General features: G+C 68.2%; 89 protein-coding genes and 2 pseudogenes. 53 read left to right on the top strand and 38 right to left on the bottom strand.

Annotated features, from left to right (window positions below; genetic code table 11):
• Positions 1–223: 223 nt before the first annotated feature.
• Positions 224–760: a DNA-deoxyinosine glycosylase gene (locus A9973_RS12730; RefSeq protein ID WP_183014134.1), complete on the bottom strand. Its 537-nt coding sequence runs from the start codon at positions 758–760 to the stop codon at positions 224–226.
• 159 nt (positions 761–919) lie between these two features.
• Here A9973_RS12730 and A9973_RS12735 point away from each other — a divergent pair, with 159 nt between their 5' ends.
• From A9973_RS12735 to A9973_RS12760, 6 genes are all read left to right on the top strand, one after another.
• Positions 920–1,783, top strand: coding sequence for a pirin family protein (locus A9973_RS12735; RefSeq protein ID WP_183014135.1), 864 nt, complete (start codon positions 920–922; stop codon positions 1,781–1,783).
• Positions 1,784–1,967: 184 nt separating this feature from the next.
• Positions 1,968–2,996, top strand: coding sequence for an AraC family transcriptional regulator (locus tag A9973_RS12740; protein WP_183014136.1), 1,029 nt, complete (start codon positions 1,968–1,970; stop codon positions 2,994–2,996).
• 65 nt (positions 2,997–3,061) lie between these two features.
• Positions 3,062–3,601 carry a sigma-70 family RNA polymerase sigma factor gene (locus A9973_RS12745; RefSeq protein ID WP_183014137.1) on the top strand — a complete coding sequence of 180 codons (540 nt, stop codon included), beginning with the start codon at positions 3,062–3,064 and terminating at the stop codon, positions 3,599–3,601.
• The gene (locus tag A9973_RS12750; protein ID WP_183014138.1) at positions 3,598–4,575 is read left to right on the top strand and encodes a FecR domain-containing protein; all 978 of its coding nucleotides are present in this window, start codon (positions 3,598–3,600) and stop codon (positions 4,573–4,575) included. The genes A9973_RS12745 and A9973_RS12750 overlap by 4 nt, the downstream gene beginning before the upstream one ends.
• Positions 4,576–4,663: 88 nt before the next feature.
• Positions 4,664–7,027 (top strand): TonB-dependent siderophore receptor, encoded by a 2,364-nt coding sequence (locus A9973_RS12755; RefSeq protein ID WP_183014139.1) that lies wholly within the window; start codon positions 4,664–4,666, stop codon positions 7,025–7,027.
• Positions 7,024–7,905, top strand: coding sequence for an alpha/beta hydrolase-fold protein (locus A9973_RS12760; protein ID WP_183014140.1), 882 nt, complete (start codon positions 7,024–7,026; stop codon positions 7,903–7,905). Before A9973_RS12755 ends, A9973_RS12760 begins: the two co-directional genes overlap by 4 nt.
• Before the next feature lie 53 nt (positions 7,906–7,958).
• On the opposite strand, the gene A9973_RS12765 is transcribed toward A9973_RS12760, so the two are convergent.
• The 9 genes and pseudogenes from A9973_RS12765 to A9973_RS12800 all read right to left on the bottom strand — a co-directional run bounded on the left by A9973_RS12765 (position 7,959) and on the right by A9973_RS12800 (position 18,176).
• Positions 7,959–8,855 carry a transporter gene (locus A9973_RS12765; RefSeq protein WP_183014141.1) on the bottom strand — a complete coding sequence of 299 codons (897 nt, stop codon included), beginning with the start codon at positions 8,853–8,855 and terminating at the stop codon, positions 7,959–7,961.
• Positions 8,852–10,474 (bottom strand): NAD(P)/FAD-dependent oxidoreductase, encoded by a 1,623-nt coding sequence (locus A9973_RS12770; RefSeq protein WP_183014142.1) that lies wholly within the window; start codon positions 10,472–10,474, stop codon positions 8,852–8,854. Before A9973_RS12770 ends, A9973_RS12765 begins: the two co-directional genes overlap by 4 nt.
• A 25-nt stretch (positions 10,475–10,499) precedes the next feature.
• Positions 10,500–11,009 carry a flavin reductase family protein gene (locus A9973_RS12775; RefSeq protein WP_183014143.1) on the bottom strand — a complete coding sequence of 170 codons (510 nt, stop codon included), beginning with the start codon at positions 11,007–11,009 and terminating at the stop codon, positions 10,500–10,502.
• On the bottom strand, positions 11,006–12,247 hold the full coding sequence (locus A9973_RS12780) for a styrene monooxygenase/indole monooxygenase family protein (RefSeq protein WP_183014144.1): 1,242 nt from the start codon (positions 12,245–12,247) through the stop codon (positions 11,006–11,008). The genes A9973_RS12775 and A9973_RS12780 overlap by 4 nt, the downstream gene beginning before the upstream one ends.
• A 63-nt stretch (positions 12,248–12,310) precedes the next feature.
• Complete coding sequence (locus tag A9973_RS12785) at positions 12,311–13,099, bottom strand: SDR family oxidoreductase (protein WP_183014145.1); 789 nt, start codon at positions 13,097–13,099, stop codon at positions 12,311–12,313.
• Between the two features lie 274 nt (positions 13,100–13,373).
• Positions 13,374–14,003 (bottom strand): class I SAM-dependent methyltransferase, encoded by a 630-nt coding sequence (locus tag A9973_RS30965; protein ID WP_220805498.1) that lies wholly within the window; start codon positions 14,001–14,003, stop codon positions 13,374–13,376.
• A gap of 45 nt (positions 14,004–14,048) precedes the next feature.
• Positions 14,049–14,369: pseudogene (locus A9973_RS30970) on the bottom strand (DUF1016 N-terminal domain-containing protein); the annotation flags it as partial.
• A gap of 185 nt (positions 14,370–14,554) precedes the next feature.
• Positions 14,555–16,411: a phosphoenolpyruvate carboxykinase (GTP) gene (locus A9973_RS12795; protein WP_183014147.1), complete on the bottom strand. Its 1,857-nt coding sequence runs from the start codon at positions 16,409–16,411 to the stop codon at positions 14,555–14,557.
• A 142-nt stretch (positions 16,412–16,553) separates the two neighbouring features.
• Positions 16,554–18,176, bottom strand: a complete 1,623-nt coding sequence (locus A9973_RS12800; RefSeq protein ID WP_183014148.1) for an acyl-CoA synthetase — start codon at positions 18,174–18,176, stop codon at positions 16,554–16,556.
• Between the two features lie 101 nt (positions 18,177–18,277).
• Between A9973_RS12800 and A9973_RS12805 the strand changes: the two genes are divergently transcribed.
• A complete protein-coding gene (locus tag A9973_RS12805; protein ID WP_183014149.1) occupies positions 18,278–19,018 on the top strand; it encodes a TetR/AcrR family transcriptional regulator in 741 nt (246 codons plus the stop codon).
• On the opposite strand, the gene A9973_RS12810 is transcribed toward A9973_RS12805, so the two are convergent.
• Positions 18,967–19,893 (bottom strand): SDR family oxidoreductase, encoded by a 927-nt coding sequence (locus A9973_RS12810; protein ID WP_183014150.1) that lies wholly within the window; start codon positions 19,891–19,893, stop codon positions 18,967–18,969. The two genes, A9973_RS12805 and A9973_RS12810, sit on opposite strands and share 52 nt — an antisense overlap.
• A 137-nt stretch (positions 19,894–20,030) precedes the next feature.
• On the opposite strand from A9973_RS12810, the gene A9973_RS12815 reads away from it, so the two are divergent.
• The 4 genes from A9973_RS12815 (at position 20,031) to A9973_RS12830 (ending at position 23,643) form a co-directional block, all read left to right on the top strand.
• Positions 20,031–20,825, top strand: a complete 795-nt coding sequence (locus A9973_RS12815; RefSeq protein ID WP_183014151.1) for an enoyl-CoA hydratase/isomerase family protein — start codon at positions 20,031–20,033, stop codon at positions 20,823–20,825.
• Between the two features lie 103 nt (positions 20,826–20,928).
• Positions 20,929–22,248 carry a Zn-dependent hydrolase gene (locus tag A9973_RS12820; RefSeq protein ID WP_183014152.1) on the top strand — a complete coding sequence of 440 codons (1,320 nt, stop codon included), beginning with the start codon at positions 20,929–20,931 and terminating at the stop codon, positions 22,246–22,248.
• A 115-nt stretch (positions 22,249–22,363) separates the two neighbouring features.
• Positions 22,364–22,699: a co-chaperone YbbN gene (locus tag A9973_RS12825; protein ID WP_006226863.1), complete on the top strand. Its 336-nt coding sequence runs from the start codon at positions 22,364–22,366 to the stop codon at positions 22,697–22,699.
• A gap of 26 nt (positions 22,700–22,725) precedes the next feature.
• Positions 22,726–23,643 carry a DMT family transporter gene (locus A9973_RS12830; RefSeq protein ID WP_183014214.1) on the top strand — a complete coding sequence of 306 codons (918 nt, stop codon included), beginning with the start codon at positions 22,726–22,728 and terminating at the stop codon, positions 23,641–23,643.
• 37 nt (positions 23,644–23,680) lie between these two features.
• On the opposite strand, the gene A9973_RS12835 is transcribed toward A9973_RS12830, so the two are convergent.
• Positions 23,681–24,565, bottom strand: coding sequence for a DMT family transporter (locus tag A9973_RS12835; protein ID WP_183014153.1), 885 nt, complete (start codon positions 24,563–24,565; stop codon positions 23,681–23,683).
• A complete protein-coding gene (locus A9973_RS12840) occupies positions 24,556–25,284 on the bottom strand; it encodes a GNAT family N-acetyltransferase (RefSeq protein ID WP_183014154.1) in 729 nt (242 codons plus the stop codon). The genes A9973_RS12835 and A9973_RS12840 overlap by 10 nt, the downstream gene beginning before the upstream one ends.
• A gap of 135 nt (positions 25,285–25,419) precedes the next feature.
• On the opposite strand from A9973_RS12840, the gene A9973_RS12845 reads away from it, so the two are divergent.
• Positions 25,420–26,910, top strand: coding sequence for a PLP-dependent aminotransferase family protein (locus A9973_RS12845; RefSeq protein WP_183014155.1), 1,491 nt, complete (start codon positions 25,420–25,422; stop codon positions 26,908–26,910).
• A 50-nt stretch (positions 26,911–26,960) separates the two neighbouring features.
• Here A9973_RS12845 and A9973_RS12850 read toward each other — a convergent pair whose 3' ends face one another.
• Both A9973_RS12850 and A9973_RS12855 read right to left on the bottom strand, forming a co-directional pair.
• Complete coding sequence (locus tag A9973_RS12850; RefSeq protein WP_183014156.1) at positions 26,961–27,257, bottom strand: hypothetical protein; 297 nt, start codon at positions 27,255–27,257, stop codon at positions 26,961–26,963.
• A complete protein-coding gene (locus A9973_RS12855) occupies positions 27,257–27,889 on the bottom strand; it encodes a LysE family translocator (protein WP_183014157.1) in 633 nt (210 codons plus the stop codon). Before A9973_RS12855 ends, A9973_RS12850 begins: the two co-directional genes overlap by 1 nt.
• 259 nt (positions 27,890–28,148) lie before the next feature.
• On the opposite strand from A9973_RS12855, the gene A9973_RS12860 reads away from it, so the two are divergent.
• Positions 28,149–28,973, top strand: a complete 825-nt coding sequence (locus A9973_RS12860; protein ID WP_183014158.1) for a DUF72 domain-containing protein — start codon at positions 28,149–28,151, stop codon at positions 28,971–28,973.
• A 32-nt stretch (positions 28,974–29,005) separates the two neighbouring features.
• Here A9973_RS12860 and gorA read toward each other — a convergent pair whose 3' ends face one another.
• Entirely contained in the window at positions 29,006–30,364 is a 1,359-nt protein-coding gene (gene gorA, locus A9973_RS12865) for a glutathione-disulfide reductase (RefSeq protein ID WP_183014159.1), read from the bottom strand.
• Between the two features lie 163 nt (positions 30,365–30,527).
• Here gorA and A9973_RS12870 point away from each other — a divergent pair, with 163 nt between their 5' ends.
• Positions 30,528–31,151, top strand: a complete 624-nt coding sequence (locus A9973_RS12870; RefSeq protein ID WP_183014160.1) for a LysE family translocator — start codon at positions 30,528–30,530, stop codon at positions 31,149–31,151.
• Positions 31,152–31,172: 21 nt separating this feature from the next.
• Here A9973_RS12870 and aceE read toward each other — a convergent pair whose 3' ends face one another.
• The gene (gene aceE, locus A9973_RS12875) at positions 31,173–33,836 is read right to left on the bottom strand and encodes a pyruvate dehydrogenase (acetyl-transferring), homodimeric type (protein ID WP_183014161.1); all 2,664 of its coding nucleotides are present in this window, start codon (positions 33,834–33,836) and stop codon (positions 31,173–31,175) included.
• Positions 33,837–34,133: 297 nt separating this feature from the next.
• Positions 34,134–35,175: pseudogene (locus A9973_RS12880) on the bottom strand (cbb3-type cytochrome c oxidase subunit I); the annotation flags it as partial.
• 232 nt (positions 35,176–35,407) lie between these two features.
• Between A9973_RS12880 and A9973_RS12885 the strand changes: the two are divergent.
• Both A9973_RS12885 and A9973_RS12890 read left to right on the top strand, forming a co-directional pair.
• A complete protein-coding gene (locus A9973_RS12885; RefSeq protein ID WP_183014162.1) occupies positions 35,408–35,866 on the top strand; it encodes a MarR family winged helix-turn-helix transcriptional regulator in 459 nt (152 codons plus the stop codon).
• The gene (locus A9973_RS12890; protein ID WP_183014163.1) at positions 35,863–36,576 is read left to right on the top strand and encodes an aspartate/glutamate racemase family protein; all 714 of its coding nucleotides are present in this window, start codon (positions 35,863–35,865) and stop codon (positions 36,574–36,576) included. The genes A9973_RS12885 and A9973_RS12890 overlap by 4 nt, the downstream gene beginning before the upstream one ends.
• Here A9973_RS12890 and A9973_RS12895 read toward each other — a convergent pair.
• A complete protein-coding gene (locus A9973_RS12895; RefSeq protein ID WP_183014164.1) occupies positions 36,573–37,283 on the bottom strand; it encodes a Crp/Fnr family transcriptional regulator in 711 nt (236 codons plus the stop codon). The two genes, A9973_RS12890 and A9973_RS12895, sit on opposite strands and share 4 nt — an antisense overlap.
• Before the next feature lie 174 nt (positions 37,284–37,457).
• Here A9973_RS12895 and A9973_RS12900 point away from each other — a divergent pair, with 174 nt between their 5' ends.
• The 5 genes from A9973_RS12900 to A9973_RS12920 all read left to right on the top strand — a co-directional run bounded on the left by A9973_RS12900 (position 37,458) and on the right by A9973_RS12920 (position 43,730).
• Complete coding sequence (locus tag A9973_RS12900; RefSeq protein WP_183014215.1) at positions 37,458–39,146, top strand: acyl-CoA synthetase; 1,689 nt, start codon at positions 37,458–37,460, stop codon at positions 39,144–39,146.
• 42 nt (positions 39,147–39,188) lie between these two features.
• On the top strand, positions 39,189–40,958 hold the full coding sequence (locus tag A9973_RS12905) for an acyl-CoA dehydrogenase (protein WP_183014165.1): 1,770 nt from the start codon (positions 39,189–39,191) through the stop codon (positions 40,956–40,958).
• A 215-nt stretch (positions 40,959–41,173) separates the two neighbouring features.
• Positions 41,174–42,178, top strand: a complete 1,005-nt coding sequence (locus A9973_RS12910; protein ID WP_183014166.1) for an ABC transporter substrate-binding protein — start codon at positions 41,174–41,176, stop codon at positions 42,176–42,178.
• Complete coding sequence (locus A9973_RS12915) at positions 42,175–43,002, top strand: ABC transporter permease (protein WP_255469144.1); 828 nt, start codon at positions 42,175–42,177, stop codon at positions 43,000–43,002. Before A9973_RS12910 ends, A9973_RS12915 begins: the two co-directional genes overlap by 4 nt.
• Complete coding sequence (locus A9973_RS12920; RefSeq protein WP_183014167.1) at positions 42,990–43,730, top strand: ABC transporter ATP-binding protein; 741 nt, start codon at positions 42,990–42,992, stop codon at positions 43,728–43,730. The genes A9973_RS12915 and A9973_RS12920 overlap by 13 nt, the downstream gene beginning before the upstream one ends.
• Positions 43,731–43,761: 31 nt before the next feature.
• Here A9973_RS12920 and A9973_RS12925 read toward each other — a convergent pair whose 3' ends face one another.
• On the bottom strand, positions 43,762–44,988 hold the full coding sequence (locus A9973_RS12925) for an MFS transporter (RefSeq protein WP_183014168.1): 1,227 nt from the start codon (positions 44,986–44,988) through the stop codon (positions 43,762–43,764).
• Between the two features lie 115 nt (positions 44,989–45,103).
• On the opposite strand from A9973_RS12925, the gene A9973_RS12930 reads away from it, so the two are divergent.
• Positions 45,104–45,559 carry a helix-turn-helix domain-containing protein gene (locus A9973_RS12930; RefSeq protein ID WP_183014169.1) on the top strand — a complete coding sequence of 152 codons (456 nt, stop codon included), beginning with the start codon at positions 45,104–45,106 and terminating at the stop codon, positions 45,557–45,559.
• 29 nt (positions 45,560–45,588) lie between these two features.
• Here A9973_RS12930 and A9973_RS12935 read toward each other — a convergent pair whose 3' ends face one another.
• The 4 genes from A9973_RS12935 to A9973_RS12950 all read right to left on the bottom strand — a co-directional run bounded on the left by A9973_RS12935 (position 45,589) and on the right by A9973_RS12950 (position 49,140).
• Complete coding sequence (locus A9973_RS12935) at positions 45,589–46,560, bottom strand: pyridoxamine 5'-phosphate oxidase family protein (protein WP_183014170.1); 972 nt, start codon at positions 46,558–46,560, stop codon at positions 45,589–45,591.
• Positions 46,561–46,591: 31 nt separating this feature from the next.
• Positions 46,592–47,221 (bottom strand): glutathione S-transferase family protein, encoded by a 630-nt coding sequence (locus tag A9973_RS12940; protein ID WP_183014171.1) that lies wholly within the window; start codon positions 47,219–47,221, stop codon positions 46,592–46,594.
• A 109-nt stretch (positions 47,222–47,330) separates the two neighbouring features.
• Positions 47,331–48,236, bottom strand: a complete 906-nt coding sequence (locus A9973_RS12945) for a LysR family transcriptional regulator (RefSeq protein ID WP_183014172.1) — start codon at positions 48,234–48,236, stop codon at positions 47,331–47,333.
• Positions 48,220–49,140 (bottom strand): LysR substrate-binding domain-containing protein, encoded by a 921-nt coding sequence (locus A9973_RS12950; protein ID WP_183014173.1) that lies wholly within the window; start codon positions 49,138–49,140, stop codon positions 48,220–48,222. Before A9973_RS12950 ends, A9973_RS12945 begins: the two co-directional genes overlap by 17 nt.
• 110 nt (positions 49,141–49,250) lie before the next feature.
• On the opposite strand from A9973_RS12950, the gene A9973_RS12955 reads away from it, so the two are divergent.
• Positions 49,251–50,615: an MFS transporter gene (locus A9973_RS12955; RefSeq protein ID WP_183014174.1), complete on the top strand. Its 1,365-nt coding sequence runs from the start codon at positions 49,251–49,253 to the stop codon at positions 50,613–50,615.
• On the opposite strand, the gene A9973_RS12960 is transcribed toward A9973_RS12955, so the two are convergent.
• Positions 50,572–51,456, bottom strand: a complete 885-nt coding sequence (locus A9973_RS12960; protein WP_183014175.1) for a LysR substrate-binding domain-containing protein — start codon at positions 51,454–51,456, stop codon at positions 50,572–50,574. The genes A9973_RS12955 and A9973_RS12960 overlap by 44 nt on opposite strands.
• A 139-nt stretch (positions 51,457–51,595) precedes the next feature.
• On the opposite strand from A9973_RS12960, the gene A9973_RS12965 reads away from it, so the two are divergent.
• A complete protein-coding gene (locus A9973_RS12965; RefSeq protein ID WP_183014176.1) occupies positions 51,596–52,240 on the top strand; it encodes a flavodoxin family protein in 645 nt (214 codons plus the stop codon).
• On the opposite strand, the gene A9973_RS12970 is transcribed toward A9973_RS12965, so the two are convergent.
• The 7 genes from A9973_RS12970 to A9973_RS13000 form a co-directional block, all read right to left on the bottom strand.
• A complete protein-coding gene (locus A9973_RS12970; protein WP_183014177.1) occupies positions 52,210–53,016 on the bottom strand; it encodes an AraC family transcriptional regulator in 807 nt (268 codons plus the stop codon). The two genes, A9973_RS12965 and A9973_RS12970, sit on opposite strands and share 31 nt — an antisense overlap.
• A gap of 21 nt (positions 53,017–53,037) precedes the next feature.
• Positions 53,038–53,997, bottom strand: a complete 960-nt coding sequence (locus A9973_RS12975) for a proline dehydrogenase family protein (protein WP_183014178.1) — start codon at positions 53,995–53,997, stop codon at positions 53,038–53,040.
• Positions 53,998–54,070: 73 nt separating this feature from the next.
• A complete protein-coding gene (locus tag A9973_RS12980; protein WP_183014179.1) occupies positions 54,071–54,997 on the bottom strand; it encodes a DMT family transporter in 927 nt (308 codons plus the stop codon).
• Between the two features lie 185 nt (positions 54,998–55,182).
• A complete protein-coding gene (locus tag A9973_RS12985; protein ID WP_183014180.1) occupies positions 55,183–56,430 on the bottom strand; it encodes a D-amino acid dehydrogenase in 1,248 nt (415 codons plus the stop codon).
• A 150-nt stretch (positions 56,431–56,580) separates the two neighbouring features.
• Positions 56,581–57,018 (bottom strand): Rrf2 family transcriptional regulator, encoded by a 438-nt coding sequence (locus tag A9973_RS12990; protein ID WP_183014181.1) that lies wholly within the window; start codon positions 57,016–57,018, stop codon positions 56,581–56,583.
• Between the two features lie 57 nt (positions 57,019–57,075).
• A complete protein-coding gene (gene hmpA / locus A9973_RS12995; RefSeq protein ID WP_183014182.1) occupies positions 57,076–58,293 on the bottom strand; it encodes an NO-inducible flavohemoprotein in 1,218 nt (405 codons plus the stop codon).
• A 90-nt stretch (positions 58,294–58,383) separates the two neighbouring features.
• Positions 58,384–59,025, bottom strand: a complete 642-nt coding sequence (locus A9973_RS13000) for a 4'-phosphopantetheinyl transferase superfamily protein (RefSeq protein WP_220805496.1) — start codon at positions 59,023–59,025, stop codon at positions 58,384–58,386.
• Between the two features lie 134 nt (positions 59,026–59,159).
• Here A9973_RS13000 and A9973_RS13005 point away from each other — a divergent pair, with 134 nt between their 5' ends.
• Genes A9973_RS13005 through A9973_RS13095 form a run of 19 tightly spaced genes read left to right on the top strand, consistent with a single transcriptional unit; the run spans position 59,160 to position 74,999 of the window.
• A complete protein-coding gene (locus A9973_RS13005) occupies positions 59,160–59,888 on the top strand; it encodes a beta-ketoacyl synthase chain length factor (RefSeq protein ID WP_183014184.1) in 729 nt (242 codons plus the stop codon).
• The gene (locus A9973_RS13010; RefSeq protein ID WP_183014185.1) at positions 59,885–60,724 is read left to right on the top strand and encodes a 1-acyl-sn-glycerol-3-phosphate acyltransferase; all 840 of its coding nucleotides are present in this window, start codon (positions 59,885–59,887) and stop codon (positions 60,722–60,724) included. Before A9973_RS13005 ends, A9973_RS13010 begins: the two co-directional genes overlap by 4 nt.
• Before the next feature lie 5 nt (positions 60,725–60,729).
• A complete protein-coding gene (locus A9973_RS13015) occupies positions 60,730–60,990 on the top strand; it encodes a phosphopantetheine-binding protein (RefSeq protein WP_183014186.1) in 261 nt (86 codons plus the stop codon).
• 17 nt (positions 60,991–61,007) lie between these two features.
• The gene (locus A9973_RS13020; RefSeq protein ID WP_039883125.1) at positions 61,008–61,262 is read left to right on the top strand and encodes an acyl carrier protein; all 255 of its coding nucleotides are present in this window, start codon (positions 61,008–61,010) and stop codon (positions 61,260–61,262) included.
• A complete protein-coding gene (locus tag A9973_RS13025; RefSeq protein WP_183014187.1) occupies positions 61,259–61,807 on the top strand; it encodes a hypothetical protein in 549 nt (182 codons plus the stop codon). Before A9973_RS13020 ends, A9973_RS13025 begins: the two co-directional genes overlap by 4 nt.
• Positions 61,771–63,507 carry an AMP-binding protein gene (locus A9973_RS13030; protein ID WP_255469145.1) on the top strand — a complete coding sequence of 579 codons (1,737 nt, stop codon included), beginning with the start codon at positions 61,771–61,773 and terminating at the stop codon, positions 63,505–63,507. Before A9973_RS13025 ends, A9973_RS13030 begins: the two co-directional genes overlap by 37 nt.
• The gene (locus A9973_RS13035) at positions 63,494–64,246 is read left to right on the top strand and encodes a glycosyltransferase family 2 protein (protein ID WP_183014188.1); all 753 of its coding nucleotides are present in this window, start codon (positions 63,494–63,496) and stop codon (positions 64,244–64,246) included. The genes A9973_RS13030 and A9973_RS13035 overlap by 14 nt, the downstream gene beginning before the upstream one ends.
• Entirely contained in the window at positions 64,243–65,166 is a 924-nt protein-coding gene (locus A9973_RS13040) for a glycosyl transferase (RefSeq protein ID WP_370539486.1), read from the top strand. The genes A9973_RS13035 and A9973_RS13040 overlap by 4 nt, the downstream gene beginning before the upstream one ends.
• The gene (locus A9973_RS13045; RefSeq protein WP_183014190.1) at positions 65,159–65,602 is read left to right on the top strand and encodes a thioesterase family protein; all 444 of its coding nucleotides are present in this window, start codon (positions 65,159–65,161) and stop codon (positions 65,600–65,602) included. The genes A9973_RS13040 and A9973_RS13045 overlap by 8 nt, the downstream gene beginning before the upstream one ends.
• Complete coding sequence (locus tag A9973_RS13050) at positions 65,599–66,222, top strand: outer membrane lipoprotein carrier protein LolA (RefSeq protein WP_220805497.1); 624 nt, start codon at positions 65,599–65,601, stop codon at positions 66,220–66,222. Before A9973_RS13045 ends, A9973_RS13050 begins: the two co-directional genes overlap by 4 nt.
• Positions 66,206–68,533, top strand: coding sequence for a hypothetical protein (locus tag A9973_RS13055; protein ID WP_183014191.1), 2,328 nt, complete (start codon positions 66,206–66,208; stop codon positions 68,531–68,533). The genes A9973_RS13050 and A9973_RS13055 overlap by 17 nt, the downstream gene beginning before the upstream one ends.
• Positions 68,534–68,560: 27 nt before the next feature.
• Positions 68,561–69,823, top strand: a complete 1,263-nt coding sequence (locus tag A9973_RS13060) for an NAD(P)/FAD-dependent oxidoreductase (protein WP_255469146.1) — start codon at positions 68,561–68,563, stop codon at positions 69,821–69,823.
• An 8-nt stretch (positions 69,824–69,831) separates the two neighbouring features.
• Positions 69,832–70,386, top strand: a complete 555-nt coding sequence (locus A9973_RS13065) for a DUF3261 domain-containing protein (RefSeq protein WP_183014192.1) — start codon at positions 69,832–69,834, stop codon at positions 70,384–70,386.
• The gene (locus A9973_RS13070) at positions 70,383–71,582 is read left to right on the top strand and encodes a beta-ketoacyl-[acyl-carrier-protein] synthase family protein (protein ID WP_183014193.1); all 1,200 of its coding nucleotides are present in this window, start codon (positions 70,383–70,385) and stop codon (positions 71,580–71,582) included. The genes A9973_RS13065 and A9973_RS13070 overlap by 4 nt, the downstream gene beginning before the upstream one ends.
• Positions 71,579–72,040 carry a hotdog family protein gene (locus tag A9973_RS13075; RefSeq protein WP_183014194.1) on the top strand — a complete coding sequence of 154 codons (462 nt, stop codon included), beginning with the start codon at positions 71,579–71,581 and terminating at the stop codon, positions 72,038–72,040. The genes A9973_RS13070 and A9973_RS13075 overlap by 4 nt, the downstream gene beginning before the upstream one ends.
• Positions 72,037–72,768 carry a 3-oxoacyl-ACP reductase FabG gene (fabG, locus tag A9973_RS13080; protein ID WP_183014195.1) on the top strand — a complete coding sequence of 244 codons (732 nt, stop codon included), beginning with the start codon at positions 72,037–72,039 and terminating at the stop codon, positions 72,766–72,768. Before A9973_RS13075 ends, fabG begins: the two co-directional genes overlap by 4 nt.
• Positions 72,768–73,994: a beta-ketoacyl-ACP synthase gene (locus A9973_RS13085; RefSeq protein WP_183014196.1), complete on the top strand. Its 1,227-nt coding sequence runs from the start codon at positions 72,768–72,770 to the stop codon at positions 73,992–73,994. The genes fabG and A9973_RS13085 overlap by 1 nt, the downstream gene beginning before the upstream one ends.
• Positions 73,995–74,042: 48 nt before the next feature.
• Positions 74,043–74,483, top strand: a complete 441-nt coding sequence (locus A9973_RS13090) for an excinuclease (protein WP_183014197.1) — start codon at positions 74,043–74,045, stop codon at positions 74,481–74,483.
• 54 nt (positions 74,484–74,537) lie between these two features.
• Positions 74,538–74,999 carry a GatB/YqeY domain-containing protein gene (locus A9973_RS13095; RefSeq protein ID WP_006226902.1) on the top strand — a complete coding sequence of 154 codons (462 nt, stop codon included), beginning with the start codon at positions 74,538–74,540 and terminating at the stop codon, positions 74,997–74,999.
• Positions 75,000–75,008: 9 nt separating this feature from the next.
• On the opposite strand, the gene dinB is transcribed toward A9973_RS13095, so the two are convergent.
• A complete protein-coding gene (dinB, locus tag A9973_RS13100) occupies positions 75,009–76,091 on the bottom strand; it encodes a DNA polymerase IV (RefSeq protein ID WP_183014198.1) in 1,083 nt (360 codons plus the stop codon).
• A gap of 105 nt (positions 76,092–76,196) precedes the next feature.
• Between dinB and A9973_RS13105 the strand changes: the two genes are divergently transcribed.
• Complete coding sequence (locus A9973_RS13105) at positions 76,197–76,613, top strand: PaaI family thioesterase (RefSeq protein ID WP_183014199.1); 417 nt, start codon at positions 76,197–76,199, stop codon at positions 76,611–76,613.
• A gap of 24 nt (positions 76,614–76,637) precedes the next feature.
• On the opposite strand, the gene A9973_RS13110 is transcribed toward A9973_RS13105, so the two are convergent.
• Positions 76,638–77,093, bottom strand: coding sequence for a BPTD_2524 family lipoprotein (locus A9973_RS13110; protein ID WP_183014200.1), 456 nt, complete (start codon positions 77,091–77,093; stop codon positions 76,638–76,640).
• 220 nt (positions 77,094–77,313) lie between these two features.
• Between A9973_RS13110 and A9973_RS13115 the strand changes: the two genes are divergently transcribed.
• Complete coding sequence (locus A9973_RS13115) at positions 77,314–79,221, top strand: prolyl oligopeptidase family serine peptidase (protein WP_370539487.1); 1,908 nt, start codon at positions 77,314–77,316, stop codon at positions 79,219–79,221.
• Positions 79,222–79,298: 77 nt separating this feature from the next.
• Here A9973_RS13115 and A9973_RS13120 read toward each other — a convergent pair whose 3' ends face one another.
• Positions 79,299–80,525, bottom strand: a complete 1,227-nt coding sequence (locus A9973_RS13120) for a GGDEF domain-containing protein (protein ID WP_183014202.1) — start codon at positions 80,523–80,525, stop codon at positions 79,299–79,301.
• Between the two features lie 555 nt (positions 80,526–81,080).
• Between A9973_RS13120 and pgaA the strand changes: the two genes are divergently transcribed.
• Genes pgaA through pgaD form a run of 4 tightly spaced genes read left to right on the top strand, consistent with a single transcriptional unit; the run spans position 81,081 to position 87,388 of the window.
• A complete protein-coding gene (gene pgaA / locus A9973_RS13125) occupies positions 81,081–83,552 on the top strand; it encodes a poly-beta-1,6 N-acetyl-D-glucosamine export porin PgaA (protein WP_183014203.1) in 2,472 nt (823 codons plus the stop codon).
• Positions 83,553–83,574: 22 nt separating this feature from the next.
• The gene (pgaB, locus tag A9973_RS13130; protein ID WP_183014204.1) at positions 83,575–85,611 is read left to right on the top strand and encodes a poly-beta-1,6-N-acetyl-D-glucosamine N-deacetylase PgaB; all 2,037 of its coding nucleotides are present in this window, start codon (positions 83,575–83,577) and stop codon (positions 85,609–85,611) included.
• Positions 85,608–86,945, top strand: coding sequence for a poly-beta-1,6-N-acetyl-D-glucosamine synthase (gene pgaC / locus A9973_RS13135; RefSeq protein ID WP_183014205.1), 1,338 nt, complete (start codon positions 85,608–85,610; stop codon positions 86,943–86,945). The genes pgaB and pgaC overlap by 4 nt, the downstream gene beginning before the upstream one ends.
• On the top strand, positions 86,942–87,388 hold the full coding sequence (pgaD, locus tag A9973_RS13140; protein WP_183014206.1) for a poly-beta-1,6-N-acetyl-D-glucosamine biosynthesis protein PgaD: 447 nt from the start codon (positions 86,942–86,944) through the stop codon (positions 87,386–87,388). The genes pgaC and pgaD overlap by 4 nt, the downstream gene beginning before the upstream one ends.
• A gap of 13 nt (positions 87,389–87,401) precedes the next feature.
• Here the strand turns inward: pgaD and A9973_RS13145 are convergent, their stop codons facing one another.
• Positions 87,402–88,676 carry an MFS transporter gene (locus A9973_RS13145; RefSeq protein ID WP_183014207.1) on the bottom strand — a complete coding sequence of 425 codons (1,275 nt, stop codon included), beginning with the start codon at positions 88,674–88,676 and terminating at the stop codon, positions 87,402–87,404.
• A gap of 165 nt (positions 88,677–88,841) precedes the next feature.
• On the opposite strand from A9973_RS13145, the gene A9973_RS13150 reads away from it, so the two are divergent.
• Positions 88,842–89,660 (top strand): helix-turn-helix domain-containing protein, encoded by an 819-nt coding sequence (locus tag A9973_RS13150; RefSeq protein ID WP_183014208.1) that lies wholly within the window; start codon positions 88,842–88,844, stop codon positions 89,658–89,660.
• Positions 89,661–89,884: 224 nt separating this feature from the next.
• Positions 89,885–92,491, top strand: a complete 2,607-nt coding sequence (locus A9973_RS13155) for a penicillin-binding protein 1A (RefSeq protein ID WP_183014209.1) — start codon at positions 89,885–89,887, stop codon at positions 92,489–92,491.
• A 76-nt stretch (positions 92,492–92,567) separates the two neighbouring features.
• On the opposite strand, the gene A9973_RS13160 is transcribed toward A9973_RS13155, so the two are convergent.
• Positions 92,568–93,281, bottom strand: coding sequence for a metallophosphoesterase (locus A9973_RS13160; protein WP_183014210.1), 714 nt, complete (start codon positions 93,279–93,281; stop codon positions 92,568–92,570).
• Between the two features lie 245 nt (positions 93,282–93,526).
• Between A9973_RS13160 and A9973_RS13165 the strand changes: the two genes are divergently transcribed.
• The gene (locus A9973_RS13165) at positions 93,527–94,702 is read left to right on the top strand and encodes a PepSY domain-containing protein (RefSeq protein WP_183014211.1); all 1,176 of its coding nucleotides are present in this window, start codon (positions 93,527–93,529) and stop codon (positions 94,700–94,702) included.
• Entirely contained in the window at positions 94,699–94,896 is a 198-nt protein-coding gene (locus A9973_RS13170) for a hypothetical protein (protein ID WP_183014212.1), read from the top strand. Before A9973_RS13165 ends, A9973_RS13170 begins: the two co-directional genes overlap by 4 nt.
• Positions 94,897–94,962: 66 nt before the next feature.
• On the opposite strand, the gene A9973_RS13175 is transcribed toward A9973_RS13170, so the two are convergent.
• Positions 94,963–95,790: an aldo/keto reductase gene (locus A9973_RS13175; RefSeq protein WP_183014213.1), complete on the bottom strand. Its 828-nt coding sequence runs from the start codon at positions 95,788–95,790 to the stop codon at positions 94,963–94,965.
• Positions 95,791–96,040 lie beyond the last annotated feature (250 nt).

Below are 96,040 nucleotides of genomic sequence, written 5' to 3' on the forward strand. Positions count from 1 at the left end.
ATTCCGGGGTGGGGCTAACGGAGTTCTTTTGACGCCGGGCGCCCCGTGGGCGGGGGGTGGCTGCTGGAAGGGTTTGGCGCGCCCGCCCGCAAAGGCCGCCCTGCGCGGCCTTTTCGGGCATACGTGGTGGCTTGGCGTGGGGTTTTGTTGGCGCTTCGTTGCTGGCGCGTTGTTGTTAGCGCTGGTTGCGAGTTGCTGGTTGTGGTCGCGGTTGACTGGGGGCTTATGCGGTCAGCGCTATTTGCCAGGCGGCCAGTTTCTTCTCGAAGGACGCGGCGGCGTGGGCGGGGCTGGTGGACGGCAGATCGACGTATTCCAGGTTTGCCCGGGCTAGCCTGGGCAGTACGTGGCGGCGGTATAGCGTGGCGGCCTTGCCGCCGTTGAAGCAGATGCGGGTGATGGCCGGGTGGGTGGCCAGGAACGCGGCGAAGTCGTTGGGGACGAGCGTGTCATGGCGGATGTCGGCGTCCAGGCTGCCGGGGCGTTCACAGGCTTGCAGGACGTCCCATAGGGCGACGCCTGCGGTTTGCAAGGCGTGCAGGCGCTGCGGGTAGTCCAGGGCGGGATCGAAACCCAGGACGCGGGCCGCGATGGGCCAGAACGCGTTGCGGGGGTGGGCGTAGTAGCGGGCTTGCTTGAGCGAGGCCACGCCGGGCATGGAGCCCAGCACCAGCACCCTTGAGCCAGGGGTTGCGACGGGGGCAAAGCCCGTGACCCGATCGTTGCGCCCTTGCGGCGCGGCATCCACGCGTTGTTCCATCCGGGAAGGATACGTCAGGCGGCAGGGATGCCCCTTTCATCGTCCGATCCATGGAACAGTGCTTACCAATGGGGGGGACTACCGAAAGCAGCGTTCCGCCCTTATCTTTAACCCTATGACGAACGGCCCCGCAGGGGCCGCGCAATAGGAATAGACGCCATGAAGAAGATCCTCGGTTTGCATGCCGCTCCCCGCCCCCACTGGGTCGGCGACGGCTTCCCGGTGCGCTCGATGTTCTCTTACAACGACAAAGGCAAGAACGTCAGCCCGTTCCTGCTGCTGGATTACGCCGGCCCGGCCAAGTTCGAGCCGGCCGACCAGCCGCGCGGCGTGGGCCAGCACCCCCATCGCGGTTTTGAGACCGTGACCATCGTCTACAGCGGCGAAGTCGAGCACCGCGATTCCACCGGCAACGGTGGCGTCATCGGTCCCGGCGACGTGCAATGGATGACGGCGGGCTCCGGCATCCTGCATGAGGAATTCCATTCCCCCGCGTTCACCCGTTCGGGCGGCGAACTGGAAATGGTGCAGCTGTGGGTCAACCTGCCCGCCCGGGACAAGACCGCGCCGGCGGGTTACCAGGGCATCCTCAATGCGGACATCCCCGTGGTGGCGCTGCCGGACGGTGCCGGCTCGCTGCGGGTGATCGCGGGCAGCTTCGCGGGCCAGGCCGGTCCGGCACGCACCTTCACGCCTATGGACGTGTGGGATGTGCGCCTGAATGCGGGCAAGGCCGCGACCTTCCCCGTCGCCGCGGGCCGCAACAGCATGCTGGTGATGCTGCGCGGCACGGTGCTGGTCAACGGCGAATCCGTCGCCCGCGACGCGCATCTGGCGTTGTTCTCGCAGGACGGGGAAGACATCACGGTCGAAGCCAACAACGACGCCGTGTTCCTGATCCTGAGCGGCGAGCCGATCGATGAGCCGGTGGTGGGATACGGTCCGTTCGTGATGAACTCGCAAGCGGAAATCGTGGAAGCCATCCAGGACTTCAACGCCGGCCGCTACGGGAAGATGCACTGACGCCGGCTAAGCCGTACGCAAAAAACCGCAGCCCCGGCTGCGGTTTTTTGCATTCCGCGGATACGCAGTGCGGAAAACGGCCAACGCCCCCCGCTTCGGGACGGGTTTTCCACCAGTCCGCGGCGCACGGCGCAGCCTTACTATCGAAGCCGTCAAGGCCCCCACGCGGGAGGAACCCCCAGCCATGCTCAATCCGACGCTGTCCGCCACCCGCACGTCCTGGCCGCCTGCCGCGCCACGCATCGAGTCTGTCCTGGGGCAGCCCGCGCAGCAGTTGTTCGCGTCGGGCGATCTGGACGAAGCCCGCTCCATGGTCGGCCGCGTGATGCGGCCGCACCAACTCGGCGTGGTGGGCACGGCCCAGCGCCTTGACGCCCGCATGCATCACCAGGCGCTGGGCGAGGTCTCGCTGAACCGCCTGCGCTACGGCGCCCATGTCGAAATCCGTCCCGGCCCGCTGGAAGATTTCTTCCTGGTGCAGATGCCCTTGTCGGGATCGGCACGCATCAGCAGCGGCCCCCAGCAGGTGGACTCCACGCCGGATGTCGCATCAGTCGTCAGTCCCGACGACGACCTGGCCATGCGCTGGAGCGACGATAGCGACCAGTTCATGCTTCGCGTGGGCCGCTCGCTGCTGGAGCGCACGCTGGTGGGCCAATTGGGCGGCACGCTGGACCGGCCGCTGCGCTTCCAGCTGGGTTTCCGCTGGCGCGATTGCCCGGCGTGGCGCTGCTTGATGACTTATTTGCTGGACTGTTCGACGGAACACGCGGACCTGGCGACGCACAAGCTGATCGTGCACCAGATGGAGCAACTGGTCGCCGCCACCCTGCTGTCCACCCATCCGCACAACTACACCTGTGTGCCGCCCGGCCGCCGCGCCGCGGTGCTGCCGCGCCATGTGCGCAGCGTGCAGGACTATCTGCAAGCCCATGCGCACGAACCCGTCTGCGCCGAGCAACTGGCCCGCATTGCCGGCGTCAGCGTGCGCAGCCTGTATGCGGGGTTCAAGGAATTCCTGGACGTCAGCCCGATGCATTACCTGCGCGACCTGCGCATGGAGCGCGCCCGTGCCGAACTGCTGTCGGGAGAAAGCCACAATATCGCCAGCGTCGCGCTGCGCTGGGGCTTTGCGCACATGGGCCGCTTCAGCGCCGGATACAAGGCGCGCTATGGAGAAAGCCCGAGCCAGAGCCTGCGTCGTTGCGGGTGAAGTAACAATAATGAGAATTGATCTTGTTATAGTGGCGCCTGGTTTCCCGGATTGCTTGCGCCGCCATGTCACACCCCCACTCCGAAATCGAAGGCCTGTACCAGGCGCACCACGGCTGGCTGCGCGGCTGGCTGGCGCGGCGCCTCAATAACGCCTGCGATGCCGCCGATCTGGCGCAGGACGCCTTTGTGCGCCTGCTGGCCACGCCGCGCGGATTCGACTCGCCCCAAGGCGCCCGCGCCTATCTGCGCGCCATGGGCAACGGGCTGTGCATCGACCTGTGGCGGCGCCGCGAGGTCGAACGCGCCTGGCACGAGACGCTGCTGCACAGCGCGGCGGCGCCCTCGCCCGAACAGCAGGCCATCGTGGTCGAGACCCTGCTGGAAGTAGGCGCCTTGCTGCGGCGGCTGCCGCCCAAGGTGGCCGAGGCGTTCGTGCTGGCGCAAGTCGAAGGTCTGAAGTACCGCGAGATCGCTGAACGCCTGGCGGTGTCCGAGCGGATGATCAAGAAGTACCTGGCCCAGGCGCTGGTGCACTGCGTGTTGCTGGAAGCCGAGTTCGATGCGGCCATGCCGCGCTGGACGCCCATGCTGGAGCACGAATGAACGCCGTCGCGTGGCACCAGGCATTGCAGGAGGCCGCCGACTGGTACGTCTGCCTGCATGACGAGGACGTCTCGCCTCAGGACCGCCAAGCGTGGGACGGCTGGCTGCGCGGTCACGCGCTGCATCGCGCCGCCTGGGACCAGGTGACTGCGGCCGGACAGCGCTTTGCCGGCCTGCGCGGCCAGGACGCGCCGCAAGCCCTTGCCGCCGGCTTGCGTGCGGCGGCGGCGCCCGCGCCCGCACGGCGGCGCGCGCTGCGCACACTGGCCGGGCTGGCGGTGGCGGGCACATCGGGTTGGCTGGCCTGGCGCCACACCCCGCTGCGCGACCAGGTGCTGGCCTGGAACGCTGACTACCGCACGGGCGTCGGTGAAATACGGCATGTGCGGCTGGCCGACAGCAGCCAGCTATGGCTCGATACCGCCAGCGCGGCCGACTTCGCCATCGACGCCGCGCAACGCAGCCTGACGTTGCGGCAAGGCACCGTCGTCATTGAAACCGCGCCCGACAGCGAACGGCCATTCGTGGTCGGGACGCCCCAGGGCGCGATGCGGGCCCTGGGCACGCGCTTCCTGGTCCGGCGCGATTCGGCCGACCAGGTCCATCTGGCCGTCTTCGACGGCGCGGTGGAAATACGCCTGGCCGCCAATGGCGAACGCCTCGTGATCCCGCGCGGCCGCCAGGCGGACTTCCAACGCGACCGCATCGGCGCGCCATCCGCCGCCGACACCGCCCAGGCGACGTGGCAATCGGGAATGCTGACCGTCGACAACGTGCGCCTGGCGGATTTCCTTGCCCAGTTGTCGCGCTATCGCCGCGGCCATCTGGCCGCGCATCCCGATGTGGCGGACCTGCGCGTCATGGGCACCTTCCCGCTTCCCGACACAGACTCCGCCCTGGCGATGCTGGGCGACGCGCTGCCCGTCCGCGTGCAGCGCACGCTGCCGTGGTGGGTGACGGTCGAGCCGCGCTGAACGGCAGCCGGTTCCCTTTTTCGGTTCTCGTTCGATCTGTATGGGAAGGCGCCACGAAAGCGTGGCGCCAGGAACCTACGCCATCCCTATGCCGAACCCGCCATTTCGCCCTGCCCTGCTGTTGACCGCCCTGCTGGCCTGCGCTCCGCTCGCGCCCTTGCCCGCGCTGGCGCAGCCCGCCCCCAACACGCAAATGTTGGATTTCGCCATCGCCGCCGGCCCGCTCGGCCCGGCTATCAACCAGTTCGCCCGCCGCGCCGGCATTTTCCTGGGCGGCGCCGGCGCGTTGACCGAAGGCCGCCAGACGCCCGGCCTGAACGGCCGCTACACCGTCGAACAGGGCCTGGCCCAGCTGCTGTCGGGTGCTGGGCTGGAAGCGCGCGAAAGCGCGCCGGGCCACTACGTGCTGCGCCCGATCGCCGGCACCGCCACGCTGGAACCCGTGACCGTGACCGGCGCCCATGACGCCACGGGCGCTTTCGTGGCCGAAGAAAGCGTCAGCGCCACCAAGACCGACATCCCGCTGATGGAAACCCCGCGTTCGGTCAGCGTGGTGACCCGCGCGCAACTGGATGCCCGCGGCGTGGTGACCATGCCGGAAGCCGTGCGCTATTCGGCTGGCGTGGGCACCGGCAGCGCCGGCTTCGATCCGCGTTTCGACCAGATTTCGATCCGCGGCTTCCCGGTCAACACCAGCGGCGACTACCTGGGCGGCCTGCGCCAGACGCCCGGGTCCTACGCCTACTTCCGCACCGACCCCTACACGCTGGAGCGCGTCGACATCGTCAAGGGACCGATGTCGGTGCTGTACGGCCAGGGCACGCCCGGCGGCCTGGTCAACCGCGTGTCGAAGCGTCCGCTTGACGAACCCTTGCGTGAAATCATGGTGATGGGCGGGACCAAGGACCGCAAGCAGGTCGCGTTCGACATCGCCGACCAGTTCAACGACGCCGGCACGGCGCGCTTCCGGCTGACCGGCCTGACCCGGCGCGGCGAACACGACCGCATGATCGCCGACGACCGCGACGTGTTCGCGCCCGCGTTCGATTTCAAGCTTGGCGACAAGACCACGCTGACCGTGCTGGGCCAGTACATCCGCGACGAAACGGATGCCAACGTCGGCATGTATACGGACCCGGAGGGCAAGGTCACGCACATCCGCGTCAGCGACCCGCGTTACGACCACCAGCGCCAGACGCAGTACCAACTGGGCTACGAGCTGGCCTATCGGCACAACGACGCGCTGACGTTGCGCCAGCAGGTGCGGTACGGCCACATCGACCTGGACGCGCGCTATCTGTCGGGCGGCGCCCTGCAGCCGGGCACGCGCCTGCTGAACCGCAGCGCCTGGTCGGTCGAGAGCACGGTGCAGAACGTGCTGATCGACAACAACGCCCAGCTGCGCCTGGATACGGGCAACGTGAAGCACCAGCTGCTGGCGGGCTTCGACTACCAGCGGCTGAATTGGGACCAGGGCGTGGGCATGCTGGCCAACGGCTATCCGGCGCTGGACCTGGACAACCCGCAGTACGGCTATGTGCCCGGCCCGACGCCGCCCTACAACCTGGTGTCGGTCGACCAGCGCAACACGCAATACGGCTTCTACCTGTCGGATCAGGCCAGCATCGGCCAATGGCGCCTGAACCTGAGCGGCCGGTATGACATCGCGCAGCTGCATTCGCAAGACCGCCTGAACGGCGGCGACCCGACGCGCAAGAAAGACAACGCCTTCACCTGGCAGGCGGGCGCGCTCTATCTGACCGACAGCGGCCTGGCGCCCTACGTCAGCTATGTGACCTCGTTCGCGCCCAACACCAGCCTGGATGCCTCCGGAAAGCCACTGGACCCGACGCACGGCGCGCAGATTGAAGCCGGCGTGAAGTACCAGCCGCAAGGCAGCCGCAGCTATGTCACGCTGGCGGCTTATCAGATCAAGGAGAAAGACGCCGTGCGCGTCGTGCCGGCCACGCCTTATTCGGAATTGGCGGGCGCGATCCGTTCGCGCGGCGTCGAACTGGAAGCGGTGGCGGAACTGCGCACCGGCGTGCAACTGGTGGCCAACTACAGCTACAACCGCGGCAAGATCACCGGCAGCAACGATCCCGCCGAAGTCGGCAAGACGCCCAGCTACCAGCCGCGCCATACCGCCGCGCTGTGGCTGGACTATCGCCTGCCGCAAGGCCCGCTGGCCGGCGTCGGGCTGGGTGCGGGCGTGCGCTACGTGGGCAGCAGCTACGGCAACGTGCAGAACACCATGCACAACGATGCCGCCACGCTGTTCGACCTGGCCTTGAGCTACGAGCCGGGCGACCGCCATCCCTCGCTGAAGGGCTGGATGGCGATGCTGAGCATTCAAAACGTCGCCGACAAAGAGACCACCGTCTGCGACGGCGGCTACTGCTATCTGGGCGTCGGCCGGCAAGTCATGGGCAGCCTGAGGTACCGCTGGTGAGCGGCCTGACACGCCGCCGCTGGCTGACCGGCGCCGCCGCGCTGGCCGCCTGGCCGGCCCTTGCCGCGCGGGGGGCGTTTGCCGCCGCCCCCCGCGCCAGCCTGCCGGATACGCAGCAGTTCGACCTGGACGCACCGGGCGGCGCCTACCGCATCCAGGTGCTGGCGCCACGCCGCAAGCCCCGGCGCAGCGCGGGCCATCCGGTGCTGTACCTGCTGGACGGCAATGCGTTCTTCGGCGCCTATTACGATGCCGCGCGGCTGCAGGACGACTTGGCGGGCGACGCGATCGTGGTGGCGGTCGGCTATCCCAGCGACGGGCCGTTCGACTTCCTGCGCCGTTCGTACGACTTCTCGCCGCCCTTGCCGCCCGGCACTGTCCCGCCCGCCGGCCAGCCGCCGCTGGGCGGCGAACTGGCCCTGCACGCCTTCCTGGCCGATGTGCTGCTGCCGGACATCGCCGCGCGCTTCCCCGTCGATGCGCGCCGGCAGATCCTGCTGGGCCATTCGTTCGGCGGCATGTATGCGCTGGCCATGCTGTACGCCCGCCCGGCCGTGTTCGGGCAGATCGTGGCGATCAGCCCGTCCATCTGGTGGCAGGACCATTACCTGCTGCCGCGCGAGCGCGAGTTCGTGGCGCGCGCCCAGGCCGGCGAAATCGCGCTCAGCAACAAGCGCCTGCTGCTGATCGCGGGCGGCGCGGAAAGCCCGCAGACCGTCCAGGAAACGCGGTCGCTCGCGCAGCGCCTGGACACCGCATTGTCGGGCCGCGGCCTGGGCGTCGACTACGCGGAACTGCCCGACGAAACGCACATGTCCGTGCCGGTCGCCGCCGCGACGACCGTGTTGCGGCACGTGCTGAGCGCGCGCTGGTCGTAGGGCAGCCGCTGTTCCGGCGGGACCATGCTTGCGGACAAGGGTTTTGTCCTGCCTTAGAACGGAATCGCCAGTTTCACGTACAGCTGCGAGCCCTCGGGGCGGTTCTTCACCTTGAATTCCTGCTGCCACTTCGCGGTGAACAACCAGCCCTTGTCATTCAGGTAGCGCACCGACGGGCCGACGCCAAACGCGCGCGCCCGGCCGGCCGCGCTGTTCGGACCGCTGTCGTCCGTCACCTGCTGGAAGGCGTGGCCGCCCACCCCCAGCACCCATCCCTTGCCCACGCCCCAGCCCAACGCGTAGTCGGCGTGGATGGCCTGCCCGGAACGGGTGTCCGTGGCGGAGTTGCGGAAGTTGAAGTCGTACATCAACTTCAGGTCGGCGTTGAAGCCGTCGGGGCTGATCCGGCTGAGCGCGAACACGGGCTGGGCGGTCCAGTAGTTCTTGCCCAGGCTGGACGGGTCATTGCGGTCGTACTCCCCCGTAGGCGCATACATGTCCAGCCCGACCACGTAATGCAGCGCCGGCGACACGTGATAGCCCAGCGCCACGCCCAGCGTCATGTCGCCCAGCCCGGTGCTGCGGTAGCGTTCGCCGGCCGCCTTGAACGTGACGTCCAGCAGCGGCGCAATCGCGTGGAAAGCCAGTTGCCCGCCCATCACCTGCTGTTCGGTCACCCAGATCAGCCGCGGCGCCAGCACGTTGACATCCACCTTGAAGCCCGGCACCGGCACGCGCTCGCCGTCGTTGCCGCGCAGCGTGTCGTAGCGCGCCCCGCCGCCGTAGACCAGCATGTGCACGCCGGGCGGCGGCAGCGCGCCCGACATGAAGTTCTCCAAGCCGTCGGGATAGATGCCCAGCCCGCCGCCCTCGGTCGCGTGGGCCGCCGTGCCGGCCAGCGACAGTGCCACGGCACAGGCCAGCAGCCGGGGTTCAAGGTGTCTGCTCATGTTCCGCTCCTGCCCCTGCGGGGCGCCAGATGTTGCGCGACGAGATAGCCGGAGCCGCCGCCCAGGCCGGGGCCTGGATGGGTGGCGGCGCCGATATGGAAAAGGTTGGAGAGCGGCGTCCGGTGCCCGCGCGCGCCCTGGCTGCCCGCGAAGGGCCGCAGCCAAAAGAACTGGTCGGGCGAGCACACGCCCGAATAGGGATCGCCGCCGACCAGATTGCAGTTCAGGCCTTCAAGGTCCGCCGGCGAATAGCTGCGGCGGCCGACGATGCGCCGTGCCAGACCGGGCATGACCGGTTCCAGCCGCGCCTGCACGCGGTCGGCGACCGCCTCGCGCAAAACCGTGTTCCAGCGCCCGTCTTCGGGCGCCGCGATCTCGCCCAAGGCGTCGCCTTTGACGCGCACCGGCAATTCCTGCATCTGCACCCACAGGATCCAGCCGCCCGCCGGCGCACGGGTCGGGTCCACCGCCACGGGCTGGCCGATGGCCAGCGTGGGGCGCGCCGGCAACAGGCCGTTGTTCGCTTCCGTCACCGACGCGCATACCTGCTCCATGCTCTCGGTCAGGTGCACCAGCGGCACGTGCCGCAATTCGGGCGTCACCCAATCGGGCGGCGCATCCAGCGCGAAATGGATCTGCATGCCGCCGCGGCCGAAGCGATAGCCCTCGGCGCGCCGGCGCACGGGTTCGGGCGCGCCGGGCAGCAGTTGCCCGTACAACTGCCCTGGCGTCACGTTGCAGACCACCGCCTCGGCGGCCCGGTATTCGCGGCCGTCCGCCACCACGCCGGTCGCGCGGCGGCGGCGGCCATCGCCCCGGGTCAGGATCCGTTCGACCGCGGTGCCAGTCAGCAGACGGCCGCCGTTCCGTTCTATCACCGTCGCCAGCGCATCCACCACGCCGCTGCCCCCGCCCTTCACCACCGGCATGCCGCCGGCCACCACGGCCGCGAACGTCAGCTTGCCGATCAAGGCGGAACACGCGTCGTCGGGGCCCAGCCCCGTGTGCAGCACCCAGGGCGCGATCAAGGCGCGAGCGGTATCGGACCGCAATTCACGCTCTGCCCAGCGGCGGAACGGTTCCATCGAATCGGCGGCGAATGCCGCCAGTCCGTCCATGCCGCGCTTGCGCCATTCCTTGAACAACAGCTTGAGCATGCCCGTGCCGTACGGGTTCTGCCCCAACAGGCCAAACGTCAGCGCCGCGTCCTCGCCGAACAGCCGCTGCGCCATCGCGCCGAAGGCCGCGCCGTCCCCCGCCGCCCACGCGTCCAAGCGCCGCGCGCTGTCCGGGATATCCTGCTTCAACGCCAAGCCGGATCCGTCAGGCCGCACCAGCCCCGTCGTGTATTCCCCTTGCATGAATTCCAGCCCGGCTTCGGCCAGCGCGGGCTTCAGCGCCGCATAGGCCGGACTGCCCATGAACAACGGATACCAGCACGACAGCACGTCGTGGCGGTAGCCGGGGAACAGCTCTTCGGTGCGGATGCATCCGCCCAGGCGGTCGTTGCGCTCCAGCACCAGCACCGATTTGCCGCGCTGCGCCAACAGCGCGGCGCACACCAGCGAGTTCATTCCGCTGCCGACGATGACGACCTGCGCGTCTGACGCTGTGGCCATGAATCACTCCAATCGAGGAAGGCCGCTACGCGGCGGTCAGCGCGGTGAAGCGCCCGGCATGGAACACCAGCGGCGTCGCCGCCACACTGGCCACGCGCAGCACACGCCCGAACAGCAGCAGGTGGTCGCCGGCGGCGTTCTGCTGGTCGTTCGCGCACACCAGGGTGGCGACGGCCCCTGCGATGGCGGGCACGCCTTCCGGCACTTCATGCAGCGGCGTGCCATCGAACTTGTCGGCCACGGCCGAACTGGCGAAGCGCATCGCCAGCGCTTCCTGGCCGCAGGCCAGCACGCTGATGGTGAAGTGGCTGCAATCGCGGAACGTCGCCAGGTTGGGCGAATGGTTCACCAGGCTCCACAACACCAGCGGCGGGTCCAGCGACAGGGAGGCGAAGGAGTTGATGGTCAGGCCGACGTTGCGGCCGTCCGGGCAGCGCGTGGCCACGATGGCCACCCCCGTCGGATAGCTGCCCAGCACGCCGCGCAGGACCTTGGGATGCAGATCGGTGCTGCCCCAGTCCAGCGGCGCCGTCATGCCGCCGCCCGCGCCGCCTTGGAGGCGATGAACGCGTCGCACGCGACATCGTCGCGCCACCACGGGAAGAACGACGGCGGATGATTAAAGCCGTTGGCGATGGCGGCGGCCAGCGCGGGCGAATCCTCCGCGGCCTTCAAGAGCTTGAGCAGATGCGGCGCGGGCGGCATCAGCATCGAATTGGTCCATTCCACCACCGCGCCGCCGTAGTCCCAGAAACGCTCGAAGGTCCGCTGCATCCAGTCGGCCGTGAAGGCGGCGTCGCCATGCGCCAGGATCGCCTCCAGGTACACCGCGCAAGCCTTGGTCGCATTGTTGGAGCCCTGCCCGGTGATCGGGTCGTTGGTCACCACCGCATCGCCCAGGCCGAACACCCGCCGCCCGGACGGCAGCGTCATCACCGGCTTGCGCACCGTGGGCGCGAAACTGCCGGCCAGGATGCCGTTGGCGTCGGTCAGTTCCACGCCATGGCAGCGGTCGGCCTCCCAGGGCAGGTAGGTGCGCAGGATGTCCAGGCTCTGCGCCAGATGCGCCTGCGGCGACTTGATGTCGCGCCAGCAATCCATCGGCCCGCCGGGGATGCCCTCGAACACCATGATTTCGCACGGGCCGCCCGTCGTCAGGGCCGGGAACACGAAGTATTCGCCCACGCCGGGAATCAGGTTGAAGGCAACGCGCGAGTAGTCCGGCGCCGGACGCATGCCGGCAACGTAGGTCAGCGCCAGCGCGCGCTGCGGCCGGTCGAACTGCGACCGTTGCGCGTCGCGCTCGAATAGCTTGACGACATCGCCCTTGCCAGCGGCCAACAGCACCAGATCGTGTGACGCGGCCAGCAATTCAAGTTCGCCGACCCCGCCGTCCTGGATCAGCAGCCTGCCGCCGCGGGCCGCGAACAATTCCATCCACGCCGGCATCTTGATGCGCTGGTCCACCGCCTGCGCCGGCTTGTCCAGCGGCGCGACCCAGTCGATCAGCTTGTGCCCCGGATGCTCGGGATGCGGCACGGCCAGGCCGATGCCGTCGACGGTCGGACAGTCGGCTTCCCACTGGTTCAGGCCCAAGCCGCGTTCGATCTGCAATGACGCGTCGAACATGCATTGGCTGGACATCACTTTGCCGTTGCGGATGTTGTCCGGGTCGCGGTTGGTGACCACCGTGACCTCATATCCTTTGTCCAACAGGCCCAGGGCCAGGGGCAGTCCGGCCTGGCCGCCGCCCACGATCGCGATTCGACGCATCTCTCTTCTCCTTTCGTTTGCATGGCCCGCCGCCCTTGCCGCGGAGCCGTTCATGGCCTGGGCTTAGTCAGCCAGACGCGGAATCGCAGGCCGCGCCTGCTCCGGCCCCATGGCGGAATAGCCGCCATCCACCGCGTAGTCCGCGCCGGTGACGAAACTGGCATGGTCCGACAGCAGGAACGCGACCACCTCGGCCACTTCGGCCGGATCGCCCGCACGCCCCAGCAAGTGGTAGTCGGCGGCCACGCGGTCGGTCTTGGCGCGGTCGCCGTGCGTCAGTTCGTCCATTACGCGCGACCATGTCCAGCCCGGCGATACCGAATTGACGCGGATGCCGTCGGCGGCGTAGTCCATGGCCAGGCTGCGCGTCACCTGCAGCAGCGCCGCCTTGGAAACCGGATACAGCCACCGCCCGGTCTGCGCGACGCGCGACGAGATGCTGGTGAAATTGACGATGGCGCCGCCGCCGGCGGCAAGCAGATGGGGATGGACCGCGCGGGCCGCCATCACGGCGCTGACCACGTTGACGTCCAGCGCCTGCAACCAATCGGCGCGGCCGGAAGCGGCGCCGTCGTCAAGATAGGTGGCGGCCAGGTTGACCAGGTAGTCGATGCGGCCAAAGTGCGTCGCGGCCTCTGCCACGCCGCGCGCCAATCGCGCGTCGTCCGTGATGTCCACGTGCCAACAGCGCGCGACGGCCTTGTCCGCGCCGGCGACGCGTTCGCCATTGGCGGCGTCGATGTCGAACAGCGCCACGCGCACGCCTTTGTCGCGCAACGCTTGGACCACGCCCGCGCCGATCAACGTAGCGCCGCCGGTCACGATGGCCACCTTGTTTTCCAGACCCTTCATCGCATCACCTCCGCATTGCTGACTGAGTGAGGCGAATACTGACGCTGCGCGCCATGGCGGGCGTAGCCGGATCCGGCAGCCGCTATCCGCGGGCTGCGCTTATTCGGGGGAATTCATGTGCAAGCCGAACACGATGGCCGAAAATCGCGGCCGTTGTCCGTTTTCTGCTGAAGCGCCGCCGCCGACGGCGCGGCGTACTTGCGCGGCGGCGGGAGTTGCGGAGTGTGCACCGGCGGCGGCGCTGGTGCGGGTGCGGGTGCGGGTGCGGGCAGCGCTAGCCGGTCCGCCGCCAGACGCTGGCCAGCCAGGGCTGCTGGTCGCGGGGCAGTCCTTCCGGACGGTAATAGTGTTCCAGCTCTTCGAATCCGGCATCCGCCAACAGGGTGCGCCAGCCGTCCAGGTCGTGATAGACGCCATAGCGCCCACGGTTCCATCCTTCCTGATTGCCGCCCCGCGGGTTGGAACTGAACAGTACGCCGCCCGGCTTCAGCGCGGCGCGCAGCGCACGCAACACCTGGGGCAGTTCCTGACCGGGCACGTGGAACAGCACGGCATTGGCGAAGATGCCGTCAAAGCGTTCCGCGGGCAAAGCCAGTTTCAAGAAGTCCTGGTGCCAGACCTCGCAGCCGCTGGCCGCGCGCGCCATGTCGACAAAGCTGGCCGTTCCGTCCAGCCCCACCGGCCGATGGCCCAGCGCGACGAAAGTCTTCAAGTCGCGGCCGGGGCCGCATCCCAGGTCCAGGATGTCGTAGGGCGGCTTGCCCGGGATATGGCGCAGCAAGGCGGCGATGTTCTGGCTGACATCGTGGTCGCGCGTGCCGGCCTCGAACGATTCCGCGTTCTCTTCATAGTGCGCGAGCGTCAGCGCGCTGATCTTGGCAAGGTCTTCCGGGTCCAGTTTCATGAAGCCATTGTGCCTCGTTCGCCTGCCCCGCGCTGTTCGATCCGCAACCGCGCCCGCCAGGTCGCTTTCCTGCCAGATGTCGCGAAGGTCCAGGAAGTCCAGGACGTAGGGGTCGCGCATGACTAGAGCGGGCGACATCCGCTGGGCATCGCGCAGCGCGTCCAATTCCTGCTCGATCAACGTCTCCGGCTCACGGGACAATGCCGTGCGCTCGTACAACATCGAGCCGATCCGCTCGCGCAGGATTCGAACGCTCCAGCGATCAGTACAAGCCATCTGCGCGTAGAAGTCTCGCTGAAGGGGCTCTTTTAGCGGGATCAGAGCGATAAAGTGCGTCCAGCTCAATTGTCGTATCAGCGATACGACAGTCTTTCCCCGTGTTTAGCATCGGCGATTGCGCGGCTTCGCCAACAGACGTTTTCACTTTCGGTTTCGCCACAATGACTCCTCGGATACCGCGCTTTCCCACGAAGCGCCGGGTGGAAGCCATCATGAAATAGAAAAGCCCGCGCGCCTGTGCGGCGCGCGGGCTTTTCGGACGCAGTCGGCGGTCAGGCTGCCAGGCGGCTTTCGATCTTGGCCTTGGTGGCCGGCAGGTCTTCGGGCAGGCCCTGGGACAATTGGCCGAACAGCTCGTCGTGCAGCGCCAGTTCGTCGCGCCAGGCGGCCGCGTCGACCGACATGACCTGGTCGAACTTGTCCGGCGTGAACTCCAGGCCCGTCCAGTCGATGTCCTGATAGCTGGGCGAAATGCCGAACACCTGGTCGACACCCTTGGACTGGCCGTCGATACGGCCCAGCATCCAGCGCAGCACGCGCATGTTCTCGCCGAAACCGGGCCAGACGAACTTGCCGTCCGGGCCCTTGCGGAACCAGTTGACGCAGTAGATGCGCGGCAAGGTGGCGCCGGCGGCTTCCATCTGCTTGCCCAGCTTCAGCCAGTGGTTGAAGTAGTCGCTCATGTTGTAGCCGCAGAACGGCAGCATGGCGAAGGGGTCGCGGCGCACCACGCCCTGCTGCCCGACGGCGGCGGCGGTGGTTTCCGACCCCATGGTCGCGGCCATGTAGACGCCTTCGACCCAGTTGCGCGCCTCGGTCACCAGCGGCACCGTGGTGGAGCGGCGGCCGCCGAAGATGAAGGCGTCGATGACCACGCCTTCGGGGTTTTCCCATTCAGGGTCGATGGACGGGCATTGCGCGGCCGGCGCGGTGAAGCGCGCGTTCGGGTGCGCGGCCTTGCGGCCGGTTTCGCGCGCGAGGGCGGGCGTCCAATCCTGGCCCTGCCAGTCGATCAGGTGGGCGGGCGGCGTGTCGGTCATGCCTTCCCACCAGACGTCGCCGTCATCGGTCAGCGCCACGTTGGTGAAGATGACGTTGGCCTTCAGGGTGGCCATGGCGTTGAAGTTGGTCTGCTCGCTGGTGCCCGGGGCCACGCCGAAATAGCCGGCTTCCGGGTTGATGGCGTGCAGGCGGCCGTCGGCGCCCGGCTTGATCCAGGCGATGTCGTCGCCGATGGTGGTGACTTTCCAGCCGTCCATGCCTTGCGGCGGGATCAGCATCGCGAAGTTGGTCTTGCCGCAGGCGGACGGGAATGCGGCCGCCACGTGGTACTTGCGGCCCTTGGGCGACGTCACGCCCAGGATCAGCATGTGCTCGGCCAGCCAGCCCTGGTCGCGCCCCATGGTGGAGGCGATACGCAGCGCAAAGCACTTCTTGCCCAGCAGCGCGTTGCCGCCGTAGCCCGAGCCATAGCTCCAGATCTCGCGGCTTTTGGGGAAATGCACGATGTACTTGGTGGGGTTGCACGGCCAGGCCACGTCGGCTTCGCCGGCGGCCAGCGGCTTGCCCACGGAGTGCACGCAGGGCACGAAGTCGCCGTCGGTGCCCAGCACGTCGTAGACCTGCTTGCCCATGCGCGTCATGATGCGCATGTTCACGGCCACGTAGGGGCTGTCGGAGAGTTCAACGCCGATGTGGGCGATGTCCGAGCCCAGCGGGCCCATCGAGAACGGCACGACATACAGCGTGCGGCCGCGCATGGCGCCGTCGAACAGGCCATTGAGCGTGTCGCGCATCTGGGCCGGGTCGGCCCAGTTGTTGGTGGGGCCGGCATCTTCCGCCCGGTCCGAACAGATGAACGTGCGGTCTTCCACCCGCGCGACGTCGGACGGGTCCGAGCACGCCAGGAAGGAATTGGGCCGCTTGGCGGGGTTCAGCCTGCGCATCGTGCCGGACTCGACCATCTGTTCGCACAGGCGGTCATATTCTTCTTGCGAACCGTCGCACCACACGACGCGGTCCGGCTTGGCCAACGCGACGAAACTGGCTACCCAGTCGATCAGGCCGCGATGCTTGACGTAGGCCGGCACGTTCAACGCCGCAAGGCCCCCATCCAATGGCTTATTCATTGGGGCTATCTCCATACATAGACAAATGGTGATACGGCCCCAATTTCGCTGGGGCCGTATGTAATTTGCGCCATCATACTTGCAGCGCCGGGCAGCCCGTCAACCCATCCACATGGACGAGTTTGTCACGGGTTGAGACGGCTCAAACATAGCGGCCGTCGCGCAACTCCCTGCGGATGATCTTGCCCGTGGCGGTCGTCGGCAAACTGGTTACAAACCGGATCGCGCGCGGGTATTCGTGCGCGGCCAGCCGGGTGCGGACATGCGCCTGCAAAGCCTTGACCAGCGCGTCGTCGCCGTCGAAACCGTCGTTCAGCACCACATAGGCCATCACGATTTCCGTGCGCTGCTCGTCCGGCACGCCCACCACCGCCGCCATGCGCACAGCCGGGTGGCCGATCAGGCAGTCCTCGATGGGCGCCGGGCCGATGCGGTAGCCGGCGCTGGTGATGACGTCGTCGTTGCGGCCTACGAAGCGGATGAACCCTTGCGCGTCACGCATGCCCAGATCGCCGGTCAGCAGGTAGTCGCCCACGAATTTCTCGGCGGTCGCCTCGGGGTTGTTCCAGTAGCCCAGGAACATGACGGGGTCGGGCCGCAATACGCCGATGTTGCCCTCCTGTCCATCGGCCACTTCCACGCCCTGGTCATCCACAATAGCCACCCGGTGCCCGGGCGCCGCGCGGCCGATCGCGCCGATTTCCGGATCGAACAGCGACGAGCACGACGACACCAGCATGTTGCATTCGGTCTGCCCGTAGAACTCGTTGATGGTGACGCCCAGCACGCGGCGGCCCCAGTCGATCAGTTCGGCCCCCAGCGATTCGCCGCCGCTGGCCACCGAGCGCAGGGCCAGGGGACCCGCGGCGTCGGGGTACGCGGCGCCGCGCATCATCTTCAGCGCGGTGGGCGGCAGGAAGGTATGGGTCACGCCGTGGCGCGCCATCAATTCCAGGGCCGACGTGCCGTCGAACTTCTCGAACCGGCGCGCCAGTACCGGCACGCCGTGGTGCCATGACGGCAGCAGCACGTCCAGCAGGCCGCCGATCCAGGCCCAGTCGGCCGGCGTCCACATCAGTTTGGCGTTTTCGGGGAAGAACTCGTGCGACATCTCCACGCCGGGCAGGTGCCCCAGCAGGACCCGGTGCGCATGCAGCGCGCCCTTGGGTTTGCCCGTGGTGCCCGACGTGTAGATGATGACGGCCGGGTCGTCCGCCGCCGTCTGCACCGGAACGTAGTCGTCCGACTCGGCCGCCAGCGCCGGGTGGAACGGCACCGCGTCGCCCTCGCCTTCGCCGTCGATGCAATAGATGACCTTCAGGTCCGGCAGGCTTGCGCGGATTTCGCGCAGCTTGCGGCAGCCCTCGGCGTCGGTCACCAGCGCCGCCGCGCCGCTGTTGGCCAGCCGGTACTGGATGGCGTCCACGCCGAACAGCGTGAACAGCGGCACCGCCACCGCGCCCATCTTGTAGACGGCGATGTGCGTCACCGCGGTCTCGGGCGCCTGCGGCAGGTACACCGCCACGCGGTCGCCGCGCCGCACGCCGTTGCGCGCGAGGCTGTGCGCCAGCTGGTTGGACTGCGCCTTGATGTCGTCGAAGGTGTAGCGCGTCTGCGCGCCGTCGCTCTTTTCGTAGATCAGGGCCACGCGGCCGCTGCCGTCGGCCCATTTGTCGCAAGCGTCGACACCGATGTTGAACGCCGCCGGCACCTGCCATTGGAATTGGGACACAAGCTGCTTATAGGATTCGGCTCGGGACAGCATGGTTTAGTCTCTGATGTTGTTATGGATCATCCAGGGCTTGCTCAACTTGCCTGACCCTGGCTCAATAATAAGCCCCGCCTATCCGCCCTTTCGCCGCCCGCATGGAAAAAACCCCCGTCGTCCCGATCCGCCGCCCGCCGGCCAGCGCCAAGTCCGAACAGCGCATCCGCGACATCCTGCACATGGCCCGGCAGGTCTTCTCCGAAGCCGGCTTCCAGGCGGCCACGACGACCGAGATCGCCCAGCGCCTGGGCGTGTCCGAAGCCACGATCTTCACCTACTTCGGGGGCAAGCGAGAACTGTGCGTGCGGGTGATCAGCGATTGGTACGACGAGATCATCGGCAAGGTGGAAGACAGCCTGCCCCACGTGCAAGGCGCCCGCGCCCAGCTGCACTATCTGGTGCATACGCACCTGCGGCACCTGCTGGCCGAAGGGCCGGGGCTGTGCGCCTTCATCCTGTCCGAAGGCCGCGCCCGCAACGACGATTTCGGCGAGGTCTACGCCGGGCTGCAGCGCCGCTACACCGCGCCGCTGATGCGCATCCTGGCCCAGGGCCAGGCGGACGGCGACATCCGCCGGGACATGCCCTTGCGGCTGTTGCGTTCGTCGGTCTACGGCCCGATGGAGCACGTGTTGTGGGATGCCATCCTGCGCGGCGCGCGGGTGGACGTGGCGGCCACGGCCGACCAGCTGGTCGGCTTCCTGTGGCAAGCCCTGCAGCCGCCCCGCCAGGACGCGCTGGCGCTGGCCCGGTTCCGGGGGGAAGTGCGCGACGCCCTGCATCGCCTTCAGGCGTCCGAATCCGGGGCGTCCGAGAACAAGGACGGCGGCACGTACTGAGGAAAGCCGCTGTAGACGTCGCCGCGCTCGGCAGGCTGCAACGTCCACGAGTGGCGGGCGTTGGGTACGCCGCCATCCACGCGGATGACGCTGCCGTTGATGAAGGCGGCCGCGGGCGACAGCAGGAAAACGACCGCCGCCGCCAGTTCCGCCTCGGTGCCGAACCGCTGCAGCGGCACCTTGGTCTTCAGCTCGCGCAGCACGGCGCGGTACTGATCGTCGTAGCTGTCCATGCCGCTGGACGCGATCCAGCCCGGCGCCACCGCATTGACGCGCACGCCCGCGTGCGCCCATTCGCAGGCCGCGGTTTCGGTCAGGTTCCAGACGCCCGCGCGCGCCGCGCCCGAATGCCCCATGCCGGGCATGCCGCCCCAGATGTCGGCCAGCATATTGACGATGGCCCCGCCGTGCTGGCGCATGTGCTGCGTATAGACCTCGCGCGCCATCAGGAAGGTGCCGTGCAGGTTGTTCTGCACCACCGCGTTCCAGCCGTTGAAACTGATGCGATCCAGCGGCGCTGGAAACTGGCCGCCCGCGCAATTGAACAGGCCGTCGATGGCGCCGTGGCGGGCCAGCACGTCCGTGACCGCGGCGCGCACGCCCGCCTCGTCGCGGATATCGCAGGTATGCAGGCTGATGCGCCCGGCGGCCTCGGGATAGATGCGGGCGATCTCCTGGCCCGCCGCCTCCAGCTTGTCCAGCTTGCGGCCCACGAGCGCCAGGCCAGCGCCCAGCGCCGCCAGTTCATGCGCGGTGCAGCGCCCCAGGCCGCTGCCGCCGCCCGTCACCAGGATGGTCTTGCCGTCGTACAGCCCGGGCCGGAACACCGACGCGTAACGCTGATCGGCGGCGGCGCCGCCCGATTGTGGATTCATGTCTCGCTCCATTATTTTTTTGAGGATAACTCAATATTTATCCGGAATGAATCACGGATTACCAGAAATAGCCCTAGAATCATCGAAAGAAAAGCACCACACTTATTGAGCAAAATTCAATACATCAGGAGACCCGCATGACTTTGCACGCCCCGCTGGACGTCGCCCACGACGGCGCCATCGTCCGTCTGACGCTGAACCGTCCCGACATGCGCAACGCCTTCGACGAGACCCTGATCGCCGCGCTGACCCGCGCCGTCGCCGATGCCGCCCTAGACCCGCGCGTGCGCGTACTGCTGCTGACCGGCGCCGGCAAGGCGTTCTGCGCGGGCGGCGACCTGAACTGGATGCGCAAGATGGCCACCCACACCGACGCCGACAACCGCGCCGACGCCACCCGGCTGGCCCGCATGCTGCACACGATCTGGGCCTGCCCCAAACCCGTGGTGGCCTGCGTGAACGGCGACGCCTATGCCGGCGGCATGGGGCTGCTGTCGGCCTGCGACATCGCCATCGCCGCGGACGGCGCGCACTTCTGCCTGTCGGAAACCCGCTTGGGGCTGCTGCCGGCCACCATCAGCCCCTATGTGATCCGTGCCATGGGCGAGCGCGCCGCCAACCGCTATTTCCTGACCGCCGAACGCTTCGACGCAGCCACCGCGCTGCGCTTGGGATTGCTGCACGACGTGGTGCCGGCCGAGCGCCTGCATGACGAGGCTGACGCCATCTGCCACACGCTGTGCGCCAACGGCCCCGACGCCGTCCAGGCCAGCAAGCGGCTGGTGCGGGACTTCGCCGGCCAACCCATCGACGCCGCGCTGATCGCCGACACCGTCGAGCGCATCGCGGCCTGCCGCAGCACCAGCGAAGCCCGCGAAGGCGTGGCCGCCTTCCTGGAAAAGCGCGAGCCGTCGTGGCGGCAGGTTCCTTAAAGGCGCAGGCCACGGCCGCATGACGCTAGACGCCCCCTGAACGATGCGCCCAGGCGCCCGAGCCCGCCATGACATAATCCGTGGCGCATCTTCAGGAATCTTCATGCCGCACGCAACACCCCCCGCCTCGCCTTCCCATCCCTTGCCTCCCTTGCCCTTCCCTCCATTGAACGCCGAGCGCCTCTGGGCGCGCGTCGACGCGCTGTCGCGCTTCACGCTGCCCGACGTGCCCTGGACGCGCCGCGCCTTCTCGCCGCTGTTCGACGAGGCCCGCGCCTGGCTGCGCGGCGAGTTCGAAGCCGCCGGCCTGGCCACCCGCCTGGACGCCGGCGGCAACCTGATCGGCACCCGCGCCGGCCGCGACCCCGCCCGCAAGCCGATTGCCACCGGTTCGCATTGCGACACCGTCATGGCCGGCGGCCGCTTCGACGGCATCATCGGCGTCTTGGCCGGCATCGAAGTCGCGCACACGATGCAAGAGCACGGCATCGAATTGGCGCACCCGTTCGAAGTCATCGACTTCCTGTCCGAAGAGCCCAGCGACTACGGCATCTCGTGCGTGGGCAGCCGCGCGCTCTCTGGCCAGCTGACGGCCGACATGCTGGCCGCCCGCAACCCCGGCGGCGAGACGCTGGCCCAAGGCATCGCCCGCATCGGCGGCGACCCGGCGGCGCTGCACGCGCCGCTGCGCGGCCCGGACGGCACCGCCGCGTTCGTCGAACTGCATATCGAACAAGGCCCCGTGCTGGAAAGCCGCGGCCTGCCGATCGGCGTGGTCACCAACATCGTGGGCATCCGCCGCGTGCTGATCGTGGTGGAAGGCCAGCCCGACCACGCGGGCACCACGCCGATGGACATCCGCCGCGACGCGCTGGTGGGCGCCGCGCGCATCATCGACGCGGCCAGCCGCCAGGCCAGCGCCGCCAGCGGCAATCCGCATTACGTGGTGGCCACCGTGGGCCGGCTGGCCATGACGCCCAACGCCGCCAACGCCGTGCCCGGCCGGGTGGAACTGACGCTGGAAATGCGCAGCGACAGCAATGCCGTGCTGGACACGTTCCCGGAAACGCTGATGGCGGGCGTGGCCGAAGACCTGAAGGCGCTGCGCCTGACGGCGGGTTTCACGCCGCTCAGCCGCGCGCAGCCCACCGACTGTTCGCCGCTGGTGATGGACGCGGTCAAGGCTGCGGCCGACCAGTTGGGCTACGCCTCGATGCGCCTGCCCAGCGGCGCGGGCCACGACGCCGTGTACATGGCGCCCACCGGCCCCATCGGCATGATCTTCATCCCGTGCCTGAACGGGCGCAGCCACTGCCCGGAAGAATGGATCGAACCCGCGCAACTGCTGGACGGCACCCGGGTCCTGTACCAGTCGGTGCTGGAACTGGACCGGGTCTTGTGCAACGGGCTGCGCGGCGGCTAAGCCCGCACACCCATTCGGCGCCCGCGGGTATCCCCGGCCGGCGGGCGCGGCGCTGCCATAATGGACGCCTTGCGCCCGGTTCGTCTGGCGCCCACGACACGCTTCCCCGCCGCCCATGGAACAGATTGAACTCAATGACAGCACCGCCGACCGCTTCCTGCTGGATGCGCCCGGCCTGACGCTGCTGGTCTTCCACAGCCGCACTTGCGGCACCTGCCGCATTGCGCGCGAACAGTTGCCGGCGCTGGAATTGCCCGTCGAGCGCGTGTGCTGGGTGGACGCGGGCGACAACCGCGGCCTGGTCGAGCGCTACGAGGTCTTTCACCTGCCCGCCATGTTCGTCACGCGCGACGGCGCGTTCTTCGGCCCGGTGCAATCCACGCTGGCCGAATGGGACCTGCGCCAACAAATCGGCCTGGCGCTGGACAGCTACCCCGCCGAACTGCCGTGAGCGCGCCCGCCGCCAAGGCCCAGCGCATGCCGCTGGACGCGCTGGCGACCAGCGGCATGCTGGCCCTGTGCGTGTGCTGGGGCTTCCAGCAGATCGCCATCAAGCTGGTGGCCGGCGACATCGCGCCCATCATGCAGATCGGCCTGCGCTCGGCATTCGCCGCGCTGGTGCTGGCAGTGGTGGTGTGGCGGGCCGACGGCCTGCGCGCCTTCCGCGACGGCACCGCCCTGCCCGGCCTCGTCGTCGGCCTGCTGTTCGCCGGCGAATTCCTGTTCGTGGCGCAGGGCCTGCTCTACACGACGGCCTCGCACATGTCGGTGTTCCTGTACACCGCCCCCATCTTCGCCGCGCTGGGCCTGCACTGGCTGCTGCCCGAAGAGCGCATGCAGCCGCTGCAATGGCTGGGCGTCGCGATTGCGTTCGGCGGCATCGCGGTGGCGTTCCTGGGCAAGCCGGCGCACCCCGCGCAGGCCGGCGCCGCCAACATGCTGCTGGGCGACGCCATGGGCCTTGCGGCAGGCCTGCTCTGGGGCGCCACCACGGTCGCCATCCGCAAGACCTCGCTGTCCGAAGCCGCGCCCGCCAAGACGCTGTTCTATCAGATGGCCGTAGCGGCCGCCGGGCTGCTGGCCTATGCCGCCGCCACGGGCCAGGACGTCATCCGCCCCACGCAGGCGGCCGTCCTCAGCGTCGCGTTCCAATCGGTAGTGGTGGCACTGTCCAGTTACCTGGCCTGGTTCTGGCTGTTGCGCCGCTACCTGGCCTCGCGCCTGTCGATCCTGTCGTTCATGACGCCGCTGTTCGGGGTGAGCTTCGGCGTGCTGATCCTGAATGAACCGCTGGACCCCGCTTTCGCCATCGGCGCGGTGCTGGTGCTGGCCGGCATCACGCTGGTCAGCGGCGCGGAGATGATCCGGAACCTGCTGCGCAAACGGCGCGGCTGACGCGCAAACGGCAAAACGCGCGGCTCCCCGTATCCGGTCAGCCGCGCGCCTTGCCCAGGTTCAGCACGATCAGCGCCGCGCCCGCCAGCACGAAGGCGAATCCCCACCAGTCCGCCGCGCCGGGCCGGTCGCCCACCAGCGCCATCGCCCCCAGCACGCCGACGACCGGCACCATCAGGGTCGTCAGCGCCGCGACCGTGGCGCTGACCTTTTCGCTCAGCACGAACCACAGCCAATACGCCACCGCCGTGCCCAGGATGATGTGGAACGCCAGCGCGCCGGCCACCCGCGCATTCCAGCCCTGCGTGGGAAACGATTCGCCCGCGATCAGCATGCCCGTCAACGCGCACGCCGCGCCCACCACCAGTTGCCAGGCCGTCACCACGATCCGGTTGCCGGCCACGGGCCAGCGCTTCAGGTAGACCGTGCCGGCGGCCCAGCCGAAGGCCGCGATCAACGGAAAGGCCAGGCCCTTCGTCGCGGCGATGTCGTGGTCGGCGAAGACGGCGCGCAGCACCGGCCAGGCCAGGATGGACACGCCCAGCGCGCCCAGCGCCAGCGCCACCGCGCGGCGCCGGTCGGGGCGTTCGCCCAGCACGGCCCAGGCCAGCACCGCCGACATCATCGGCATCGTGAAGGTCAGTACGGCGGCGCGCGACGTGCTGGTGCTGAGCTGCGCCCACGCCACCGCCAGGTTGAACACCGCCACGGCCAGCAGGCCGCCCACGATGATGCCCGGCCACGACGCGCGCGGCGGCAACAGGTCCACCCGCTTGGCGCGCGCCAGCAGCAGCAACAGCAGCGCGCCGCTGCCCAGGCCGATGACCCGCAGCGTGAACGGCGGGAAGATCGACAGGATGATCTTCACCGCCGGCCAGTTCAGCCCCCAGAACAGCGCAAGCGCGACCGGAATCAGGCGCACGCGGCCTTTTCCCGGGCGATCAGCTCGGCCAGGCCTTTGCGCTGATTGCCCTCGGCGTCGAAGTTCGCCGGGTCCAGCCAGTGTTCGTAGGCGGCGCGCAGGGCCGGCCATTCGCCGTCGATGATCGAGAACCAGGCCGTGTCGCGGCTGCGGCCCTTGTAGAGGGTCGCCTGGCGGAAGACGCCCTCGTACTGGAATCCCAGCCGCGCGGCGGCCTGGCGCGACGGCGCGTTCAGGCTGTCGCACTTCCATTCATAGCGGCGGTAGCCCAGTTCGTCGAAGGCGCGGCGCATCAGCAGGAACTGCGCCTCGGTCGCGATGCGCGTGCGCTTGAGCTGGCGCGAGAACGACACGAAGCCCACTTCGATCACGCCGTTGGTCGGATCAATGCGCATCAGCGCCAACGTACCGATGGCGCGGCCCGTTTCCAGGTCGATGATGGCGTGGTGCAACGGGTCATTGCCTGCCTGCGCGGCCTGGGCGAACGCCCGATAGGCGGCCTCGTCGGCAAACGGGCCGACGCCCATGTACGTCCAGTCGCTATCGTCCGGCGCCTGGCTGAAGGCCTGGTACAGGTCCGCGGCGTGGCGCTCGGCGGACAGGGGTTCCAGCCGGCAGTAGCGGCCGATGGCGGGCGTCAGCGGCGGACGCGCGCGCGGGGCCCAGCCGGGAACGTCGGGGCCGATCGGTTGTTGGAAAGCGTTGACGCGGGGTTGCATGCGGCGGGGCCTCATCCTGGTTAGCGCGCGTCGCCGGGCAGTGGCGGACGCAACACGCATGACCTCACGATATCGGAATCGTGGCATCATAAAAAGCACCACGATCCTTGAATTTAATAGGGCCATGACCCGGCCATGAACCCCCATCCCTCTCTGGGCGATCCCGCGGACGCCGCCCTGCTGTCCAGCCCGCTGGTGCGCGGCCCCGGCGCGCTGCCCCGCCAGCGCCAGCTGATCCAGCGGCTGAAGCAGGCGATCCTGGCCGGCCAATTGCCCGCCGGCGGCAAACTGCCGTCCTCGCGCACGCTGTCCGAAGACCTGGACATCTCGCGCAACACGGTGCTGATCGCCTATGAACAGTTGACGGCCGAAGGCTACGTCATCGCCGACCGGCAAGGCACGCGCGTGGCCTCCCTGTCGGCGGCGGCCTGCAACGCGGCCAAGCAGGCCGCGCCGGCGCCGGCCGAATCCTCGTTCACCGCCAAGCGCTTGTCGCGCATCGTGTCCACGCGATACCTGCACGACGGCTCGCTGCCCATGACGCCGGGCACGCCGGCGCTGACGCAGTTCCCGGTGAGCGCCTGGCGCCGCGCGCAGGACCGCGCGCTGCAGGCGGCCCCGGCCACCACGCTGGGCTACGGCCATCCCGTGGGCGAACCCGCGCTGCGCGAAGCCATCGCCCAGTACCTGCGCGTATCGCGCGGCGTGCGCTGCGACGCCTCGCGCATCGTCATCACTGAAGGCGCGCAGGGCGCGCTGGCCCTGTGCGTGCAACTGCTGACCAACCCCGGCGACACCGCATGGCTGGAAGACCCCGGCTACCGCGGCGCCAAATCCGCCTTCCATGCGGGCGACCTGGACGTCGTGGCGATGCGCGTGGACGCCGACGGCATGGTCATCCCCGAAGACGCGTGGCGCGCGCGCCCGCCCCGGCTGATCCAGACCACGCCGTCGCATCAGTACCCGACGGGCGCCGTGCTGTCGGTGGCGCGCCGGCTGGATCTGCTGGAACGCGCGCGCCGCACGGGCGCCTGGATCATCGAAGATGATTACGACAGCGAATTCCGCCACCAGGGCGAGCCCATCGCGGCGATGCAAGGCCTGCTGCCCGACGCGCCCGTGCTGTACGTGGGCACCTTCAGCAAGACCATGTTCCCCGCCCTGCGCCTGGGCTTCCTGGTGCTGCCCGAAGCCATCGCGGCGCAAGCCATGCCGTCCGTCATCGAAATGCTGCGCGGCGGCCACCGGCTGGAACAACTGACCATGGCCGCGTTCATCGACAACGGCCAGTTCTCGCGCCACCTGGGCCGCATGCGGCGGCTGTACCGCGAACGCCAGGCGGCGCTGCGCGACGCGCTGGCCGCGCATCTGGAGATCGATCACGAGGTCCTGGGCGGCCATAGCGGCTTGCATTTGACCGTGCGGCTGCCCCCGGCCTTTCCCGATGTGGCGATCGTGGAGCAGGCGCGCAAGCTGGGGATGAATCCCGGGGCGCTATCGTCGTTCGCGATCACCCCCCGCGCCGAAGACAACGGGCTGGTGATCGGCTATGGCAACACCGGGGCCGAACGGTTCCCGGCGCTGATCGGCCGGCTACGGGATATCGCATTGAAGGCCAGGCGCTGACGGCCAGGCGTCAGGGCCTGTGCAAAAGCCTGTATCAGCGAGGACCGGCCCTAGTCGACCAGCCCGCCCAGCACCAGCACCGCCAGGACCAGCCAGAAGAGGAATCCCACGATGGCGCGGCGCAGCAAGGCCTTGACCGCCGCCCACAGGAACATCAGCCCCAGCACCAGCAGGACGAAGTTGAAGATCGACGGGCTCATGCCCATGGCGCCGGCCAGCCCGGAATAGAAGTCGCCCAAGGCGCCGCCCAGGCCGCCCAGCAACCACTTGATGCCGGAGACGATGCCGCGCAGCGCTTCGCCGAGCATGCCGCCCAGCGACGCGAAGAAGCCGTTGTCCTGTTCCATCAGCGGCGCGTGTCCATGATCATGCGCACGGCAAGGCCCGCCAGCACCGTGCCCATCAGCCAGCGCTGCACCACCATCCACAGGGGCCGGCCCGCCAGGAAGCCGGCGATCGAGCCCGCCATGATGGCGATGACGGCGTTGACCGACAGGCTGACCGCCACCTGCGTCATGCCCAGCGCCAGCGACTGCGTGAACACGCTGCCGCGGTCGGGCTGGATGAACTGCGGCAGCAATGACACGTACATGACCGCGATCTTGGGATTCAGCAGATTGGTCACCAGGCCCATCGTGAACAGCGTGCGCGGGCTGCTCTTGGGCAATTCGCGCACCTGGAACGGCGAACGGCCGCCCGGCCGGATTGCCTGCCACGCCATGTACAGCAGATACAGCGCGCCACCGATGCGCAACGCGTCGTAGGCGACCGGCACCGTCAGCAGCAAGGCCGTAATGCCGAACGCCGCGCACAGCACGTAGAAGATGAATCCGACCGCCACGCCGCCCAGCGAAATCAGGCCCGCCTGGGGGCCTTGGGAAATGGAGCGGGACACCAGGTAGATCATGTTGGGCCCGGGCGTGAGCACCATGCCCAGCGCAACCAGGGCGAACGTCAGCAAATGAGTCAGGTCAGGCATGAGGAGCCGGCGGGCGCCGGACAAAGTCAGAACGAAGGCGTACACGTTATCGCAAAACTGTACCGGAACAGGCAGCAAACTTGCAACGCGGGTGCCGCGTGGGGGCAGATCTTTGAAGGTCGCAAAGGGTCGGATTGCCGTATCGCGAATACGACAACCGCCCCCGCGTTACATCCCGATCCGGCCGTCCGGGCTTTACGGCAGCATGTGCGCGGCGATACAGTGGGATGGTCAGTCCGACTGCATGGAGCACCTGGACATGCCGCGTCGTCACCCGTCCGTGGTGGAAAGCCCCCCCATCATCCGCGTTGGCATAGGCGGTTGGACCTACGCCCCCTGGCGTGGCCCCTTCTACCCCGAAGGCCTGCCCCACGCGCGGGAACTCGAATACGCCAGCCGCCAGTTGACCGCCATCGAGATCAACGGCACCTACTACAGCACTCAGAAGCCGGCCACGTTCGCCAAGTGGCGCAACGAAACGCCGGACGGCTTCGTGTTTTCGCTGAAAGCGTCGCGCTACGCCACCAACCGCCGCGAACTGGCGGGCGCCGGGGATTCGATCCAGCGCTTCGTGAACAGCGGCATCGCCGAACTGGGTCCCAAGCTGGGGCCCGTGGTCTGGCAGTTCGCTCCCACCAAGACCTTCAACGCGGATGATTTCGGCGCCTTCCTGGCGTTGTTGCCGGACAAGGTGGACGGCCTGCCGCTGCGCCATGTGCTGGATGTGCGGCACCCCAGCTTCGCATGCGAGGAATATCTGGAGCTGGCGCGCCGCCACCGCGCGGCCACCGTCTATACCGACAGCGAGGACTACCCGTCCATCGCCGACCGCACCGCCAATTTCGTCTACGCCCGGCTGATGCGCGCCAGCCCCACGTTCAAGGCGGGCTATGCGCCCAAGGTGCTGGACGCCTGGGCGGACCGGTTGCGCACCTGGGCGCACGGGGCCGACCCGGCCGACCTGCGCTGCATCGGACCCAAGCCGTCCGCCTCCGCGCGGCCGCAGGACGTCTACGCCTTCTTCATCAATGGCGCAAAAGAGCGCGCGCCTGCCGCAGCGCGCGCCATGATCGAACGGCTGTAGCGGGCTGCCCGCAACGCCGCGCCTTCAGCGCCTTATTGCGCGACCGGGGTGCGCAGCGTGACGAACTCTTCGGCCGCCGTGGGGTGGATGCCGATGGTGTCGTCGAACACCTGCTTGGTCGCGCCCGCTTTCAGCGCCACCGCGATGCCTTGCACGATTTCGCCCGCGTCGGGGCCCACCATGTGCACGCCCAGCACGCGGTCCGTCTTGGCATCCACGACCAGCTTCATCAGCGTCTTTTCCGGCGACTCGGTCAGCGTCAGCTTCATGGGCCGGAAACGGCTTTCGAAGAGCTTGACCTCGTGGCCGGCCTCGCGCGCCTCTTCCGTCGTCATGCCCACCGTGCCGATGTTCGGCAAGCTGAACACGGCGGTCGGGATCAGCTTGTAGTCTACCTTGCGGTATTCCTCGGGGCGGAACAGGCGGCGGGCCACGGCCATGCCTTCGGCCAGCGCCACCGGCGTCAGCGGCACGCGCCCGATCACGTCGCCGATCGCCAGGATGGAGGGTTCGGCGGTGCGGTATTCGTCGTCCACCTCGATGAAACCGTCCTGCTTGAACTTGACGCCCGTGTTCTCCAGGCCCAGGTTGTCCAGCATCGGACGGCGGCCCGTGGCGTAGAACACGCAGTCGGTTTCGATGACGGAACCGTCTTTCAGCGTGGCCGCCAGCGTCCCGTCGGCCTGCTTGTCGATGCGGGTGACTTCGGTGTTGAAGCGCAGGTCGATGCCCTTCTTGACGAGCTCGTCGCGCAGGTGTTCGCGCACGCCCTGGTCGAAGCCGCGCAGGAACAGCGGGCCGCGGTAGGCCTGGATGGTCTCGGCGCCCATGCCGTTGAAGATCGAGGCGAATTCCACGGCGATGTAACCGCCGCCCACGACCAGCACGCGGCGCGGCAGCGCGGGCAGGAAGAATGCCTCGTTCGAGGTGATGGCGTGTTCCTTGCCGGGGATGTCCGGCACCTGCGGCCAGCCGCCGGTGGCCACCAGGATATGGGCGACGCTGTGGCGCTGGCCGTTGATTTCGACCGTATGGGGGTCGACGATGCGGGCGTGGCCTTCCAGCAGCGTCACGCCGCTATTGACCAGCAAATTTCGGTAAATGCCGTTAAGACGCTCGATCTCGCGGTTCTTGTTGGCGATCAGGGTGGCCCAGTCGAACGACGGCTTGCCGGCCGTCCAGCCGAAGCCGTGCGCCTGTTCGAAGTCTTCGCTGTAATGGGCGCCGTAGACCAGCAGCTTCTTGGGCACGCAGCCCACGTTCACGCAGGTGCCGCCCAGGTAGCGGCTTTCCGCCACCGCCACGCGCGCGCCGTAGCCCGCCGCGAAACGGGCCGCGCGCACGCCGCCGGAGCCTGCGCCGATCACAAACAGGTCAAAATCGAATGCCATGGTGTTTCCTTCTCGCAGGCCTCGCGGCCACGCGTTCACTGTCCGGGAAAACCGTATTTAACACCACCCGGCGCCGGGGCATTCCCAAAGCGCGGCGATTGGCCTACAGTCACCGGCGTGGCTGCCCGGCAGCCGCCCCACCTCTGATCGGAGCACCAATCCCATGTCGCTTGAAACCTGGCTGGCCTTCCTGGGCGCCTCTGCCCTGCTGGTGATGTTGCCCGGCCCCACGATCCTGACCGTCATCAGCTATTCCATCACGCACGGCAAGCGCGCGCGCCTGCCGCTGGTGCTGGCCGTGGCGCTGGGCGATTCCACCGCGCTCGTGCTGTCCCTGGTGGGTCTTGGCGCCCTGCTGGCGGCGTCCGCGTTCTGGTTCACGGTGGTCAAGACCGTGGGCGGGCTGTATCTGCTGTACCTGGGCTTCAAGCTGCTGCGCGCCGGCGTGGCGCCGGCCACGCTGCCCAAGGCCAGCGCCGCGAGTTCGCGCTGGAAGCTGTTTGCCAACACCTATCTGGTGACGGCGCTGAACCCCAAGGGCATGATTTTCTTCATCGCGTTCCTGCCGCAATTCATCGACCCGGCGGGCGACGTGACGCGCCAGCTGTGGGTGCTGTCGGCAACCTTCGTCGCCTGCGCCGGCATCAACGCCGCCGCGTACGCGGTGTTCGCGGGATCTGCCCGCCGGCTGCTGGCCTCGCCCCGGGCGCAGCGCGGCTTCAACCTGGGCGGCGGCGCCATGCTGTCCGTCGCCGGCATCTGGGCCCTGCTGGCGCGCCGGGTCTAGGGGCCGACGCGCACACTCCCCCTACGGCAAGGCGGCGGACACGGCTTCGGCGTCGATGCCGTAGCGGGCGATGGCCTCCGCTGCCTTCGCCCGTTCGACCAGGCCTTCGTCCGCCAGCGCCTTCAGGGCCGCCAGCGCGATGTGATGGCGGTCCACCCCGAAGAACGAACGCAGCGCCTGCCGCGTATCCGAACGTCCGAACCCGTCCGTCCCCAACGTCGCATAGCGGCGCCCCCCCAAGAACGGGCGGATCTGTTCGGGCACCGTCTTCATGTAGTCGGTGGCCGCCACCACCGGTCCGATACTGTCGGCCAACGCGGTTTCGGCAAAGCCGCGACGCGCGTCCGCCAGCGGATGCAGGCGGTTCCAGCGCTCGGCCTCCTGGCCGTCGCGGCCCAGTTCCGAATAGCTGGTCACGCTCCAGACATCGGCGGCCACGCCGAAATCCTGTTGCAGCAGATCCGCCGCCGCCAACGTTTCGCGCAGGATCGCGCCGCTGCCCAGCAATTGCACGCGCAGCGCGCCCGGCCCCCCTTCGCGCAGGCGATACATGCCCCGCAGGATGCCCGTCTCGGCGCCCGCCGGCATGGCCGGGTGCGCGGTCTTTTCGTTGATCAGGGTCAGGTAGTAGAAGACGTCTTCCTCTTCCTGGTACATGCGGCGCATGCCGTCCTGCACGATCACGGCAATCTCGTAGGCGTAGGCCGGATCATAGGCGCGGCACGACGGGATGACGGAAGCCAGCACGTGGCTGTGGCCGTCGTCGTGCTGCAGGCCTTCGCCTTCCAGCGTGGTCCGGCCCGAGGTCGCGCCCAGCAGGAAGCCGCGCGCGCGGATGTCGCCCGCCGCCCAGGCCAGGTCGCCCACGCGCTGGAAGCCGAACATCGAATAGAAGATGTAGAACGGAATCGTCGCCACGCCATGCGTGCTGTGCGCGGTGGCGGCGGCGATCCACGACGACATCGCGCCCGACTCGTTGATGCCTTCCTGCAGGATCTGGCCCTTGCGGTCTTCGCGGTAGACGCTGAGCTGATCGGCGTCCTGCGGCGTATAGAGTTGCCCCACGTGCGAATAGATGCCGACCTGGCGGAACATGCCGTCCATGCCGAACGTGCGGGACTCGTCGGGCACGATCGGCACGACGCGCTGGCCGACCTCCGGGTCTTTCAGCAATTGCGCCAGCACGCGCACGAACGCCATCGTGGTCGAGAACTCGCGCCCGTCGCTGCCCTTCAGGTGCGCCGCGAACGCGTCCAGCGACGGCGTCGCCAGCGGCCCGGGACCGGCGGGACGGCGCGGCAGATGGCCGCCGGCCCTGGCGATGGCCGCGTCGAAGTACGCCTGCTCGGCGCTGCCCGGCGCGGGCTTGATGTACGGGATCTGCTCCAGTTCGCCGTCGGGCACGGGGATGGCGAAACGGTCGCGGAACGCGCGCACCGCCGGATCGGCCATCTTTTTCTGCTGGTGGTTGGTGTTGGCCGCTTCGCCCGCGGCGCCCATGCCGTAGCCCTTGACGGTCTTGGCCAGGATGACGGTAGGCTGGCCGCGATGCGCCAGCGCCGCGGCGTAGGCGGCATAGACTTTGGCGGGATCGTGGCCGCCACGGTTCAGCGCGCCGATCTCGTCGTCGGAAAGGTGCGCCACGCGTTCGCGCAGCACCGGGTCCGCGCCAAAGAAATGTTCGCGCACGTAGGCGCCTCCGCGTGCCTTGAACACCTGGTATTCGCCGTCCACGCACTGCATCATGCGGCGGCGCAGGCGGCCGTCGTGGTCGTCGGCCAGCAGCGCGTCCCAACCGGCGCCCCAGATCACCTTGATGACGTTCCAGCCGGCGCCGCGGTACACGCTTTCCAGTTCCTGGATGATCTTGGCGTTGCCCCGTACCGGCCCGTCCAGGCGCTGCAGGTTGCAATTGACCACGAAGATCAGGTTGTCCAGCTTTTCGCGGCCGGCCATCGCCACGGCGGCCAGCGTTTCAGGCTGGTCCTGTTCGCCGTCGCCCAGGAATCCCCAGACCTTGCGGCCTTGCGCGGGGATCAGCTCGCGGTCTTCCAGATACCGCATGTAGCGCGCCTGATAGGCCGCCATCAAGGGCCCCAGGCCCATCGACACCGTCGGGAACTGCCAGAAGGACGGCATGGTGCGGGGATGCGGGTACGACGCCAGCCCGCCTCCGCCAATCTCGCGCCGGAAGCGGTCAAGCTCGGCTTCCGAGATGCGGCCTTCCAGATAGGCGCGCGCATAGATGCCCGGCGCCGAATGCCCCTGGATGTACAGCATGTCGCCCAGGAATTCCGGCGTGGCCGCGCGGAAAAAATGGCGGTAGCCCGTCTCGTACAACGTCGTGGCCGACGCATAGGTGGCGATATGGCCGCCCACGCCCGAGGTCTTGCCCGCCCGCAGCACCATCGCCATGGCGTTCCACCGCAGGTAGGCGTCCAGCCGCAGTTCGATGCCCGCGTCGCCCGGAAACCGCGCCTCGGCCGCTGGCGCGATGGAGTTCACGTAGGGCGTGACGCCCGGCGCCGCATAGCGGCCGTTGGCCGCGCGGTCCTGGTTGATCAACTGGTCCAGCAGATAGTGCGTGCGCGGCAGGCCTTCGTGGGCCAGCACGGCCTGCATGGCTTCCAGCCATTCCTGGGTTTCCTGCGGGTCGGCGTCAGTCGGGTCGATCGGGGTGTCCATAGGCGTCCTCCTTCGGGTGCGTGGGCGGCGCCCGGGTCGGGATCGCCGGCGTCGCCATTCCACATCGTGAATTGCAATTGCATCATGTGCAATTGCAATCGTATGAAGGTTTATTAACAATTGCAAGTGCAACTGTCCCGTTCACCCTGGGCGCCGTGGCGCCTTGGCCCGCCGGTAAGGTCAGCGCGGGATCGGACCCGGCGCCTTGATCTGCCGCATCAGGTCGTTGTTCCAAGTGCCTTCCACCTTGATGTGCCCGGCCGCCCCCAATTCGAAGGCTTCGATCAGGTTGTGGTTCAGGTAGGTGTACACGCCGAAGAGCGCCGCGTGCGCATGCACGGGCGTCGTGTTCAGGCCCTGGATGTAGTAGAGCGAGATCGGCGGGTTGATCATGAAGCCGAAAACGCCCGCGCCCAGCATGTTCCAGAACGCAACCGCCACGAAGCACATCAGCGGCCATTTCAGGTCGGCCATCCACAGGGCGCGCGTCTTCAAGCGCCAGTTTTCCCAGGCCTCGTGGCCCAGCACGATCAGCGGCACCACTTCCAGCGCCGAGAAGCTGGCGCCCAGCGCCATCACGGGCGTGGTGGTCCCCGCGAAATACAGGTGGTGGACCGTGCCCGGAATGCCGCCCAGCATGAACAGCGAAGCCGAGGCCAGGCTGACGGTGGTTGCCATGCGGCGCGACACGAGGCCCAGCGTCGAGAAGATGAACGCCAGCGCCGTGGTCGCGAACACTTCGAAGAAGCCCTCGACCCACAGGTGCACGATCCACCAGCGCCAGTACTCCATCACTGTCAGGTGCGTGCGTTCGCCGTAGAAGAACCCCGCGCCGTAGAACAGCCCGATCGCGCCCACGGACGCCGTCAGCAGCGCCAGCAGGTTCTTGTCGCCGCCCGGCTTCTGGAACTTCGACCGTGTAATGCGCCGTGAAGCCGCCCAGCAGCACCTGGAAGCCGAACAGCGCCACCACCAGAAACAGGTACTTGCCCAAGGCGCGCTGCGACGGGGTCAACGCGAACGCGGTCAGCGGGTCGCGCGCGGCCAGGTCCAGCCAGGCCGTCAATTCGCGGTGCAGCCAGTCGGCCGTCCAATCCGGCGCCTGGTACGCGCCATGGCCCCAGACTGAACCCAACTGCATGCCGCCCACGGATTGCCAGGCGGTCTGGCCGTCCAGGATGTCGTCGCGGCCGAACAGGCGCGTGCCGTCGGCCGTGGCGACGGTGCCGGGGATCGGCGGCGCTTGCCGATAGACCTCGCCGCCATAGAAGCCAAGCAGTGCGAACGTGATCGCCACCACGGCGATCAAGGTGAACCATAATTTCCGGTACGGGCCCATGATGGGAATGTCCTCCTGTGTTGCGGTTAGTGGGGTGTGTTCTCCTATGCGAATTCCGTGCCAGGAAAAAAAGGCGCCAAATCAATCGCTTGAAAACCGAACGGTAGTTTTGACCCGGCCCGGAAAGGGTATAAATCACTGCCCGCAGGTTGTTTCTACCCTGACACGCCGGGCCTCGCCTTCTACAATCGCCCGCTGCAACCCTGTCTTTCACTCAAAAGGAACCGACCGCATGGCCACGGGCAAGCCCGACGCGTGGAGCCTCTTCCTGACCGCGCATGCGCTGGTGGTGGAGGAAATCGAAAGGCGGCTGTCAGCCGCCGACTTGCCGCCGCTGGCGTGGTACGACGCGCTGTGGGCGTTGGAGCGCGCGCCCGACGGCACGGCGCGCATGTTTGAAATGGCGGAACGCATGGTGATCGCGCGCTATAACCTCACGCGCCTGATGGACCGCATCGAAGCCGCGGGCCTGGTGGAACGGTTCCGGTCGGACGAAGATCGCCGCGCCACCTATGCCCGGCTGACGCCCAAGGGCCGCGCCCTGCGGCTCCAGATGTGGAAGGTGTACGGGCCCGCCATCGACGAGCTCTTCCTGTCGCAACTACCCGCCGCGCAACAGGCGGCGATGGCCGAGCGTTTCCGCCACATCGCCCGCCACGTGCGCGCCTTGAACAAGGAGCCTTCCGAATGACCGCCACGCCGCAGCACATCGGCATCGTCGCCTGTTCGGCCGAGGGCGCGGCGCTGTGCTATCGCACGCTATGCGCCGAAGGCGCGCAGCGCATGGGGCCGCACGCGCACCCGGAAATCTCGCTGCACACGCATTCGCTGGCGGACTACGTGGCCTGCCTGGACCAGGGCGATCTGCCGGGCGTGGGTGCGCTGATGCGGTCGTCGGCGGACAAGCTGGCCCGCGCGGGGGCGGACTTCCTGATCTGCCCGGACAACACCATCCACCAGGCGTTGGCGCATGTGCTGCCGCAATCGCCGCTGCCCTGGCTGCACATCGGGGAAGAAGTCGCCGCCGAGGCCGCGGCGCGCGGCTACCGGCGCATCGGCATCCTGGGCACGCGCTGGCTGGTCGACAGCGAGGTCTACCCCGACAAGCTGGGCGCAGAAGGGCTGCAGGCCGTGCGCCCCAGCCAGGAAGACCGGACCGCGCTTGCCCGCATCATCATGGACGAACTGGTCTACGGCGTGTTCAAACCCGAATCGGTGGCGCGGCTGGCCCGCATCATCGAAACGCTGCGGGACGCCGGGTGCGACGCCGTGGTGCTGGGTTGCACCGAGCTTCCGCTGGTGCTGAACGACGGCAATTCCATGCTGCCCACGCTGGATTCCACGCGCATCCTGGCGCGCGCCGCCTTGACCCGCGCCCTGGCGCCCCGCCAGGCGGCCTAGATCTGGTCCAGCCCGTACTGCCTCAGGCGGTCCAGGCTAAGCACTTTGATCTGGTTGTACGCCAGCGCAAGGATCCCCAGGTCGGCCAGCGCCTGCAACGCCTGGTTGACCCGCTGGCGCGACAGCCCGGTCAGATAGCCCAGTTCTTCCTGCGAAATCGCCAGCGTCAGATCGGTGGACGGATACAGCTGCGGGTTGAACAGCTGCGCCAGCGACTGCGCCACGCGCGCATCCGCATCCAGCAAACGGTGGTTCTGGATGGACGCGATGAATTCGCCCATCCGGTCATTCAACTGGCCAATGACAAAGTGCGAAAACGGCAGACTGGCAGACAGCAGCGCGTGGAACGTCGCCGCCGGCACCAGCATCACCAGCGACGGCTGGATCGCCACAACATCGTATTTGCGCAGTTCGCGCTTGATGACGCTGCCTTCGCCGAACCAGCCGCCCGGCGGCACGCCCGAGAACGTGCAACTGCGTCCCGACTCGTTGTAGATCGCCAGCTTCAACAGGCCGGCGTGCACGCCCAGCCAGTAGTCCGAGGGCGCATTGCGCCGCGCGATCCACGCGCCGCTGGCCACGTGTTCGGCGCGCGCCGTCGCCAGCACCAGATCCTGGTGCCGGGCGTCCAGCGCGCCGAACCAGGCGCACGCCCCGAAGAGCCGGGACAGTTCCGTGGCGGAAACAATGTTTGAAACGTCGGACATGGGCAGAACCGTGTAAAACTGGAGTTTGCAGGGTCGGCCGGCGGTCTGTCATGCAGGCGACAGACAGTATTTTCCGGCGCGCCCTAAGCTCACGCAAGCGACGGGAATCAAGGTTCCCGAAAATAGACAAGGGGCGCCCGGCGTCCCGCCCGGAGACAACGCATGAGCAGCAGCATGTTCGATCACGCCCTGGCGCGCCGCGACGCCAACTACGAAGCCTTGACCCCCGTGGATTTCATCGCCCGGGCGGCGGAGGTCTACGGCCACCGATTGGCCGTGGTGCACGGCAAGGTGCGCCGCACCTGGGCGCAGACGTATGAACGCGCCCAGCGGCTGGCGAACGCGCTGACTCAGGCGGGCATCCGGCGCGGCGACACCGTCGCGGTGATGCTGCCCAACATCCCGGCCATGGTCGAAGCGCATTTCGGCGTGCCGATGCTGGGCGCCGTGCTCAACACCCTGAACACCCGGCTGGACACGCCCAGCGTGCTGTTCATGCTGGGCCACGGGGAAGCCCGCGCGCTGATCGTCGATACCGAATACGGCGACGTCGCCCAGCGCGCGCGCGCCGAATTCCCGCACCTGAAGATCGTCTCCGTGCACGACCTGGACAGCACGCCCGCCACGCTGCCGGGCGCCACCGACTACGAAGCCTTCCTGGCAGACGCCCCCGCCCGCTACGACTGGAAGCCGCCCGCCGACGAATGGGACGCCATCGCGCTGAACTACACGTCGGGCACCACCGGCGACCCCAAGGGCGTGGTCTACCACTACCGGGGCGCCTACCTGAACGCGGTCAGCAACATCCTGGAATGGGACATGCCCAAGCACGCGGTCTACCTGTGGACCCTGCCGATGTTCCACTGCAACGGCTGGTGCTTCCCGTGGACCGTCGCCGCGCGCGCCGGCGTGAACGTGTGCCTGCGCAAGTTCGATCCCAAAACCGTATTCGACCTGATCCGCAGCGAAGGCGTCACCCACTATTGCGGCGCGCCCATCGTGCAAAGCGCGCTGGCCAATGCGCCGGCCGAAATGCGCGCCGGCATCACGCACACGGTGCGCACCATGGTGGCGGGCGCCGCGCCCGCGCCGGCCGTCATCGCGAAGATGCGCGACATCGGCTTCGAGCTCACCCACGTGTACGGGCTGACGGAAGTCTACGGCCCGGCCGCCGTCTGCGCGCGCCAGGAATCCTGGGACGCGCTGGACGACGAGCACCGCGCGCTGCTGACGGCCCGCCAGGGCGTGCGCTACCACTTGCAGGCAGGCATTTCGGTGCGCGACCCCGACACGATGGAGGAAGTGCCCGCCGACGAGCAGACCGTGGGCGAGATCATGTTCCGCGGCAACATCTGCATGAAGGGCTACCTGAAGAACGAGCGCGCCACCGAAGACGCCTTCGCGGGCGGCTGGTTCCATACTGGAGACCTGGGCGTGATGACCGCCGACGGGTACGTCCGCATCAAAGACCGCAGCAAAGACATCATCATTTCGGGCGGCGAGAACATCTCCAGCATCGAGGTCGAAGACGCGCTGTACCGCCACCCCGCCGTCGCGGCCGTGGCGGTGGTGGCCATGCCCGATCCCAAGTGGGGGGAAACGCCCTGCGCCTTCGTCGAACTCAAGCCCGGCTGCACCGCCACCGCCGACGAGATCATCGCGCACTGCAAGCTGCTGCTGCCGGGCTTCAAGGTGCCCCGCGCCGTGCGCTTCGGCGAACTGCCCAAGACCTCCACCGGCAAGATCCAGAAGTTCGAATTGCGCGCGGCGGTGGGCGCGACCCGCGCCATCGACGTGGCCAGCCCCGATTCCGCTCCTAATTCCGACTCCAGTCCCGACTCCAAACCCGATCAGGCCCGCTGAACGCCGGCCCCGCCCAACCCCGCATCCAGGAGCTCCGACGCCATGACGTACCAAGCCCCCGTGAAAGACATGCTGTTCGTGTTGAACCATCTGGCCGGACTGCCGCAAGTGGCCGCCCTGCCCGGTTTCGAGGAGGCCACGCCCGACACCGCCCAGGCGGTGCTGGAAGAATCCGCCCACTTCGCTGCCGACGTGCTGGCCCCGCTGAACCACCCGGCCGACCGCGAACCCAGCGCCTGGCGCGACGGCGCCGTCACCACCGCGCCCGGCTTCAAGCAAGCCTTCCGCCAATACACGGAAGCCGGCTGGCAGGGCATGTCGCATCCCGTCGAATATGGCGGCCAGGGCCTGCCCGGCCTGATCGGTTCGCCCTGCTCTGAAATGCTGAACGCCGCCAACCTGTCGTTCGCGCTGTGCCCGCTGCTGACCAACGGCGCCATCGAAGCACTGCTGACGGCCGGTTCGCCTGAACTGAAAGAGCGCTTCATCGGCCCCATGATCTCGGGCCAATGGACCGGCACGATGAACCTGACCGAGCCGCAGGCGGGTTCCGACCTGGCGATGATCCGCACGCGCGCGCAGCCGGTGGGCGACGGCACCTACCGCCTGTCGGGCACCAAGATCTTCATCACCTACGGCGACCACGACCTGACCGAGAACATCCTGCACCTGGTGCTGGCCCGGTTGCCCGACGCCCCCGAAGGCGTCAAGGGCATTTCGCTCTTCCTGGTGCCCAAGTTCCTGGTGAACGAAGACGGCTCGCTGGGCGCGCGCAACGACGTCGCCTGCGTGTCCATCGAACACAAGCTGGGCATCAAGGCCAGCCCCACCGCCACCTTGCAGTTCGGCGACGAAGGCGGCGCGCTGGGTTACCTGGTCGGCCAGGAAAACCGCGGGCTGGACGCCATGTTCATCATGATGAACGCCGCCCGCTATGCCGTGGGCGTGCAGGGCATCGCCATCGCCGACCGCGCCTACCAGCACGCGCTGGCCTACGCCGCCGAGCGCGTGCAGAGCCGCCCGGTGGACGGGTCCTCGCGCGAGGCCGTGGCCATCATCCAGCACCCCGACGTGCGCCGCATGCTGGGCACGATGCGCGCGCTGACCGAGGCCGGCCGCGCGCTGGCGTATGTCACGGCCGGCCATGCCGACCAGGCGCACGCCAACCCCGACCCCGAGGCCCGCCGCCGCCATCTGGCCGTCCAGGAATTCCTGGTGCCCATCGTCAAGGGCTGGTGCACCGAGATGTCCATCGATGTAGCCAGCCTGGGCGTGCAGGTGCATGGCGGCATGGGCTTCATCGAGGAAACCGGCGCCGCCCAGTACTACCGCGACGCCCGCATCCTGACCATCTACGAAGGCACGACCGCCATCCAGGCCAATGACCTGATCGGCCGCAAGACCCTGCGCGACGGCGGCGCCGTCGCCCAGGCGCTGCTGGAAGCCATCCGCCAGACGGAAGCGGAGCTGGAATCGCGCAGCGAACCCGCCGCCGGCCTGGTGCTCAAGCCGCTGCGCCAGGCCCGCCTGGCGTTGGCGAACGTGGTGGACTTCGTGCTGGCCAATGCCGCGGGCGCGCCGAACGCCGTGTTCGGATCGGCGGTGCCCTACCTGCTGCTGGCGGGCACCACGCTGGCCGGCTGGCAGATGGCGCGCGCGCTGCTGGCGTCGCTGGACCATCAGGCCGACGACCCGGCTTTCCACCAGGCCAAGATCGCCACGGTCCAGACCTACGCGCTGCACAAATTGACGCAGGCGCCGGGGCTGGCGGCCGTGGTGCTGGGCTCCAAGGACTACGACATCCAGCCGTAGCCGGCCCTGCCGGTGTCTGACCGGAAGACCGCGATTTCGCGGTCTTTTTCATTGGCGCATGGTGTTTTCGCCGTTCCTGCGGCCCCATTAAACATATAACTAAAAAGAATAAAGAACCAGAATAAACATATTTAAAATCATTAAACGGACACCGGAAACCCTTTGCCCGTAGGCAAGGCGCCAGCCGCATCAAGGCGCGATTCACAGGATTCCCCATGTTCCGCACGCTTCTGGCTGTCACCCTGATTTCCGCCGCCGCATCCGCCCAGGCCGCGCCGCCCGCGCTGGAAATCGGCTACCTGCCCATCCTGCCCGATGCGCAGCTATTCATCGGTCTGGAAGAAGGCACCCTGCAGGCCAAGGGTGCGCCGGCGCCGAAGCTGGTGCAGTTCCAAAGCGGCCCGGCCTTGACCCAGGCGCTGATCGCCGGCCAGTTGGACGCCGCCTATGTCGGCATCGGCCCCGCGCTGGTCGCGCGCGCCAAGGGCGCGGACATCAAGGTCGTGGCTTCGAACATCGTCGAACAGGTCAATGTGGTGGCGTTGGGCCCCCTGGCGCCCTACTTCGCCTCCGGCGACCCGGCCACGGCGTTCGCCCGCTTCGCCAAGGACCACGGCCGCAAGCCCGTGCTGGCAAGCTACCCGAAGGGCGCCGTGCCCGAAGCCGCGCTGCAGTATTGGCTGCGCAACCAGATCAAGGCCGACCCGGCCAGCGTCGAACTGATCTACCAGGGCGAAGCCCAGATCCAGCAATCGCTGCTGACCGGCGCCATCGACGGCGCGGCGATCCTGGAGCCCACTGTCACCACCGTGCTGACGCGCGCGCCGGAATCCCGCGTGGTCGCGCGCGGGTCGCAGCTGTTTCCGAAGCAGCCCGGCGCCGTGCTGCTGGTGCGTGAAAAGCTGATCGCCGAACAACCCGGCACCGTGCAGCAACTGGTGGACGCGCACCTGTCCGCCACCGCCCTGTTGAAGAACGATCCCGCCAAGGCCGCGGGCTACGTGCAGAAGTACGTGGGCGGCGGCCGGCTGGACCGCGGCCTGGTGGAGAAAGCCATCCGAAGCTCACACGACCAGTTCGTGGCGGACCCGCACGCCATCATCGACGCCACGGCCGAACTGCAGACGTTTCAGGCCACGCTCGGCACGGTCGAAGCGCCGCCCGTCGACGTGAAACAGCTGTTCGACACCCGCTACTACGACAAGGCCGCCCAACGATGAACCAGGCAATCGGCCACGCCGCCCCGGCGCCCGCCGCGCCAGCCGCCGGACGCAACGGTCCGCCGCCCTGGCGGGCGGCCGCGCATCGGGCCGCCTACGGCATCGCGGGGCTGATCCTCTTCATCGGCATCTGGAAGGCCGCGCTGATCTGGGAATGGGCGCCGCGCGGCACCTTGCCCGACCCGTTCGCGCTGCCCGCGACGCTGGCCCAGGAATGGGGATCGGGCCGCTTGCTGCCCGCCATCGGCTCCAGCCTGATCCATTATTTCTGGGGGCTGGCGCTGGGCACGGCGCTGGGTTTCAGCGTGGGCCTGGCCGCGGCCACGCTGCCGCGCTTCGACCTGACGCAAGCGTATCTGGCCCGCATCCTGCGCCCGATCCCGCCCCTGGCGTGGGTGGTGTTCGCCATCGCCTGGTTCAAGGTCAGCCACGCGGGCGCGGCTTTCGTTATCGCGATCGGCGTGTTCTGGGTGAACTATTTCGCCACCTACAGTGCCGTGCGCAATGTGGACCCGCGCTATTACGAACTGGCCCGCGCGTTCGGCCATGGCGGCTATCTGGCGCGCGCGTTCTCGGTGACGCTGCCGGCCATCGCCCCCGGCGCCTTGTCGGGCGTGCGCACCGGCATCGGCCAGGCGTGGATGACGCTGATCGCCGCCGAACTGCTGGGCGTGCCCGGCATGGGCCAAGAGATGAACGCCGCCGCCGGCGTGGGCGCCTACGATGCCGTGGTCGTCTACATGCTGATCATTTCGCTGGTCTACACGATCTGCGACCTGGCGTTCTCCGCCGTCGAAGGGAAGGTGCTGCAATGGCGTCCGTGATCGAATTCTCGCAGCTGGCCTATCAGCACCCGGGCGCCGCCGCCCCCGTCATCCAGGGCCTTTCCCTGCACATCGAAGCGGGCAGCTTCGTCGCGGTGGTCGGCGGCTCCGGCGTGGGCAAGTCCACCTTGCTGCGCGCCGCCGCAGGCCTGGCCGAGCCCTCGGCCGGCGCGGTCCGCTTCCACGCGCAGCCGCGACCGGGACGCCGCACGCGCGCCGTCGTGTTCCAGGACAGCCGCCTGATGCCCTGGCGCACGGTCGGCGGCAATATCGGCTACGGCCTGGAAGGCCTGGGGCTGGACCGCGAGGAAAAGACGCAGCGCATCGATGCCGCGCTGCGGCTCACCGGCATGGGCGACTACGGCCGGCGCTGGCCGCACCAGTTGTCGGGCGGCCAGGCGCAACGCGTGGGCATCGCGCGTGCGCTTGCGGTCAAGCCCGACCTGCTGTTGATGGACGAACCGTTCAGCGCCGTCGACGCCATCACCCGGCGCAATCTGCAGCAGGAACTGATCCGCGTCTGGCAGGGGTCCGGCGCCGCCGTGCTGTTCGTCACGCACGATATCGAAGAAGCGGTGTTCCTGGCCGACAAGGTCGTCGTGCTGGGCGGGCATCCCGCCAACGTCGTGGGCAGCTACGACATCGCCCTGCCGCGCCCGCGCGACCGGGGCGAGGCTGCGTTCGCCGCGCAAGTGGCCGCCATCGCGCACACGCTGGAACACCACTGACCGCAATGCGGACGCCGCCTGCGCGCCCGCCTCAGCACCGCAGTGCCGCTGCCGCCGCCTTGCGCGGCAGCGTCGCCGCCCAGAACAGCAGCGCGGCCACACTGATGCCGGCGCCCAGCACGCACACACCGCCCCACCCGGCCCGCGCATAGACCGCCGTCGACGCGATGGCCCCCAGCCCGCTGCCCACCGCGTAGAACATCATGTAAGCCCCCACCAGCCGGCTGTGCGCCTCTGCGCTGATGCTGAAGATCATCGTCTGGTTGGTCACGTGCAACGCTTGCAGCGCCACGTCCAGGATCAATACGCCCAGCGCCAGCGCCCACAGGCTTTGGTCCAGCAGGGCGATGGGCGCCCACGCCAGGCACAGCAGCAGCAAGCCCGCCGCGGTGGTGCGCTGGCCCAGGCCGCGGTCCGCCCACCGGCCGGCACGCGCCGCCATCAGCACGCCCAGCACGCCCACCAGCCCGAACGCGCCGATCGCCGTGTGAGACAGGGAATACGGCGGCGCGGCCAGCGGCAACACCAGCGCCGTCCAGAACGCACTGATCGCGGCGAACATCAGCAGCGCGATCATGCCGCGCACACGCAGCACGGGTTCCGTGGCCAGCAGCGCATACAGAGACCGCAACAGCGCCCAGTACGACAGGTCGGCGACGGGCAAGCGCCGTTGCGGCAGGCGGCGCATCAGCACCCAGGCCAGCAGGGCCGCCAGCGCCGCCGACACGAGATACACCGCCCGCCATCCCCACGCGTCCGCGACCAGGCCCGCCACCGTCCGCGCCAGCAGCAGCCCGATCACCACCCCGCCCTGCGCCGCGCCCACGACCCTGCCACGCTCCGCCGGCGCCGCCAGTGCGGCGGACAATGCCAGCAAGCCCTGCGTCATCGCGGTGCCCAACAAGCCCAGCGCTACCATGCCCGCCAACAGCCACGGCGTGCTGCCCGCCAGCGCCACGGCGCCCAGCGCCAGCACCAGCAACCCCAGTTGCCCGATCATCAGCCGGCGCCGGTCCAACAGGTCCCCCAGCGGAACGACAAACAGCAAGGCCAGCGCGCATCCCAGCTGAGTGGCGCTGACGACGATGCCTACCGCGCTGTCGTCCAGCATGAACTCGCGACCGATGGCGTCCAGCAAGGGCTGCGCGTAATACACGTTGGCCACGCTCAGCGCGCAGGCCACCGCCAGCAGCATCACCAGCCATGTCGGCATCGGCGCGCCGGCATCGGGTTCGGAGGCGTCGGATCGGGTGGGCATCTGATTTCCAATATGGTTTTATTACGAAACCAGAATGCTAGATCTTAAGGTTTTATAATGCAACCATAAAGTTCGATCCGCCGTCACCGCCATCCTCTTGCTGAAAGGGCCCGACATGGTCAAACGCACCAGCCTTGAAGGCGCCGCCTGTCCGGTGGCGCGCTCGTTAGACGCGATCGGCGACTGGTGGTCGCTGTTGATCGTGCGCGACGCGTTCGACGGCTTGCGGCGCTTCGGCGAATTCCAAAAGAGTCTGGGCGTCGCCAAGAACATCCTCAGCGACCGGCTGCGCACGCTGGTCGCCCACGGCATTCTTACCGCCGCGCCGGCATCGGACGGCAGCGCCTACCAGGAATACGTGTTGACGGAAAAGGGCCGCGCCCTGTTTCCGGTCATCGTGGGCTTGCGCCAATGGGGCGAAGACCACTACTACGCCCCCGCCGAAGCGCACTCCACGCTGATCGACCGCAAGCGCGGCCAAACGGTGCGCCGGCTGGAGATCCGCGCGCAAGACGGGCGGCTGCTGGATCCGGAAGACACCGTGGTCCAAAAGACCACGCCGAGCGCCTAGGGCCGGGCCGCCTGCCCGGCAAAACCGGCTCAAGACGTGGGCCACTGCCCCGTGGCCAGCGCCGTCGGCGAATACGCGTCGAACGTCCAGCGCAGCGCCAACGCGCCCGGCCGCCATACCGCGCGGCGCACGTCCACGCGCCACAGGCGCTCTGCGCCGGCGAAGGCGGCGATCTCGGGGCTGTCCAGGATCACTTCGGCCCGGCCCGTCACCTGCAGGATGTCGCCGCGCGCGAAGTCGATGAAGACGAGGCCCGCGCGCGGATTGGCCGCCAGGTTGCCCAGCGTATTGAAGAAGCGGTTGCCCGAGAAATCGGGGATGGTCAGCACGTTGCCGTCCACCCGCACGAAGCCGGGTTTGCCGCCGCGATGCGACACGTCCACGGCGCGGCCCCCGCGCGCTTCGGCGTCGACATAGCTCGCCACGAAAAACGTGTCCGACGCCGCGATCAATGCGCGCGCCGCGTCGTCCAGCCCGTCGCGTTCACGTGGCGTGCCAGGAAAGCGCAACGACGGCGCGCGCGAAAAATGGAAATCGCGCGACTGGATGTACTGCGGGCAATTGCCGAACGACTGCGCAACGGCGACATCGAAGCGCTTGCCGTCCCAGGCCGCGACCCGGCCGTTCATGCGGTTGCGGCGCCGGGTGTGCAGTTCGATCCCCAGCAAGCCGACGGCCCGGTCCGGGCCCAGGCCGGCAAGCAGCGGATCGTCGGCGTCCGGCACCGCCGCCACGCGCAAGATCCGCGGGTCAGGCGACACCGCGAATCCCGGCAGCCCTTCCAGCACGCCGGCCCACGGGTCGCCCTGCCCGTCCACCGTGCCCATCACCAGGAAAGGCAGCTGCGCGAAGAATTCGCGGTGCTGGTCGGGCATCTGGTCGCGCACGATCTTGGGGCCGATCTGCGCCATGCGATCGGCCACGCCCGCGCGGGCTTGCAGCAGCCGTTCGCCCGCGTGCCACGGCGGCGCGTCCAGGACAGGGTCGGATAATGGGTTCATGGCGGGTTCCTTGCCGGCCGGGCGCCGACGTTCAGGCAGCCAACAGGCCCGCGGCCGTGCTGTCCATCGGCACGAAGCGCGGCAACGCTTCGATGCGGGCCAGCCAGGCGCGCACCCGCGGATAGTCCGCCAGCGACACGTTGCCCTCGGGCGCATGGGCCACATAGGCATAGCAGGCCACGTCCGCGATCGTCGGCGTGTCGCCCGCCAGGAAGTCCCGTTGCAGAAGTTCGCCGTCCATGATGGACAGCAAGGCATGCGCGCGCGCCAGGGTGGCCTCCACGTCGAACGGTGCGCCGAACACCGTCACCAGCCGGGCCGCCGCCGGGCCGCCAGCCAAGGGGCCCGCGGCCACCGACAACCAGCGCTGCACCTGGGCCGCGCCGGCGGCATCCTCGGGCAGCCAGGCCCCGCCGCCATGGCGGCGGGCCAGATAGACCAGGATGGCGTTGGAATCCGCGATCACGACGCCGTTATCGTCGATCACCGGCACTTGGCCGAATGCGTTCATCGACAGGAATTCAGGACGCTTCTGTTCCTTCTGGCGCAAGTCCACGTCGACGCGGCGGTGCGGCACGTCCAGCAAGGACAGCATCAGCGCGACGCGGTGCGCGTGACCGGACAAGGGGAAGCTATAGAAGGTCAACGGGGCGGTAGCCATGCGGGTTCTCAAGAGGATGAATCGTGGCTCCATCTTGGCCCCGCAGGCGCCGGAGGGGAACAGCCAGCCGCCGCAAGACACTCTTGCGCGCAGTGAAAGAAACGCCGGGTCAGGCCGGCAGCGCGGCCAGGTCGCGGCGCAGGGCCTGCACGCAGAAGTCGACGAAACTGCGCACCTTGGCCGAACTCTTCCGCCCCTCGGGATACACCACGTGCACCGGCATCGGGGGCAGTTCGAATTCGCGCAGCACGACCTGCAGGGCGCCGCTGGCCAGATGCCGGGCCACCTGGTAGGACACCACTTGCGTCAGCCCCCACCCCTCGCAGGCCGCCAGCACCGCGGCCTGGAACGACGTGACCGTCAACTGCGAATCCACGTTCAGCCGCCTGGGCTGGCCGTCCTGCTGGAAGCGCCATTGCGCGCCGCGCCCCTCCATGGCCGCGGTGATCGTGCAAAAGCGCGCCAACGCGTCCAGGTCCGTGGGCGCGCCATGTTCGCGCAGGAAATCCGGCGACGCGCACACGACGCGGCGCACGTGCCCCACCGGCACGGCGGTCAGGGTCGAATCCGGCAAGGCGCCGATGCGCACGGCCACGTCCACGCCTTCGTCCAGCAGGTTCACGACGCGGTCCACCAGCAAGGTGCGCACCGACACATCGCGGTGCAGCCGCAGATAGCCCAGCACGGCCGGCATCACGTGCAGCTCGCCGAAGAACGCGGGCGCCGTGATGCTGAGCGCGCCGCGCGGCGCCCCCATCGCGCCGGCGGCGGCATCGTCGGCCTGCTCCACGTCGTCCAGGATGCGGCGGCAATCGGCGGCGTAACGCTCGCCCGCTTCGGTCAGGCGCAAGCTGCGCGTGGTGCGCACCAGCAGCAAGGTGCCCAGGCGCCGTTCCAGCGCCGCGACGCTGCGCGTCACCGAGGGCGCGGACATGTCTAGCCGCCGGGCGGCGGCCGCAAAGCCGCGGGCCTCGGCCACGGCCAGGAACACGGTCATTTCATGGAATCGATTCACGGCGGTTGTCTCCGGCCAAGGCGCGCGGGGCGCTGTCATGAATGCATTGCCGCACGATATCGCCCAACGCGGCGGCAACGGGGTCGGGCTGCGCCTGGGCCTGGTACAGCGACAGCGCGATCATCGGCAACGCCGGCAAACCTTGCTCACCCGGCGCCAGGGCGCGGACCGTAGCGGGCAGGCCCAACGGCGTGCGCACCGCCAGCCCCAACCCGGCGGTGACCGCTGCCCACAAGCCCGCCAGGCTGGGGCTGGTGAAAGCGGCCAGCCACGGCAGGTTCGCGCGGTCCAGCGCCTGGGTCGCGCCGTCCCGGAACAGGCACGGCGCTTCGAACGCGACAAGCGGCACTTCGCCGTCGTCATGGAAAACAGACGCTGCGGGCGTTGCCGGGCCGATCCAGCACATTGGAAGCTCCAGCAGCCGCTGGCCGTGCGGCATGCGCGCATCGTGGTCCCAGGCCAACGCCAGGTCCAGCTGCCCCAATGCGACGCGTTCCAGCAGATCGGCATTGCGCGCGACGCGCGCTTCGATCCTGACCTTGGGATGCGCCCGGGCGAATTGGCCCAGCACCTGGGGCAGCAGCATTTCGCCGAAGTCTTCCTGCAGGCCCAGGCGGACCCGGCCCTGCAGTTCCGCGCCGCGCACGGCGCGCGAAGCCTGATCGTTCAGCGCCAGCAGCCGGCGGGCGTAGGCCAGCATCGTTTCGCCCGCCTCGGTCAGCGCCAGGCCGCGGCCTTCCTTGCGCAGCAGCGGCACGCCCGCCTGTTCCTCCAGCTTTTTCAGCTGGGCGCTGACGGCCGACGTGGACCGCCCCAGCCGATCCGCGGCGCGCCCGAAACTGCCCAGGTCGACGCCCGCGACGAAGCTGCGCAACACATCAAGGTCGAACGTGGCCGGCCGCATGAATAGTCCTGAATTTTTAAACTATCTAACCAATATTTCCTGATTTTCAGAAGATTAGCAGACGCGCAGACTGACCGGGTCCTTTTCTTCAATGCGATCCGGAGCCTTGCATGACCCTGCCTGTTCTTTCCGCTTCCCTGGCCGACGCGCAACGGCCCGCCCATCGCTGGAAGGTGCTGGCGGTGGGTGTCGCCGCCAACGCCGCCTTCTCCGCCGCCGCGGCCGGACTGCCCACGACCGCGGTGTTCATGCGCTCGGGCTACCGCCTGGACAACGACCAGTTGGGCCTGGCGCTGGGGCTGATGGGGCTGGGCGTGGCGCTGTTCGAATTGCCTTGGGGCTTGCTGACCGACCGCTGGGGCGACCGTCCCGTGCTGCTCACCGGGCTGGGCGCGACATCAGCGGCGCTGGCCTGGATGAGCGGCTTCGCCTCGCCGGACGCCGCCGGGGCGCCCAGCCTGGCGTTGCTGGCGTTGGGCCTGGTGCTGGTCGGCATGCTGGGCGGCAGCGTCAACGGCGCCAGCGGACGCGCGGTGATGGCCTGGTTCGACGAAGGCGAACGCGGCCTGGCGATGAGCATCCGGCAAACCGCCGTACCGTTAGGCGGCGGTCTGGGGGCCCTGCTGCTGCCGTGGCTGGCGGCGCACGCGGGCTTTGACGCGGTGTACGGCGCGCTTAGCCTGATGTGCGGTCTGGCCGCCGCGCTTGCCGTGGTCTGGCTACGGGAACCCGCGCGCGACCGGGCTGCCTCCGCCTCAACGGAAACCCCGGCCCGACCGGCCGCCTCGCCGCTGCGGGACGGCCGCGTCTGGCGGGCCGCCGTCGCCATCGCCATCATGTGCTGCCCGCAATTCGCGGTGCTGACGTTCGCCACCGTGTTCCTGCACGACTTCAGCCAGGCCGGCATCGGCACGCTGACGGGCGTCATGGTGGCGGTGCAATTGGGCGCCATGGCGGCAAGAATCGCCGCCGGACGTTGGACGGACCGCCACGGCGACCGGCGCGCATTCCTGCGCCGCTGCGTCGGGTTGAGCAGCCTGCTGTTCGCGGCGCTGGGCGCGGTGGCCTGGGCGGTCGACGGCGCGCCGGCCCGCCCGGGCGCGGTGCTGGCCGCAGCAAGCCTGCTGGCGGCGGCGGGCATCTGCGCCTCTGCGTGGCATGGCGTGGCGTACACCGAGCTGGCGACGTTGGCCGGCGCGCCCCGCGCGGGCACGGCGCTGGGCATGGCCAACAGCTGCGTCTACCTTGGCTTGTTCCTGACGCCACTGGCGATCCCGCACGTGGTCGCGGCAAGCTCGTGGCCGTTCACCTGGGTGATCGCCGGGCTGTGCATGCTGGCGGCATTGCCGCTGTTACCCAAACCCGCGCCGGCGCCCAAGGCGGTTGGGGCCAAGACGCTTGAAGCCAAGACGGTTGCGGCCGCAGGCCGCGCTATGTCTGGAACTCGCGGCTCAGCCAGTCCAGGAACGCCTTGACGGGCGGATGGCGTTCGCGGCCCGGCGCGCACAACGCGGTGTAGGCTGACCCGGCCACGCGCACTTCGGGCCGGTACGCCGCCAGCGTTCCCGCCCCCACGCTGTCCGACACCATGACGGAACTGGCCAGGACCAGGCCCTGCCCGGCGATGGCCGCCTGCAGGGCATAGTGCTCTTCGGTGTAGGCATGCACCGCGGCCGGCTTGCGCCACGCCGGCAAGCGCGCCGCCTCGCACCAGGCCTGCCAGCCTTGGTCATACAGCTGGGAATCACGCCAGCGCACCGTCACCAGCGCCGGCGCGCGCCTGTCCGCCTGCGCGACCATCGAGGGCGCGCCGTACACGCCGAACCATTCCGGCAAGCGGCATGCAGCATGCAGGGCCGGATAGGCGTGCGGGCTGTACCGGATCGCCACGTCCACGCTGGCGTCCTGCAGCAAGTCCACAGGGTCCGCGCCGGCATTCAAGCGCAACTGGTATTGCGGATAGGCATCGTAGAAGCGCCCCAGCCGGGGCACCAGCCACAGCGCCGCGAACGAATGCGTGGTGGACACGGTCAGCGCGCCCGACGCCGGCGCGGGCCGCAGGGCATCCAGGGTCTGGGCGATATCCAGCAAGGCGCCATGCACGCTGACGAACAGGCGCGCGCCGGCATCGGTCAGCCGCACGCCGCGCGGCACACGGTCGAACAGCGCACACCCCGCCTGCCGTTCCAACGCCTTGATCTGATGCGACACCGCAGTGGGCGTCACGGCAAGCTCGGCCGCTGCCGATTTGAAGCTGCGCAGCCTGGCCGCCGCCTCGAAGGCGCGTAGCGCCGTGACAGGAAGAGAAGCAAACATGGAGCGTCGCCCTACGCATGAAATGAATTCATCTTAATCAAGGAATCGTCATTTGTCGTCTGGCGCAGGGCTGCCTAAAGTTTCATTCATTCTTTTCATTCACACCGGCAGTAAGCCATGCCGCACCCAAGGAACCAACATGAATTCAAATCATCACAAAAAGCGACTGCTCATCCTGGTGGGCAGCCCCCGGCGCGACGGCAACAGCGCCGCCCTGGCCGCTGCCGCGCAAGGCGGCGCCGACGCGGCGGGCACGGCCACCACCCTGTTGTTCCTTGACGACTATATCCAGGGTTTCCTGCCCGATCTGCGGCACGGATCCGCGCCCGCCGACCGCTACGCCGAGCTGTTCCTGGAACATTTCCTGCCCGCCGACGGCCTCCTCGTCTGCACGCCGGTCTATTGGTACGGGATGTCCGCGCAGGCGAAGGCGTTCTTCGACCGGTCATTCACCCACTACGCCGGCTCGGGCCCCGAGCCGGAACGGGTCAAGGCGGCGATGACCGGCAAGCGGCTGGGCCTGACGGTCGCCTCCGAAGAGACCTACCCGGGCGTGGCGCTGGGCATCGTGCATCAGGTGCAGGAATACGCCCGCTACACCCATTCGGACTTTGTGGGCTATGTGCACGGCGCGGGCAATCGGCGCGGCGAAGTCGCGGCGGACCCGCGCCAGCCCCTGCTGGCGGCGGAGCAACTCGGCGCCGCCTTCTTCACGCGAAAATATTCCGACTACCGGATGGAGACGCCGCGCGCTCACAACGTGTGGGATGCGCCGGCCCGTTGAAGCACGCCGGGCGTGCTGCCGTAGACCTGCTTGAAGACGCGGGTCAGGTGCGCCTGGTCCGCGAACCCCACGGCCTGGGCGGCCTGCGCCAATGGCAGGCCGTCGCGCAGCAGCACCCGCGCGCGCGCCACCCGCCAATTGCGCAGCCAGGCCTGCGGCGGCAGGCCATAACGGCGGGCGAACTGCTTGACGAGCGTGGTGCGGTGGCGGCCCTGCGCCTGCGCCAGCGCTTCCAGGTCGGGCGCGCACGACGGATCGGCGGCCATGCGCTCGCGCAGCAACGCGCAGACGTCGGGCGTACCGGCCGGCGCCGGATCGCACGCGTTGGCGTGCGCGGCCAGCAGCCCGAACAGCGCGGCGGAAAGGCGCTCGGATCGCGCCGCGTCCGGCATCGGGTCCGGCGCCAGCGCGGCCAGCCATTGGGCGCAAAGGCCGGGCGCCGCGATGACGGGCCCCGGCAAGCGCGCCCCGCCGGCGAACAAGGTGCGCGCGTGGTCGTCGAACCACGGGGCATCGATGTAGGCCATGCGATACGCCAACGGCGCAGCCGAGGTGCCGCCGGTATGGACCTGCCCGGGCGCGATCACCACCAGGTCGCCTTCACCCGCGGCATGGGCTTCGCCATGCACGGTGAATTCGCACGAGCCGTGTTCGATCGCACCGATGGACCAGGCATCGTGGAAATGCGGCGCATAGCGATACGCGCGCAGATCCGCGATCAGCACGTCGCCGGGCAGGCCGGCGCTGCAGTGCCAGATGTGTCGAGAAACCGCCATGGTGCATTCAGGCCGATGCGGCTAGCCGAAATAGCGCCCGTCCGACGTCAGGGAACGGGCCAGCAGCCACGCGTTGCGAGGATTCTCCCCCACCCGGCGGATGGCATAGGGCCACCAGTCGCCGCCGAACGGAAGATAGACCCTGACGTTATAGCCCATGCCGCGCAGGGCCAGTTGCCAATCCGGCCGCACGCCATAGAGCATTTCGAATTCGAAACCGTCCGGCGTCCACCCGCGCTCGCGCGCCAGCGTCATGATCGCGCCGGCCAGGCGGTCGTCGTGCGTGCCGAAGACAGGACGGAAGCCGGACTGGCGCGCCTCATGCGACAGCATGATGGACGCCGCATCCAGATATGCCTGATCGATGCGCGCGCGGCCAGCGTGGTCCAGCTCGCGCTCCGGAAACGCACCCTTCACCAGGCGCAGCGAGGTCCGCTGCCGGATCGCCCACGCCAGGTCTTCCGGCGTGCGCCGGCGCCTGGCCTGCAAGGTCAGGCCAGCGGGCAAACCCGCTTCCAGCATGTGCCGATGCAGCCCGCAGGTGCGGTCGCGGATGCCGGAATCCTCCATGTCCAGCACCACCCAGTCTTGCCCGCCGCCCGCCGCCCGCGCCACCGCCGCGCCGATGCGCCGGGCGTTTGCCTCGCCCCGCGCGTCGCTGTCCATGTAGCCGATGGCGGTCGGGTCCACGGACACGTGCGCGTCCAGGCCCGCTTGGCCCAGCGCATCGCAGGCGGCGATGGCCCGGGAGACGTTGTGTTCGATCGCGGCCGGGTCCGCCACGTACTCGCCCAGATAAAAGAGCGACGCCCGGATGCCGTGCACGTCGCGCAGCCGCAACGCGGTCTGGACGGCCGCATCCACATCCGCGCCGCCGACGAACCGGCGCGCCAGTGACGTCCGGGCGGCCACCGCCCGCATCGCGCGGCCCATCATGGGGCTGCGCGCCAGCGCGATAGTGGTTCTTTGGAAAAGGCTCATGAGCGCTCCCGCTAAAGCGACGCACTATTGCGCAGCGGGGCGCGCCTGTATTGAACGCCCGTGAACCCGCGCGCTAGCGTTTGCCGGCTGCGGCTGCGGCCGCAAGCGTTCCGGCCGGTGCCCGGCGCACCAGGGGCCGCTGCACCGTCTGGGCCAGCAGCACGCCCGCCAGCGTCACCGCGCCGCCCAGCACGTGGTAGGCGTGCAGTTGCTCGCGCAGCATGACGAACGCCGCCAGCGCCGTGAACAGCGGCAGCAGATTGATGAAAATGCTGCATCGGTTGGGGCCCAGCCGGTGCACGCCTTCGATCCACAGGTACGACAGCAGCACCGACGAAAAGATGCCGGCATAGAGGATCAGGGGAATGGTGTTGACGTCCAGCGCCGCCTGCGCGGCCGGCACGCGCAGGTACAGCGGCAGCATGTAGAGCAGCGCGAACATCGACTGCACGAAGGTGGACTGCCAGGCGGGGACCGGCACTTTCCAGTGGCGCAGCAGCACGCCATACAACGCGTACGACAAGGCGGCCAGCAGCATCAGGCCGTCGCCCGCATGGATGCCGTGCTGGAACACGCTGAGCATGTCGCCCTGCCCCACCAGGTACAGCAGCCCCAGGAACGACATCACGCCGCCCGCGGCCATGCCCAGCGTCAGGGGGTCGCGCAGGATGACGACGCTGAGCAGCATGCTCAGCAACGGGATCAGCGCCGTCAGGATGGCCATGTTGGTGGCGGTGGTCGTTTCGGCCGCGCGATACGACAGCGCCTGGAACACGGCCGAGGACAAGGCACCGTACAGCGCCAGCTTGGGCCAGTGCCGCAGGATGGCCTTGCGGTTGCGCCAGGCCGGGCGGGCCGTGAACAGGCTCATCAGGAACAGCGCCAGCACCAGGCGGTAGAACGTGATCGCCGTGGGCGAAATGGCGCTGGCCGCCAGCTTGGACACGATGACATTGCCCGCCCAGAACAGGATGGCGAACAAGGGGAACAGGTAGGACATGATAAATACGCTCGCAGGAGGGGATCGGATCCCCCGGAACCAGCGCCGCCAAGGCGGATGGCACGGGGTGACCGCTATCCTATTGAGCGCGCACGGGCCCGTCTGCCGATGAAAAGGCAGCAGCTATCGCAAAATGGACATTCCGACCGGTCCCGCCAAGCCGGCCATTCCGGTCCCCGCGGCAATCACGGCCGGAACGGCGCCGGGTCCAGCGGCAACTCCAGACCGGCCATCTGCGCGGTCAGCAAGGCCGCGCTGCCGCAAGCGAGGGTGAAGCCCAACGCGCCCTGCCCGATGTTCAGCCACAGGTTGTCGGCAGCGGCGCTGCGCCCGATCAGCGGCTTGCCCGTCGGCGTGGCGGGACGCAGGCCGGCCCAAGGGATGGCCTGGCGCAAGTCCAGCCCCGGAAAAGCCTCGCGCACCTGCCGTTTCAGCAGATCCACGCGGGACGGTTCGATATCGGCGTTGGCGCTGCCGATATCGACCATGGCCGCGATCCGCAGCACGCCGCCCACACGGGCGTAGACGATGCGCCGTTCATAGTCCGTCACGCTGATGCGCGGCGCGACGGCGTCATCCGCCGACAGCGGCACGCTCAAGCTGTAGCCCTTCAACGGGTACAAGGGCACATCCTGCCCCAGCGGCTTGAGCAAGGCGCGCGTGCCCACGCCGGTGGCCAGCACGACGGCGTCGGCGCCGATGTCCCCGTCCCGCGTGTTCACGGCCACGATGCGGCGGCCTTCGCGCTGCAAGCCGGACACGGGATTGGACATGGCGCATTCCACGTTGCCCAGCGCCTGCAGGCGGTCGAACAAGGCTTCGGTGAACTGGCGGCAGTCGCCCGCCTCTTCACTGGGGGTGTAGATGGCGCCGGCCAGCTTGTCGCCCATGGCGGTCAGCGCGGGTTCCATCGCCAGCGTCTGGGCGGCGTCCAGCACCTGCTGGTCCGCGCCGTGCCCGGCCTGGTACGTCACCAGCGCGCGCGCCTTGTCCAGCAAGGCCGCGCTGCGGTAGGCAATCAGCTTGCCGTTCTTCAAATGGCCGAAATCCAGGTCTTCCTGCGCCAGCAAGGTATGCATGACGTCGCGGCTCAGGTAGGACAGGCCCAGCAATTGGGCCGTCGATGCGCGGGCGACCGACGCGCGGCACGCCAGCGCGAACTGCAGGCACCAGCGCCATTGATGCGGATCCAGCCTGGGCCGGAAACGCAACGGGGAATCCTCGCGCAGCAGCCAGCCGGGCACGCTGGGCAACACGCCCGGGCCGGCCAGCGGCGCCACGTAGCTATAGCTGAGCTGGCCGCCATTGGCGTAGCTGGACACCTCCGCCGGGCGCGCCTGGCTGTCCACCAGCACGACATCGTGACCCTGGCGCGCCAGGAAATAGGCGGACGTCACGCCAACGACGCCCGCACCGATTACGCAAACGCGCATGCCTGCCCTCTGAAAGAAGTCTGTTTACCGCCCCATCGGGGGGAGCGCCCCAAAGCAAGAAATGGGGAACAGCCTCATTCTGGAGTGTTGGACGCGCAGGCGGCAAATGCCAAACCCGGCAGCATCCATAACAAAACGTCATGTCCCGCCTCAGGCGGCGCGATGCAGCTTGATGATCGCCGCGGCTGTGGGATCGCGCACCAGGTCGGCCAGCGTGTAGCCGTTGAGCGCGTCGTAGAAGGCGTTGAGCGTCTGCGCCAGCACGCCCGACAGGCGGCAGGAGCCGTCCAGGGCACAGGGCGGCTCGCGGCAATCGATCAAGGGCCCCTGCTGTTCCAGTTCGCGGATCAGGTCGCCCACCTGGTAGTCCGAGGCCGGCCGCGCCAGGTTCAGGCCGCCGCCCTTGCCGCGCGCCGTGCTGACCCATTCCCGCTGCGCCATGAAGTGCACCACCTTGACCAGGTGATGGCGGGACACGTCGAAGCGCCCCGCGATCTCCGGGATGGTGACGGCGGCGGGCCGGTCGCGGCATTGCGTCAGATACATCAGCACGCGCAAGCCGAAGTCGGTGAATCGGGTCAGTTGCATAAGAGAGAGGACGGGTGCCTGGCGGCCCAGGCGGATCAGGCCGCCAGAATACACCCGTCAGGCCGGCGCGCCGCCGGTGCCGAACGCTTCGGCATGGATACGGTCAGGCCCCACGCCCATCGCCAGCAGGGCTTCGCGCTGCGCCAGCATGAACGGCGCGGGTCCACACAGGTAGTAGTCCGCGCCGGGCACGATGACGTCGTCGCGGATGGCCCGCAAGTCCAGGCGGCCGGCGTGGTCGTAGTCGCGCCCCGGTTCGTCGTCGCGGCCGATCTCTTCATAGAACACCGACTTGCGCACGTTGTCCCGTTCGGCGGCGATGCGGTTGACGTGGTCTTTCATGGCATGCACCGATCGGTTGCGGCAGCCGTGCACAAAGCGGATCTGGCGCGCATCGTTGTTGCGCACCAGGTGGTTCAGGATCGACACCATCGGCGTCAGCCCCACGCCGCCGCTCAGCAACACGACGGGCGCGTCGCTGTCCGTCTTCAGATGGAAATCCCCCTGCGGCGGCGCCACGTCCAGCACGCCGCCCTCTTCCAGGCGGTCATGCAGGGCATTGGACACGCGGCCCGCCGGCGTCTGCGCCCCGGCCGGTTCGCGCTTGACCGAGATGCGCAGGCGGTCCTGCCCAGGCGCATCCGACAAGCTGTATTGGCGCGGCTGCATCAGCCCCAGTTCGGGCACGTAGACGCGCACCGACACGTATTGGCCCGGCTGGTACCCGGGCACGGCGCCGCCATCGGACGGCGCCAGGTAGAACGACGTGATTTCAGCGCTTTCGGCCTGCTTGCCGACCACGCGGAATGCGCGCCAGCCCGTCCAGCCGCCCGGCTTTCCGGCCGATTCGGCATACAACCGCGCCTCTTCGCCGATCAGCAGATCCGCCAATTGGCCATAGGCGGCGCCCCAGGCGTCGACCAGCTCGTCGGTCGCGGCCTCGCCCAGCACCTCGCGGATGGAGGCCAGCAAGTGCTTGCCCACGATGGCGTAGTGCTCGGGCCGGATACCCAGGCTGACGTGCTTGTGCACGATGCGAGTCACAACAGGCATCAGCACGGAAGGATCGTCGATGTGTTCGGCGTAGGCCGTGACCGCGCCCGCCAGCGCGTGCTGCTGCTGGCCGCCGGCTTGATGGGCCTGGTTGAAGATGTGCTTCAGTTCGGGGTTGTGCTCGAACATGCGCGCATAGAAATGGCGCGTCAGCGCTACGCCATGCGTCTTGAGGACGGGGGCCGTGGCTTTGACCAGCGCACGGATTTGGGGGCTCAACATCAGGGGCTCCTTGCGTTGCGAGCGGGCTCGCTTTTAAAGATGCATTTATAATACATCTTTAAAAGCGCCAGGCAAATTACGCTGGCGCGATCATGCCCCGGCAGACTGCCAATGACCGATAAGCGTCACTGGCGGCAACGGGCACGCCGCTACCGTCCTCCACTGCGGTGACATTGCGTTATCACTTGGTGCCAGCCAGACCATCGACGCCATCCACGCATCCCCCACCCGCCAGCTGCACGCCCGCCACGCGCCTGCCGGCGCGTTCAGGCGCCATCCGCCGCGCGCGTCCGGCATCAGGCCGACCGACGCCATGTCGGCCGGAAAATCCAGGCCGGCCGCCTTGATGAAGGCTTCTTTCAAGGTCCACAGCAGATAGAAGCGCGCCAACTGCGCAGCGCCCTCCAGCGCCGCCAGCGCCGCGGCTTCGGCAGGCGAACAGATCCACGCCGCCAATCGCGGGACGTCGCGCGCGCGCATGCGCTCCAGGTCAGCCCCCAGCCTCCAGCCAGCGGGCGCCTGGGCGCAAACGGCATGGCCGCCGCTGTGGCTCAGCGACAGGACGGCGCCTGGCGCCATCGATCGCCTGGCCTCGTGCAGCAAGGCGCGGCTGACCTGCCAGTCGTCCCGTCGCGCCTGGCGGCTGCCGCTCCCCGGCGCCCGGTGGACATCCTCGGCCGACAGATCTTTCTCTTGATAGAGAACGGCGGCGCTTTGGTCCGCCCAGTACATGAATAGTTCCTGAATTTCCACAGCAACAAGTAACCAGTTATTCCAGATAAACAGCCGCTTACCGTGACGAAATGGCTACAAAGTAACCATCAAAAACAAAATCAATCCCGAGCGGCATAGTAGAATCGCGCGCTATGTTGACGTTCTCAATCGCGCAATGGCAGGGGTGGGCGCAAGGAATCGAGACGCCCGCGGACTGGTTGCAGTGGGCCGAACATCCTTACTGCCCCCTCGCGGATCAACGCGCGCCCCGCCTGGACTTCCTGCCGCCGATGCAGCGCCGCCGACTCAGTTCGCTGGCCCGTGCGGTGTTCGAGTGCGCGTGGCCGCTGGCTGCGGAACGCCCCGGCATGCCATTGGTGTTCGCGTCGCGCCACGGGGAAACCACACGCAATTTCGGCCTGCTGCAAGCGCTGGCGGCCGATGAACCCCTGTCGCCCACCGCCTTTGGCCTGTCCGTGCACAACGCCATCGCTGCGCAGTGGTCGATCATACGCCGCGAAACCGCCGAATCCATCGCCCTTTCCGTCGAAGACGATGGCCTTGAACATGCCTTCATCGAAGGCGCCCTGTTGTTCGGCCAAGGCCACGAAGACGTCCTGGTGGTGCTGGCGGAAGAACGGCCGCCCGCCCCCTATGCCCCCTGGATCGACGACGCGCCGTACACCTATGCGGCCGCGTTCCACCTGCGTCCCGGCACGGAATGGACGCTGGCGATGTCGGCCACCACGGACGGTGCGCAGCCTGACGCCGCGCAAGCCTGGCCCAACCCCCTGAACCTGCTGCGCCACCTGGCACTGCGGACGCCCGCCTGGGCGCACCAGCATCACGCCCGACGCTGGACCTGGACACGCAACGCATGACAAGCACCACGCAATCCCGGCAGGACTTCTGGCTTTGGCGCCTGGTCGCCACCGGCATGGCCTTCACGATGTTTGGCCTGGGCGGCGTGCTGCTGCGCGTGCTGGTCTTCCCGCCCCAGCGCCTGTTGCCGGGCGGCAAGATGGACCGCCAGCGCCGCGCGCGCTCGGCCCTGAACCGCACCTTCCAGTTCTTCATCCGGTTCATGGTCCGCGTCGGCATCCTGACGGTGGAATTCAAAGGCGCCGAACGCCTGGGAAAGCCGGGGCAGATGATCCTGGCAAACCACCCTTCGCTGCTCGACGTCGTATTCCTGGTCGGCCACGTCAAGAACGCCAACTGCATCGTCAAGCACGGGTTGGCCGCCAACCCGTTCACGCGCGGCCCGATCGCCAACGCCGGCTACATCACCAACGACGAGAGCTTCGACATGTTCGACCGCGCGGCCGACGTGCTGCGCAATGGCGAAACGCTGATCGTCTTTCCGGAAGGCACGCGCACGCCCCCGGACGCGTCGCCGCAGTTCCATCGCGGCGCCTGCGCCATCGCCCTGCGCGGGGCGCGCATCGTGACGCCCGTGGTCATCCAGATGACGCCGCGCAGCCTGACCAAAGGCGAGCCCTGGTACCGGATCCCGCCGCGCCGGATGCGCTACGTGATCCAGGTGGGCGACGACATCGACCCGGCCGTGTGGAGCAGCGCGCACCCCCTGCCGATTGCCGGGCGCAAGATGAATGCCTGGCTACATGCCTATTTCGAAACCGAGCTGGCACGCAATGCGCCGGCCGGCGCTCTCATGAACGAACAACCCACCCAAAGCGGTGGTAGCGGAGTCTAAGCGGGATGAATGAATTGGAACTTGAGCTCAAGACGCTCGTCATCGAATCGCTGGGTCTGGAAGACATGACGCCTGGCGACATCGCATCCGACGCCCTGCTCTTCGGCGACGGACTCGGGCTGGACTCGGTCGACGCGCTGGAACTGGGCCTTGCGGTACAAAAGCGCTACGGCATCACCATCGATCCCGAAACGCGCAACATGCGCGAGCATTTCACCAGCATCAATAGCCTGGCGGCCTTTGTCACCGCGCAACGGCGCGCCTAACGCATACGGAGTCCACGATGCATACCCGCGAGGACATCTTCAATACGCTGCGCGATGCGCTGGTCGAACTCTTCGAGATCGAACCGGAACGCGTCACGCCGCAAGCCAACCTGTATACGGACCTGGAGATCGACAGCATCGACGCCATCGACCTGATCGACCACGTCCGCCGCCAAACCGGCCGCAAGCTGGATGCCAACGATTTCCGCACGGTACGCACCGTCGAAGACGTCGTCCAGGCGATGTGGCAAAAGCAGGCTCCCGACGCATGAGGCGCGGCGTCGCGGCCGGCCTTGCCGCCGCCGGCGTCGCGTACCCCTTTGCCGTCTACGCGACGCTGGGGCACGTGAATCCGGCCTGGCTGGCGCTGCCGCTGGCCGTGCTGTGGCTTGCGCGCGGCCTGACCGCGCACGCCGCGCAACCCGGCGGACGCCTGCTGCCTGCCGTCGCCGTCGCCTTCTGCCTGGTGCTTGCCGTGTCGAACTCGGAAGCCTGGCTACGCTGGTATCCGGTGCTGGTCAACGCGATGATGCTTGCCGTTTTCGGTATCAGCCTGCGGGTGGGCCGCCCGGTCGTCGAACAACTGGCGCGCCTGCGCCACCCCGACCTGCCCCCTGAAGGCGTGCGCTATACCCGCAACGTGACGCGCGTGTGGTGCGCCTTCTTCGCCTTGAACGGCGCCATCGCGGCGGGCTTGGCCGCGTGGGCGCCCTGGAGCTGGTGGGTCGCCTACAACGGCGCAGCCAGCTACGGCCTGATGGGCCTGCTGATCGCGGGCGAATGGCTGCTGCGCCCGGCAGCCGCCAAGGCGGCCTGAGCATGCGCTGGACACCGCTGGAACACCTGTTGCTGCCGTCGGCTGATGCCGACGGCGTGCCGGTCGCCGACGACCCTTCGCTGACACGCGCCGGCTTCGCGCACGCCAGCCTGTTGGCCGCCGGCGCGTTGCAGGCGCGCTCGCCGCGACGCCTTGCGCTGTGGTTCGACGACGCCGCGGCGCTGGCGACCGCCCTGTTCGCCTGCTGGCGCGCGGGCGTGATCGCCGTCCTGCCCGGCGATGCGCAGACGCAGACCTGCGCCACGCTGGACGCGGACGTCGACGCCTGGTTGACGGACACGGACCTGCCCCTGCCCGCGGCGCGGCAATGGCGCTTGTCCGATCTGCAGGATCAGGAAGCGATGGCGCCCGCCGCGCTGGATCCCGTCCTGACCCTGGTGCTGTGCACATCGGGGTCCAGCGGCACCCCCAAACACCTCGTCAAGCAATGGCGGCAACTGGCGGCGGAAGTCGCCGCCCTGCAACAGCAATGGCCTGGCCCGGACGTACCGGTGCTGGGCAGCGTCTCTGCACAGCACATGTACGGCCTGCCGTTCCGCGTGTTGTGGCCGCTGTGCGCGGGCCGGCGCGTCGACCGCCGCCAGCGGCACTATCCCGAAGAGCTGCAGCAGGCCAGCCTGCGCTATCCGTCCTTCACCTGGATCGCCAGCCCCGCGCTATTGCGCCGCCTTGGGCAACGGCTGGATTGGGCGCAGTTGCGCGGCAGGCTCGTCCGCATTCACTCCTCGGGCGGCGCTTTGCCGCCCGACGTGTCCGACGCCATCGAACGCGATCTGGGCCTGCGCCCCACCGAAATCTACGGCAGCTCGGAGACCGGCGCCGTGGCGTGGCGCACCGGCTCGGCCGATTGGCAAGCGTTGCCCGGCGCCACCGTCGGCCTGAACCCGGAGGGCGCCTTGCGCGTGCAGTCGCCGTGGGTGAACCCGGCCGACGAACAGACGTCCGACGGCGCGCAGCTTACCCCCGGCGGCTTCCAGTTGCTGGGGCGGCTGGACCGCATCGTCAAAATCGAAGAAAAGCGGATTTCGCTGCCCATGCTGGAGCAGTCGCTGATGCGCCACGCCTATGTGGATGATGCCCGGTTGGGCCGCCCTGCCGGCGCGGCGCGCCTGACGGGCCTTGCCGCTCTGTCCGCCACCGGACTGCACGCCTTGCGCAACCGGGGCCGCAAAGCGGTCGTGGACGCCTTGCGCGCGCATTTGGCCGCAGGCTTCGAATCGCTGGCCATTCCGCGCGCCTGGCGCTTTTACCCGCACCTGCCCTCCAATGCCCAAGGCAAGCTGACGCAGGCCGACTTCGACACGGCGGCCGGCGCGCGCCCCGTCGACCCCGTCGCGGTGGAACTGCCCGGCCAGCCCGCCGGCGAACGCCGCTTTGCGCTCGACATTCCCTACGACCTGGCGCACTTCAGCGGACATTTCCCGTCGGTGCCCGTCGTGCCCGGCGTCGTCCAGATCGGTTGGGCGATATCGCTGGCGCAGCGCGGCCTCCATCCTGGATTGCGCTTCGGCGGCATGGAGGCCCTGAAGTTCCAAAAGCTGCTGCGTCCCGGCGACCGCGCCGTGATGGCGCTGCGCTGGGACGAAACGAAGCAGAAGCTGTATTTCACCTGCACGGTGGACGACGCGCCTTGCGCCTCGGGACGCATTCTTCAGGCGGACAGCGATGCCGGCACATAAGCTCTGCGCGGTCATCCCGGTCTACAACCACGGCGCCACGGTCGCGGCCGTGCATGCGCAACTGGCCGCGCAGGACCTGCCTTGCGTCCTGGTGGACGATGGCTCAGAACCGGGCTGCGCGGCAGCGCTTGACGCGCTGGCCGCGCTGCCCCGCACCCATCTGGTCCGCCGCGCCGTGAACGGCGGCAAGGGCGCCGCAGTGCAGGACGGCCTGCGCGCCGCCGCCGCGCTGGGATACACCCATGCCTTGCAGGTGGACGCCGATGGCCAGCACGCGCTGCCTGACGCCGCCGCCTTCGCCCGCGCCTCGCGGGCGCAGCCGCTGGCCGTGATCTGCGGCGCGCCCGTCTACGGCGACGACGTGCCGCGCAGCCGCCTGTACGGCCGCTGGCTGACGCGGATCTGGGTCTGGATCAATACGCTGTCCCTCGACATCCCCGACGCCATGTGCGGTTTCCGCGTCTACCCGCTGACGCAAGTGCTGCCGGTGATCGACGGCGCCCGCGTGGGCCACCGCATGGATTTCGACATCGCCATCCTGGTGCGCCTGCATTGGCGCGGCGTCGCCATGGCGTGGTTGCCCACGCGCGTGGTCTACCCCGAAGGCGGCATTTCGCATTTCAAGGGCCTGCGCGACAACCTGCTGATCAGCCGCATGCACGCGCGGCTGTTCTTCGGCATGCTGGGCCGTTCGCCCGCCCTGCTATGGCGCCGGCTGGCGCGGGGGCCGCGCCCGTGACCGCCGCCGATCCGCATTGGGCCGCCCAGGCCGAGCGCGGCAGCCCCGCGTTGATGCGCCTGACCGCGTGGGCCGCCCGCCGCCTGGGCCGCCGCGTCGTCGCGCCCGTGGTCTGGCTGGTGGTGCTGTACTTCTACACCTTTGGCGGCCGCGCGCGGCGCGCCATCGCGCAATACCAGCGCCGGCTGTCGCAAACCGGCGGCCTGCCCGCACCGCTGCCGCGCACGGCGCCCGTCTACCGCCAATACCTGGCGTTCGCCGACGCCATGCTCGACAAGCTGGACGTGTGGCAAGGCAAGATCGACCTGTCCGACCTGGACATCACCGACCCTGACGGACTGCATGCGCAGATGGGCGCGGGCCGCGGCCAGATCCTGGTGGGCTCGCACCTGGGCAACATCGAAGTCTGCCGCGCCCTGGCCGAACGGTCCGGCGCGCTGCGGCTGAATGTCCTGGTCCACAGCAAGCACGCCGTCCACTTCAACCGCCTTCTGTCCGAGGCGGGCGGCGGGCCGCGCATGATTCAAGTCAGCGAACTGGATGCGCCCGCCATGCTGGACCTGGCGCAACGGCTGGACCGCGGCGAATGGCTCGCCATCGCCGGCGACCGGGTGCCGCTGCAAGGCGACCGCACCACGCCCGTCCAGTTCCTGGGCGCCTGCGCGCCGCTGCCGCAAGGGCCCTGGCTCTTGGCCGGCCTGCTGCGCTGCCCCGTCAACGTGCTGTTCTGCACCCGGCACGGCGCCCGCTACCGCGTCGCGATGGAACGCCTGTCCGACGGCATCGAATGGACGCGCGCCACCCGCCAGGCGCGCATCGACCATTGGGCGCAGCGCTATGCCGACCGGCTGGCCGCGCATTGCCGCGAGGCGCCGCTGCAATGGTTCAACTTCTACCCCTTCTGGAAAGACGATGCGTAAACGAGGCCTTATCGGCGCGGAAGTGGAAATCCGCGTCCCCTTCTTCGATGTCGACTCGCTCAACGTCGTCTGGCACGGCCACTACGTCAAGTACCTGGAAGAGGCGCGCTGCGAGCTGCTGGACCAGTTGGGCCACAACTACGACGCCATGCGCGCCAGCGGCTACGCGTGGCCGGTGATCGACATGCATCTGCGCTACGCGCAACCGGCCCAATTCGGCCAGCGCCTGACGGTGCGCGCCGAGCTGGTCGAATGGGAAAACCGCTTGAAGATCAACTATCTGATCCTGGATGCGGCAACCGGCACCCGGCTGACGCGCGCGACCTCGGAACAGGTCGCGGTCTGCATCGAGACCCGTGAAATGCAACTGGCGTCGCCCGCCGTGTTCGTCGACGCGGTGCAACGCAAGCTGCAATCCCTGGAGATCCCCGCATGAGGTCCACCGCTCTCCTGAAGACGGCGACGCGCCTGTTTCTGCTGCTGACGCTTGCCGCCCTGCCCTGGACCGCCCGCGCCTTCGACCTGAACGACTTGCAGGCCCAGTTGCGCGCCACGCCGGTTGTCCGCGGCCATTTCGTGCAGCAGAAATTCCTGCGTTCGCTGCCACAGCCCCTGACCAGCCGCGGCGACTTCACGCTGGCCGCCGGCAAAGGGTTGCTGTGGCTGCTGCGCACGCCCATCGCCCAGGACCTGCGCATCGACGCGCGAGGCATTTCGCGGCGCGACGAATCCGGCGCCTGGCAAGCCTTGCCGCAACAGACGGGGTCGGGCCGCGAAAACCGCTTGTTCCTGTCGGTGCTGGCGGGCGACACCCGCGGGCTGCAAGAGAACTTCGATTTGGCGCTGACGGGCGAGGCCGATGCCTGGCAATTGCTGCTGACGCCCCGTTCGGCCTTGCTGCGCCAGATCTTCGACAACATCCAGATCAACGGCGGCAAACTTGTCGACCGCATCGAACTGCGCGAAACGCAAGGCGACCGAAGCGTCCTCCAGATGACGGACGCGGCGGCCGCCGACGCATTGACCCCCGAGGAGCAACGTGCGTTTTCCGATTGAACGCTGGCTGCCGCGGCTGTTCAAGCTGGGCTTGCTGCTGGTGCTTTGCGCCGGCGCCTGGCAGTGCCGCAACGGATGGCCGGTATCCGCCAACCTGATGGAGCTGGTGCCGCAGGCAACGGCCGACGCCACGCGCCAGCTGGCTGAAGCCCGCATCCAGGAACCGCTGTCGCGCCAATTGGTGGCGCTGGCCGCCGCGCCGCCCGATGCAGACCCCGTGGCGCCCGCGCGATTGTTGGCCGAACGCTGGACCCGCAGCGGACTGTTCGCGTCCGTGCAGGTCGAACTGAATGTGGACGTTCCGGCGTTGCGCGCACAACTGCTTGCCGGCCGCCTTGCCATGCTGCCGGCAGCCGACCGCGAGCAATTGACGGCAGACCCCGCCGCTTACGCCCAGCGGCGCGCGCGCGAATTGTCCGATCCCTTTTCGTCTTCCGGCCTGGTGCCCGCCGACCAGGATTGGCTGGGCCTGACGCGCCGCGCCGAGCAGGCGCTGCGCCCGGGCGGCGCGGTGCAGTACGACATGGGCACCGGCACGCTGCAGGCCGACCACGACGGCAAGCGCTGGGTGCTGGTGCGCGCCGAAACCCGGGCCGACGCCTTCGACAGCGACGCGCCGCAGGGCATCTCCGCGCAGATCGATCAGGATCGTCAGGCGCTGCTCGCCAGCGGCGCGCAATTGCTGGTGGCGGGCGGCCCGCTGTACGCTGCGGCCGGGCGGGCGCAGGCCGTGGCGGAAAGTTCCTGGATCGGCTCCATCGCCATGGTCGGCATCGTGCTGGTGCTGCTGCTGGCCTTGCGCCGCGTGCGCGCCTTGCTGGCGTTCGTGCCGGTCGCGGTGGGCCTGTTGACCGGCGCCGTGGCCTGCGTCGCGGTGTTCGGCTCGATCCATGTGCTGACGCTGGTGATCGGCGCCAGCCTGATCGGGGTGGCGGTCGACTTCCCCATGCACTGGCTCGGCAAAAGCTACGGCATGCCCGACTGGCGGGCGTGGCCGGCGCTGCGCCGCGTCTTGCCCGGCCTGACGATCAGCCTGGCCGCGAGCCTGGTGGGATACATCGCACTCGCCTTCACGCCCTTTCCCGCCTTGACCCAGACCGCCGTGTTCTCGGCCGCCGGCTTGTTGGGCGCCTACGCCTGCACGGTGTGCCAGTTGCCCGCCTGGATGGACGGCTGGCGCCCCCGCCCCTGGCCGCCGCTGCTACGCGCGGCCGACGCGGCGTTGCGCCTGCGCGAGCGTCTGGCTGGCCGGCGCGCCCTGCTTGCCGTCGGCGCGCTGATGCTGGCCGCGGCAACCGCCGGCGGCCTTGGCCGGCTCGCCATCCAGGACGACCTGCGCCAATGGCTGAGCCTGCCCGCGCCCCTGCTGCAGCAAGCGCGCCAGATCGGCGACATCACCGGCTTTACGCCGACCAGCCAGTTTTTCCTGGTGCGCGCCGACAACGCCGACGCGCTGCTGCGCCGCCAATCCCAGGTCGCCGAAAAACTGGATGCCCTGGTCAAACGCGGCGACCTGGCCGCCTATAGCGCCCTTAGCCAGTTGGTCTCGCCCGCGGCGGACCAGCTTGCGCTGGGCCAGCGGCTGGCCGCCCTGGCCTCGCAGCCCGACGTCTGGAAGCCGCTGACCGACATCGGCATCCCCTTCGACGCGCTACGCCAGGAACTGCTGGCGATGGCCTCGCTGCCGGCGGTCACCATCGACGGCGCCCTGCAAGGCCCGCTGGCCGAACGCTGGCGCGCGCAATGGTTGGGCGTGCACGACGGCGAGGCGGCGGGCATGGTCACGCTGCTGGGGCTGCGCAACGCCGCCGCGCTGGACGGCATCGCGCAAGGCCTGCCCGGTGTCGTGCTGGTCGACCGCAGCGGCGAACTCAACCGCATGTTCGCCTCGACCCGCGTCGAAGCCGCCGAGCTCAAGCTGCTGTCCTACGCCGTGGCCGCCGTGTTGCTGCTGCTGACCCTGGGACGCGCCGCCACCTGGCGGATCCTGGCCGTGCCGCTGGCGGCAACCGCCTGCGCACTGGCCGCGCTGGGCTACCTGGGGCAGCCCCTGACCTTGTTCAGCCTCTTCGGCCTGCTGCTGGTTTCCGCCATCGGTGTGGACTACGCCATCTTCATGTATGAGCGCGTCGCGGGCGCGGCAGCCAGCCTGGTGGGCATCTTGCTGGGCGCCGTTACCACGCTGCTGTCGTTCGGGCTGCTGGCCATCAGCCAGACGCCGGCCATCGCCAACTTCGGACTGGCGGTGGCCCTGGGCGTCGCGTTCTCATTGCTGTGGGCCCCGTGGATCCGCCCGCCGCGCGCGGCCTGAGCCCTATCCCCTTTTCTTGGAACCGACATGGAAACCTCCCGCATGGAACATCGTGAAGTCGTCGTCATCGGAGCCGGCCCCGCCGGCGCGGTCGCCGCTGCCCTGCTCAAGCGGCAAGGGCACGATGTGCTGATGCTGGAACGCCAGCAGTTCCCGCGCTTTTCCATCGGCGAAAGCCTGCTGGCGCACTGCCTGGAATTCGTGGAAGAAGCCGGCATGATGCCTGCCGTCGCCGCGGCGGGCTTCCAGGTGAAGAACGGCGCCGCCTTCGCGCGCGGCGACGAATACACCTACTTCGACTTCCGCGAAAAATTCAGCGCCGGCCCGGGCACCACCTTCCAGGTGCAACGCGCGCAGTTCGACAAGGTGCTGGCCGACGACGCTGCTCGCCAGGGCGTGGACGTGCGCTACCTGCAGGAAGTCACCGCGGCCGATTTCAGCGGCGACGGCCCCGTACTGGACGTGCGCGGCGCCGACGGCGGCACCTATCAGGTCAAGAGCCGCTTCGTGCTGGACGCCAGCGGCTACGGCCGCGTGCTGGCCCGCCTGCTGGACCTTGAACGCCCCTCGTCGATGCCGCCGCGCAAGGCCATCTTCACCCACATCGAAGACCACATCGACGACCCCGGCTTCGACCGCGACAAGATCCTGATCAGCGTCCACCCCGAACAACCGGGCATCTGGTATTGGCTGATCCCGTTCTCGAACGGCCGCTGCTCGTTCGGCGTGGTCGGCGGGCAAGACCTGTTCGGCGCGCCCGACGAAAACCTGATGACGACCTTGCGCGCCATGGCCGACGCCGCGCCCAACCTGAAGCGCATCCTGGCGAACGCGGTATGGGATACGCCGGCCAATACCATCGGCGGCTATTCGGCCAGCGTCACGCGCCTGCATGGCGCGGGCTATGCGCTGCTGGGCAACGCCGCCGAATTCCTGGACCCGGTGTTCTCGTCCGGCGTCACCATCGCCCTGCGCTCGTCCAAGCTGGCCGCGGACGCCCTGCACCGTCAACTGGGCGGCGAAGCGGTCGACTGGCAGCGCGATTTCGCCGATCCGCTGATGGTGGGGGTCGAGACGTTCCGCGCCTATGTGCAAGGCTGGTACAGCGGCGAATTCCAGGATGTCGTGTTCTACAAGAACGCGCAGCCGGACATCCGCCGCATGATCAGCTCGATCCTGGCGGGCTACGCCTGGGACACCGCCAATCCTTTCGTTGCCAGTCCGCAACGCCGTCTGCGCATGCTGAGCGAACTTTGCCGCGGCGTCGAAGCGCAGGCGGAACCGGCCTGAACCCCGACATGCGCACTTGCCTGCCCTTCCTGTCCACCTGCCGCGCCGTCGCCGCGGCGATTGCGCTCGCGTTGCTGGCGGGCTGCGCCGGCGCGCCGCCCATCCCTGCGCGCGACGCGGCCTTCACCGTGCCGCGCCAACTGCACGTGGTGCAAGCGGCCGACGGCCAGCCGCCGCTGGACACGATGCTGGTGGTGCAGCGCGAGGGCGCCGCGCTGCGCTGGTCGTTGTTCGACCCGATGGGCGTCCCCCAGGCCCGGCAGATGCTTGAGCACGGGCAGTGGCGCAATGACGGGTTCCTGCGGCCCAATGCCCAGGCCCGCGACTTGTTCGCCGCGCTGATGTTCGCCTGGACGCCGCAGGCGGACCTTGACGCCGCCTATGGCGCGGGCGCCTGGCAGGCGCGCCAGACTGCCGACGGCGCGGCCGAACGCAGCTTGCGGGACCGCGGCACGGCGCGCTGGACCGTGCGCTGGCCGCAGGCTGCCGACCCGGACGTCTTTTCCATCACCGGCGCCGACGGCGTCACCTGGCGGATCGCCCCCCTCAAGGAGCAGCCATGAACAGCTGGTTGGGCACGCCCGGCATCGTCTGCGCGCTGGGCGACGGCATCGATGCCGTCGCGCAAGCGGCGTTTGACGGCGACACGCGCGGCATGGTCGCGCAAACGGGATGGGTGGACGGCCGCAGCCTGACACTGGGCGGCTACGCCGGCGCCTTGCCGCCGATCCCCGACGCCCAGCCCGCGCAGCACCACAGCCGCAACAACCAATTGCTGCTGGCCTGCGCGGCCCGGATCGAACCGCAGCTGCAACGCGCCATCGACCGCTACGGTCCGTCCCGCGTTGCCGTCGTGCTGGGCACCAGCACGTCAGGCGTCAACGACAACGCGCCCGCCTTCCGCCAGTTGGCGGCGGCCGGGGCCTGGCCCGCCAGTTACGACTACCGCCGCCAGGCCCTGTCCTCGCCCGCGTCGTTCCTGGCCGCCCACCTGGGCGTGTCCGGCCCGGCCTACACGCTGTCGACGGCGTGCACGTCCAGCGCCCGCGCGCTGCTGTCGGCGCACCGGATGCTGGCCGCCGGCCTGTGCGACGCCGTGGTCTGCGGCGGCGCGGATACGCTGTGCCGCTTGACGATCAATGGCTTCGCCACGCTGGAAGCCGTGGACGACAAGCTATGCCTGCCGTTCTCGGCCAACCGCCGCGGCATCAACATCGGCGAGGCCGGCGTCCTGTTCCTGATGGAACGCGAGGCCGCCGATGCGCACGCGGTCGCCCTGCTGGGCGGCGGGGCCAGTTCCGACGCCTGGCACATGTCCGCGCCCGAACCCTCCGGCGCCGGCGCGCGCCTGGCTATGCAGGCCGCCCTGCAATCCGCCGGCGTTTCGCCCGCCGACATCGGTTGGGTCAACCTGCACGGCACGGGCACCGCGCACAACGACGCCATGGAAAGCCAGGCCATGCACGCCGTGTTCCCCGAAGGCGTGCCCTGCGCGTCCACCAAGGCGCTGACCGGCCACACCCTGGGCGCCGCGGGCGCCATGGAAGCCGCGCTGGCCTGGATCACGCTGTCGCCGGGCAATGCCGGCGGCCGCCTGATGCCGCATGTCTGGGACGGCCAGCCGGATCCCGCGCTGCCCGCGCTGGACTTCACGACCGCCCGGCACCGCTACGCCCAGGGCCGGCCGCGCATCGCCATGAGCAACTCTTTCGCCTTCGGCGGCAACAACGCCAGCCTGATCCTCGGAGCCCGTCCATGAACGCCTGCCCCTGGCCCGTCGACAGCCTGTTGCCGCACGCCGGCAACATGATCCTGATCGACGCCGTGCAAGCCTACGACGCCGACAGCCTGAGCGCGCGCGCCGTCGTCCGGCCCGGCCCCTATTCGCTGCCCGACGGCTCGCTGCCGCCGTGGCTGGGCATGGAACTCATGGCGCAGGCCGTGGGCGCCTGGGCCGGCTGCCAGGCGCGCCAGGCGGGCGACGCCGTCAAGCTGGGCTTTCTGCTGGGCACCCGGCGCTACGAATGCCACGCCGACCGCCTGCCAGCCGGCGCGGCATTGAGCATCCATGTCCAACGCGGCCTGATCGACGCCAGCGGCATGAGCGTCTTCGAATGCGAACTGCGCGACGATGCCCGCTTGCTGGCCCAGGCCCGGCTGAATGTCTATCAGCCCCAAGATTCCACCGCATTTATCCAGGAAGCCCCCCCTCAATGAGCGCTGCCCCCATCCTCGTAACCGGCTCCAGCCGCGGCATCGGCCGCGCCATCGCGCTGGCCCTGGCCGACGCCGGCCATGACCTGGTGCTGCATTGCCGCCAGCAGCGCGAGCAGGCCGAAGCCGTGCAGGCCGATGTCCTGGCACGCGGCCGCCAGGCCCGCATCCTGCAGTTCGACGTGGCGGACCGCGCGCAGTGCGCGGCCGTCCTGCAAGCGGATGTGGATGCCCATGGCGCCTACTACGGCGTCGTGCTGAACGCCGGCCTGACGCGCGACGGCGCCTTCCCCGCCCTGACGGGCGACGACTGGGATCAGGTGCTGCGCACGAATCTGGACGGTTTCTACAACGTGCTCAGCCCGCTCGCCATGCCGATGATCCGGCGCCGCGCCGCGGGGCGCGTGGTCTGCATGGCCTCGGTGTCGGGCCTGATCGGCAACCGCGGCCAGGTCAACTACAGCGCGTCCAAGGCCGGACTGATCGGCGCCGCCAAAGCCTTGGCCGTGGAACTGGCAAAGCGCCAGATCACCGTCAATTGCGTCGCCCCCGGCCTGATCGACACCGATATGATCGACGAGCACGTGCCCGTGCAGGAGATCCTGAAAGCGGTGCCGGCCCAACGCATGGGGCGCCCCGAAGAGGTGGCCGCCACCGTCGTGTTCCTGATGTCGCCGGGTGCCGCCTACATCACGCGCCAGGTCATCGCCGTCAACGGAGGATTGTGCTGATGAAGCGCGTCGTCATTACCGGCATGGCCGGCATCAGCGCGCTCGGTTCCGACTGGGCCCGCGTGCAGCAGGCGTTCGCGTCGGGCCGCAGCGCGATCCGGCACATGCCCGACTGGTCCCGGTTCCCCGAGCTGAACACCCGGCTGGCGGGCCCCGTGGAAGATTTCCAGGTGCCCGCGCACTGGACCCGCAAGCAATTGCGCAGCATGGGGCGCGTCTCGCAATTGGCCGTCCGCGCCGCCGAACTGGCGCTGGCGGACGCCGCGCTGCTGGGCGACCCGACCATCGCCGATGGGCGCATGGGCGTGGCCTGTGGATCCTCCGTCGGCAGCACGGCCGAAATCCGCGCCTTCGGCAACATGCTGCTCAATGGCGTCACCGACGACCTCAACGCCAATTCGTACGTTCGCATGATGCCGCACACCACCGCGGCCAACGTCGGCATCTTCTTCGAACTGAAAGGCCGCATCATCCCGACGTCCAGCGCCTGCACGTCGGGAAGCCAGGGCATCGGCTACGCCTTCGAGGCCATCCGCTATGGCCGCCAGGAAATGATGCTGGCCGGCGGATCGGAAGAGCTCTGCGCCAGCGAAGCGCTGGTGTTCGACGCGCTTTACGCCACCAGCCAGCAGAACGACACGCCGGAACTCACGCCCCGCCCCTATGACCGCGACCGCGACGGACTGGTGATCGGCGAAGGCGGCGGCATGCTGGTGCTGGAATCGCTGGACCACGCCCTGGCCCGCGGCGCCCGCATCCACGCCGAGATCGTGGGTTTCGGCAGCAATTCGGACGGCACGCACATCACCCGCCCCGAGGCCAGCACCATGCGCATCGCCATGGAAATGGCGCTGGCGGATGCCGCGCTGCCGCCGCAGGCCATCGGCTACGTGAACGGCCACGGCACGGCGACCGAACAAGGCGACATCGCCGAAACGCAAGCCACGCACAGCCTGTTCGGCAACCGGATGCCCATCAGTTCGCAAAAGAGCTACCTGGGCCATACGCTGGGCGCTTGCGGCGTGCTGGAATCCTGGTTCAGCATCGAGATGCTGAACAGCGACTGGTACGCCCCCACGCTGAACCTGCGCAACGTCGACCCCCGTTGCGGCGAACTCGATTACCTGCAGGGCGAAGGCCGCCGCATGAGCAACGAGTACGTCATGAACAACAATTTCGCCTTCGGCGGCATCAATACTTCCCTTATTTTCCGGCGCTGGCACTGAACCCTGCCCGCCCGCCACTTTCCAACTTCTCTTCACGGAGCGCGTTCGATGACTTTCACTACCAGGCTGCTAGGGGTTCTGTCCCTTTCACTGGCTTGCTCGGCGCAGGCGCTGGCCGCCGACCGCACGGTGTTCCTGCCCTTGCAGCCAGCCGTCGATGCGGCGCTTGCCGCCGGCAAGATCGACGGAAGCGTCAAGTTCTACCTGGCGGGCACGGGCCCCAAGGGCCGGGTCCTGGAAGCCGGCGTCGTGACCAACCGCAAGACCAATGCGTTTGCGAAGAAGGACGCCGAGGCCTGCGAGTGGGCGGCCCAGTCCGCGGTCATCGTCCTGCACGAAGCGGCCAAGAAGGCCAACGCGAACGCCGTGACCAATATCGTCAGCTACTATCGCAAAAACGAATACACCAGCAAGACCGACTACGAATGCCATGCTGGCGCCGTGGTCGCCGGCGTGGCGCTGCGCGGCGATCTGACCCAATTGAAATAGGCCCGCCCGGTTTACACTTCCGGTTTGCCGCAACACCACACAAAAGGTTCCCCGATGAGCACTGCTACGCTCAAGACCCGCCTCTCTGATTCCGTCAAGGACGCGATGCGCGCCAAGGCCGCCGAGCGCCTGACGACGCTGCGCTTCCTGCTGGCTGCCGTCAAGCAGAAGGAAGTGGACGAACGCCGCGACCTGACCGACGCCGAAATCACCGCCATCATCGAAAAGCAGGTCAAGCAGCGCCGCGAATCGATCGCCGCGTTCGAACAGGCCGGCCGCACGGAAACGGCCGATCAGGAAAAGGCCGAAATGGCCGTGCTGCAAGAGTTCCTGCCGCAAGCCGCCAGCCCCGAGGAAGTGGCCGCCGCCATCGACGCCGCCCTGGCCGAAGTGGCCGCGCAAGGTGTGACCGGCGCCCCCGCCATGGGCAAGGTCATGGCGCTGCTGAAGCAGGCGCTGGCGGGCCGCGCCGACATGACCGCGCTGTCCCAGCAAGTGAAGGCCCGCCTGGCCTGATCCGGGCAGTCAGAACGCGCCGCCGAACAGATCCGGCTGGCGCGACTGCTCGGCGGGATCGGCAAAATTGCTCATCCCCACCCCGGCCAGCCGGTACAGCGTTTCCGGCGGCAATTCCACCCGTTCGCACAGCAGCCTGGCCACGGCGGCCAGCTCGGCCGCCGATGCCGGCGGATTCGGGCTGGTCTGGCTGCGCGTCAGGATGCGGAAACGGTCGGTCTTCAGCTTGAGCACCACCGTCCGCCCCAGCGCCCCCTTCTTCAGCGCCTGATCCCACACGCGGTCGGCCATGCGGTCGATGGCGTCGCCCAGGGCATCCAGCCGGATGTCTTCCGAGAAAGTCGTTTCCGCAGACACCTGCTGCAAGGGCTGGTCGGTCTGCACTTCGCGCTCGTCGATGCCGCGCGCCAGCTCGTACAAGCGCCTGCCGTAGCGGCCGAAGTAGTGTTCCAGCTCTTCGGCGCTATGCGTGGCCAGATCGCCCACCGTGTGGATGCCCAATTGCTCCAGCCGCGCCTGCGTCACTTTGCCCACCCCGGGCACCTTGCGCACCGGCAAGGGTTCCAAAAACGCCAGCACCTTGCCCGGCCGGACCACGAACTGGCCGTCGGGCTTGTTCCAATCGGACGCGATCTTGGCCAGGAATTTGTTGGGCGCGATGCCCGCCGACGCGGTCAGCCCGGTCTCTTCGCGGATCTGGTGCCGGATGACCTGCGCCACTTCGGTCGCCGACGGCAATCCGCACTTGTTGATCGTGACGTCCAGATAGGCCTCGTCCAGCGACAGTGGTTCGATCAGGTCGGTATGGCGGGCAAATATCTGGCGGATCTGACGCGAGACCTCGCGATAGCGGTTGAAGTCCGGCGGCACATAGATGGCTTGCGGACAGAGCCGTTCCGCGCGGGTGGCGGACATGGCCGAATGGATGCCGAATCGCCGGGCCTCGTAAGAAGCGGCGCACACGACCGAACGCGGGCCGGTCCAGGCGACGACCACCGGTTTGCCACGCAGGTCAGGGTTGTCGCGCTGCTCCACGGACGCGTAGAACGCATCCATGTCCACATGCACGATCTTGCGCGTAAGTTCAGACATTCCGCTCGGGACGATGCGGCCGGCCCGGCGATGTGCTGGCGGCCACTGCAAAAAAATATATTATGACCGGCTGATTCCGTTTTCCATTCCGCCCACAACCGATCCATGACCGCACCTGCCCAAACCGATTACTTCGGCCTGACGATACCTTTCATGTCTTTCATCGGCCTGGTGCCCGAAAGCGTCGCGCCGGCCTATGCCCGCACCACGCTGCCCTGGCGCCAGGACCTGACCAACAGCCGCGGCGATGTCCATGGCGGCACGCTGATGAGCGTGCTGGACTTCACCCTCAGCGCCGCCGCCCGCGGCTCGGCCGACGCCACAGAAGGCATGGCCACCATCGACATGAACACCACGTTCCTGTCGCCAGGCACGGGCGATCTGGTCATCGAAGCGCGCTGCCTGCGCCGTGGCGCGTCCATCGCCTTCTGTGAAGGCGACATCCGGCGCGCCGACGGCGAACTGGTGGCGCGCGCCACCGCCACCTTCAAGATCATCCGCCGCCGTCCTGGCGGCGATTGACCCTGGCGTGCCGGCGCGGCCGTCCTACTTGGGCAGGTCGCGCGACGGCTTGACCGCCGGCCGCGGATCCAGCGGCATGTAGGTGCTGCACGACGTGATGCTGTAGTAGATCGCGTCCTGCATCGCGCGCATCGCCGCGGCGTCCCAGGTGCCCTTGCCCCACATCACGATACGCACGTCGGTGCTCTTCTCGCCGGCGGCCTTCAGGTCGACGCGCGACATCTCGTTGTCGGTATACGGCGCCAGCACGCGCACTACCGCCGACTGCGCGCCTTCGTTCAGTTCGGGGATCACGCGGTAGGCGTTGTCCGTGCTGCGCAGGCAGTTGTTCGACTGCCGGATCACCGCGGCGTAGGCATCCTTGAAGGCGACCGGCGCCTTGAACTCGCTGTGCGGCGACGCGCTGTCCTGCGAAATGCCCAGCGAGCAGCCCGCCAGGCCCAGCGCCAGCGCCGATGCCGCGACCAGATTCCTGTACATGTAATTCTCCAGATGAATTGCCGCGATTATCCCGCAAACCGTCCGGCGGCATAAGTGGGGCCGGTTCGACACCGCCCACGCGACTATGGCATTATCGACGAGCCGCCGGCGCCCGGCGCCGGCACGCGCCGCAGTCCGCCAATGCCGATCACGTATTGCATTCACGTATTGCATTCACGTAAGGCATTGAAATCACGGAGGTCTCCCCTTGTTTTCATTCATGACGCGCACCGTTCTCGCCGCCAGCATCGTCGGCGCCACCCTGGGCGGATGCGCCACGCCGCCGCCCCCTCGCGCCTATCCCCTGAAAGATTTCTTCCGCAATCCGGAACGCGGCTTCTTCCGCCTGGCCGAAGACGGCCAGACGCTGGCCTTCATGCAACCCACCAGCGTGGACGGCAATCCGGCCCGCATGAACATCTATGTGCAGCCGCTGGAAGGCAGCAAGCTGGTGGGCGAACCCCGGCAGCTGACCAGCGAGACCGCCCGCGACATCAGCAACTACTTCTGGAAGGGCGGCGACGTCGTGCTCTACCAGAAGGACTTCGGCGGCGACGAGAACTACCACGTGCTCGCCGTCAACGCCAAGACCGGCAAGATCACCGACCTGACCCCGTATGAAGGCGCCCGCGCCAGCATCGAGGACGACCTGGAAGACGATCCCGACCACGTCCTGATCAGCCACAATCAGCGCAACCCCGAAGTCTTCGACGTCTACCGCGTCAACGTCCACACCGGCGCCGCCGTGCTGGTGGCGCAGAACCCCGGCAACATCGTCGGCTGGCAGACAGACCACGCGGGCAAGGTGCGCGCCGCCGTCACCAGCGACGGCCTGAACACCACCCTGCTTTACCGCGACGACGAAGCCTCGGAATTCCGGCCGCTGATCACGACCGACTACCGCACCAGCGTCAGCCCGTCCTTCTTCACTTTCGACGACAAGAAGATCTACGCGCTGAGCAACCGCGGCCGCGACAAGCTGTCGCTGGTCGTCATCGATCCGGCCACGCCCGACGCCGAAGAAGAAGTCTTCACGCCGGACACCGTCGACCTGGACGGCGCGGGCTACTCGCGCAAGCGCCGCGTGCTAACCTTGGCCGCCTACCAGACCGACAAGCCGCAGTACAAGTTCTTCGACGCCCAGTCCGAAGCGTTGTTCAAGACGCTGTCGGCAAAGCTGGCGGGCTACGAGATCGCGCTGCAGGGCTCCAACCGCGACGAGAACAAATTCATCGTCGCCGCCTACAACGACCGCACCCCCGGCTCGCGCTACATCTACGACGCCACCACCGACACGCTGACCAAGCTGGCCGACATCAACCCGGCCATTCCGGAAGCGGACATGTCGCACGTGCGCCCGATCAGCTACCAAAGCCGCGACGGCCTGACCATCCATGGCTACCTGACGCTGCCCGCCGGCCGCGATCCCAAGAACCTGCCTTGCATCGTGAACCCGCATGGCGGCCCGTGGGCGCGCGACGGCTGGGGCTACAACCCTGAAACGCAGTTCCTGGCCAACCGCGGCTTCTGCGTACTGCAGATGAACTTCCGCGGCTCCACCGGCTATGGCCGCGCGTTCTGGGAAGCCAGCTTCGGGCAATGGGGCCTGAAAATGCAGGACGACATCACCGACGGCGTCCAATGGCTGATCAAGGAAGGCATCGCCGACCCCAAGCGCATCGGCATCTACGGCGCCAGCTATGGCGGCTACGCCACGTTGGCCGGCGTGACGTACACGCCCGACCTCTATGCCGCCGCAGTGGACTATGTGGGCGTGTCGAACCTGTTCACGTTCATGAAGTCCATTCCGCCGTACTGGAAACCCATGCTGGACAAGATGCAGGACATGGTGGGGCATCCGGAGCGCGACCACGACCGCCTGGCGGCCACCTCGCCGGCGTTGCACGCGGACAAGATCAAGACGCCGCTGTTCATCGCGCAGGGCGCCAAAGACCCCCGCGTGAACAAGGATGAAAGCGACCAGATGGTCAAGGCACTGAGGGCCCGCGGCATCGAAGTGGAATACATGGTCAAGGACAACGAAGGCCACGGCTTTCACAACGACGAGAACAAGTTCGAGTTCTACGAAGCCATGGAGAAGTTCCTGACGGAACACCTCAAGCCCTGAGGCCCGTCTAAAGCCCGTCTAAGGCTCATCCAAGGCCCATAAGGCCCGCCCCCGCAAGGAGGCGTCTCGCGGGGACGCTAGTCCCCCGAGGCCTCCTGGGCGGCCAAAGGCGCGCCGCCCGCCATGCCGCCCACCTGCGTGCGGCCCGCGCCACGGCCGGAAAACGCCATTTCCACGCGGTCCCGCCCCTGCTCCTTGGCGCGGTACAACGCCACGTCCGCACGCGCCAGGATCACGTCGGCGCTGTCGCCCGGCTGGTAGGAAGCCAGGCCCCCGCTGGTGGTCATCTGCACTTCGCCCCCCTGCAGGTACAGCGGCGTGTCCCGCAAGGCGTCGCAGACCCGCTGCGCATGGATCAATGCCCGCGCCGGATCACAGTCGTACATCAGCAGCACGAATTCTTCGCCGCCCAGCCTGCCGAAACGGTCCGAACCGCGCACGGCATTCTGCACCACGTGCGCGTAGTGCCGCAGCGCCGTGTCCCCGGCCGCGTGGCCAAAGCGGTCGTTGATGGACTTGAAATGGTCGATGTCCAGCACCAGCACCGCCAACTGGCCGCCCATGCGGCTGCAGCGCTGCAATTCGTGTTCCAGTTCGTCCAGGATGCTGCGCCGGGAGTACGCGCGAGTCAGGCTGTCGAACGTCAGCGCCGCCTGCATCTGTTCCGACAGGCTGGTCTGGATCAGCAGCAGCAAAGCCAGGAACAGCGCCGGCACCGTGGCCGATCCGCACACGATGAAGAACAGCCCCCAGGCCGACGGATGCAGGGGGGAAACGGGTTGCTCCAGGCCCGCCCAGAAGACCACGATGCGCACCGCATGCAGGGCGGCCAGGCCGAAGGTCGCCAGCATCAGGTAGAGCGTGACGCCACGCGTCTGGATCTGCTTGCGCTGCAGGAAGATCACGCGGCCCGCCATCGCCATGTACACGCAGGTGTACGCGGAAAACAACACCATGCGCCCGCTCATGTTGTCCTCGCCATAGAGCATCAGGGCAAACGCCAGCAGACAGGCAGCACTGATGCCCACCGTGCGCGCGATGTGCGGACGCAGGCCGAAGAACTGGCGCAGGCCCACATAGACCAGTCCCACCGCGCACACCCATGCGGCGTTGGACACCATCACATAAACGCCCGGGGCGATGAAATCGGCCGACGCGTAGGACAGCAGGGACAGCACGGCCAGCGCGTTCGCCGCAATGAACGCCGGGACGCCGCCCACGCCGCGCGCCTGGAACGGCAGCAGCAGCGGCAACGCCAACGCCGTCGCCAGCCCCCACATCAGGAAGAACAAGGAAGTCGTCATCGTTTTACCGGCTTGCGCCGCAGGGCGCTTGCCGTCGCTTGGAATTGCCGTTGCACTGGGTTCGTAAGTGGAAACGCGTTACACGTCAGCATTTTTGATGCTTTTTGTTACCAGAAGGACAAATAGGCGCACAGCACGCAAGACGGCCAATGGCCGACGCGAGGCGAATGCGATTTGTCCAGAACCTTTACCACCCGCGCCAGGACGATTGCACGGTATGCGACGAAGAATACGCCAAGGGCAACGCGCCGGGATCACCCTTTGCAGTAATTGACAGTTGGATTTGCGGAAAACCCCTAAAGTCCCCCCTGTCGCGGGAAACGCAAGAAGTTCCCCGACCACGCCCCACGGGCGTGGCGCGTACTAGCCATGCACCGCCTCAGCGCGCGTGCGAAGGTCCCCGTAGCGGGCGCCGCGCAGTCCAAACCACATGTTCATTCCCCCTTCCGAGGGCGCCTTGCGCGCCGCTCGAGGCGCTGCCGGTTCAACCGCCAGCGAGCCCGCGGGGCGGCGGAGCCATGAACATCCCTAGTCGCAACTGCGGAAGTACAACAGATGCAAAATAGAGGCCCCAAGCAACCCCGTGTTGCCCGAAAGACATTGCGCCGTCTGGCCGCCTGCACGGCCCTGGCGCCTGTGCTGGCCCTTGCGGGACCGACGGACGATTACGACGCGTTGATCATCCGGGCCCGCGCCGGCGACTACGAGCCTGCGCTTGTCCTGCTGCGCCAGCAAGGCCCCGCCGCCGGCGCGCGCGCCGTCCACGATCACATCATCATCGCCGGCTGGGCCGGCAAACCCGCCGAGGCCATCGCGGCCTATGAATCGCTGCCGCCCGGCGCCGCCCTGCCCGCCGACGTGCAACTGGCGGTGGCGCGCGCCTATCGCGACGAGCGGCGCTGGCAGGAAGCCCTGGCCAGCTACCGCGAAGGCATGCGCCGCCATCCGGGGCAACCCGCGTTCACCGCCGGCGACATCATGACCCTGGCGGACGCCGGCCAGTTCGACGCCGCCCAGGCCGCCGGCCGGAAATGGGTGGAGCGCCAGCCCGGCAACCCCGACGCGCGGCTGGCGATGGGCTATGTCCACGCCCGCCAGGGCCAGCCCTTCGAAGCCCTGCACCAGGCGGATCTTGCGCAGGGCCTCGCGCCCGAATCCCCCGCCGTGCAGCGCGAGTACATCTACGCGCTGCAGCGCGCACGCATGGCCGACGCGGCGCTGGAACGCGCGCAACGCCACTCCAGTCTGTTCACCGCCGCGCAGATGCGCGGCTTCGAAATCGACGCGCTGGCCCAGCAAGTGCGGCTGGCGTCGATGCCGACCCGCAGCGAAGCTGAACGCTTCGTAATCGCCGATCGCGCGCTGGCCCGTTATGACGCGCTGCTTCCCGCCTGGCGGGAATTGGGCGACGCGGCCCGCGACGATGTGATCCGGGCCCGCATCGACCGCCTGCACGCGCTGCATGCCCGCGCGCGCATGGCCGACCTGACGCAGGAATACGAAACGCTTGTCGCCGAAGGCGTCAGCGTGCCGCGCTACGCCTTGAACGACGTGGCGTCGGCCTACCTGTACCTGCGCCAGCCCGAACGCGCCCGCGACCTCTACCGGCAGGTCGCCGCCGCCGACGCCTTCGACCGCGACGACCCCGAGCAGCGTCTGGCCAATCAGACCGGGCGCTACTACGCGCTGGCCGAAGGCGAACAGTACGACGAGACCGGCGCCATCACCGAAGCCGTGCAGTCGGGCTACGCCCCCTGGCTTTACTACAAGGGCCAGGCGTCCCGCATGCCCAACGACCTGAACCTGGAAAGCAGCCAGACGCTTGCGGCCGCCCGGCTGCAGGCCGACGACACCGTCGCCGCGCAGCAGCGCCTGGAAGACATGGTCGCCAACGCGCCCAACAATTCCGGCCTGCGCACCGACCTGGCGGGCGTCTACCGCGCACGTTCGCTGCCGCGCGCCTCGGAGGCCGAACTGAAGATGGCCGAAACCCAGGCGCCGCGCAGCCTGGGCGTGGAAAACGGCCAAGGCTTCACCGCGCTCGACCTGCAGGAATGGCGGCAGGTGGAAGCGTTGTCCGCGGACACCCTGGCGCGCGCGCCGGAAAACCTGACCAGCCGCCGCCTGGCGCGCGAATGGGAGGTCCACAACAAGGCCGAACTGCGCATCAGCGGCTACCGCGGCCTGGCCTCGGACAGCCCCGTCAACGGCAACGGCGACTTCGGCATCGACGCCGTGCTCTATTCGTCGCCCATCGACTACAACTGGCGCGTGTTCGGCGGCGGCGGCTATGCCACCGGCGACTTCGAAGAAGGCCGCGGCGACTACCGCTGGCTGCGCACGGGCGTGCAATGGCGCGGCCGCGACCTGACCGTCGAAGGCGAAGTCTCGACCCACGATTACGGCCATGGCGTGAAGCCCGGGGTGCGCCTGTCGGCCGCCTACGACCTGGACGACCACTGGCAAATCGGCGGGTCGGGCGAAATCATGTCGCGCGACACGCCGCTGCGCGCCTTGACCAACGACATCTCGTCCAACCGCCTGGCGGGGTACGTGCGCTGGCGCGCCAATGAACGGCGCGAATGGACGCTGGCCGTGGCGCCGTCCCGGTTCAGCGACGGCAACCAGCGATGGGAGCTGGGCCTGAACGGCCGCGAACGCGTCTACACCGCCCCCCACCTGAAGGCCGACCTGGAGCTGGACCTGTCGTCCCAGCGGAACTCGCGCGACGACGCGCCCTACTTCAACCCCAGCGCCGACTTCATGGCGGTGCCCGGCGTGCGCCTGACGCACACGCTCTACCGTCGCTATGAAACCGCGTGGGAACAGATCGGCACGCTGGGCGCCGGCGCCTACAGCCAGCAGGGCTACGGAACCGGCGGCGTCATCGCGCTGGGATACGGCCAGCGCTACCGCGCCAACGACGTGCTGGACATGGGCGCCATGGTCACCGGCATCAGCCGGCCCTACGACGGCGTGCGCGAACGCGAACTGCGCATCGTGTTCGACCTTGCCTACCGCTTCTGAACCGCCGGACCCGGAACCCGTCATGCCCCTAAACACCCCTACCCGCTTGATCCTGGCAGGCTTGCTGCTGCTGGCCATGCTGGCCCTGACCGCCTGCGCCAAAGACATTCCCGTCTACGCGCCGCCGGCCAAGCGCCCCGTGGCCTCCGCGGAACAGCCCTGGAAGCCGGACCAGTTCCTGGCGCTGGCCTATCACGATGTCGAAGACGACGATCCCGACCAGGGTTTCCTAAGCGTCCGCACTGACCGGCTGGTCGACCAGTTGGCCTGGCTGCGCGCCAACGGCTACCAGGCCGTGTCCGTCGACCAGATCCTGGCCGCGCGCCAAGGCGGCATGCCGCTGCCCGAGCGTGCCGTGCTGTTGTCGTTCGACGACGGCTACCGCAGCTTCTACACCCGGGTGCTGCCCATCCTGAAAGCTTACGGCTGGCCCGCCCTGCTGGCCCCCGTCGGCGCCTGGATGGATACGCCGGCCGGCCAGCCGGTGGACTTCGGCGGCAGCCCCGAAGCACGCCAACGCTTCTTGAATTGGGACGAGATCCGCGAGATCTCGCAATCCGGCCTGGTCGAGATCGCCGCGCACACCAACGCGTCGCACTACGGCGCGCTGGCCAACCCCCAGGGCAATACTGAACCGGCCGCGGCCATCCGCGCCTACAACGCGCAGACGCGCCAGTATGAAACCGAAGCCGAGTTCAACGCCCGCATGGGCCGCGACGTGGCCGCCATCACTGAAAAGATCCGCCACGCGACCGGCCGCGCACCCCGCGTCTGGGTCTGGCCGTATGGCGCGGAAGGCGGATCGACGTTGCGCATCGCGGGCGAACACGGCTATCAGTTGGCCTTGACGCTGGAAGACGGCGCCGGCCGGCTGGGCCGCCTGATGTCCACCCCCCGGCTGCTGCTGTCCAGCGACCCCGCGCTGAAACCCTTCGCCAACAGCGTCATCGGCATGGAAGTGAACCCGTTCATGCGGGTCGCCCACGTCGACCTGGACTACGTCTACGACCCGGATCCCGCGCAGACCGACCGCAACCTGGGCGAACTGGTGCAGCGCATCCTGGACATGCAGATCAACACCGTTTTCCTGCAAGCCTATGCGGATCCGGAAGGCGACGGCCTGGTGAAATCGGTGTACTTCCCCAACCGCTGGCTGCCCATGCGCGCCGACCTGTTCAACCGCGCGGCCTGGCAATTGCACAACCGCGCCAACGTGATGGTCTACGCCTGGATGCCGGTGCTGGCCTATGACCTGGACCCGTCGCTGCCGCGCGTCATCCGCTGGGATCCGGCGGCCGAAGGCGCGGCGCAGCCCGACCCGGAACAGTACCGCCGCCTGTCGCCCTTCGACGCCACGGTTCGCGCGCGCATCGGCGACCTGTACGAGGACCTGGCGCGCTACGCGATGTTCGACGGCGTGCTGTTCCACGACGACGCCCTGCTGTCCGACTTCGAAGACGCCAGCCCCGCAGCGCTTGCCGCCTACCGCGCGGCCGGCCTGCCCGGCAGCGTGGCCGAACTGCGCGCAGACCCGGACACCCTGCAGCGCTGGACGAGGTTCAAGAGCCGCGCCCTGGTGGACTTCACCGCCCAACTCGCGCAGCGCGTGCGTGCGGTGCGCGGGCCGCAGATCAAGACGGCGCGCAACATCTATGCGCAACCCGTCCTGAATCCGGAATCCGAGACCTGGTTCGCGCAGAACCTGGACGACTTCCTGGGCGCCTACGACTGGACCGCCCCCATGGCGATGCCGTTGATGGAGAACGTGCCCAAGGGCCAGGAGAACGCCTGGCTGGATTCGATCGTCGACGCCGTCGCGCGCCGCCCGGGCGCGCTGGGCAAGACCGTGTTCGAACTGCAAAGCCGCGACTGGCGCGCAGGGCCCGGCCAGCCCGAGGGCGCGCCGGTGGACACCGCCGTGCTGGCCGGCTGGATGCAGCGCCTGCAAAGGCGCGGCGCGCTCAGTTTCGGCTACTACCCCGACGACTTCTCGCAAGACCAGCCCCGGTTGCAAGGCATCCGGCCCGCCATCTCCGAAGCGTGGTACCCCATCCGATGATCGACCGTCTGCTCGCCCTGATAATCCTTTGCGCAGTGCTCGGCGCGCCGTTCGGCTTCACCTTGATGCTGACCGGCGAAGCGCTGCTGGGCTTCGTCTTCTTCTACCCCCTCTTCATGTCCGGCATGTGGATGGCCGGCGGCATCTACTTCTGGTGGCATTGGGAGCGGCACTGGGCCTGGGGCAAGGACCGCCAGCCGCCTTTGCTTGCAGGCGATCCGCTGGTGTCCATCCTGGTGCCCTGCTTCAACGAGGCCGCCAACGGCGAAGAAACACTGCTGGCCGCGCTGAGCCAGAACTATCCGCACATCGAGGTCATCGCCATCAATGACGGTTCCAGCGACGGCACCGCCGCCATGCTGGACCGGCTGGCGGCATCGCAACCGAAACTGCGCGTCGTGCACCTGGCCCAGAACCAGGGCAAGGCGATGGCGTTGCGCATGGGCGCGCTGGCCGCGCGCAGCGAATACCTGGTCTGCATCGACGGCGACGCGGTGCTGGACCCGGATGCCGCCGCGTACCTGGTGGCGCCGCTGATCGACAACCCGCGCGTGGGCGCCGTCACCGGCAATCCGCGCATCCGCACGCGCTCCACGCTGATCGGCCGCATCCAGGTGGGCGAGTTCTCGTCGATCATCGGTTTGATCAAGCGCACGCAACGCGTCTACGGCCAGGTGTTCACCGTGTCCGGCGTGGTCGCCGCGTTCCGCCGCGCGGCGCTGGACCGCGTGGGTTACTGGAGCCTGGACATGATCACCGAAGACATCGACATCAGCTGGAAGCTGCAACGCGACCACTGGTCGATCTTCTACGAACCGCGCGGGCTGTGCTGGATCCTGATGCCGGAAACGCTGCGCGGACTGTGGAAACAGCGCCTGCGCTGGGCCCAGGGCGGCGCGGAGGTCTTCCTGAAGAACCTGCGTTCGATCTGGAGCTGGCGCCATCGCCGGCTGTGGCCGCTGGTGGCGGAATTCTGCCTGTCCACCGCCTGGGCGTTCGCGTTCGCGATTTCGGTGCTGCTGTGGGTGATCAGCCAGTTCGTCGCCCTGCCCAACCACATGCAGATCGCCAGCCTGATGCCGCCCGCCTTCACCGGCATGATGCTGGCGATGGTGTGCCTGCTGCAGTTCGCCGTCAGCATCCTGATCGACCGCCGCTATGAACCCGGCCTGACCCGCGCGCTGTACTGGGTCATCTGGTATCCGCTGGCCTACTGGATGGTCAGCCTGCTCACCACGCTGGTCAGCTTTCCCAAAGTCATGCTCCGCAAGCAAGCCCGGCGCGCGCGCTGGACCAGCCCGGACCGGGGCATCAAATCACCGGACGCATCATGATCATCACCACGCAACGCTCGCGCGCGGGCTACCTCGTCGACCTGCTGCTGACCGCGGTCGGCTGGTTCGCCTTCGTCTATCTGTTCGGGTCGGGCATCGTCGCCATCCTGCGCGCCGCGGCAGGCGGCCCCGACGTGGCCCTGTGGCCCGTCTTCCTGCCCACGGTGCGCACGCTCTGGGGGTATGGGCTGCTGGCGCTGGCCAACGCCGCCGTGCTGGTGGGCTGGGCCGTCTACAACCACCGGCGCTTCGGCGGCAAGGACCGCCGCAAACCCATCCGGCCGCTGTCGGACCACCGGCTGGCCATGAGCTTCGCCGTCACGCCCGGCCAGCTTGCGGCGCTGCGTGCAACCCGGGTCGCCGTCATCCACCACGGCCCCGACGGAGAGATCCTGCAGATCGACAAGAACGAACCCCGCCTGCGTTCGGTGCAAGCGGGCTGACGACCGCGTCCGTTCACGCCCGGGCGCTGCCGGCCCGGGCCCTCTCCACGTTCGGCAGCAGGATCGCCACCCCCCCCAGCAGCGGCAGATACGCGCACACCTGGTACACGTAGTCCAGGCTGGTCGCGTCCGCCAGCTTGCCCAACGCCGCGGCGCCCACGCCACCCATGCCGAACGCGAAACCGAAGAACAGGCCCGCGATCATGCCCACCTTGCCCGGCACCAATTCCTGCGCATACACCACGATGGCGGAAAACGCCGACGCCAGCACCATGCCGATCACGACGACCAGCGCGCCGGTCCAGAACAGGTTCGCGTAGGGCAGCATCAACGTGAACGGCGCCACGCCCAGAATGGACGCCCAGATCACGATCTTGCGGCCGACGCGGTCGCCGATGGGCCCGCCCACCACCGTGCCCACCGCCACGGCGGCCAGGAACAGGAACAGGTACAGCTGCGCCTCGCGCACCGACAAGCCGAACTTGCCGATCAGGTAGAAGGTGAAATAGCTGTTCAGGCTGGCCAGGTAGAAGTACTTGGAGAACACCAGCACGCCCAGCACCGTCAACGCGCCCAGCACCTGGTTGCGCGACAGCCCGTTGCCGGCGCCCTCGCGCCGCGCGCGCGGCTTGAGCCGGACGCGGTTGGCGCTGTACCAGCGGCCGATGCCTGTCAGCACCACAATGCCGAACAGCGCCGCCAGCGAAAACCACGCCACGCTGCGCTGCCCGTGCGGAATGATGAAAAGCGCCGCCAGCAGCGGCCCCAACGCCGACCCCACGTTGCCGCCCACCTGGAAAAGCGATTGCGCCAGGCCGTGTCGCCCGCCCGAGGCCATGCGCGCCACCCGCGACGACTCCGGATGGAACACCGACGATCCCGTGCCCACCAGCACGGCCGCCACCAGCAACCACCCGAATGAAGGCGCCACGGACAGCAGCAGCAGGCCCGCAAGCGTGAACCCCATGCCCACGGGCAAGGAATACGGCTTGGGATGACGATCGGTGTAGAAGCCGATGAACGGCTGCAGCAGCGAAGCGGCCAATTGGTAGACCAGCGTGATCATCCCGATCTGCGCGAACGACAGGCTGAACGAGTCTTTCAGCATCGGATAGATGGCCAACAGGATCGACTGGATCATGTCGTTCATCAAGTGCGCCACACTGATGGCGCCCAGCACTTTGAACGCCGTGGACGGGTCCGATGCCGCCGGCGCGGAGGAAGCGGGGATGGAAGCGGGGATGGAAGCGTCCGTGACGCCAGCGACGGGATTCTGGGCGGGATTCATGGTGCGCACGCAAAAGGGATCGGGCTGCCCGGCTCTACGCCGGGGACCAGCAGACAGTGTAGGAATCCCGCAGGGCTGAGATCTGCCAATTTTCGTCGCGGAAGTGACAAAATACGGCTACGACGCTTTCAGGACCCGCCTCATCCTTTTGTCGGAAGTGACATCATGCCTACCCGCCCCCCCTTGCCCGACCCGGGACGCAGCATCAATGCCCAGGACTATCAGCACTTGCCGCGCGCAGTCACGGCCATGGCCAAGGAATTCCCGGCGGGTGCCCAGACCGGCGCGCACTCCCACCCCCGCGCCCAACTGATCTATGCCGTCGACGGCGTCATGCGCGTCACCACGCCCAGCGGTTTCTGGGCGCTGCCGCCGCTGCGCGCGCTATGGGTGCCGGCGGGCGTGCCGCACGGGGTGGACATGGTGGGCGCGGTGTCCATGCGGTCGCTCTACATCCAGGCCGACGCCGCGGCGGACTATTGGCCGCAATGCCTGGTGGTCGAAGTCAGCGGCCTGCTGCGCGAATTGATCCTGGCGCTGACGGCGGCGCCCGCCGATTACCCGCTGGGCGGCCGCGAAGAGCAGGTCGCCGCGCTGATCCTCTCCGAACTGGCCGCCGCCCGCGTGGTGCCCATCCAGATCCCGTGGCCGCGCGACCGCCGCCTGCAAACGATCTGCATGGCCATCCTGGACCAGCCGGGGCTGCAGCGCGGCATTGAAGACTGGGGCAGCGACGTCGGCGCCAGCGCCCGCACCCTGATCCGGCTGTTCCAAGCCGAGCTGGGCCTGAACTACCGCCAGTGGGTGCAGCAGGTGCGGCTGGCGGACGCGGTATGCCGCCTGTCGCTGGGCGTGCCGGTGGCGCGGATCGCAGCCGACCTGGGCTACCGCAGCCCCAGCGCGTTCAGCGCCATGTTCCACCGCGCGCTCGGCGCGCCGCCGCAACGGTACCTGCAAGACGTCGACGCGCTGAACCGACGCTGAATTCCGACAAAAGCGTGCAACCGGCCTTGCTGTTTGTCACGGCGCGCAATACATTTCACAGCGCATTCCCATGCGCACGCGCGCGAAAGCCGCGCCCCGCGTATGCTAGACCCCGTCCCTATATTTACGTGGCACACGCCCCCCGCCGCGCCGGCCAAGTTTGGTTACTGAAACCTTATTGCGCCATGGCCGGTCTATAGCGTTCTGCCCTAGAATCGCCTGCAATGAGCACCCCCCAGCAATCCTCCGCCACCCCGGGCGGCAAATCGGGCCTTCCCTGGAAACGAATCCTGGTCAAAGCGGGCATCGCCGCGGCCGGCGCCGGCGTGTGCGGGGCCGTTCTGCTGGGCCTCGCCCTGGCGCTGGCCTGGCCCAGCCTGCCCGACCTGCACGCCATGACGGACTACCGTCCGCGGGTGCCGCTGCGCATCTACACGGCCGACAAGGTGCTTATCGGCGAATACGGCGAAGAACACCGCAACGTGCTGCGCTTCGACGAGATCCCGGCCGTGATGCGCCAGGCGGTGCTGGCGGCCGAGGACGACCGCTTCTACAGCCACGGCGGCGTCGACTGGATGGGCGTCGCGCGCGCGGTGCTGACCAACGTCGTCAAGGGCTCGAAATCGCAGGGCGGCAGCACGATCACCATGCAGGTGGCGCGCAATTTCTATCTGTCGTCGGAAAAGACCTATTCGCGCAAGTTCTACGAACTGCTGCTGACCTTCAAGATCGAAAACGAGCTCAGCAAGGACCAGATCCTTGAGCTCTACATGAACCAGATCTACCTGGGCCACCGCGCCTACGGCTTCGCCGCCGCGTCGCGCACCTATCTGGGCAAGCCGCTGTCGGAAGTGACCCCGGCCGAGGCCGCCATGCTGGCCGGCATCCCCAAGGCCCCGTCGCGCTTCAACCCCATCACCAACTTCCCGCGCGCTGAAATCCGCCAGCACTATGTGCTGGGCCGCATGAAGACGCTGGGCTACCTGACGCCCGAGCAGGCCGACGAGGCCTTGAAGCAGCACCTGACGATCCGCGGCGCGGACGGCACCAGCGCGCGCGGCTTCGCCGTGCATGGCGACTACCCGGCCGAACTGGCGCGCCAACTGATGTATGGCGTGTTCCAGGAAGAGACCTATTCCAAGGGCATCGACGTCTACACCACAATCGATTCCAAGGCCCAGGAAGCCGCCTACCGCGCCGTGCGCGACGGCGTTCTGGACTACACACGCCGCGCCGTCTATCCCGGCCCGGAAGACCAGCTTGACCTGCCCGACGGCGTGGAAAGCGACCCGCAGGCGCTGGACGAGGTCCTGGACGGCGTGCAGGACAAGGCGCCCGACAGCGAAGACCTGTTGGCCGCCGTCGTGCTGTCGGCCAGCCCCACGGAAGTGAAGCTGGCCCGCAGCGGACGCGACATCATCACCATCTCGGACAAGAAGGCGCTGGCCGTCGTGGCCCGCGCCCTGAACCCGAAGGCCAGCGACAGCCAGCGCATCCGCCGCGGCTCGGTGGTCTACATCCACAAGACCGGCGACAAGGACACGGACAGCTGGGAAATCATCAACATGCCGGCGCTGCAGGCGGCGCTGGTGTCCATGGTGCCCGAAGACGGCGCCATCCGCGCCATGATCGGCGGCTTCGACTACAACCGCGGCACCTTCAACCGGGTGACGCAGGCCTGGCGCCAGCCCGGCTCCAACATCAAGCCGTTCGTCTACGCGGCGGCGCTGGAGCGCGGCTTCACGCCCGCCACGCAGATCTCGGACCAGCCGTTCATGCTGACCGCGGCCCAGACGGGCTCGAAGGATTGGCAGCCCAAGAACGACGGCAACAAGTACGAGCCCATGCTGACCCTGCGCCAGGGCCTGTACCGTTCCAAGAACATGGTGTCCATCCGCATCCTGCAGGCCATCTCGCCGCAGTACGCGCAGGACTACCTGACCCGCTTCGGCTTCGACAAGTCGCGCTGGCCGGCGGTGCTGCCGCTGGCGCTGGGCGCGGGCGGCGCCACGCCCTTGCAAGTGGTCAACGGCTACAGCGTCTTCGCCAACGGCGGCTATCGCGTCACCCCCTATCTGGTGGACCACGTGACCGACCGTTCGGGCAAGGTGCTGATGCAGGCGCAACCCGTCCGCGCCGGCGACGAAGCGGCGCGCGCCATCGACCCGCGCACCGCCTGGGTCATGGACGACATCCTGCGCGGCGTCGCCACCAGCGGCACCGCGGCGCGCGCGCACCAGGTGCTCAAGCGCAACGACGTCGGCGGCAAGACCGGCACCACCAACGAGGCCGTGGACGTCTGGTTCTCGGGGTTCACGCCCGCTTTGGCCACGACCGTCTGGATGGGCTTCGACCAGCCGAAATCGCTGGGCACGAACGAGTTCGGCAGCGGCCTGGCCCTGTCGACGTGGCTGGACTACATGCAGCCGGTCCTCAAGGGCGTGCCGGACGCCAAGCAGGCCCCGCGCCCCGACGGGCTGCTGGTCGAAAACGGCGAGTACTACTTCTCGGAATTCCCGCCGGGCCAGGCCGTGGCCTCGCTGGACTTGTCCTCGGGCGACGCGCTGACCGACTTCCTGAACAACAACCGCTCCACCGACGGCGTCGACACCTCGGTCAAGCCGCTGCCGGCCCCCGGCGCCGCCCTGCAGCCGCCGAACCCGAACAGCCCGATCCAGGCTCCCCTGATGCCGATTCCGGCTCCCCGCGCGGACAACGCGCCTGCGGCGGGCCGGCCTGCGGCCGGGGCACCCGCGGTCAACCTGGACGGCAACGGCGTCAGCGCCAGCGCGGTCACCACGTCGGCCCCGGTCATGGCCCGGCCGCTCTGACGCGAGCCGTCCGCAGACGCAAAGGGCGCCTTCAAGGCGCCCTTTTCCATTGCACCGGCCAATGACGGCCAGCGGCCTATTCCTCGGTGACCAGTTCGGTGACCACCTCTCGCGGCCACGCCAGCAGCGATTCCAGGTCCAGGAACGTGAAGTACCCCGCCCGCCAGCCTTCGGTGTCGATGTGATAGACGTTGCCCAGCAACAAGGGCGCCGCCACCGGCGTATGCCCCGCCACGACCGCCCGGACGCCCTTGACGGACGTCCTGTCCATTTGCCGCATGCGTTCGCGCGACCACTGGCACGTCGCGCTGGTTCGCTTGTAGCGGTCTTGCAACGCGGATTCCAGCCGTGGCCAGAACAGCACCGGGCAATCCGCATGCAGCAGGCCCACCGCGCCGCCTGACGTCTCGACCTCGATGGCGATGGGCAGTTGCGCAAAGGCTTCGGCAAAGACCTTCTGCCGGTCGGCCGGCAAGTCCAGGAACCAGCCCCCGCCGTAACCGCGCCAGTTCATCACGTCCACCTGCCCCGTGCGGACGTGGCGAATCGCGTAGTCTTCATGGTTGCCCTGCACCGCATGGAACCAGGGCTGGGCCAGCCATTCCAGCGCGGCCTCGCTTTCCGGCCCCCGGTCCACCAGGTCGCCCACGGAAAACAGCCGGTCGCGCGCCGGGTCGAAACCCAGGCGGTCCAGGCTTTCCTGTAGACGGGAAAAGTGCCCGTGCACGTCGCCCACCGCAAAATCGCGGCCGCGTTCGTTGCGCGGGATTTTCAGAAATCGCTGCTCCATGATGATCCGGCGCCACCGGCCGTGGGAGGAAGTTATCCGTCCCTTTCGCTCGGCCGTGACGGTGCTTGCCTGTTGAAAATCCGACCCCTCTTTTTAACCCGCTTTCCGGCGGGACGCCCTTCCGGCCCCCTCGTCATCGGGGTCAAAATATTGCGTTATGAGAATCGGTATTGTTCGTGATAATGTTCCGACTTTCCCAACTGTTACCTGAAAGGGGGCCGCGCAGGCCGCCTCCTGCCGTCTCCATGACCGCCGCCTCCACCGTCAAGACCTGGTACTGGATCCATAAATGGACCAGTCTCGTCTGCACCATCTTCCTGCTCACCATCTGTCTTACCGGTTTGCCGCTGGTGTTCCACCACGAAATCGAACACTGGCTGGATGATGCCAAACCGCTATCCGACGTCCCGGCCAACACGCCCCCCGCAAACCTGGACAAGCTCGTCGAAAGCGCCAAGTCCATGTATCCGGGCGAAGTGATCGACTACCTGTTCTTCGACCCGGACGAGCCCCAGGTCTGGGTGGGCATGGCCAAGAAACCGGGTGACGGCCAGGCATCCGGGCATGCCGTGCGCATGGACGGCCGTACCGGCGACGTGCTGCTCGACGGCCCGCCCTACACGCAGGACAAGTTCTCCTTCATGGGCATCATGCTGGCGCTGCACGTGGACCTGTTCGCGGGGTTGCCCGGCGAACTGTTCCTGGGCTTCATGGGGTTGCTGTTCTGCGTGGCCATCGTGTCAGGCGTCGTGCTTTACGGCCCCTTCATGAAAAAACTGGAGTTCGGCACGGTGCGCGCCGCGCGGTCCACCCGCCTGAAGTGGCTCGACCTGCACAACCTGCTGGGCATCGTCACGCTGGTCTGGGCGTTCGTGGTGGGCGTGACGGGCGTCATCAACGAATTGTCCACGCCGCTGTTCCGCCTCTGGCAATCGACCGAACTGGTCCGCATCCTGGAACCCTACAAGGGCCAGACCGTGCCGACGGAACTGGCATCGGCCCAACTGGCCGCCGACACCGCGAAAAAGGCCCTGCCCGGCAACGAAGTGTCGTTCATCGCCTTCCCCGGCAACGCCTTCGGCAGCCCGCACCACTACATCGCCTGGATGCGCGGCGCGACGCCCCTGACCTCCAAGCTGAACACGCCGGTGATGGTGGACGGCAAGACCGGCGCGCTGACGACCGTGGCCAAGATGCCCTGGTACCTGACGGCGCTTGAAGTGTCCCGCCCGCTGCACTTCGGCGATTACGCCGGCCTGCCCCTGAAGATCATCTGGGCCCTGCTGGACCTGATCACCATCGTGGTCCTCGTCAGCGGCCTTTACCTGTGGGTGGCGCGCCGCCGCGCCACCGAAGCACGCATCAACGAACTCGTGAAAAAACACCAGGCCGCCGCCACCCCGCAAAGGACACCCGCATGACCGCCCGTAAAAGCAAAGGGGGCCGCGGCTTCATGTTTGTCTGGGGCGTGCCGATCGTGCTGGGCGCGCTGAGCGTGTTCGGCCTGCTGGCCGCGCTGCTCGGCACCGGCGGCTGGCACTGGGCGTCCTGGATCACGCTGACCGTTCTGCTCGTCGTCATCGTGCGCTACTGGTGCTTCCCGCTGAAGCAGTAGCCGCGCGAACCCGAGGGGTTGCGGGACCCCATCGCCCCGCCCCCGCCGGCTTGCGCGCTTTCCGCCTTACTTGCCGAAGCGCTCCGGGTCCGGCCCCAGGCGCGCGCCTTCCTTGATGCCGTCGATCGCGGCCATCTCGTCTTGCGACAGTTCAAAGTCGAAAACGTCGATGTTCTCGCGGATGCGGGCGGGCGTGACCGATTTCGGGATCACGATCAGGCCGCTCTGCAAATGCCACCGCAGCGTCACCTGCGCCGCCGACTTGCCGTGCTTTTTCGCCAGCTCCAGGATGGCCTTTTCCTTGGTGATGGCTCCCTGAGCCAGCGGGCTCCAGGACTCCGTCGCAATCCCGTGCTTGGCATGAAAGGCCCGCAGCTCGCGCTGGGCGAAGCCGGGATGCAGCTCGATCTGATTCACGGCCGGCGCCACGTTGGACGACGCCATCAACTGTTCAAGATTGGCCTGCGTGAAATTGGATACGCCGATCGAACGGGCGCGGCCATCTTCCTTCATCTCGACCATGGCGCGCCAGGCGTCCAGGAACTTCGTGCTGCCCGCCACCGGCCAATGAATCAGGTACAGGTCCACATACGCCAGGCCCAGCTTCTCCAGGCTCTCGTCCATCGCCTTGTGGGCGTCGTCGTAGCCGTGCCGGTCGTTCCAGAGCTTGGTGGTCACGAACAGGTCCTTGCGCGCCACGCCGGCTGCCCGCAACCCCGTGCCCACCCCTGCCTCGTTGCCATAGATGGCCGCGGTGTCCACCGAGCGGTAACCGGCCGCCAGCGCCTCCTTGACGCTGGACGCGGCCTGGTCGTCCGGCACCTGCCAGACGCCCAGCCCCAGTTGCGGGATGTTGTTGCCGTCGTTCAATTTCACTGCGGGTACTTTCGCCATAAGACCCTCCGAAGCTTGCACCGCGACACCGGCGCGGCGAATACGCGCCATGTCGCGCAATCCTGGGCACAGCCCGGCTTACCCCAGGATTGAAGAGAAAAAGGAGCGGGCTTGCCGAGCCGCGCCCGCATCGCAATACCGGATACACCTCCCCCGGCAATGGTCCGTCTGCACCAGGGGTTATCAGCCAAATAATAGCGCCCGTGCCCGATAATGGCCGTCACACGCCCTCCCTCCCCCTGGCCAGCCC

The organism is Achromobacter sp. UMC46 (genome assembly GCF_014170335.1).
In the GTDB taxonomy this organism is placed as follows: Bacteria; Pseudomonadota; Gammaproteobacteria; order Burkholderiales; family Burkholderiaceae_B; genus Achromobacter.

Coding starts and splice junctions, on each gene's coding strand:
- A9973_RS12730 (WP_183014134.1), bottom strand. CDS start 760: ATGGAACAACGCGTGGATGCCGCGCCGCAAGGGCGCAACGATCGGGTC.
- A9973_RS12735 (WP_183014135.1), top strand. CDS start 920: ATGAAGAAGATCCTCGGTTTGCATGCCGCTCCCCGCCCCCACTGGGTC.
- A9973_RS12740 (WP_183014136.1), top strand. CDS start 1,968: ATGCTCAATCCGACGCTGTCCGCCACCCGCACGTCCTGGCCGCCTGCC.
- A9973_RS12745 (WP_183014137.1), top strand. CDS start 3,062: ATGTCACACCCCCACTCCGAAATCGAAGGCCTGTACCAGGCGCACCAC.
- A9973_RS12750 (WP_183014138.1), top strand. CDS start 3,598: ATGAACGCCGTCGCGTGGCACCAGGCATTGCAGGAGGCCGCCGACTGG.
- A9973_RS12755 (WP_183014139.1), top strand. CDS start 4,664: ATGCCGAACCCGCCATTTCGCCCTGCCCTGCTGTTGACCGCCCTGCTG.
- A9973_RS12765 (WP_183014141.1), bottom strand. CDS start 8,855: ATGAGCAGACACCTTGAACCCCGGCTGCTGGCCTGTGCCGTGGCACTG.
- A9973_RS12770 (WP_183014142.1), bottom strand. CDS start 10,474: ATGGCCACAGCGTCAGACGCGCAGGTCGTCATCGTCGGCAGCGGAATG.
- A9973_RS12775 (WP_183014143.1), bottom strand. CDS start 11,009: ATGACGGCGCCGCTGGACTGGGGCAGCACCGATCTGCATCCCAAGGTC.
- A9973_RS12780 (WP_183014144.1), bottom strand. CDS start 12,247: ATGCGTCGAATCGCGATCGTGGGCGGCGGCCAGGCCGGACTGCCCCTG.
- A9973_RS12785 (WP_183014145.1), bottom strand. CDS start 13,099: ATGAAGGGTCTGGAAAACAAGGTGGCCATCGTGACCGGCGGCGCTACG.
- A9973_RS30965 (WP_220805498.1), bottom strand. CDS start 14,003: ATGAAACTGGACCCGGAAGACCTTGCCAAGATCAGCGCGCTGACGCTC.
- A9973_RS12795 (WP_183014147.1), bottom strand. CDS start 16,411: ATGAATAAGCCATTGGATGGGGGCCTTGCGGCGTTGAACGTGCCGGCC.
- A9973_RS12800 (WP_183014148.1), bottom strand. CDS start 18,176: ATGCTGTCCCGAGCCGAATCCTATAAGCAGCTTGTGTCCCAATTCCAA.
- A9973_RS12805 (WP_183014149.1), top strand. CDS start 18,278: ATGGAAAAAACCCCCGTCGTCCCGATCCGCCGCCCGCCGGCCAGCGCC.
- A9973_RS12810 (WP_183014150.1), bottom strand. CDS start 19,893: ATGAATCCACAATCGGGCGGCGCCGCCGCCGATCAGCGTTACGCGTCG.
- A9973_RS12815 (WP_183014151.1), top strand. CDS start 20,031: ATGACTTTGCACGCCCCGCTGGACGTCGCCCACGACGGCGCCATCGTC.
- A9973_RS12820 (WP_183014152.1), top strand. CDS start 20,929: ATGCCGCACGCAACACCCCCCGCCTCGCCTTCCCATCCCTTGCCTCCC.
- A9973_RS12825 (WP_006226863.1), top strand. CDS start 22,364: ATGGAACAGATTGAACTCAATGACAGCACCGCCGACCGCTTCCTGCTG.
- A9973_RS12830 (WP_183014214.1), top strand. CDS start 22,726: ATGCCGCTGGACGCGCTGGCGACCAGCGGCATGCTGGCCCTGTGCGTG.
- A9973_RS12840 (WP_183014154.1), bottom strand. CDS start 25,284: ATGCAACCCCGCGTCAACGCTTTCCAACAACCGATCGGCCCCGACGTT.
- A9973_RS12845 (WP_183014155.1), top strand. CDS start 25,420: ATGAACCCCCATCCCTCTCTGGGCGATCCCGCGGACGCCGCCCTGCTG.
- A9973_RS12850 (WP_183014156.1), bottom strand. CDS start 27,257: ATGGAACAGGACAACGGCTTCTTCGCGTCGCTGGGCGGCATGCTCGGC.
- A9973_RS12855 (WP_183014157.1), bottom strand. CDS start 27,889: ATGCCTGACCTGACTCATTTGCTGACGTTCGCCCTGGTTGCGCTGGGC.
- A9973_RS12860 (WP_183014158.1), top strand. CDS start 28,149: ATGCCGCGTCGTCACCCGTCCGTGGTGGAAAGCCCCCCCATCATCCGC.
- gorA (WP_183014159.1), bottom strand. CDS start 30,364: ATGGCATTCGATTTTGACCTGTTTGTGATCGGCGCAGGCTCCGGCGGC.
- A9973_RS12870 (WP_183014160.1), top strand. CDS start 30,528: ATGTCGCTTGAAACCTGGCTGGCCTTCCTGGGCGCCTCTGCCCTGCTG.
- aceE (WP_183014161.1), bottom strand. CDS start 33,836: ATGGACACCCCGATCGACCCGACTGACGCCGACCCGCAGGAAACCCAG.
- A9973_RS12885 (WP_183014162.1), top strand. CDS start 35,408: ATGGCCACGGGCAAGCCCGACGCGTGGAGCCTCTTCCTGACCGCGCAT.
- A9973_RS12890 (WP_183014163.1), top strand. CDS start 35,863: ATGACCGCCACGCCGCAGCACATCGGCATCGTCGCCTGTTCGGCCGAG.
- A9973_RS12895 (WP_183014164.1), bottom strand. CDS start 37,283: ATGTCCGACGTTTCAAACATTGTTTCCGCCACGGAACTGTCCCGGCTC.
- A9973_RS12900 (WP_183014215.1), top strand. CDS start 37,458: ATGTTCGATCACGCCCTGGCGCGCCGCGACGCCAACTACGAAGCCTTG.
- A9973_RS12905 (WP_183014165.1), top strand. CDS start 39,189: ATGACGTACCAAGCCCCCGTGAAAGACATGCTGTTCGTGTTGAACCAT.
- A9973_RS12910 (WP_183014166.1), top strand. CDS start 41,174: ATGTTCCGCACGCTTCTGGCTGTCACCCTGATTTCCGCCGCCGCATCC.
- A9973_RS12915 (WP_255469144.1), top strand. CDS start 42,175: ATGAACCAGGCAATCGGCCACGCCGCCCCGGCGCCCGCCGCGCCAGCC.
- A9973_RS12920 (WP_183014167.1), top strand. CDS start 42,990: ATGGCGTCCGTGATCGAATTCTCGCAGCTGGCCTATCAGCACCCGGGC.
- A9973_RS12925 (WP_183014168.1), bottom strand. CDS start 44,988: ATGCCCACCCGATCCGACGCCTCCGAACCCGATGCCGGCGCGCCGATG.
- A9973_RS12930 (WP_183014169.1), top strand. CDS start 45,104: ATGGTCAAACGCACCAGCCTTGAAGGCGCCGCCTGTCCGGTGGCGCGC.
- A9973_RS12935 (WP_183014170.1), bottom strand. CDS start 46,560: ATGAACCCATTATCCGACCCTGTCCTGGACGCGCCGCCGTGGCACGCG.
- A9973_RS12940 (WP_183014171.1), bottom strand. CDS start 47,221: ATGGCTACCGCCCCGTTGACCTTCTATAGCTTCCCCTTGTCCGGTCAC.
- A9973_RS12950 (WP_183014173.1), bottom strand. CDS start 49,140: ATGCGGCCGGCCACGTTCGACCTTGATGTGTTGCGCAGCTTCGTCGCG.
- A9973_RS12955 (WP_183014174.1), top strand. CDS start 49,251: ATGACCCTGCCTGTTCTTTCCGCTTCCCTGGCCGACGCGCAACGGCCC.
- A9973_RS12960 (WP_183014175.1), bottom strand. CDS start 51,456: ATGTTTGCTTCTCTTCCTGTCACGGCGCTACGCGCCTTCGAGGCGGCG.
- A9973_RS12965 (WP_183014176.1), top strand. CDS start 51,596: ATGAATTCAAATCATCACAAAAAGCGACTGCTCATCCTGGTGGGCAGC.
- A9973_RS12970 (WP_183014177.1), bottom strand. CDS start 53,016: ATGGCGGTTTCTCGACACATCTGGCACTGCAGCGCCGGCCTGCCCGGC.
- A9973_RS12975 (WP_183014178.1), bottom strand. CDS start 53,997: ATGAGCCTTTTCCAAAGAACCACTATCGCGCTGGCGCGCAGCCCCATG.
- A9973_RS12980 (WP_183014179.1), bottom strand. CDS start 54,997: ATGTCCTACCTGTTCCCCTTGTTCGCCATCCTGTTCTGGGCGGGCAAT.
- A9973_RS12985 (WP_183014180.1), bottom strand. CDS start 56,430: ATGCGCGTTTGCGTAATCGGTGCGGGCGTCGTTGGCGTGACGTCCGCC.
- A9973_RS12990 (WP_183014181.1), bottom strand. CDS start 57,018: ATGCAACTGACCCGATTCACCGACTTCGGCTTGCGCGTGCTGATGTAT.
- hmpA (WP_183014182.1), bottom strand. CDS start 58,293: ATGTTGAGCCCCCAAATCCGTGCGCTGGTCAAAGCCACGGCCCCCGTC.
- A9973_RS13000 (WP_220805496.1), bottom strand. CDS start 59,025: ATGTACTGGGCGGACCAAAGCGCCGCCGTTCTCTATCAAGAGAAAGAT.
- A9973_RS13005 (WP_183014184.1), top strand. CDS start 59,160: ATGTTGACGTTCTCAATCGCGCAATGGCAGGGGTGGGCGCAAGGAATC.
- A9973_RS13010 (WP_183014185.1), top strand. CDS start 59,885: ATGACAAGCACCACGCAATCCCGGCAGGACTTCTGGCTTTGGCGCCTG.
- A9973_RS13015 (WP_183014186.1), top strand. CDS start 60,730: ATGAATGAATTGGAACTTGAGCTCAAGACGCTCGTCATCGAATCGCTG.
- A9973_RS13020 (WP_039883125.1), top strand. CDS start 61,008: ATGCATACCCGCGAGGACATCTTCAATACGCTGCGCGATGCGCTGGTC.
- A9973_RS13025 (WP_183014187.1), top strand. CDS start 61,259: ATGAGGCGCGGCGTCGCGGCCGGCCTTGCCGCCGCCGGCGTCGCGTAC.
- A9973_RS13030 (WP_255469145.1), top strand. CDS start 61,771: ATGGCTGCTGCGCCCGGCAGCCGCCAAGGCGGCCTGAGCATGCGCTGG.
- A9973_RS13035 (WP_183014188.1), top strand. CDS start 63,494: ATGCCGGCACATAAGCTCTGCGCGGTCATCCCGGTCTACAACCACGGC.
- A9973_RS13045 (WP_183014190.1), top strand. CDS start 65,159: ATGCGTAAACGAGGCCTTATCGGCGCGGAAGTGGAAATCCGCGTCCCC.
- A9973_RS13050 (WP_220805497.1), top strand. CDS start 65,599: ATGAGGTCCACCGCTCTCCTGAAGACGGCGACGCGCCTGTTTCTGCTG.
- A9973_RS13060 (WP_255469146.1), top strand. CDS start 68,561: ATGGAAACCTCCCGCATGGAACATCGTGAAGTCGTCGTCATCGGAGCC.
- A9973_RS13065 (WP_183014192.1), top strand. CDS start 69,832: ATGCGCACTTGCCTGCCCTTCCTGTCCACCTGCCGCGCCGTCGCCGCG.
- A9973_RS13070 (WP_183014193.1), top strand. CDS start 70,383: ATGAACAGCTGGTTGGGCACGCCCGGCATCGTCTGCGCGCTGGGCGAC.
- A9973_RS13075 (WP_183014194.1), top strand. CDS start 71,579: ATGAACGCCTGCCCCTGGCCCGTCGACAGCCTGTTGCCGCACGCCGGC.
- fabG (WP_183014195.1), top strand. CDS start 72,037: ATGAGCGCTGCCCCCATCCTCGTAACCGGCTCCAGCCGCGGCATCGGC.
- A9973_RS13085 (WP_183014196.1), top strand. CDS start 72,768: ATGAAGCGCGTCGTCATTACCGGCATGGCCGGCATCAGCGCGCTCGGT.
- A9973_RS13090 (WP_183014197.1), top strand. CDS start 74,043: ATGACTTTCACTACCAGGCTGCTAGGGGTTCTGTCCCTTTCACTGGCT.
- A9973_RS13095 (WP_006226902.1), top strand. CDS start 74,538: ATGAGCACTGCTACGCTCAAGACCCGCCTCTCTGATTCCGTCAAGGAC.
- dinB (WP_183014198.1), bottom strand. CDS start 76,091: ATGTCTGAACTTACGCGCAAGATCGTGCATGTGGACATGGATGCGTTC.
- A9973_RS13105 (WP_183014199.1), top strand. CDS start 76,197: ATGACCGCACCTGCCCAAACCGATTACTTCGGCCTGACGATACCTTTC.
- A9973_RS13110 (WP_183014200.1), bottom strand. CDS start 77,093: ATGTACAGGAATCTGGTCGCGGCATCGGCGCTGGCGCTGGGCCTGGCG.
- A9973_RS13115 (WP_370539487.1), top strand. CDS start 77,314: ATGACGCGCACCGTTCTCGCCGCCAGCATCGTCGGCGCCACCCTGGGC.
- A9973_RS13120 (WP_183014202.1), bottom strand. CDS start 80,525: ATGACGACTTCCTTGTTCTTCCTGATGTGGGGGCTGGCGACGGCGTTG.
- pgaA (WP_183014203.1), top strand. CDS start 81,081: ATGCAAAATAGAGGCCCCAAGCAACCCCGTGTTGCCCGAAAGACATTG.
- pgaB (WP_183014204.1), top strand. CDS start 83,575: ATGCCCCTAAACACCCCTACCCGCTTGATCCTGGCAGGCTTGCTGCTG.
- pgaC (WP_183014205.1), top strand. CDS start 85,608: ATGATCGACCGTCTGCTCGCCCTGATAATCCTTTGCGCAGTGCTCGGC.
- pgaD (WP_183014206.1), top strand. CDS start 86,942: ATGATCATCACCACGCAACGCTCGCGCGCGGGCTACCTCGTCGACCTG.
- A9973_RS13145 (WP_183014207.1), bottom strand. CDS start 88,676: ATGAATCCCGCCCAGAATCCCGTCGCTGGCGTCACGGACGCTTCCATC.
- A9973_RS13150 (WP_183014208.1), top strand. CDS start 88,842: ATGCCTACCCGCCCCCCCTTGCCCGACCCGGGACGCAGCATCAATGCC.
- A9973_RS13155 (WP_183014209.1), top strand. CDS start 89,885: ATGAGCACCCCCCAGCAATCCTCCGCCACCCCGGGCGGCAAATCGGGC.
- A9973_RS13160 (WP_183014210.1), bottom strand. CDS start 93,281: ATGGAGCAGCGATTTCTGAAAATCCCGCGCAACGAACGCGGCCGCGAT.
- A9973_RS13165 (WP_183014211.1), top strand. CDS start 93,527: ATGACCGCCGCCTCCACCGTCAAGACCTGGTACTGGATCCATAAATGG.
- A9973_RS13170 (WP_183014212.1), top strand. CDS start 94,699: ATGACCGCCCGTAAAAGCAAAGGGGGCCGCGGCTTCATGTTTGTCTGG.
- A9973_RS13175 (WP_183014213.1), bottom strand. CDS start 95,790: ATGGCGAAAGTACCCGCAGTGAAATTGAACGACGGCAACAACATCCCG.